Here is a 115,343-nt window from a genome sequence, read left to right as displayed (position 1 = left end):
TACGAATCTTTTATCCGAATCCAAAGATGTAATAATAGGTTGTATTTCACTTAAACTGCTTAACTTACTACTTCCGATTCCTTTTAAATTACGGAAACATAGTTTTGGATCTACATTTTCCAAATTCATGTATATCAGTTCTTCTTTTTTTACCTGAAGTGATAAAATACATTTTTCACCTTCAATGCCTGTTGCTTTATTAATAGATTTAACCCAGCCATTAAAAGAAACCGCCTCTAAACAATTTATATAATCAGAACTAAATAATTCTTTAAGAGATCTTAAAGTTATTTTGTAAATAATTTGGTCGAATAGAATGTCTTTTTGTTTTTCGGAAATGTGTTTTTCTTTGATTTCATTTTGAGATGCTACAAAAGAAATACTTTTTAAAGTTGATATATATTTAGGTGCGGGAAGATAATAATCTACTACTAATATTTTATTTTGAGGATTATATTCACAATAAATTTCTTTTTTAAATAAAAATGGATAATCTGAATTTTCTAATATTAGCTTAGTGTAATTATTTATTGAATAATTTTTTTTAAGTAAATAATCTTGCTTTAATGAATTAACTTCAAGATTATATTCATCTTGTTTCTGTTGAAATGATTGCTTTCTTTGCTGCCATTCCTTTTCTTTTAGAAGGGTATCATTATCCATTTTCTTCTAATATTTCGTTTATGACTGAATTATCAATTTGTTTTGCATCATATACAGCTTGTAAGAAATCTTGAGAATTAAAAAAATCTTTATTTTTTAAAGCCCTAATATCATTTCGATTTAATTTTAAACCATTTTGAATTAAAAATTTAATAAAACCAATTGTTCTACCTCTATCTACTAACCTAATTATAGGATAAAATGAATCCGAAACATCTAAACCTCTATCAATTAAAAATTTTAATTCTTCAATATTTTCTGGACCATTATAATACATGTTTTTTAAGAAGTCCCTATTTGAAATATTCAAATAGTTTACAAATTCTATTTGCTTATATTCCTCGCTTTCTTCCCAAGCTATTTTTAATTTTTCTTCTTTAATTCTAATTTGTTCTAAATCTTTTTCTTTTTCAATTCTTGGATTTACTTCATCAAATGTAGATTTACTCTTTAAGCTATCTATAAAAAACTCAAAATTAAAGTCTTGATTAATATCTTTTAGTATATGGTCTAAATCATGGTTAAACTCTGATAATTTAAGATTAATTACTTTGACTTTATTTTGAATTTCTATTTTTTTTGCTTGCTTACTTTTTATGGTTAGTTTTAAGCTATTTGAATAATCATTATATTCTAGTATACTTTTTAAATCATCTATTCTTTCTAAAATATTGTTTACTTTCATTTTTTTTGAATTCAGATGTGTAGTTATGCTTTATTAGATTTTGGATAAATTATTGTTAGTTATTTTTTTAAACTTACAACTAACTATTATATATAACAAGCATACGTCTTATCTATCAAATATAACTTATATATTTTTTATATTAAAACACCTCCCTATTCTTTGGTCTGCATCCAGTCTACTTCGCATCTCATTCGGTAAAAACCACATTTTTACAAAACATACTAAAAGGGTACTCGAACAAAACCTGAACAAGACCCGAACGAAGCCCCCTATAATACAGAATATTGTGGCAGGAGTAATCAGGATGTTTCAGCATGTGTCAATTTGTGTCACGACGTGTCACCATGTATCAGCATATTGTAATTTGGTTGAGGTGTTTGTCTTGCCATCAGGAGGTAAAAACGGGTTTATGTTCTAAAGTTTAGGTGCTATTTAAGGGCACTGTAAAGGCTTAAAACAAGGTTGTAAGAAGACATTAATTTGATTTTTTCAATCGTATAACATCTTTCAGAAAGACGACTATCATAACGAGGATAAAAAAAGCAAACGGCAAAGAGGTTATAATTAACAATTTAGACACGGTTACTAACACATCAATATCGGGCTTTACATTCCCCAGAAGTACTAATGCAATGGTGGCTAATAAAATAAACACAGACCAGATTACACGGTGCTTTTTATTGGGATCTTTAGACCCTTTATCTGTAAACATACTCAGGACAAAAACAGCAGAATCTACAGAGGTGACTAAAAAACTAATAAGCAATAAAATGGTTGTGAGATTTAAAACCGCGGCAAAAGGATAATGCTGAAAGAATACAAATATGGAAGAGAATACATTTCCAAACTCATTAGCATAGGTGTCCATCCCTTCAATAAGCTGAAAAGCCGCCGTTCCAAATACCGAAAACCAAAAGAAAGTTCCCAGCGACGGAATAATTAAGACGCCCAATAACAATTGGCGTAGTGTGCGTCCTTTAGAGATCCGTGCGATAAAGATGCCTGTAAAAGGTGCCCATGCCAACCAAAAGGCCCAGTAATAAAACGTCCAACCGGTTAAAAAAGAGAGTCCAGGATTGTAATCGCCTAAAGCGAGACTCATAGGAATAAAATCTATAATATAATGAAACGTACTTTCTGCAAATGCTGTTAAAATCCCTAACATATCACTTGTTACAAATACAAAAAGTAAAATAGCAAGCGTAATAATAATGTTTAATTTAGAAAATAATTTAATGCCTTTATTTACACCTTGCCACGCAGAATAACAGGCAATGCACGAAATACCCACACACAATACTAATATTGTGGTTACGCCTAATTCTGTGTTAAAAACATGATTCAAGCCCCCTTTAATTTGTGTGGTTCCTAAACCAATCGCGGCTACGAGTCCGAAGACGGTGGTGACAATGGTAATCACATCTACCGATGTTCTAACCGTCTCACTTTTTATTTCATCTTCTATTGTTGCACTTATACGCACATGTTTACGTTTTACAAAAAGTGCATACCCAACAACCATGGCAAAGAGCCCGTAAAATGCCCAAGCCGTTAAACCCCATTGGTAAAAGGTGTATTCTAACGCTAAGGTTTCTGCCGACAAACCTGAAGCGTATGGCGGATGTTGTTGCATAAATACAGGTTCTTGCACGGCACGCAATAAAATACCAGATCCCATACCGGCACTATACAACATGGCGGTCCACGCCCAAAGGGAGTGTTCTGGTTTCGAATTAGGTTTCCCTAATTTAATGGTGCCTAACGGAGAAAACGCCACAGCCAATACTAAAAGCACACAGCCTAAACCGAGATACAAATAAAAATAACCGAAGTAATTACGCACCCATAAAGACGCCTGCTCAATCGCGTTGTAACTAGATTCTGTAGCAAAAAAGACAAGTAATGTACAGATAAAGATTATACTTATCGAAGCGATTAGGACGGTATGTTTTTGTAGTGTTTTTACGATCAAACTCAGTTTTATTTGAAGTAAAAACAGTAAAAAGTGAAGATTAACACCAAAATGATGAATATTCTTAGCCTAATAATACCTAAATCTCTTAGATTTTTAAGAACCGGTGTTAGTTAATTTTAATTGGATTGTTAGTTATATATATAAAATCAGGATTGATTTACAGATCTTCTTACAGAATTACTTCACTGAATAATTAAGTGGATTTTAATTGTGTTTTGTTGTAGTAATTTTGCTGGTAACTGGCTTTATTGTTGGAATAATGGAATGTCTAGTGAGACCCTGAAACGAGTTCGGGTGACGAGAAATTTTATAAAGTATTAGAGATAATCAATACATATAGGTTATCGAGCGAAGTCGAGATATGACTAAAAAGGGCTTTTCGACTCCTGCTTTTAATTGATATGCGTCATGCTGAACTAGTTTCAGCATCACATAACGTCTGAATATCTAGTGAGACCCTGAAACGAGTTCAGGGTGACGAGCGATTTTACAAAGTACTAGAGATAATCAATACATATAGGTTAATCGAGCAAAGTCGAGATATCATATAAAAGGCTTTCGACTCCTGCTTTTAATTGATATGCGTCATGCTGAACTAGTTTCAGCATCACATAACGTCTGAATATCTAGTGAGACCCTGAAATGAGTTCAGGGTGACGAGCGATTTTACAAAGTACTAGAGATAATCAATACATATAGGTTAATCGAGCAAAGTCGAGATATCATATAAAAGGCTTTCGACTCCTGCTTTTAATTGATATGCGTCATGCTGAACTAGTTTCAGCATCACATAACGTCTGAATATCTAGTGAGACCCTGAAATGAGTTCAGGGTGACGAGCGATTTTATAAAGTATTAGAGATAATCAATACATATAGGTTAATCGAGCGGAGTCGAGATAGCATTCATAAAGCTTTAAACGCCACTCAAGCAACCTGTTATCATAATAAATACATGTTGCAAGAATCACGGGTGAGATACTAAAATCTAAGATTCAATGGTCTTAAATAAGTTCTAAATGTTGGCATTAAGGGTTATCGAGCGGAGTCGAGATATCATATAAAAGGCTTTTCGATTCCTGCTTTTAATTGATATGCGTCATGCTGAACTAGTTTCAGCATCACATAACGTCTGAATATCTAGTGAGACCCTGAAACGAGTTCAGGGTGACGAGCGATTTTACAAAGTATTAGAGATAATCAATACATATAGGTTAATCGAGCGATGTCGAGATACCGTTCATAAGGCTTTCGACTCCGCTCAAGCAACCTGTATCATAATAAATAAATGTTGCAAGAATCACGGATGAGATAATGAAATCAAAGATTCAATGGTGTTAAATAAATTCTAGATATTAGAGTTAAAGGTTATCGAGCGGAGTCGAGATATGATTTAAAATCGTGTGGTAAACATGTTTATTTCGAAACACAAATGTATTGCTGTTAATCTATAGTTGTAAATACATATGTAGGCAACCCTTCTTTATTATATAAATTAGCCCCTTCTGGATTAGGAGACCAAGCATATCTCACTTCTACTGGTTTTGAAATATCTTCATGCCAAACCTCTACTTTATTAGTGCCTATAATTTCTGCATTTGCCCATTTCCACTGCCTGTCAGCTCCACAAATTTGAAAACGTTTTAACGGTTCATTTACCTCAATAGTGGGTTCTAAGAGATGCTTTTTACCCGTCATTAAGCCAGAACCAACCTGATCGAAAGTAATGATAAGCTTATTGCCTTTTACTTCTGATTGCTTATATAAAGGGCCACTATACACAAGGTCTTTTTCGTAAGCCTGACTCAAAGCCCATAATGAAAGTCTTTTCCCTACATCTATTTTGTTTTTAGGATGAATATCTTTTGCTTCGCCAATATCGTTTAACACTGCCATGCCTGAGTTGGGTATTACATCCAAAGCAAGTCGCATTTGATTCTGAATAATAACCCAACCATCTACCTCTTCTACGGGTTGTTCTATTGGGTCTTTATAATTTGCTAACTGACAGTATAAAAAATAAAAATCTTTCTGATTCCAAGCTTCACGCCAAGCCTCTACCATGGCCGTAAGACGTATCGCATATTGTTCGGGAAGATTATCCCCATTACTCTCTCCTTGATACCAAATAGCCCCTTTTATGGCATAAGGAATTAAAGGATGAAGCATTCCATTGTACAAGGTTGAAGCTGTTTGCTTATTCCTATCGGGATGTTCCTGTTTTCTTGGTTTAGAAGGTTCTTTTTCTCCCTTTGCTTTTGCGTTTTTAACTGTTATTTCCCACTCTGCAAGTTGCTTTTGGTATGTGCTATCAACCTTTTCCTGATCCCATAAAGCCAGTTCGTCTTTATAACTGTCTAGTTCTTCTATATAATAATCATTGAGTATTGGTTTACTTTGATAGGCCTGTATTGGCATCCATGGTTCTATTTTTGTTCCACCAAGATTACAGGCTATAATCGCTACAGGAACTTCTAATTCACGGCGCAATTCACGACCAAAAAAATAACCTGTTGCACCAAATTCATGTACCGGTCCTTTCACAGCTTTAGACCACGTACCTTTTCCTTCGTTATTTTCTTCAAGAACATTAAATTCCTTACCTACCCTAAATTGGCGCAATAGCGTATCGTTTGCAGTATTTTCCTCATTCCTCAAGTACTCTGCAATGGGTTCATATACAGGTTCGCGGGCTTCGTCGGTAAGCATTCTGAAGGGGCGGTACATGTTAGATTGTCCTCCGGCTAACCAAACCTCACCAACTAAAACATCTAAAATTTTAAATTCAGTGCTTTCACCATTACGTTTAGATGATATCGTCATAATACGCGATTCGGAAGAAGCTGTCATGGGCTCTAAATCAATACGCCAATTTCCATTTACATCTGCTTTTACCGTTTTACTTTGCCCTGCAAATACAACCTCAATTATAGCACCTGCTTCTGAAGTTCCCCATACTGGTACATTTTGATTACGCTGCAAAACCATATGATCTGCAAAAATACTGGGCAGGGTTAACTCAAATGCTATACAGTTACTTGTTAGCAATATTCCAATTACAATTAAAACGATTCTATTCATACTAAACTTCTTATGCTTATATTTTCTAATTAGTGTCCCATATAAAATGGTCTTTATAAAACTTACTTATTTCATTGTCCATTCGGTCTTTCTTAATGGCATAAAACACCAATACACAACACCTATATACCATACTCCCAAATATAAGATTTATGTAACTTATATGCTGTATATTTTTTATAAAATAGAGTAGATCGCATGCTATATTATTAAGCTACTGAACCCCTAAACCACCTACCCAAAAGTTATCGTTTTAATTACAAACCCAAAGCAACCGGATTCGTGAACACCATATTCAGCTCTGGCCTATCGGCGAGCCGAATACTTAGTTATTGTGTATAGTATTTATTTCATTATTATTTCCACCTCATTCGGTTTCAGTTTTTTTTCTGCTAAATATTTGTCAATACTGTCATTGGATTCCAATTTCAGATTGGTTTGAGTTATTTTAAATTCTGATATAGAGTCATTTTTTAATTTACATTCTGCAAAAACATAATGTTTCCCAAATCCTCCTTGAACATATGAAATTCTCCAAATATTATTTTTCCTAGATAATAGGCGTAATTGTCTTCTTGGAGCAGAATCGTAAATTAGAACGTCAGTTTCATTATATTGCTCATTTGGGTTTGCTATTTTAAAGTCGTTTTTAAGAACTTTTTTTAAAGTCAGATTAAGTAGCTCAGGAATAGAATCTGTCGTCTTAAATTCCGTCCAATTTTCAACTATTTCAATCTCTTTTTTCTTTGTTTCAGATTTTTTGTCTGAACAACTAAATGTTATCATTAATATAGCGAACAGGAGTTTTTTCATATTATGCACAACAATAATATATAGCACACATGTGCTATATACACTCAAATATAAGATTTATGTAACTTATCTGCTTTATATCTTTTATAAAATACTAAGGATTACATGGTGTAATACTAAACCCCTAAACCACCTTCCCAAAAGTTATCGTTTACCTTATAGACGCCAAAGCAACCGGATTCGTGAACACCATATTTAGTTCTGGTCTTTCGTCGAGCCGAATACTTATTTATTGGCATTAGTTTTTATTTTTTAGTGGTTTGTTTCGAATTGGTAAATACTATATTATTAAAAAAACTGTTGAAATGATTTTCAGCTGTTTGTGTTTTTACTTTCAGAGTATCATTTTCTGTGCTATAATCAACAATTATATTGTCGGATTTAGAGAAATGTTCTAATTTAAAAGAAACCATTTTATCAATAACTTCAGAATATTCATAATTCTCAAGCTCTTTCTGATACAGATTATTAGATTCTAAAAATTCTTTTTTATTAGCTAAATTCCAAGCTTCAATTCCAATTTCCAAAGTATTTTCAAAGCTTAATTCAGCAGGAAGTTCTTTGTCAAATTCTTCCACAACTTTATAAAGCATTTCAGAATATTTCTCCCCTTTATTTTCTATAATTATTTCTTTCATTTTTAGTTGGCTTATTTTCGATTATTCTTTTTAAACTAATCTATTTCTATTTATTGTTCGATTTTGTTTAATTACTGGCAACACTAATAAATAGCACACATGTACTATATACCAAAATATAAGATATATGTAAAATAGATACTATAACATTTTTTATAAACCTGTAAAGATCTTACAGTATGTTTACCCCACTTAAAAACACCGAGAACCGATAAGAATACAAATATTTTTATGCGTTTTAGTCTCATACACAACTTCACACACGCTATACCACTTACAAAAAAAATATCGTTTTCCCCATAGACGCCAAAGCAACCGGATTCGTGAACACCATATTTAGTTCTGGCCTTTCGTCGAGCCGAATACTTAGTTGTTGGCAAATCGTTTTATTTTCATTCTTCTAAATTCTTGCTGTTATCAACAATTTCTGTTGTTTATTAACCAATTTATTGTTAACTACTTGTAGATAAATATTATCGATTACTAAAGCATTAACAATAGATTTTAACTATATTTGTATTATTGATATACATTAAACTAAAATTATTTTATTATGAAGCAATACCAAAATAGGTCAGTGCCTTTAGACCTTTATGTTAAGGGAATTTAATTTTAATCTTTTGAAATATTGAAAAATATTGAAAAAAAAAGACAACCTTGGTGGATTGTCTATGATAAGGAGATAAAGCTTGGTATTAAAACTACAATAAGCATTATCAAAACTTGGTTACTCTAGTTTTTACCTCCTCTGACCAAAGTGGCAGAGTGTAATTATTTAATTATTTAATTATTAAGTTTAGAAAAGTCTGTTGTTCGAGCAATAGGCTTTTTGCTTTTAATAACATGGTAAAAGTAATCTATATACTGCTTATTTACAAATAATATCTCTTGTTTAACGTATATCGGAATTTATAGGAGCTTTATTTAAACGTACTGCTTTTCAGTCCGAATTAATGTTTTAATTAAATAACGCCTTATGAATAGTGTTTGTTTTAAAAGACCAATAGCGTTTCCAAATATGATATTGTTTAATTCTATGATTGTTATTTTAAAGGTATTACTATTTCATTAATATTAGAAATACGAAAACTGTACGCTACAATAATTTATAGACCTATTTCAACATTTATTTTTTAAGATATCTTGTCATAACAGATTTTAGTGTATCCCTATTTCAGGAAAGATCGCCCAATAAAAAAAGCACGAACCTCTATTGAGATTCGTGCTTTTATATATGATCTAGTATGTGCTTAAAACAGGCGTATTATGCTGTTTCAACCATACGTTTCGATTTTCTATATGTATATTTAGGAAAAATGCTACGTTTTGCAAAACGAGTTATTTTATCACTATTAACCATTTTTATATATACTGGTTTAGTTACACCAAAGTATTCGTAAGTCTCACCATCTAAAAAAGTAACTTCTAAAACTAAACTGTTCCACTGAAAATCTGCAACACCAGAATTAATAGTTTCGTTATACACGTCTTTGTTAGCTTCTCTCGTTTCAGGAGCAATGCTTACAAGAAAATGATAACCATCTGTAATTTTACGTGTTTTAGCTTCAGCTTCTTCCACTAACGGATCTCCTGCTTGAAATTTATCTGGATGCCATTCCTTAGCAAGATTGCGATACTGCTTCTTTAAAGTCTTTAAATCTGCATCTTTTTCAACCTCAAAAAGTTTTCTGTATTCCGTTATGCGTTTCATATTCAATTATTTTTTGAAGGCGCAAAAGTACATTTTAATTTTATAGTATGCATCATCTTTTTGAAATAAAAAACAACTAATAATCAGCATGTTATATTACTATTATCTTACTGTTAGTTTTTGGGAGTTAGTTGATAGTTGTTTGATGTACGGTATTGAGTTCAAGTGTTAGGTGATGGATTTAAGGTTATCGAGCGGAGTCGAGATATGATCTTGAAAGCTTTCGATACCGCTCAAGCTACCTATTATCATGAATAGTTATGCTACTTGTGTGATACTGAAACAAGTTCAGCATGACGAGACTTTCAAAATACCGTCACCCTGAATTCAGTTCAGGGTCTCATTATATAATTTACACCTTTCTAAAAATCTTGATTCTTGTATCTAACAGCGTAGCGGTCTCAAATCTAACATCTAAACACTTTTACCCTATATACTTATATATAAATGATTATCCAGCTACTTAGGAAGGCTTTCGACTCCGCTCAAGCACCCTATTATCATAATTTGATTATACACATGTTGATAGATATCAAAGATTCAATGATGTTAAATAAGTTCTAGATTTTAGAGTTAAGGGTTATCGAGCGGAGTCGAGATGTCGATTAGAAGGCTTTCGACTCCGCTCAAGCACCCTAAATATCATGAATAGTTACGCTACTTGTGTGATGCTGAAACGCGTTCAGCATGACGAAATTTTCATCGTAGCGTCACCCTGAATTTAGTTCAGGGTCTCATCATAATTATAATAAGTTACAATCTAATATTCTAACAGTCTATAAATCTAACAATCTATATTACAAGACATAAATACGAACTTTCTTCTTTTTAAGTCTTGAATTATTTAAAGTCGACACCAAATTATCTGCCATACTTTTAGGTACAGCGACAAAAGCACAGTCTTGTTTAAGCTCTATATCTCCCAATTGATCTTTTGTTAATCCACCTTGTTTAAAAAACAATCCTGCAATATCACCTTTCGAAATTTTATCTTTTCGTCCGCCAGAAATAAATAAGGTTTCCCAGAACTGAGGTTTATACGTTACTTTTTTAGAAATATCAATCGGTTTATCCTTCTCAATAAATTCAGGTAATTGCTCGTTATTCCATTTTAAAATATAAGCTGTTCCTTTTGCGTTTACACGCGCTGTTCTTCCGTTTCTATGAGTAAATTCCTCTTTTGCATGAGGTAATTCGTAATGAATAATAAAATCCAGTTCTGGAATATCTATACCACGTGCCGCCAAATCGGTTGCCAATAACACTTGACTGGTTCCGTTTCTAAAGGTAATTAATGCACGTTCACGATCTTTTTGATCCATACCTCCAGAAAAACAAGAATGACTGATTCTCTTTTTTCTTAAAGCTTCACTTACATTTTCTATACTATCTCTTAGATTACAGAAGACAATTCCTTGCTTATGTCCGATATGCAGCAATAAATCTATAAGCGTTTGTTCTTTATCTTGAGTTGGTGACACCACCGTTTTAATGGATAATTTTGAAGGTACTTTAGCATCCAAGAAATCAATAACTACAGGTTGATGTAGATTTACAAAATTCGGAATCTTAACACCTTGCGTCGCTGAGGTTAACACACGTCTTTCAACATTTGGTAATTGTGTTAAAATACCACGCATTTCCTCTTCAAAACCTTGTTCTAGCGATTTATCGAATTCATCTAAAATAAGATTTAAAATAGAATCTCTAGAAAAACGATTCGCACTAAAATGGTCTAAGATACGCCCCGGAGTTCCGATAAGAATCGCAGGCGTATGTTTAATTTCAATTTTATCTTTAGACATTGGGCGACCGCCATATACGGCATTCACCTTAAATCCGGTTCCCATTTCGCGAACCACTTGTTCTATCTGAATCGCTAATTCACGAGTTGGCACCACTATTAATGCCTGAATTCCTTCTACTTCAGGATCTAGCATTTTAATTATAGGCAATAAAAAGGCTAAGGTTTTCCCTGTTCCCGTAGGAGAAAGAATAATAGTATTTGTTGCGTTTTCAATAGCTAAAAGCGCATCTTCCTGCATGGGATTTAACGCTTTGATATTTAATTTGTTTAAAATATCCTGCTGTTCTTTTAAAATGTTTGCCATTGAAATTATTTATTTTTTTTCTTTTTAGACGTTTCTTCCTTTGTAACTACTGCTGAATTTTGAAGTATATATTGAGCCAATATTTTGTCGACTAATTCGTCTTTAGTTAAATGATGAAACGTAGTATGTATTTTATTTCTGAATGTTTCTGAAACATCGCGATTAGGCTTTGTTTTAAAAATTTTGTTTGCCCAAATTAAAGCATTGCTTTCCTCGATAGTCTGAGCATCTGCTTTCTTTAATTCGGAAAAAGAAATACCTAATTCCTTTTCAAAATCTGCTATATCTTTAACTTCTTCTTCCTGCAGAATAGTTAACGACAGTCCCGTTGCTCCTGCCCTAGCCGTTCTTCCACTACGGTGCACATAAGTGTCGTAAACATCTGGTAAATGGTAATTAATAACAAATGCTACATCTTTTACATCTATTCCACGAGCCGCTAAATCGGTCGCTACTAAAAGGTCTATATACCCTTCTCTGAATTGTCCCATCACACGGTCACGAATCCCCTGTGTTAAACTCCCGTGAATGGCTCCAGATGAGAATTTATTTATCGCTAAGTTTTTAGCCAATTTGTTAACCGCAGCTTTGGTTTTACAGAAAATAATTCCGCGTTGTCCTTCTTTTGACTTTAAGAAATGTAGTAAAACCTCTAGTTTTTCAATAGGTTCGACAACAATATATTGATGATCGATACCTTGATGACCAACCGTTTCCATATCTGCTTCAACCTGAACCACATGTTTAGACATATAATTCTGAATGAGTTGCTTTATGGTTCCAGGCATAGTCGCTGTGAACAACAACGTACGACGCGTTTTAGGAATTTCCTTGATAATAAGATCTAAATCTTCTTTAAGCGCACTCACCATTTCATCGGCTTCATCTAAAACGAAGTGAGAAATGTTTTTTATATTAATTGCATTACGCTTTACCAAATCGACCAAGCGTCCAGGTGTTGCAATTACAATTTGTGTAGGTGTTTTTAAACGTTCTATTTGAGGTTTTATAGGGATTCCTCCACAAACTGCAGCAATAGAAATACTTGGGCTATGAGAAGCCAAAGCGGTTAGATTCGCAAATATTTGCTGACCTAATTCGCGTGTTGGTGCTAAAATTAACGCTTGAATCTCTGTATTATCAGTATCTATTAATTGTAATAAAGGCAATCCAAAAGCTGCTGTTTTACCAGTTCCTGTTTTCGCTAAAGCCACAACATCTTTAGTTTCATTTAAAATTAAAGGAATGGTTTTCGTTTGTATATCTGTTGGGACAGTAATCTTTAAATCGGTTAAACTTTGAAGCAAAGCTTCTTGTATTCCTAATTCAGAAAAGGATTTTGACATATTGTAATTTTCTGCAAAGATAACTACACTTTTCTCGGGAATCCATGCAATTATGATTTATTCGGATTTCAAGGTTTTTATATCTGTAAAAAACGACTAAAGAGTCGTTCTTTTAATCTGCTATTAATGTTGTAACTCTCTTATTTCACTTAATAAAGTATTCCTAAAATTGTTTTAAAGCTCAAAAAAGGCTTGTCTTTTATAAAAAAACAAGTCTTTTTTGAGCTATTAATCTCTATACTTTTGGAGATACTATATGTTTTTCAGAATCATTTAATCTGGAACATAAGATCTCTAAATACTACTTTAATTTCTTGGAGGTTTATTACCTTTTGGTTTAGCTGCTTCTAATTCTTTAGTCGAGATATAACCATCCTCATCTGTATCGATATCTGTAAAATTTTCTTTTATAGGTCCTTTAACTTCATCTTTAGATAATTTACCATCTTCATCTGCATCCATTTGCGCCATTAATTCTGTTGCTGAAGGTGGTGTTTTTTTACCTCCTTCAGATTGAGCGCTTATAGATTGTGTTCCAAAAAAGCTTACAAATGCAATTCCTAATACGGTTTTTAAAATTTTTGTTGTCATAATTATTATATATTTTAGAATACAAAGTTCTGTATTAGTAACGTATCATTTTAAAGTTTTCAACGAGTGGTATTATCTTTTAAGTGAATACTCTAATTACTTTAGTGAAAGGGTAATTCTGTAGTGAGAATCCTATGTAAAATGGCTTCGTATTTATTTTAAATTACTTTAATTTGTGTCCTTCAACCTCTTAAAAGATAAATTTAAGGAACGTATTGAAGGTTTAATAAAGAGACGTATTACAGATGAATAAATTAAAACGCTTTAGTTCTCAGATTGGATTATTACTAATAATATGGCTTGTTTTATGGTCCGGGCAAAATTGGGTGGCTCATTTTTTACCACAAAACAGTTCTGCTTTTATAGCTCAAATCATATTGATTCTCTTTCTTATCTATTATGCAGCGCCTAAGTTTTTATTCACTAAAAAATATTTAGTCTTTATAAGTGTTTCCATTCTAGCGCTCATTTTGGTTTCCCTTATGACATCTTTTTTTACACCTCAAAATATAATGCCTTTTCCAGGACCTCCAGGATCTGGCCCAGCCAGGCAGCCAGGCAGACCTCCAGAACTATTTCTAACACAAGGTTTACTTATTGCTTTGGCTTATGTACTTGCAACTGTTGTTGAGGTTGTGTTTTATAATCAGAAAAATGAAGAGGCATTGATACAGAGTAAAGCTGAAAATTTAAACACAGAACTTAAACTCTTAAAATCTCAAATAAATCCGCATTTCTTATTTAATGCTTTAAACAATATTTATGCGCTGTCGGGCATCGATACGGGAAAAACCCAGCAGAGTATTAGTTATTTGTCTGACATGTTACGCTATGTGTTATATGAATGCGAACATGCAGAAGTTACACTTCAAAAAGAGATTGATTATATTGATAATTACATTAAATTATTCCGATTAAAGAGTAGTAAAACCTATCCGATTACTACAGCTTTTAATGTGACTAAACCTAATATTATGCTATCGCCTATGCTTTTAATACCGTATGTTGAAAATGCGTTTAAACATTCCAACATTGAAAAAGTAAAAGATACTTTTATTAATATTTCAATAGAAACAACTGAAAATACCATACATTTTAAAATTGAAAATAGTATACCAGAATCCCCTGTTAGCAAAGATGAATTAGGCGGAATTGGTTTAGAAAATGTAGAAAAACGTTTGGCTATTTTATATCCGAATACTCACGAATTAAAAATTACCACAATAAATAATACCTTTAGTGTGTCTTTAAAACTAGAAAAACATGTATAAGTGCTTAATTATAGACGACGAAGAATTAGCTAGGACCTTATTAGAAAGCTATGTTAAAAAACTTGACTTTTTAGAACTCGAAGGCAGTTTTGAAAGTCCCTTAGATGCTATGTCTACGATAAAAAGTAAAACTATAGATGTTATATTTTTGGATATACAAATGCCTGATTTAAAAGGCACAGATTTCGCAAAACTTATTCCCGGAGAAACTAAGGTTATTTTTACGACAGCCTATTCCGAATATGCGTTACAGGGCTTCGAACTTAATGCCTTAGATTATTTACTAAAACCTATTACATTCGAGCGCTTTTTAAAGGCAGTGAGTAAACTAAAATCTGAACCTACTGAAACCAAACTATCTGAATATATTACAGTAAAATCAGGTTACGATTTACATAAAATTAAATTAGAAGACATTAAGTATATTGAAAGTGATAGTGAATATGTGGTATTTCACCTAGGAAGTCGAAAAATAATGAGTTATCAGACTTTAAAATCTCTTGAAAAATCGCTACCTAAGTCTATGTTTTTAAGAGTACATCGCTCTTACATCGTGAATTCTAAAAAAGTAACCGGTTTAAAAGGACGCGATTTAATTTTAAATGAAACCATTATTCCTGTAAGCGATTCGTATTACGACACCGTAAAAAACACCTTATTCTAATACTTATTATCGATATTTAAATTTTCAGATTTCTTTTAAATCTTGAGAACATTACAACTTTTTTCTTGGAGTTAATAAAATATACTCCTGTTAGTAAAATACATCCGGCAACGATAGATTGTGTAGTAATGTTTTCGTCTAAAAAATACCAGCCTAACATAAGCGCAATAACAGGATTGACATAAGCAGATGTCGCGACTTTCTCTGTTGAGACTTCTTTTAGTAAAAAATTAAAGGCTGTAAATGCTACAATACTCCCAAATACAATAAGTAAAACCATAGCGATTTGAGCTTTTGGGCTCCATTGCAACGGACTCGTCCAAGTTTCGCCCAAAACTAAACTACCTAAAAGTAATAGTGTTCCAGCAGTTAACATTTGATATCCTGTAGTGACTAAAAAGTGAAAAGGCAAATTCGCTTTAGACACAAAAATACTGGCAAAACTTATTCCTAAAACACAACTAAATATAACGACTATTCCTATAGTACTTTCGGTTGTTAAATTTAAAGTATCTTGACTGATTAGTAAATACATACCAACTAATCCTAAACCTACTCCTATTAACGATTTTGGTTTTATTTTTTTCCCTTGTAATATGCGCATTAAGAAAATCACAAATAAAGGCTGAGTAGCCACAATTAAAGCAGCAAAACCACTATCTACATATTTTAGTGCCCATACAAAAATTCCATTTCCGTAAACTAAGAACAAAAATCCTGCAATAACACAATTTGTAAATTGCGCTTTTGTAATGCGCATTGGAAGTTTTAAAATCTTAGAAATAATCATGATTAAAGTTCCGGCACTTAAAAAACGAATAGCAGCTAATAAAAATGGAGCGACTTCTGTCACTACAATTTTATTCATTAAATATGTAGATCCCCAAATTACATAAATAGCGAAAAAAGAAAGTATGATTAAAATGCCTTTTTTAGGTTTAGCCATAATTTTAAACTTGAAATGATTTGTAAAATTGAGTAAACAATATTATGAAATAAAACCAAGCGAGAGTCAATAGTTCACTAAAAATGCAGTTAAAATTTACTATAATTTAATCGACTAATTTTTAGTTATTTGCAGTATTGGAATTATAAATAACAAGTCTTTACTTAATACAATTATTTTCATAAAAAACAGATCATTAAATCTTCAAGTAACTAAAATTAAGGTATAATATTTGTGTAAATTTATAGATTAATTAAAATTTATGAATTCTACTGAACGCGCATTAAAAGAACGTATTAAGGAATTAACCTGCCTTTATGAAGTTTCTTCAATAATAGTAAATGCCGATTATGAACAAGTTGAAGATATGTTTTCTGCTATTTCTTATTGTTTAAAGAAAGCATTTCAGCATCCTAAACACACAGAGATTTGTATTCAAAATAATTCGTTAACCGTTAAGACAGGGGAAATTGATAAAAATTCACCCAGTATTTATAGTCCAATTAAATTATTTAATGTTGAAAATGGGTTTATAAAAGCGAGTTATTCTTCAGAGAAATTAATTAAGAATTCATTCTTAGATGAAGAGCAAATGCTGCTTAATAATGTGGCTTTAAAACTGGGGAGTTTATTAGAGCGTTTTCAAATTATTAAAAATGAAGCCTCTTTAAAACGACAAATGGAACGTAACGATAGACTGAATATTCTTGGCGAAATTACTGCAGGAATCGCCCATGAATTAAATACTCCACTTGCCAATATTCTTGGTTTTGCTGAATTATTACAATCTAAAATAACAAATGCAGAAGAATTAAATGATTTGGATAAAATTTTAAACAGTGCCATTTATTCTCGTGAAGTTGTGAAAAAACTCATGTTTTTTGCTTGCGAAATGCCTCAGCAAATGACGATCGTAAACATAGTGCCTTTAATAAAAAACGCAGTGAGTTTACTCGAACCAAGTTTTAAAAAACAACAAGTAAAGTATATTGTAAAAATTGATAGTGAAGTTCTAAACCTTAAAGCAGATACGATTCAGCTGACTCAAATTATTTTCAATTTAATTATAAATGCCATATATTTTTCTAAACCTGACGATTTGGTTACCATTGAAGCTTTGGAAAATGCAAATGATATTTGTTTGAAAATTTCCGATCAGGGTCAAGGTGTTTCTAATCACGTTCTCGATAAAATTTTTCAACCCTTTTTTACCACAAAACCTGTAGGCGAAGGTTCTGGCTTAGGACTAAGTGTTGTTCACGGCATAGTTACAAGCCATAAAGGAACTATTATTGTAGAAAATAATCAGCCAAAAGGTGCTATTTTTATTGTTAAATTACCAAAATATTAAACATGTCTGTATTAAAAGAAAACATATTAATAGTCGATGACGATATTCATATTTTAGAATTATTACAGCGTCATTTGCAGTCTTTACATTATCATACTTTTAAAGCAATTTCTGTTCGGGAAGCAGTTACTATTTTAAAAGACACTAAAATTGATGTATTAATTACAGATCTAAAAATGCCTGAAATTGATGGGTTTGAGCTATTAAAATTTGCTTCAGAACATTATCCCAATATGGGTAAATTAGTAATAACAGGCTTTCCCTCTATTCAAGATTCTTTAGCTGCAATAAAATCTGGCGCTGTTGAATACCTGACTAAACCCTTCACAAAAAACGAATTAATTGAAGCTTTAAACAGAACGTTATTACAAAATAAAACACTTACTAAAACTCAAAATAATAAAAATCTAATCGATGGAAAATATGGCGAGATTATAGGACAATCTGAGGGAATAAGGCATGTTATTCAACTTATAGAGCGTGTAAAAAACAACAAAGCAACGGTGTTTATTTCTGGCGAAAGCGGAACAGGTAAAGAGCTAGTTGCACGGTCTATTCATTACCAAGGTCAGTTTTCTAGAGCACCTTTTATAGCTGTTAATTGTGGCGGAATTCCCGAAAATTTACTGGAAGCAGAATTATTCGGGTATGTTAAAGGTGCCTTTACTGGAGCAGATACAAACCGAAACGGATTCTTTCAAGCTGCAAACGGCGGTACAATTTTTTTAGACGAAATTGGTAATGCGCCCTTAGCCGTTCAATCGCGATTACTAAGAGTGCTTCAGGAAAAAGAAGTAATGAAAGTAGGCTCTCAAAAAGCAGAGAAAATGGATTTAAGAATTATTACCGCGACCAATAGTAATCTTAAAGACATGATTAAAAACAAGACCTTTCGAGAAGATTTGTATTACCGGTTAACTGTAGTCGAAATAGATGTTCCTCCGCTTAGAGCACGCACTGAAGACATACCGCTTTTGGTAGATAAATTTCTTTTAAAATACGGTCTAGAATATAAAGATCGATTTATAAAAATGGATCCCGCAGCACTTCCTATTTTAGAGCGTTATTCTTGGCCAGGAAATATTCGCGAATTAGAAAATATCCTACAACGTGCAATTATCTTAAGTGATAATATTGTTACCATTGCTTCGCTTCCTGAATCCTTAAAATACGACATAAAATTTTCGGAAGCAGACTTTATACCTCTTAAAGATATGGAAAAGCAATATATTTCTAAAGTGCTTCGCGCCTGTAATAACAACAAAACTAAAGCTTCTGAAATACTTCAAATAAACAGAAAAACATTGCGAGATAAACTGAAAGATTAATATTTAGATTCGAACATATTTTAACCATGCGGGTAATTTTGTACCATAATATAAAATAACTTCTTAAAATAAAATTTCATTAAATCCCTTTAAAACCGAGTGTTTTAAAGGGATTCTTTGTTTTTAAAAATGACTAATAATTGCATTGGCATAACACTTGCTTTTTTACACCATGTAAATAGAAATATATACTATGAAAACAACTGTATTGAATATTTGCCCAGACTGTGTCCATTTTAAAACATGCGTTTTAACTACACAGAAAGAGAAAGTATGGTCTTGTAGTGAATTTGAAAACGCTATTTTTTTAGACTTAGTAAACAGATCTAAATTAGAAATAAAAAACACAAATCAATTCTATTAATTTCAGTTTAAACAATTTAATATGATTACAAAAGAAATAAAATTACCAGTTAAGAAAAGCGAGACAGGTATGGTTGCAAACGTGCTAGAGCAGTTTAACAAAGCAGCCGACCATATTAATTTAAATCCGAATATTCGAAGAATATTAAACGTAACTAATAATGAGATTATCATACATTTTCCAGTAAAAATGGATAATGGAGATGTGGAGATTTTTACAGGATACCGTGTACAACACAATAATGCATTAGGCCCTTATAAAGGAGGTTTACGATACCATGAAACGGTAGATATAGATGCCGCGAAAGCATTAGCTATGTGGATGACTTGGAAAACATCTTTGGCTGGCTTGCCTTACGGTGGTGCAAAAGGTGGAATTAAAATCAATCCAAAATTATATTCTCAATCTGAATTAGAGCGTATAACACGTCGTTTTACCTATGCATTGGGAGACAATATTGGACCCGAACATGATATTCCTGCTCCAGATGTAAATACCAACGCACAAACTATGGCTTGGATTGCAGATACGTATATGTCTACAAAAGGTCCTTCAGAACGTTCTACTTATCAACATGTGGTTACAGGAAAACCCGTAGGGTCTGGTGGTATTGAAGGGCGAGACCGTTCTACTGGATATGGGGTGTTTTTAACCATTAAATTATGGGCAGAAAAACGCAATATTTCTCTTAAAGGAAAAACATTTATCGTTCAAGGTTTTGGAAATGTTGGGTATTGGGCGTCACATTTTATGGAGCAAGAAGGTGCTATTTTGGTTGGTGTTCAAGATGCTTTTGCGAGTATATATAAACCAGACGGTATTGAAGTTAAACAACTTCAAATACACGTGACTAATAATGAAGGAAGCGTTAATAATTTCGATAATTCTCACGCGATTGATAAAGACGATTTCTTCGGTTTAGAATGTGATATTATAATTCCAGCAGCATTAGGAAATCAAATTACAGAACAAAATGCCCATTTAATTAAAGCAAAACTTATTGCTGAAGGTGCAAACGGTCCCACAAATGTTGAAGGTGAAAAAATATTATTAGAAAATGGCATTGAAATTATCCCTGATATTCTATGCAATTCTGGAGGTGTTATTGGTAGTTATTTTGAATGGCTACAAAACAGAAACGGAGAACTTTGGCATATGGACGAAGTTATTTTAAAACTAGAAAAAGTATTAAAAGAATCCTTTAATAAGGTTTACGATTATGCTAATTCTGAAAATGTTGATATGCGAACTGCTGCATTTTGTTTGGCAATTCAGCGTATTGAAAAAGCTTACATACAACGTGGAATTTTCCCATAAAAAATATAAATATGAAATACGGACATTTAATCCTTGAAAAAAAAGAGTATGTGTTTTTAAAACGCATACTTAACCTTTCGGGGTATTCTAAAGATATAGAAACAAAAAAATCGTTACAAAAATTAAGTCATGAACTCCTTGATGCAGAAATCGTAGATCACGAGAAAATGCCTGAAGATGTGATTAGATTTAACAGTTTAGTTACGGTTGAACAAGGCGATTGGCAAAAAACAATTAAAGTTGTAATTCCACAAAACAAGGACTTTAAACAGGATAAAATTTCAATTCTTACACCTATGGGCTCTGCCCTGTTTGGCTACGCGATTGGTGATACTATAACTTGGGAATTCCCAAATGGTACTAAAGAATTAAAAATTATAGCCGTAGAACAAGAATATAGTTATAGAGGTTTGGACATTGTAATTTAATGCTTATGATTTTATATGATTTAGATATTGAAGTTGATTATACTCACCAGACTAGTACTGGTGAGTTAAATTATTGGATACAGCATTTAGAAGATATCGAAAAGGAATTAAAACGATTTTATTCTAAAAAGAAGTATGCTAAACATGCTTTAATTAAGAAAGCTGTGGTTCTAAAAACAAAAAGTAACAATTCAATTTTAGAAGCGCTTCAAAATTATAAAGAGTTTAGAGAATATTGGATGGGTTGTGATGGTTTACAAGGTGGTATGGCTTTTATTCATGAACATAAAAAGCATAAAAAAAACTATATACTTCATATTAAAGAATACCGAATATTTAAATCAAAACTAACAAAATAACAATAAACACAATGCTACAATCCAATCAAGTAAATACCCACATGCAATTTAAAGTAGATGAAAATAGACGTTTATTCATAAAGAAAGATATTCTTGAAATTTCTCAATGGACAGACGATTTAGAATATAAAAATACCGAAATAAATGAATTTAGTGTTTTAAATAGACAACTTGTTAAAAGTGAAAGAATTCAAAGTTTAATCCAAGATTTTAGACGAAGAAATACACTTGCAATGGGCGTATTATGCAGGTACGACCAAAGTTTACGTCAGGAATTAGAGTTTGGAAAAAATGAATATGATATACAACGTGCTAAACTTCACGAAAAAAAACGTGTAGAATATTTAACTCTTATAAAAGAATACAGAGCACTTAAAACAGATATTTACCAGCATTTAACGCAATTTCAACGTAAATAAAATTAAGCTTTCGCATTTTCAAGAGCTAATTTCTTAGTTTTTCTTTCTTTATAAATAATGTTAGTAATAAGCGAAACAATAATTAATAGAATACCAAATAGAGACGAAAAGGGATAAGATTCTCCGAAAATTATAATGCCTAGAATCATTGTAAAAATAACTTCCACATATTTTATAGGTGCCACTTGATTGGTTTGAGCATTCTGAAATGCTTTGGTCATTAACAACTGTCCAAAATATCCAAAAACACCAAGTAGCGCTAAAAACAACCATTGTATTCCAACAGGCATAATCCAATCTTTAATACAGAGTACGCCACCAACAATTGCAGAAATAACCATAAAATAATTAACTACAACAACCGGATGTTCCGACTTTCCTATTTTACTTATAATAATATATACCAGACCTCTAAACAATGCAGAAATAAGAATTAAAGTTAGTCCATAAGTATCTAAACTGGAATCGAATCCTTTTAAAATAACGACCCCTAAGAAAGCAAAAACAAAGAAAACCCATTGTAATGGAAATATTTTTTCTTTTAAAATTAATACCGCAAAAATAGCTGCAAAAATAGGTGCTAAATAACGTAAAGAAACGGCTGTTCCTATTGATAGATATTTGGTCGACATAAAAAACAAAGCCATTGATGTTAACCCTACAACACCTCTTAAAATTAACAACTTATTATTTTTCCCAACTAAAGGAATTTTATTTTTAAGTAAGTAACCAAAAGTAAAAAACAAGGATCCTATTGATCTAAAAAACACAATTTGAAACGCTCCGATATTGTCTAAATATTTTACTGCTCCGTTCATGCATGCAAAAGCTAACGTACTTAACAGCATTAATTTTATAGAATTCCTTAATTGCATTTCACCAATTCATTTAAATTCAGAATTACAACAATTCTTGAAAATTTGAAGTTGCAAAAATATACATTTATCAGAAGATTTATATCTTAAACGTCAACGATTTCAATTAAAGAATAAGAGATTCTTAATTATTTCCACCAATTATCTAGTGTATTATTACCATCATCAATTGTAATGAGTTCTCCAATTTTTGGAGTAATCATATTAACATTTAAAATTTGCGCAGCATTTTCAAGACGTTCTACAGGTTCATCCCATTCGTGCATAGCCAATTTAAAAGCGCCCCAATGTATTGGCATCATACGTTTTGCTTTCACATCTATTGCCGCTTGGGCAGTTTCTTCTGGATACATGTGAATCTCATGCCATAATGTATTGTACTGTCCGCACTCAATCATTGCAAAATCGAACGGTCCATATTTCTCACCGATATCTTTAAAATGAGGTCCATACCCACTGTCTCCACTAAAGAAAATATTTTCTTGTTCAGAATTTATAATCCATGAACTCCACAAGGTTTTACCTTTATCACTTAAGCCTCTTCCCGAGAAATGTTGAGCTGGTGTACACACAAATTTTAAATCGGTAAAAGTGATTTCCTCCCACCAATCCAATTCATGAATTTTATTTTTAGGTACACCCCAAGATTCTAAATGTGCACCAACTCCTAAGGGTGTATAAAAAGCACCAACTTTTTCTTTAAGTTTTGTAATACTCCCATAATCTAAATGATCGTAGTGGTCGTGAGAAATTAATACCGCATCAATATGTGGTAAATTATCTATATTTATTGGTAATCGATCACTAAATCGTTTTGATCCTAACATAGGATGCGGGGCCGGAACATCTCCAAACATCGGATCAATCAATATATTTTTTGAATTTATTTGAAGTAAAAAAGTAGAATGCCCAAACCAAAATAATCGAGTTTTCCCCGTATAATTCATTAAATCTGAAGGCTTGATTGTCTCCACTTGAAGCGGATGATCCGGAATGGTACCTTTTGGAGCATTGAAATATTGTACTAGACTTTTACCAAAATCTTTAAAACCCATTTTCAAATCTATATTCCCATTATTTATAAATTTACCATCTTTATAATGAGAGGTGAGTGCAAACTTTTTTTCTTGTTCTGCGGTTTGTTTTCCACCAAATTCAGGACTCATATTTAAAAATAAAAAAGTTCCTAATACTAATATTAGTAAACCTAAACCAAGTGTGATTACCATTTTTCTAATTAATTTTTTAAACATATTTATATTGGACTATCATGTTAATCGAATTTTAATTCGATTAATTCTTAAATTTTTTAATTCTTTATCGCATCCCAAGCTAATAAGAACATGGTATTTGTATCTTTTTCATTTAATTGTAACGTTTTAGAATCAATCAGTTTCACTGTTTCTGTCAAGAACGATCCTAATAAAGCTGATAAAATAGCATTATCTAGATCTTTAATTAATCCGTGCTGTTTTCCTTCATCTAACAAATCTAAAATAAAAGATGATTTCAAATTTCGTATGTCCTCTGGAATCATTTCAAAATAAGGTGATTGTTTCACTTGATTAATAAAACTCATTTCCTTGCGATTATTAATTCCAAAGTTGATATAAAACACCCATATAGCTTTAAATTTCAACTTATATGGTAAGTCTTGTTTCAACTGATTCTGACTAATATCTGTGATGCTTTTAAGTAAACCTGTGGCAATCGAACTTATTAAGTCGTCTTTACTTTTAAAATACACATATAACGTAGAAGGTGAAATATCTACCTTTTTTGCAATATGTGCCATTTTAACGCCAGTAAAACCTTTAGTGTAAACTATGGCAATGGTTTCGTTAATAATGGCTTCTCTTTTTAATTCGTCTTTCTGTTTCACAATACAAAGTTATAAATTTAATCGAATAAATATTCGTTTATTATAAAATAAAAAACTCGAAACATTAATCTCGAGTTTTAAATCTATTTGGATTAATTACTAAACCATCTTAAAGTCTAGTAACAACTCTCCTTCTATTGATGCTTGTAATTGATCGCCTTTATGAATTTGACCTGTACCGTAAGCTGGAGTTCCTGTGAAAATTAAATCTCCTGTTTCTAAAGTAAAATACTTAGAAACAAATGCAATAATTTCTTCGAAATTATAAATAATTAAACTTGTATTTCCTTCTTGAACTGTTTTACCATTAATTTTTAAATCGAAATTAATATTTGTTAAATCAGAAAAATTTGAAATTGCTTTTACTGGCGAAATTGGAGCAGCACCATCAAAACCTTTAGCCAAATCCCAAGGGCCTTTTCCTTCTCTTACATCGTTTAAAACATCTTTAGCTGTATAATCAATACCAACTGCAATTCCAGAAATATAAGATACCGCTTCTGCTTCGGCTATATTTTTACCAGTTTTTCCAATTTCTATAACTAATTCTACTTCGTAAGCTAAGTTTTCTGTAAAAGACGGGTATTCTACGTCTTTATTATCTTTAGATAAACTTGATTCTGGTTTAGAGAAAATAAGTTGTTTTCCGTTTTTTGCTGTGGTTTTTAATTCTTCAGCATTAAGAACATAATTTTTACCAATTGCTAGTATTTTCATGAGTTTGTATATTTAAAATAATGTTTTCTATATTAATTTAATAAGTTGTCTTCTTCATCTTCTCCAGGAAGTTCTAGTGCTTTTACAGATTGGATCGCGTTTCCTGCAATACCTTTTATAGAGCCATACATATCTATAGTATTGGTCACTACTTTTTCAATTTGTTTTTCACGTTGTTTCCAAATCCTTTGCATAGAACGTTTTTCGCTATCCAGATCTGTTTTCATTTGTGTAAAACCTTCTACAATAGCTTCAATTTGCATTCTAAACGTTGTGCTGGTTAAGTAATCGTAGAGCAAATCCATTTTATCGCCTTTATTATCTTGGGCAACCATAGCGCGATTAAGCTGAATTATTGATTCTCGAAGCACAGCACAAAGGCCTTTAAACTCATCGTAATTACAAATCCAAATACCATCGCGCAATCCTAAACGATCCATGCCAGAAGGCATAACTTCAGTAACTAACACACCAATATTTGCACCTCGATCACGGATATCTGCTTTGAATTTTTCAATCCAACTGGGCTGAAAATCTTTTGTCCGTTTACTTTCGTAATAAATAGAACCACAATTCTGATCTGTTCGGGTGTGCACAATCTGAATACAATCGCCACCACGAGCTCCTTTTTTAATTTCTTCAATGGTGTCTAGCGGAAATTTTGCTGCCAACCACTCTTCTATGGCTAATTCTTGGGCTTCGCCTTGAAGCTGCATTGAACCTTGCTCCTGCTTGCGCTTCATTTCTTCGGTAAGTCTCTTTTGTGCTTCAAGCTGCATTTGCATTTCTTTAAAACGCAACTCATTTTTATCTTCTTCGGCTTTCCTTATTTTCTCCTTTTCGGTTAATAAGGTTTCGCTTAATTGTTTTTGCGCATCGGCTTCAGCCTGAGCTTTTAATTCGCCTTTTTCTCGTTTTAGCTTTTCAATTTCAGCTTTAGAGCGATTTAATTCTTTTACTTGTTCAGATTTTTCATTTAATTCCGCTTGTAATGCCTTAAACTGTTCAGATTGCTCTTCGGTTATTTTATGTTTGACTCGTATCTCTATTTGACGTTTTTCTTCCTTTAAGGCAGACTCTAAACGGTTTTGAAATAATTCGTTTTCTTTTTTCTTTTTCTCTTCGAATGCAGAACGTTCTATACTTAATTGCTCTTGGCTGGCATCGAAACGTTTTTTCTCTTGGGCTAATTGCGCTTGATACTTTAGTTTGATTTCATCTTCTAACTGATGCGATAATATATCTTGTACATCGATAGTAGTACCACAATTGGGACACTTAATTTGTGATTCTTGTTTCATTTATACATTTATATTATGGAGTAGATTCTATTTCGTTTTTCTAAAAAAACAATGTGTTTTCTTGTTTAAAAAACGTTTCAAATATAATTAAATTATAACGTTTTCATCGTAGAGATACAAGCTGTTTTTTTATTAATTATGATTTATTATATCATAATAACTTAGATTTAAGAAATCCAGACTCAGTTAAAATTGAGGTTCTAAATGTCTGAAACAAATCTACTTTGATTATTAAAAATTTTTAATACTTAAAATCAATAATGGTACATTAGAATGGTTACTAATAGACTTACTGTAAGAATGATTAAGGATACGTTTTAAGAAATCTTGCTCTTTAGCCACAACACATAGCATGTCAAGTTTTCTACTTTCAACAAAGGCGTGAACACCTGAAGAGACTCCAATATCTGTAAGTGTAAAAAATTCTGTAGGAACCTCTTTTAGAATTATTTTTAAATGTTCTAAGCTTTCAGTTTGTCCAGTTGTTAACAGGTTATTACGATCCATGATATGCAAAACAGATAGTTTTGAGCTGTTAGATATTGCCAAACTCAACAATGGTTTTAAGCCGTGTTCTGTAAACGAAATATCGTAATCTGTAGATAAACCAATTTCTTTAATGTGTTTAAATCCTTTACTTTTAGGAATAGCAATTATTGGGCATTTTACTAGGCCTATTAACGATGCTGTATTGCTTCCTAATGTCATTTCTTTAAAAGCACTCGCCCCTTTTGTACCCATAACAATACAATCTATGTTAAGCGCTTTAACCAAAGTTTCTACAGCTGTAGAAAACATTTCGTACTTAGATAAACTTTCATAAGTATGCTTAGGATTATTATAAATCGTGTTTATCTTGCTTAACACCTCTTTTAAGCCTTCTTTACTATTTTCAGCTTGTGCATGGTAAATTGCTTCTCTAGCTTTGGATGAAGTAATTCCTGTATATGGCCCAGAAGAAAGCTGATAATACACATTAAATATGTAAAACGTACACACTTCATCCTTATATAAATTAAGAGCATATTCCATTGCATTCCATGCGTTTTTAGAAAAATCTGTAGGTAAAAGTATATTTTTCATAATGTTGAATTTCTTAATTAAAGTTAGTGCATTTGGCTTCTCTAAACAAAGATTTTAGAGACAATTTAAGGCCCTAAATTTAGCCTTTAAAAGGATGTAATATTTTATCGTGCACGAAATACATGATGTATTTAAATCTAGTTTAATCTTTACGAATAGCATTTATAAACAAAAAAAGGTAGCAATATAACATCACTACCTTTAATATTTTAATTATGTAATCTTATTAAGCACGTCATTGCTTATAACATGGTCACTTAAAAATTTTTAATATTTAAAATCAATAATGGAACGTTAGACTTATTGCTTATTGATTTGGTATACGATTGATTTAATAAACGTTTTAAAAAGTCTTGTTCTCTAGCTATAACACACAATAAATCTAATTTTCTACTTTGTACAAATGCACGAACCCCAGAAATAACGCCAATATCTGTAAGCGTAAAATAATTTGCAGAATAATCTTTTAAAACAGATTTCAAAATTTCAGATTTCTCTTCTTGTTGTTCCGTTAATGTCTTAATCCGATCCATAATATGAAATACAGAAATTAATGATCCGTTATTATTTGCAATATCTAAAAGCGGACTCAATCCTTTTTCTGTAAACGTAATATCATAATCTGTTGAAACACCTATATCTTGAATCGCTTTAAATTGAGCATGTTTAGGAATTGCTATTATTGGACAATCTACCACACCTATTAAACCTGATGTGTTACTTCCAACAGTGATTTCCTTTATTGCACCAGCACCTTTGGTACCCATAACAATACAATCAATTTCATAATCTGTCACCACTCTTTTTATAGCTTCTGGAAATATTTTATAAATAGATAAACATTTAAATTTGTGATTAGTATTTGAATATTTGTTCTTTATTTTATCTAAAACGTCTCGTAATCCTAGTTTACTATTCTCATCTTGAGCTTTAAATATAGACTCTTTGGCCATAGCCGAAGTAACTCCCATGTATGAACCTGAATCAGGCTGATCAAAAGAATGTAAAATATAAAAAGAACATGTTTCATTCTTAAAAAGCTGCAATGCGTATTCTACTGCATTCCAGGCATTTTCAGAAAAATCTGTAGGTAAAAGTATATTTTTCATGTTATTAATTTTCTTATTTAAAGTTAGTGCATTTAGACTATTAAAACAATGATTTAACTTATATTTTAAGTAACTATTTCTGAAATTAAAACACAGAATTTAGAATCTAATTTATTTTAAACAATTTTTAATATAAATTGCAATTCAAGCAACGTACATTTACTAATTACAAGCAGAATTTCTATTACATGATACAAAACATACTTATTGTTGAAGATGAATACAACGTCGCTACTTTTGTAAAAAAAGGGTTAGAAGAAGTCGGATACAATGCATTTATTGCTTATGATGGAGAAACCTGTATCGAACTTTTACTTCAAAAAGACATCGATTTAATTTTGTTAGATGTGATTTTACCTGGTATGAATGGTTTCGAGATTGCAGCGAAAATAAAAAACTTAGGTTATGCTTCTATCCCTATTATATTTTTATCTGCTTTAGGAAGCACCGATAATATTGTAAAAGGACTTGATGCTGGTGCAGACGATTATTTAACTAAACCTTTTAAATTTAAAGAGCTCTTAGCCAGAATTCGTGCGGTTGCCCGTCGTAAAAACAGTGATGTTCCTAATAATTCACTATTAAAAATATCAGATTTAGAATTGAATAACGACACCAAAATTGTTAAGCGTAATAATATTGAGATAAAACTAACCTCTACAGAGTTTCGGTTGTTAGAATACCTTCTTAAGAACAAGAATAAAGTTTTATCGAGAATCGATATTTTAGAACATGTTTGGGATATTAATTTTAATATGGGAACTAATGTTGTAGATGTTTATGTAAATTATTTGCGAAATAAAATTGATAAAAAATTTACACCTAAATTAATTCAAACAGTAGTTGGTATGGGGTATATTTTAAAAGATTCGGAAAATGAAAATTAAAAATAAAATAACCCTCATTTTTGTATTACTTGTAGCCAGCATGCAATTGGTAATTTTTTCTATTATTTACGTATCTGCTGCAGATTATAGAACTGAAGAGTTTTTTGATAAACTAAAAAAACGAACCTTAATTGCTGAACAATCTTACTTTGAAGAGGATGCTTTAAGTTCCGAAATTTATGAAGAACTAAGACGGAAACACCTACAAACACTTCCAAACGAAAAAGAATTTATTTTCCCAGCAAATACACCTATAGACAAAATTATTTCTGAAATAAAGGTCGATGTCCCTAAAAAATTTCATTCAGATTTAATGAGTCAAAATTACGCACAAGCTAAAGTTGGTAATTCTTTTTTCTCCGGAATAAATTACACAGACCACAATATCTCTCACCTCATTATATTAACTGCAAACGACGACGACGGCGTAAACGAACTATCGAACATAAGAAATCTATTAATATTTTTATTCCTTTTAAATATATTCGTGTTATTTTTATTAGGCCGGTTTTTTGCAAAACGTGCATTAGATCCGCTTGCCAAAATAATTGAAAAAGTAAACACCATTCGCGTTACCAATTTGCACGAACGCTTACATACCACAAATAACAAAGACGAACTTGGACAATTAACGAATACTTTTAATGGGATGTTAGACCGATTAGAAACGTCGTTCGAGATACAAAGTAATTTTATAAATAACGCTTCTCACGAGTTAAAAAATCCGTTGACAGCCATATTAGGACAGACAGAAATCGCTTTACTGAAAGAGCGATCTCCTAATGAATATCAAAAAGTTCTAGAAGGTGTAGAAACTGAAGCTTTACGTTTAGACGCTTTAATTAACAGTCTTCTAAAATTTGCCCAAACCGAAAACGACGATAAAGGATTACTCATCACTCCTATTCGTCTGGACGAATTAATATTAGAAGTTAAAGGGAATATTGATTTAATAAACCCAAAAAACCAGATAGAAATTGACTTTAACGACTTTCCTGAAAACCCAGATTTATTAGTTATTGAAGGTAATTATGGGTTAATAAATATTGCTCTTAATAACGTATTAGATAATGCTTCAAAATTTTCTGATAACAATAAAGTAATAGTAAAAATTGTTGCAAATAATTCAGCCATTAAAATTGTTGTGACCGACCAAGGCGTTGGAATTCCTCCAAATGAAATTAAAAATATTTATCAGCCTTTCTATCGTGCAGCAAATGTTAGAAATGTAAAAGGTTACGGATTTGGATTGCCGCTTACTTATAAAATAATGAAATTACATAGCGGAACCATAGAAGTGTTTTCTGAACACAAGAAAGGAACCATCGTTACATTAATTTTCCCTAATAAATATCAAGAATTTTCAATTTCTAGGTAGCAGAAACACTAATATTACACATCTACCTACAATAATTACACTTCAAAATATTGATTTTAAACACATTAAGATGTGTTGTAAATTCTAATCTCATTCTAATCTCATTCTTATATGGCTCTAATACCATGATGGTATGTTTGCCACAATATAATTAGAGAGCATGAAGACAGTACTTATTCCAACTGATTTTAGTGAAAATTCTTTACAGCTTATTAAAAATGCTGTACTCCATTACCCAAACGAAACAATTAAACTTGTTTTAGCTTCAGGTTATAGGATGTCTATAAACGCTTTTAACCAATCAAGTAATTCAAGACCAAAATTAATTAAAAGTCTTGCGAATAAACAGTTTTATAAAACACTATCAGGATTAATCTTAGATCACAAAAATAAGATTTCTAATGTAAAAATTGAATTGTACACAGGAAATACAAATGACGCTTTTAAAGATTTTCTAATAACAAATAATATCGACGAATCTCTAATTCCAAATAATAATTTAAGTCAGTTTCCAAACAAAAAATGTTTTGACCTAACTGGTTTAATAGGTGATTTTTCTCAAAAAGTAGAGCGTGTAGCCTATCAAGAAGAAGAGCAAATACAGCCAACACGTTATTGGTTTTTCAATTTAAGAGCACAATTAAGTTTTAAATAATTAACCCACATATATAATAATCAACTTCAAAATTAAAAGAAATATAATATGAAAAATTTAAGTACAAAATATTTAAAATCCGATTTAAAGGCCGGTCTAGTCGTCTTTTTGGTAGCACTTCCGTTGTGTTTAGGAATTGCACTTGCCAGTGGAGCGCCATTATTTTCTGGTATTATCTCTGGTGTTATTGGAGGTATTGTAATTGGATACTTTAGTGGATCTAATTTAAGTGTGTCAGGTCCAGCTGCAGGACTTACTGCTATTGTATTAACTGCAATTGCAACTTTAGGATCTTGGGAAGCCTTTTTATTAGCAGGTTTAATTGCTGGTGTATTTCAATTGATTTTAGGATTTTTAAAAGCTGGAATTATTTCAAACTATTTACCTTCAAATGTTATTGAAGGGATGTTAGCTGCTATTGGAATTATTATCATTCTAACACAATTACCTCATGCCGTAGGTTTTGATGTTATTAACGAAGGTGACTTCTTTCATATTAATAAAGAAGGAAAACACGATATGTTCACTACTTTAATCGACAGTATTAATTATATGCATCTAGGTGCTATTATTGTAGTGCTAGTCTCTTTAGGTATTATAATTGCTTTTAACAAAGTACCTGCATTAAAGAAAATAAAATCTATACCGAGCTCTTTAGTAGCTGTTGTTGCAGGTGTTGCCATTAATGAAATATTTATTGCAACAGGTTCTCCTTTGGCAATTACTTCTTCTCACTTGGTAAGCTTACCAGTACCAGAATCTTTTGAAGCTTTTAAATCTCAATTTAGTCTTCCAGATTTCTCACAAATTGGAAACCCTAATATATGGATCGTTGCTTTAACAATTACTGCTGTAGCAAGTATTGAAACTTTATTATGCATTGAAGCTGCTGATAAATTAGATCCTTTAAAAAGATATTCTAACACTAATACTGAACTAAAAGCTCAAGGAATTGGAAACATCTTAAGTAGTTTAATTGGTGGTTTACCAATGACATCTGTTATTGTACGTTCTTCTGCAAACGTAAATTCTGGTGGACGTACTAAGTTATCTGCTATTTTTCACGGTATCTTTTTACTAGTAGCCGTGTTAGCAATACCAACTATCCTAAACAAAATACCATTAGCGTCTTTAGCAGCTGTATTAATCGCTGTAGGATTTAAATTAGCAAGTCCTAAAGTATTTATCCATATGTGGGAAAATAGTAAAAAATTCCAGTTCATTCCTTTTGTTGTAACTGTAATTGCAGTTGTATTTACAGACTTACTTAAAGGTGTAGGAATTGGTATGGCAGTTAGTGTATTCTTTATCTTAAGAGGTAATTTAAAGTTAGCATATTTCTTTAAAAGAGAAAACCACACAACAGGAAATAAGATACAAATGGAGCTCGCTCAAGAGGTTTCTTTCTTGAATAAAGCAGCAATCAAACAAACGTTTGCACACTTACCTTCTGACAGCACCATCATCATAGATGCCTCTAACACAGTATATATAGATCACGATGTGCTACACTTAATAAAAGACTTTGTAGAATATGGTTGTAAGGACAAAAATATTAATGTATCTTTGATAGGATTTAGAAAAGAATATAAAATTGAAAATTCCGTAAATCACGTAAAGACTATTATATCCGATAACGAGGAAAAAGTTGCTTTACATGAAACTGATGAAGGTTTAAAAATACCTTCAAATGTTTTAAAGGTGAAGGAATTGCCTAAAGCTGGATAATGTTTTAAACACACATAATATAAAAAGTCTACAATTATCAAATTTGATAATTGTAGACTTTTTATTTTTATATACATTTATTTAAAGATACCTATGAAACAAAAGTTAGATCATTACTTTGTAAGACCTATTACAAAATTTGTCCAAGTAGAAAGTTTTGGAGGAATCCTTCTCTTCTCTGCGGCAGTAATCGCCCTACTTTGGGCCAATTCACCATTTTCAGATTCTTACCTCACACTTTGGAATTACGAGCTAGGTTTTGAAATAGGAAATTTCTCTATTTCAAAAAACCTACTGCATTGGATTAATGATGGATTAATGGTTATTTTCTTCTTTTTAATAGGATTGGAGATTAAACGTGAAATTCTTATAGGTGAATTAAATACCTTAAAAAAAGCTTCTCTACCCATTTTTGCTGCTTTAGGTGGTGTTTTTGTTCCTATTGGAATTTACTTAGCATTAAATACAAATCCAGAAACTCATGCTGGTTGGGGAATACCAATGGCAACCGACATCGCTTTTTCTTTAGCAATAATTCAATTATTAGGAAAGCGTGTCCCCTTAGCACTAAAAATATTTTTAACAGCATTTGCTATTGTCGATGATTTAGTTGCCGTTTTAGCTATAGCCGTTTTTTACAGTAACAATATAGATTGGGCTTTAATATTATACTCTTTCTTACCGTTAGCTATTTTATTTATACTTGGTTGGAAAGGTATTTATCACAAAGTAATCTACTTTTCATTAGCTATTATAATTTGGTTTTTATTCTTAAAATCTGGAATTCACCCTACAATCGCAGGGATACTAATAGCATTAACAATTCCTATTCAACGAAAATCGGAATTATCTATTGATATGCAACAGCTTGAATCAATAACCACACGGTTACTTCAGAAAAGAACCTCTAACAGTCCTATTTTAACACATACTCAGATTAATTTAATTGATGATCTTCAAGCTTGGACTAGTCGAGTACAATCACCATTACAACATTTAGAACATATATTCCACGGATGGGTAGCTTATTTTATTATGCCAATTTTTGCTTTGGCAAATGCAGGAATAGTTTTCGGTGCCTCAGATAATTTAGATTTTGATTTAGCATCTCATATAGCTATTGCCTTAATTATTGGAAAATGTATTGGAGTTGTTGCCTTCTCTTATTTGGCTGTAAAATTAGGATTGGCTGCTTTCCCTGATAAAGTTAAATTTAAACATATATTGGGTACTGGTTTTTTAGCTGGTGTTGGATTTACAATGTCCATTTTCGTATCTAATTTAGCTTTCCATGGTAGTTTACTTTACCAAGATTCCTCTAAAGTTGGTATTTTAATAGGATCTTCTATTGCTGGTTTAATTGGTTATTTTGTTCTAAAATCAATAAAACCACAAACTGGTGAAATTCTTTTAAGTGATGAGGAAGAAGAGGAATAACAAACCTCTTATTATGTCATATATATAAAACAAAAAAGCGACCTCAAATGAGGTCGCTTTTTTATTAAAGTATTTTAAGACGATTTAAGCAGGTATTTGCTGACTTAAGCAATGTAGTGTCCCAAAGCCCCAGATAAGATCTATAGCACTCATGCCGATCACTTCTCGATCAGGAAAACAATTTGCTATAATGTTTAAAGCTATACGATCGTTGCTATCGTTAAATGTAGGAACTAAAACGGTTTTATTTAAAATTAGGAAGTTAGCATAACTTGCTGGAATTTGCATACCATCAAAAAACAAAGGTTTAGGCATAGGTAACGTTACAATGTTTGGCGTATTCCCATTTTCTAACTTAGAGGTCTGTAAACGTTTTAAATTGTCTTGTAACGCATTATAATTTCCATCTTCAGGATTAAATTCTACTACGGTAATTATCGTGTCTTCATTTACAAAACGACATAAATCATCAATATGTCCGTGAGTATCGTCTCCAACAATACCATCGCCTAACCAAATTACATTCGTTATTCCTAAATATTCTTTAAAAATAGCTTCGTAATCTGCTTTTGAAAAATTAGCATTTCTAACCTGTATAGATGGGTGTAATAAACATTCTTCTGAAGTTAATAGCGTACCTTTTCCATTAGAATCAATAGCGCCACCTTCCAAAACAACAGGTTTTCCATTATACATAACTTGTATTAAAGTTGCTTTTAAAACTTCTGAAACAACTTTTGGAACACCGCGATCTAATTTATGATTCGGATATTTAGCCCAACCATTAAAATTGAAATTCAACGCCAAGCGCTCCCCTCTTTTTTTAACGATAATCGGACCAGAATCACGCATCCAACTTCTATTTGTTTTATGAACAATATAGTTTATGTTCAAAGCATTAACATGTGCCATTTCAAGCATCTCATTAACTTTTTCTTGTTGAGAATTACTTTCAACTACTAAGAAAACTTTCTCAACTTGAGCCACTTTTTTTTATGAATTCAACAAACGCCCATTGTATCGCTTGGTACTTACCTGGCCAATCGTTTCCGTTGTAGGGAAAACATAACAACACCCCTTCTTGTCTTTCCCATTCTGCTGGAAATCTAATTTCTTCTGAAGTCATAGTTAGTCTATTGCACGTTTTGTAATATCACCAAAAGCATCGATACGACGATCTCTAAAAAACGGCCAATTCTGACGTACATTTTCTTGTAAATCTAAATCTACTTCAGCAATTAAAATCTCTTCTTTATCGTGAGATGCTTGTGCTAAAATTTCGCCTTGAGGTCCTGCGATAAATGAAGATCCCCAAAATTGAATTCCTGCTGTATTTGGTAAATATTGCTCTAAACCAATACGGTTTGCAGCGGCAACAAACACACCATTAGCCACAGCATGACCTTTCATAACATTCATCCAAGCACCATGCTGATTTTCGCCAAACTCTTCTTTTTCTTGAGGATGCCAACCAATAGCAGTTGGATAAAATAAAACTTCAGCTCCCTTTAAAGCCGTAATACGTGCAGCTTCAGGATACCATTGGTCCCAACAAATTAAAGTCCCAACTTTCCCTTTTTTAGTTTGAATGGCTTGAAAACCTAAATCACCTGGTGTGAAATAGAATTTTTCGTAGAAATGAGGATCATCTGGAATATGCATTTTACGATATAAACCTGCCTCAGTTCCATCTGCATCAATAATATAAGCGCTATTATGATAAATTCCTGCCATACGTTTTTCAAAAAATGGCACGATAATAACAACACCTAATTCTTTTGCTAATGTACTAAATGCGATAAATGATGTACTATATAAAGGCTCTGCATGTGTAAAATTATCGACATCTTCACTTTGGCAGAAATAATGACTGCTGTACAATTCAGGTAAAAGAATTACTTCTGCTCCTTGATTTGCAGCGTCTCTAACCCAACTTAAACACTTTTTTAAATTATTTTCGGCAACGTCATTCAGGTTTAATTGAATGACGGCTATTTTATATTTTTTTGCTGACATAACTATTATAATTATACTGTAAAAGTAATTATTTTTATAAAAGTTAAATGATAAAGATTTTATAAATAATTATGAATTTACTTTTACAGTATCTGAACCATTAAAATATTTTTTTCTCAACCAAAAGGAAACTCTTACCAATAAAATTAAGGCAGGAACCTCTACCAAAGGCCCAATCACTCCTGTAAATGCCTGTCCTGAATTTAATCCAAAAACTGCAATGGCAACCGCAATCGCTAATTCAAAATTATTTCCTGCTGCAGTAAACGCAATTGCAGCCGTCTTATCGTAGGTTGCTCCTGCTGCTTTACTAATAAAGAAACCAATGATAAACATTAATGCAAAGTAGATTAACATTGGCACTGTAATAAGTACTACGTCCATCGGAATTTCAACAATCATCTCCCCTTTTAATGAAAACATGACTACAATGGTAAACAATAAAGCGACAAGCGTTAAAGGTGAAATTGTCGGTATAAATTTAGTATTATACCAAGTCTCTCCTTTTAATTTCACTAAAAAATAGCGACTTAAGAAACCTAAAAGAAATGGAATCCCTAAATAGATGGCTACACTTTCAGCAATAGTCGCAATGGAAATATCTACAATAGCACCTTCAAAACCAAAAAATGGTGGCAATACAGTAATAAATATCCAAGCGTAAAAGCTATATCCAAACACCTGAAAGATACTGTTTAAAGCGACTAAACCTGCGCCGTATTCACTACTTCCTTCCGCTAAATCATTCCACACTAAAACCATCGCGATACATCTTGCAAGTCCGATTAATATTAAACCTACCATATATTCTGGATAGTCTCTTAAAAACGTAATTGCTAAAAAGAACATTAAAAACGGACCAATAATCCAGTTTAAAACTAATGAAATCGACAAGACTTTTACATCTTTAAATACTTTTGGTAAAAGTGCATAATTCACTTTAGCTAAAGGCGGATACATCATTAATATTAATCCTATGGCGATTGGAATATTTGTAGTGCCCTGACTATAGGAATTTATTACATTTGGAATTTTCGGGAAAAAATTTCCTAAACCTACACCAATTAACATGGCAAGGAAAATCCATAATGTTAGGTAATTATCTAAAAGACTTAATTTTTTCATTCCTGCCATGACTACTTAATTTTAGAAAACACGTAAAACATTTCTTCTGCAATTTGCAGACTGCGCTCGCTATATTTTTCCGCCTGTTGTGTTGTCCCATCAAAAGCTTTTGGATCTTCGTAAGTTACAGCAACGCGTTCCTGAGCACCAGCAATAAACGGACAACCGGCATCTGCCTGAGAACATGTCATCACTGCTACAAATCTAGTTTCTGGATTAAAAGCATCATTAAAACGTTTTGAAAATCCTACTATTGGTGGCTCATTATGATCATATTTCACACCATAAACAGGGTTATCACCTTCAGTTATTTTTTGAACTTCAAAACCTGTATTCTCTAAAGTTTCTGCAACCATAGGAAACATGGCCGTCGCTTCTGTACCTCCTGAATAACAATATACGGTCTTAAAATTGTAATAAAATGCTGCTGTTTGTGCCCATACTTGGCATAGATGACTACGTCTCGAGTTATGCGTGCAAATAAAATTTAATCTGGTTTTTATTTTTTTTGAATTCTTTTCTTGTAAAAATTCAATTAAAGGTTTTAATACGTCTTTACGTTCTTCAGATATATTTGAAAAATCAAGGCTCTCAATGTAATTGGCTAATGTAGTATTCATTCTATTTCGTTTTTAACAACAACCTGTATTTGGTGTGCAAGTATTGGCTGGTTTTGTTAATTCTTTTAGGTTTTGTGTTGGTTTTTCTTGTGGTATTCCGCAATTGTCTTTAGCTAAACAATCTGTGAATTTTGACGTTAATTGAAAGACACCTCCAGTTATTTCTAAATTATATTTTTGAATCGTTTCACCTTGATATTCTACTTCAATATCTAAGCTGTCATCCAATTTTAAAACGCGTTCTGATAATTCTATAATCGAAACTAATTTTTCTGGATGTAAACGGTGATCGTAGTCGTCTGCTTCCCATAACTGGAAATTAACTACAGATTCACGTCTTATAGTTCCTCCACAATCAATGAAATTTTTATCAATTTTACCGACTTCTGTCACATGAAAATGACTTGGAACTAAACTTCCGTTTGGTAATTGAAAAGCGATTTGATTTAATTTTTCTAAATGATTTTTAATTTCTAATAGTGTCATAATTAAAATGTATTAATTGTAATATTACGATGATTATATTTAAATTTTTTTAACAGCACTCTGTTTTAGAACAAGCTAGATTTTGATTGAAAAACATATTCAATGTATTCTGAATATCATTCCATTTTTCAATATCTATGCAATAACATACGCTAGTGCCTTCTATCGTGCCTTTTATAAGCCCCATATTTTTAAGCTCTTTTAAATGCTGAGAAATTGTAGGTTGCGCCAACCCTATTTCTTCAACCAAATCCCCACAAATGCAAGTCTTCGATTTTATTAAATACTCTAAAATACTTATTCTTGCTGGGTGACCTAACACTTTTGCAATGCGTGCAATATCGTTTTGTTTATCAGAAAATATTTCAGTCTTAGTAATTCCCATAGTCTCTTTATTTATTCATTGCAATATTACGATTAATAAACTATTCAACAAAAAAAAGATAGTCATTTAACTATCTCTTAATATTGTATACTTATAATTTTATCTACCAATCTATAGGCATATAATCTTTTAAAAATTTTCCACACCAATGTTTACCTGTGTTTATACCATCTATTAAAGGATCCATAACACGAGCAGCACCATCTACAATATCTAAAGGTGGCTGAAAATCGTGCTCTTCAACTTTACGTTTCGATAATTCTGCAGGATCTTCATCTGTAACCCAACCAGTATCAACAGCATTCATAAAAATACCATCTTTTGCCAAAGTTGCAGCCGACGTATGTGTCATCATATTTAAAGCGGCTTTTGCCATATTTGTATGCGGGTGACGATCTTCTTTATGAAAACGGTGAAATTTACCTTCCATAGCAGATACATTTATAATATGTTTCTGGCCTGTATTTTCCAACTGCATAATTGGTGCTAAACGGTTACATAACACAAATGGAGCAACGGCATTTACCAACTGAACTTCTACCATTTCAGTCGTTTCAATTTCACCTAATTTTAATCTCCAGCTATTGGTTTTACGTAAATCTACTTGTTGTAAATCGACATCCAACTCCCCTTCCGGAAAGACTTCACTTGCTTGTAACGAATTATCGAAACTATATGGAATTTGAGATAATTTCGCCGAAGACCTTAACCCTATTCCTGGTTCTGGGCCATGCCAAGTTACAGGCATATTTTTATTATCTGATGCTGTTTGCGTCAACGAATTTAACTCTGTAATACAATCGTAATGATCTTTTAAAACATCTTGAGCAAATTTTGGTAATTGTGCAACCGGCATATCTTCGGCAGCCATTAAATGCTTATAAAATCCAGCTGGACGTCTTACTGTTTGTGCTGCATTATTAATTAAAATGTCTAACCTATCGTATTTCTGTTCAATATAATTACAAAAAATCTCAACACTCGGTATGTGTCTTAAATCTAAACCGTGTACATGAAGTCTGTGTCCCCACTCTGTGAAATCACTTTCTTTAGAAAAGCGCAACGCAGAATCTGCAGGAAAACGTGTTGTTGCTACAACAGTTGCACCTGATCTCAATAACATTAAAGTAATATGATACCCGATTTTTAATCGAGAACCTGTAACCACAGCGACTTGATTCTTTAAATCGGCAGTTTGGAAACGTTTAGCATAATTAAAATCGCCACATTCTGTACACATAGTATCGTAAAAATGATGCAATTTAGTATACACTTTTTTACATACATAGCAATTTCTAGGCGATTCTAACTCAAGAGTGGTATCTTCTTTTTTAGTTAAATCTATTAATTTAGGAGCCACAAATATAGGATTTTCACGCGCAGAACGTATTCCTGTTTCTTTACGCGCATGCTTGTCCCTTTCAATCATTTTGCGTTTGGCTGCTTTTTTTGCATCCTTACGTCGTCTTGTAAATTCATCTTTATTTGGGCGGGTAATTTGTCCAGCAGCTTTCATTAAAGCAATACGTTTCTCTTCCGGAAGTTCAAACAACTGGTTGGTGTCATCCACCAATTGTTCTAACATAGCAATACATAGATCAACCTGATCTTGACTTAATGCCGTGTTTTGTTCTTCTTCATTGACCTTCATAATCCTAAACTTTAAGGGCGCAAATATAGTTTTAATTTTAGTTGAAAACGGATTTTAAGAGGCACTAAATCTCAATTTTTACATACAAAAATACACAGCTGTTTTAGAACTCGACCACTTTTTATTGATATCGTCCCTAAATTAATATCTAGGACATTTCATTCAACTATGTTAAAAACAAATTCACTTTATAAAGCATTCAGTAAATTAAATGAGTCAAAAAAATATCAGAATGAATCCATTAATCGGCAATAGCTTCTATACTTTTGAAAAATCTAAAGTATTTGCAATTGTATTTTACCGATCATTAAATAATTTAATCGTTTTTTTTATTATTTTTTTTAAGGGTTATCCTACAACAAATCAAATCCTTAGACTATTAATGTTAAAAAACCAGTATTTAAAAAAATCTATAACCCTTTTTTAATCGTAGATATAACAAACCTAAAATAGAAAATTATGAAAAGAATTTCAATCGGAATAGTTACTTTATGTTTAATGGCCTCTTGTGTTTCCAAAAAGAAATATGTTGCTTTAGAGCACGAAAACGGAGAAATAAAAAGTGAATTAACAAAAACGACTGTTGAAAAAGAAGAATTAGAAGCTAAGTTTAGCGAAATTCAATCTCGAGTTGATGCTTACAATACCAAAATTAATTCTTTAACAGAACAAAACGATTCTCAGTTAGTTGCTGTTGGAGATGTTGCTGTAATTTCTAATGATACTAGAAAGAGCATGCGTGAAACATTAAAAAATGTTGATCCTGCAAAACTAAGTGAAGCTAAAACGCTTAAAGATTCAATGAATCTTGCCGTGTCTTACAACCTACAAAAATCGTTAGATAACAGTTCTTTCAATGAAGATGAAGATATTGCTATAGATATAAACGAAACTGTAGTTATGATTTCAATCTCGGACAAAATGCTTTTTAATACAGCAAGTTATAGAGTGAGTAATAAAGCTAACGGAATACTTCAAAAAATAGCAGATGTAATTAATTCTGAACCTAGCATTGAAGTGATGGTTGAAGGACATACAGATTCTAGAAGCATACATACCGGGGCGATTAGAAATAACTGGGATTTAAGTGTCTTAAGAGCAACATCTGTGGTAGATAAATTACAAAAAGATTACGGTGTCGCTCCTGAAAAAATGATTGCTGCTGGCCGTAGTAGCTATCACCCATTGGCTGAAAATGATTCTAATGAAAATAGAGCAAAAAACAGAAGAACACGAATTGTAATTCTTCCAAACATTGATAAATTCTTTGCGTTGATGAATTCTAATCAATAAGAGTATAGCATATTTTAATTATAACAAAAAAAGACTACCTAAAGGTGGTCTTTTTTTGTTATAATAATAATTAAGGGATAAAAAAATCAGCATTCTCGGAATTATGAATTCCTTAACTTCTTTAATATTAGAAATGGAGGCACAAACCTTTAATTTTATGAGCAGAATCAATGCTTAAATAGTTATTTAAACAACGTAATTATAATAGTTCATATAATGTATTACCGATTTTAAACAACTACATATATTAAGTTTAAGTTTTGATAAAGATTGACAATAACGCTAGTTGACAAAATTAGATAGACTATAAAGAAAACCTAAGACATGACTATTCTACTTTTATATTTTTAGACTAATTTTATTGAATTATTTTGAGTCATAAAACAGTTTTAAGATATTAGCACCATTATTTTTTAAAGAATACTTTGAATATGAAAAAAACAATAACGCCATGGAAACGTTTTATTAAACTCTTAAATCTAGATAAAAAAGATATTCGTCAAATTTTTTATTACGCCATTTTTGCAGGATTAGTCGCCTTAACACTACCTTTAGGGATACAAGCCATAATAAACTTAATTCAAGGTGCGCAAGTATCTTCCTCTTGGATTGTTTTAGTAATTGCTGTAACACTGGGTGTTGCTTTTCAAGGTATTTTGCAACTCATGCAAATGCGAATTTTAGAATCTATTCAACAAAAAATTTTCACAAGAGCTTCTTTCGAATTTGCCTATAGATTTCCTAAAATAAAAATGAAAGATCTTTATAATACCTACCCACCAGAATTAGCTAATCGTTTTTTCGATATATTAATGATTCAAAAAGGACTCTCTAAAATTTTAATTGATTTCCCAGCTGCTGCACTTCAAATTATATTTGGGCTTATTTTATTGTCCTTTTACCATTCATTCTTTATTTTATATGGTCTTTTATTAGTACTTCTAATTTATATCGTGTTTCGATTTACCGCAGAAAAAGGTTTAGAAACAAGTTTATTAGAATCTAAAAACAAATACAAGGTTGCGCATTGGATTCAGGAAATTTCTCGTTCTTTAATAAGTTTTAAATTGTCCGGAAAAACATCTTTAGCTATGGATAGAAACGATTATTTAACGTCCAAATATTTAGATGCTAGGGAAAATCACTTTAAAATTTTATTGGTTCAATTTATGCAACTTATCGGTTTTAAAGTACTAGTAACAGCTGGATTATTAAGTATAGGTGGATTATTAGTAATAAATCAACAAATGAATATTGGGCAGTTTGTCGCTGCAGAGATTATCATATTATTGGTTATAACCTCTGTCGAAAAACTAATTCGTGGTTTAGAATCCTTTTACGATGTACTTACGTCTTTAGAAAAAATTGGACAGGTAGTCGATAAGGAGTTAGAAGCGCAAACAGGAGAAAATCCTTTTAAAATCGAACGCGAATTAAAGATAGAGTTAGATAAGCTAACCTATCGTGATCCTGAAAATTATAAAGTATTAAGTCAGATTTCCTTCAAAATCCATCAAAGTGATCGTATTATTTTAGAAGGTAAATCTGGTTCGGGTAAAACAACACTGCTAAAAATCTTATCTGGCTTATTAACACCTACCTATGGTGCATTTTATGTAAACGATGTATCGATGATTGGTGTCTACCCAAATAAGTACAGAACCTTTGTGGGGCAAGTACTGCCTTCTCAACTCCCTTTTGAAGGAACTATTTTAGAGAATATAACTTTTGGGAGATCGGATGTATCTCAAGAACACCTTCACGAGGTTTTAAAAAATACAGGATTGTTAACTTTTATAAAAACACAACCCAATGGTATAGACACCCTGTTAGATTCAGAAGGTCAACAAATTCCTTTTACCGTATCTAAACGTATATTATTAGCACGAGCCATCGTACACCAACCAAAATTATTATTGTTAAAAGATCCTCTAGAATATTTTGAAAATGAAGAAGCCGAACAGTTAATTAAATACTTAACAAGTAAAGAACGACCTTGGGCTTTGGTTGTTTCTAGTCAGAATACACAGTGGTGGAAATATTGTAATAAAACCATAGAAATTTCTAACGGTCTAATAATTAATAACACGACTATATAATGTTAAATATCTCAAAAAACAAACTTAATCAGAAAGTGTCTTTAAAGAAATTTAGCTCGTATAAAAAAGCTTTTACTGATAAGAACAACAAGGTTTTTAATAAGTTATTAATCATTTTTAGTATAGTAATACTTATCATAATGTTTCTACCATGGACACAAAATGTAAGCGGAAGAGGTTTTGTAACTACACTTACTCCAGATCAGCGGCCTCAAACCATTCAATCTCCTATTCCTGGACGAATCGAAAACTGGTTTGTTATGGAAGGCGAATATGTTAGTAAAGGAGATACATTGTTACATATTTCTGAAATTAAAAATGAATACCTAGACCCCGATTTGGTTAATCGAACCAATTTACAAAAGGATGCAAAAATTAAATCTGTATCGTCTTATAAAGAGAAAACAAATGCCTTAGACCGACAGATTGTAGCTTTGCATAACGAAGAACAATTAAAATTATCGCAAGCAAAAAACAAATTAAAACAAGCGCGTTTTAAAGTGGTAAGTGATAGTATGGATTTAGAAGCCTATAAAAACAACTTAATTGTTTCTGAAAGTCAATTTGTAAGAACACAAACCTTGCAAGACGAAGGATTAAAATCTGTTTCTGCTGTCGAGGAAAAGCGTGTAAAATTTCAAGAAGCTCAAGCGAAACGTATTGCAGCAGAAAACAAGTTACTAACTAGTGAAAATAACATTTTAAATGCACAGATAGAAATTAGTAGAATATCTGCTGAATATGCCGATAAAATTGCAAAAGCAAATAGTGATAAATATACCGCAGAAACGTCTCAATATGATGCAGAAGCCCAAGTTTCAAAATTAGAAAATCAATCTACGAATTACCAAATGCGTAATGCGATGTATTACATTAAAGCTCCTCAAGATGGTTATATTACAAAAGCCATTAAAGGAGGTATTGGTGAAACATTTAAAGAAGGAGAGCAAATTGTTGGAATTATGCCTGCCAATTACCAACTAGCAGTAGAAACTTTTATTAATCCAATTGATTTACCATTATTGCATATAAATGATGAAGTCCGAATTCAATTTGATGGTTGGCCTTCTATTTTCTTTAGCGGTTGGCCAAACTCCTCTTACGGAACGTTTGCGGGTAAAGTGGTGGCAATAGAATCTTTTATAAGTCCGAATGGGAAATTCAGAATACTTATCGCCCCATTATCTGAAGCACACGCTTGGCCAGAAAAAATTAGTATTGGTTCTGGAGCTTATACATTTGCTCTTTTAGAAGATGTTCCGATCTGGTTTGAATTGTGGAGAAATTTAAACGGTTTTCCTCCTAACTATTATCAACCCGCACAAAGCGATAACTCTAAAGGCACTAAATAATGAGAGTATTCTTTTTAGTTTTATTTATACTAGGCAGTGGTTTTTCCTTTTCAGTAATCGGACAAACTCAAATGCCATCAGAAGTCTTAACATTCGAAGAGTTCTTAGGTTATGTGAAAAAATATCACCCTGTAATGAAACAAGCTGATATCGCATTAAGTTCTGGTGAAGCTAATCTTTTAAAAGCACGCGGGGGTTTCGACCCAAAAATTGAAGTCGATTATAGCAGAAAGACATTTGATGGTACAGAATACTACGATATCTTTTATTCTACTTTTAAGATTCCTACATGGTATGGGATAGAATTTAAAGCCAATTATGAAAACAATACAGGGTATTATTTAAATCCGAGTTTAACTGTTCCAGAAGACGGATTATACAGTGCAGGAGTCTCCTTCTCTCTTGCTCAAGGATTATTGATAGATGATCGCATGGCAACATTAAAAAAAGCAAAATATTTTAAAGAACAAACACTTGCAGAACGCGATTTAATAATTAATAATGTGCTATTCGAAGCAAGTAAAGCCTACTTTAATTGGGTACAAGCTAGTAAAGAACAACTCATTTATAATTCCTTTCTTGAAAATGCTCAAACACGGTTAACAGCAATAGAGCGCAGTGTCAGCGTTGGAGATTTAGCCGAAATAGATATTACAGAAGCTAGAATTACGTATTTAAATAGGCAGTTAGGATTAGAAGCTGCAAATTTAGAAACGACCAAAACCAAATTAGAACTGAGCAATTATTTATGGATAAACGATATTCCAATGGAGATTCAAGCTGGCATTTATCCAGAAGCTCCGTCGCTAGAAAACCTTAGATCTTCATTACAATTAGAACATATAGAAAACAAGGAAGTACTACTTGATTTACATCCAAAAGTGATGAGCTTAAATGCTAAAATCGAACAATTAGATGTTGACAAGTTTTATAAGAAAACAAAATTATTACCGAAGTTAGATTTACAATATAATTTTCTATCTCAAGATGCCGATCAATTAGATTCGTTCAATACGGCAAATTACAAAGCTTATGTTAATTTTAGCATGCCCTTGTTTTTAAGAAAAGAACGCGGTGATTTACAACTCGCCGAATTAAAACTACAAGATGCAAAATTCGATCGCTTAAGTGCGATTTTAAATATAAAAAATAAAACTGAATCTATACAGGCGGAAATTAAATCCCTAGCACTGCAAAACGAAATCGTTACTATTATGGTTACCGATTATGAAACTATGGTAAATGCCGAAGAACGAAAATTTGATTTAGGAGATAGTTCATTATTTTTAATTAATTCTCGTGAACAAAAATTAATAGACGCCCAATTAAAAGCAAATAACTTAGCGACCAAACATTTAATTGCCATAGCAAAACTTTACAACAGCTTGGGACTATCTATTTAGCAAAGAAAGTAAAAATAGTATTTCATCAAAAATAGTTAGCAACCCATTTTAGCTTTATTATATTTACAAAAAATTAATTTCCTATGAATTTACTATTAAAATCACTCCGCATAGTTGGCTTCTTAGAAGGTATTTCTTATTTGCTTCTATTAGGTGTTGCCGTTCCTATTAAATATTTATTAGATGATCCTCAACATGTAAAACTATTAGGAATGCCACACGGTTTATTATTTGTTGCTTATGTTGTTTTAGCGATAGTAGTTGGAGTGGAATTAAAGTGGAGTAAAAAAACAATAGGATTGGTTTTACTTGCTTCTATAGTTCCTTTTGGAACTTTTATTGCTGATAAAAAATTTTTTAAAATTGCTTAATATATGCCTAACTTAACTTATTATTTTTACAATCATTTTCTATCACTTGGTATTTCAGAAGTCTCTGCATCTTATTTAAACATGGCAGCACTTTTAGTTATATTAATAGTACTTGTGTTTATTTCAGATTTTATTGCTAGAAAAATATTACTACAGGCCTTTTCTACATTTGCACTAAAATCTAAAACTAAATTCGACGATTTATTAGTAAACCATAAAGTACCAAAAAACGTTGCCCATATTGTTCCTTTAATTATTGCATTAAAATGGATAGATGTTGTTTTTATAGACTTTCCTACTTTCGAAAGTGCAATAGAACTACTTTTAAAATTATATTGCGTTGTCCTCGTTATTTGGATTATTAGAAGTGTATTAAATACTTTAGAATCTTATTTTAAAACACTTCCTAGATTAAGAGATAAACCCATAGATAGTTATATACAAGTTCTTATGCTATTTCTTTGGTTAATAGGTATTGCTCTAATTTTTGTTATGGCATTCAATATTGATATTGGTAAATTTTTCACCACTTTAGGTGCGGCGTCTGCTGTTTTATTATTAATATTTAAAGATACTATTCTTGGTTTTGTTGCGAGTATACAAGTGGCTATTAACGACACTGTTAGAATTGGAGATTGGATTACCATGGAGAAGTTTGATGCAGATGGTACTGTTGTTGAAATTAACCTAAACACACTTCAGGTACAGAATTTTGATATGACTATTACATACATACCAACTTACTCTTTGATTTCTGAGTCCTTTAAAAACTGGAGAGGAATGAGTAGTTCTGGTGGAAGACGAATAAAACGTGCAATTATTATTAAGGCGAAAAGTATTCATTATTTAACAGATGAAAAAGTTGAAGAACTTAAAAAAATTCAACTACTCTCAGAGTATTTAACGCAAAGACAAGAAGACATTACGGCATATAACACCAACAATAATGCGGATAAATCGGTACTTATAAACGGAAGAAATCTGACCAATTTAGGTGTGTATAGAAAATACATTCAAAGTTATATTGAAAATCATTCAGCTATAAATAAAGACATGACCATTATGACGAGACAGCTAGCGCCTACTCCTCAAGGTCTTCCTTTAGAGATTTATGCGTTTAGTAGCGATAAACGCTGGCAAAACTACGAATACATCATGTCTGATATATTTGACCATAGTATTTCTGCTGTCACCTATTTTGATTTAGAAATTTATGAACTTTCTAATTATGTTCCTGAATCTTAAGAACACCAAAATCTAAAACATGAAAAAGTCGAGCATAATGCTCGACTTTTTTTTAGCATAAAAACTGACGAAATAACAAGAGAACCTTCAGTTTAGATTACATCAAATGTAACATACACAATGCTTTCTTTTAAAGACAAACAACTTACACGAGTATCATATATATGCTTTTAATGTTGTAAGCTGTTTTCCTTATACTTCACATGGTATTTATTAATTGAATCTTGAGCCTTGTTATATTTTTTATCAGATAAATAGAATTTGTATTTCATTCCTTTTTTATTATCGTCTACAACATTTACAAAAACCTTTTTACCTGTTTCTTTATATGGTTTTTTAGCAGGAATAGTGTCACTATCCCGACTTTTAAGATTAGATAAAGGTATCGCGGTCCATAAATTTGTTGAGGCCGTACCAAACCCCAAATACCCAGATACATATAAATCGAATGCTGTCGACTGTATTTCCATTACAGGGAATTCAATGGTATTGTTCTCCAAATACAAGACGTTATCAATGGGTGAAAACCGAATATCTTCGACTCGTTTTTTCTTGAAAATTTTATTTCCAATCTTAATAATGGGTTCAAAACCTTTTAATTCCAAATCCTGAATATTAAACCCAATACGTCCTTTTAGTTTATTAGAAACCACACCTACACTATCAATAATATGACCTTGAATACGACTATCTAGATTCACTTTTCCTTCAATTTTATCGGCTTGCTTTAACGATGGTGTATTAAAATAATCAAAGGAAATTAGAAGTTTTTCTAAATCAATTTTATCCGTAGTCACATCAATTGAAAATTTAGTTTTATAAGGATCCTTAATATTTAAAAGTGCATCTAGAGAGACTTTACCTTTATGAAAATCGAAAGCCGTTTGATTTAAATGAAATACGTTTTCATTTTCAAAATAAAAACCAGATTTGAAATCATTTAAGGTGAATTTCTTATATATTAATTTATCAATAGTTATTGATAAATCTGGTTGAAATTTATGATATAGATCTTTAGCCGCATATTTAAAACCTTGTTTATTGGTCTTTATTTTGTTTTTATGTTCGCTATCTGTATGGTTAAAAATCTTCATAAATTCAACCCATTGCAAATGATTTGAATGTATATTTATTTTTGAGCTCATCTTATCATTATTCCCACTAATTTCTGGAATAACAGAAGTGATATTCTTTAACGATCCAGAAAGTTTTATGGTATCTCTGGCTGGCAAGGCAATATTCAAAGATTTAAGAAAAGCATCATCATTTTTAATATCTAATTCAAAATCAGAAAATGGGAGGTTTATTTTATTGGGTTTATAAACAAAAGCACCATTATTTATTTTAACCGTTGCAGAAGAAGAGCGAACCAATTTATTTATTTTTTCAATATCACCTTCAATTTTTGCAGACATTTCAATAGTCCCGCCTTGAAGTAAAAACGTATTATTATTTAGTGTTTTATTTAAATCTTCTGGCGAAAAAAAGGCCTTAAAATCAACATTTATATTAGTACTTACAGATTCTGAAATATCGATATAAGCTTCAAGTTCCGCTTTACTACTTTTGTTATAATCAAAACTACTACCATTTAAAACCAAAGTATCATTAGGTTCAAAATATATCCCAGTAGAAAAATTATTTATAATAAACACATTTTTATATTCAAATTTATCAATTTTGACATCTAATTTGGGGTTAAAACTGGTCTGAATACCACGTAGAATTTCTTTAATTCGGGACATTGTAGAATCGGGATGAATATGCCTTTCAGATTCATCTCCTTTTTTAAAAAAACTCACAAAATCATCCCATTGTAATCTATCAGAATGAAGATTAATAAAAGAATTAATCTGTTTTGTATTCTTTGAATAAAGAAACGCACTAAAATTATCCAATTTTCCGGAGAAATTTAATTTATCTTTTAAACCAATACCTATTTCTAGGTTATTTAAGATTGCCAAATTGTTTTTAATTTCGACATCTAATAAATCAATTGGCACAGTTAAATTACTAGGTTGGTAAAATACGCTACTGTTTTTTAATCTTAAATTACCATTTAATGCATTTAAAAAATTCTCTATTTGAAGTATATCTCCATGAACATGTCCTTGTAAATTAAAAGTGCCTCCTTTAAAAAAGAAGGTATTACTTTTAAATATATCGTTCAAGATTTCTGAAGTTCCCGTTACAATAACATCAGAATCTATTAAAATTTTTTCAGCATCGGATAAATCAAGGGAGGCTTGGAGATTGACACGTCCTCCTCGGGTTTCAAAAGAGGTGTTTTTAAGATGAAGATGACTTTCATCTCTAAACCCCAAAACGGTTTTTAAATCACTAATTTCATATGTTTTATATTCAAAATCCTTAATATCTACAACTAAAGTTGGATCGAATCTTTGATATATTTTTCTGGTTATATTCGATAATACATCTGCCGGTTCTTTTAGATTACTTTTAGTGCTTTTATTAGAATTTTCAAAAAGCGTCATAAAATCTATCCATCTTAATGTATTGGATTTTATTAAAAACTGAGTGGTCGCTGAAATTTCAGGATTAGGAATTAATATTGAAGAAAAATGAGATACTTCACCAGATATATTAATGTCATCAGAAAAAGTCAAAGGGACTATTAGCGTGTCCAACACCGCTCGATCCTCTTTAATAATAACATTAATCTGTTTTACAGGGATAGCGAGCTTGTCTTCAAGATCAAAGAGACTCGTGTTTACAACTTTTAAATTGATATTTGATTGCGTTAATAAATCGACAGTAGATGTGGCATCGCCTTCTAGATTAGCAATTAAATTATAGTGTCCTTTTTTAAGTGTAAAAACGGGTGACTTTATAAATGAAATTAAATTTTCTGGTACCCCTTCGGCCTTAAATAGACCTTTAATTTTTGCTTCGTCTTCAGGTGTACTTATTAATTCCCCATGAATCAATTCGAAATTAGATTCTTTATACTTTCCGGTTATAGAATCAAATATAAGCTTTATATCCTTTTTACTCTCAGTTTTTGCACGCTCGTCATCATATATTCTGTTCGTAAAACTTCCTGTAAAAGACAAATCGGTCAGATCAAAACGGTTATATAAAAGTGCTTTATTTTTTACACTATTAAATTTTATATGCACTAACGGATTTGACAAAGGCACAAAACTTCCTTGAATTGTGGTTTGAGTGAAAAAAGCCTGTGAAATTTTATACTTTTCAAGCTTTAATTGTATATGTTCGGGTATAAGGCTTAAAGTGGTGTTGTATTCTGTCTTTTCATTTTCAATCTTGAATAGAAAACCACCGGGTTCTGAAGTATCAAAATCTGCAGTTAATTTAAATATCTGCTCGTTTATTGATAAATCAAAGCTAGGAATATGTATTTTATTATCAGTCCGGTCTATTTCGGGATGCATGATGCCTTTAACATTGGAATCTTTTAGATAACTTCCTTTATCGAGGTTAAATCCTAATTGCGTTACATGAGCATCAAAATCTAAGGAAGAGGTTATACGTTCAGGGCCTATTATTAAATTGGAAGAGACTTTATTTATCTTAAATTTAAATCTTTTTGGACGAGGAATATTTTGTATATCAACAGTAAAATTTTCAATACTAAAGTCCATTTTATATGGATTGAAGGAATCAGGTATTACACTTTTTTTAGTTTGAAAATCTTTTTTAGTGCTTAAGGAATCAGTATCTTCTTTATAGATAACGGAATTATAGTACGCATTTTCAATACGCAATGATTTTACCTGAATTTCCTTTTTTAATAAATGTCTTATAGACAGCTTCAAATAGAGGTTTTCGGCTTTTAAACGGTTAGTTTTGTTGGCTGTAGAATCCAAAATAATCATGTTTTGGACGTGGAAAGCTGGATTAGTGAAATTGCCCCAAATTTTTAAGTTTATGTCATCAAAATGAACTGAGCCATTATGATTTTCTGTAATCGTATTTACAATAAAGTTTACAACTTCCACTTTATGCCGTTTAACATAAAAATAGATCCCTCCAAAAATAATTCCTAAACTTAGAATTAAACCAATACTTATTTTTGTTATTTTTTTTAACATGAACTAATTCACTAATTATAAACAAATCTAAACCAAATTTTAATCTGTCGTATTATGAATACCATAAATTAGCCCTAAATTTCTTACCAAATACAATAAAGTAGATTTAATTTTATTGCATAAAAAAAAGCCTTCCATATTATGGAAGGCTTTTAAGTTTTAAATAGTTAGAAAAATTATTTCCCTTCCATTTTATCTTTAAGAGCTTGTAAAGCATCGTTAGCATCACCTAAAGTTGGTTTAGCTTCTGAAGCTTGAGCTGATTGTTTTTTAACAGCAGCTTTTACATTTGCAATCTCTTCTTCTTTAAAAATAGCAGTATGCGAAGCAACTACTCTTTTAAATTCTTTGTTAAATTCAATGATTTTGAATTCAGCAGAATCTCCTTTACCAAGTTTCTTACCATCTTCTTTCTCTAAATGACGAGAAGGAACAAAAGCAACGATATCTTCGTTAAAGTCGATTGTAGCACCTTTATCTACTACTTCAGCAATTTCAGCAGTGTGTACAGTTCCTACAGCAAATTCAGTTTCATACTTATCCCAAGGATTAGGAGTCGTTTGTTTATGACCTAAAGATAATTTACGTCCTTCAACATCTAACTCAAGTACAACAACTTCTAATTTATCTCCAACAGCACAGAATTCTGATGGATGTTTAATTTTCTTAGTCCAAGATAAATCAGAGATATAAATTAATCCGTCAATTCCTTCTTCTAATTCAACAAATACACCAAAGTTTGTAAAGTTACGTACAATACCTGTGTGCTTAGAGCTTAATGGGTATTTAGTAGTAATGTCAGTCCAAGGATCTGGAGTTAATTGCTTAATACCAAGAGACATTTTACGCTCTTCTCTATCTAGAGTTAAGATAACAGCTTGAACTTCGTCTCCAACAGATACGAAATCTTGAGCTGAACGTAAATGTGTAGACCAAGACATTTCAGAAACGTGAACTAAACCTTCAACACCTTCTGCAACTTCGATAAATGCACCGTAATCTGCGATTACAACAACTTTACCTTTAACTTTATCTCCAACTTTTACTTCTTCACCTAAAGCATCCCAAGGGTGCTTAGATAATTGCTTAAGACCTAATTGGATTCTTGATTTATCTTCATCGAAGTCAAGAATAACAACGTTTAATTTTTGATCTAATTCAACGATTTCGTTAGGGTGATTAATTCTAGACCAAGAAAGATCTGTAATGTGAATTAATCCGTCTACTCCACCAAGGTCGATAAATACACCGTAAGAAGTAATGTTTTTAACAACACCTTCTAATACTTGACCTTTTTCTAATTGACCAATAATTTCTTTTTTCTGTTCTTCAATATCAGCTTCAATAAGCGCTTTATGAGACACAACAACGTTTTTAAACTCATGGTTGATTTTCACAACTTTGAATTCCATTGTTTTGTTTACATACTGATCGTAATCTCTAATTGGCTTAACATCGATTTGAGAACCTGGTAAGAATGCTTCAATACCAAATACATCAACGATCATACCACCCTTAGTTCTACACTTAACAAAACCGTTAACGATTTCACCAGTATCATGAGCGTTATTTACGCGATCCCACGCTTTAATTACACGAGCTTTTCTGTGAGATAATACTAATTGACCAGTTGCATCTTCACGCACATCAATTAATACTTCTACTTTGTCACCAACAGCTAATCCTGGATTGTAACGGAATTCGTTTAACGAAATTACACCTTCAGATTTTGCGTTGATATCAATAATAGCATCACGGTCAGAAAGGTGTACTACCGTTCCTTCTACTACTTCGTCATTTAATGTGTCAACGAAATTTTCTGCTACTAATTTTTCAAATTCTTGTAATTGCTTATCATCAACTTCGTCAATACCTTCTTGGTAATTGTGCCAGTTAAAGTCTGCTAAGAATTTTTCAGGGTTTGCTTGAGCTTCAGATACTTTTGGAGCTTCTACATTTTGTGCTTCAGTTGCTTCAACTTCAGCTTGATTTGCTTTTTCAGCCATTTAATAAATTTTAATAACGTAGTTGTTATTGCTTTCGCGTAAACTAATCTACATTACATCTTGTATCCTATATGTTCTTGGAAGAATTATGCGACAAACACATAGAAGTGTTATATATAATTTTTTCAGTTCCTCTTATCTTTCCAACTGTCGCTAAAAGGAGTGCAAAATTAATTATATTTTTTAAAATAGCCTAATTATTGTTATTTAAATTAATCTACTGAAAACAAGTGTTTTAATATCTAATTTAAACTTTAATAAAAGAGTTGAATTCTTCTGTTCTATTACAGCTGAAACTTAAGAAACTATTGGCATCAGTTTTTACAAAAATCACTGATCAAGTTTAGCTCTTTGTTTCAATTCTTTTTTAGTAAACTCTTCAGTTATGATGGCTTCATTAATTGCTGCAGAATAACTTTTCTTTGCCTCTAATTGGAGCACACCCGCTGTTGTTAAGAAATATGGATTTATAAACTCATTTTTACGATTACTATCACTAATATCTTCAGTCAAATTTTTATCTCGTTCTTGCGTTTTAAAATATACAGCTAATCGTAATTGATACTTATCTCTCTTATCGTATCGAGCAGTTTCACCTAATGGCATATTGGGATATACAATATCGCCAAGTTTTGCATTTATTTAGTTTCGATCAAAACCTTCATACTTAGCAAGCGTCCCATCAAGGTGCTCTACGATTATTTTATTCCGTTCACTAGAATACGAATATACCTTAGTTGTATCAATTTTATGTTCTTTTTCAACCCGTACAACAATTCCCTTACGGATAGCTGTAATGGTCACTACGCTATCTGACATAAAAACAAAAGATCTATAATTTTCAGGATCATCTTTATTCAAATATTTAGTATTAACGTGTTTTAAATCTCTACACTCCAGATTTAATCCTTCCTTATAAGGTAATGCATAGGTAAACAAACTATCAACTTTTGGATTTGTTGCTCCAAGCGAATATTTATAACGATACGAAAAAGTAATGGATCTTTTAGAATCGGTTGGATCTAAAGTAAACAGAGAACCGCTAGAATTGTTTACAACATAATTTAGTTTAGGTGCAAATGTGTTGTTAATATCATTAACTTCAATTGTTACGGTATAACTTCCTGGCAATTCCTTAGTGTAATTACACGTTAAACTTTTGTCATCATTTCTTTTGAGTTTTAGTTCTATGGCTTTGTTTTGAGAGCACATAGTAATGCTCACAATTAATGATACAACAATTAATAATGTGTATTTCATTTTTGGTTAGTTAGGTTGTTCATTAAGTAAAAATGTCACATTTTTTTTAAGAAATATTATTACTTAATTAAGTAATAAAATCATAATACAACACAACCAATTTAATAAAAATTTATTTATTTTATCCCTTTTATTAATTCGAAAAGTTTCAACTTTTAATAGAAAAGTAATATCTTGTAATCATAAAAAAGTAATTTATTATGACAGCAAAAGCAAAATATCAAGACGTTCTTGATTTAGGAGAATCACTTAGCATTCAAGACGGGAACGTATCTGAAGAAAATGGTGTTTTAAAAGTTAAAGGTACAGCTAAAACACAGTACGAGAAAAACATAATGTGGGATAAAATTAAAGCTATTGGAGGAGAAAGTCCAACTGATATTATTGCCGACATTAGTGTTGCAGACACAAGTGTTTTTCACAGACATACTGTAAAAAGCGGCGATACTTTAGGGAAAATAGCAAAACAATATTATGGAAATGCTTCAAAATATCAAGATATTTTTAAAGCGAATTCTGATATTCTTAAAAATCCAGATTTAATTTATCCAGATCAAGAATTAATTATTCCAAATTTATAATTGTAAAAAGTTCAATATATCAAGAGCAATCCATTAGATCGCTCTTGATATTATTTATTATTTAAAATCGATTTTACAAGTTTTAAAATATCCTCAAACTGTTCTTCTATAGTAGCGTTAGAATTATCGATAGCTATTGCATCATCAGCTTTCATTAATGGGGAATCTTCTCGTGTACTATCTAAATGATCTCGCTTTTGTACATTCTCTAAAACGGCTTCAAAAGAAATCTTTTCTCCATTATTTTTTATCTCATTATAACGACGTAAAGCTCGGGTTTCAGCGGAAGCTGTCATAAATATTTTAAGTTCAGCATCTGGAAAAACAACAGTGCCGATGTCGCGACCATCCATAACAACAGCTTTATTTTGGCCAATATGTTTCTGGATTTTCACTAATTGTGCTCTCACTTCGGGAACAGCAGCAACAATACTCACTAGATTTGAAACTTCTAAAGTGCGTATGTTTTTTTCTATGTTTTCAGTATTCAAATAGACCTCTGCAAAACCTAAATCGTCATTAAATTTAAATGATACTTGCGCATTTGGCAATTCTGAAATTAGGAGTTCTCTATTAAAATAGTCTGTAGAAATTATACCATTTTTCATGGCAAAATAAGTTATTGCACGATACATTGCGCCAGAGTCTACATACACATAACCCAATTCTTTAGCCACTAATTTGGCAATGGTACTTTTCCCTGTTGATGAAAATCCGTCAATAGCAATGGTGATATCTTTCATTATTGTAAATCTATATTTATTCCGAAAAAGCTTGAACTTGCTGCACTTGAATATCGTGCATAGGTATAACTAAATCTTACTTTATTCATTTTAATTCCAATTCCTGCCGATAGTCCTGAAAAATTTCTTTCATCAACAATACTTAGCTCCTCTCCTCTTCTAAAACTATACCCTAGTCGAATATTAAATCCGCCTTCTGGAAATAATTCCATTCCAACTATAGTATGTCGCATCACATTTCCTAAAAAGCTAATATCTTCTGATGTGCGATTACCTTCTAAGTCACTTTCTTCTCTTGCCGGATTGGCTACAGCTATTGGCCATTGTTGTAAATTTTCGAAAGTGATATGCCAACGCATCGGAACATTTTCTAGTCTTTGAGAAAAGCCTAAATCTATTTCAAATGGTAAAGGTTCATTTTGGCCAGCATAGGTTGTGATCTGAGTTCCTATATTTCTAAGTACCAAAGCAGCATTAAAATTTATTTTATCGTCTATATAAATCGCTCCTAGATCTACAGCAACTCCAAAGGAAGAATATTGTTCTAATTTAGATGTGATTAATTTTAGATTCGCACCAACATAAAAATCAGATCTTCCTATTTGCGCTGCATAACCTAATGATAAAGCACTCTCGCTTCCTCTAAAGGTTCCCGTTTCATTGCCTTCTTCATCATAACCATCAAACTCACCATAATTCACATAGGTAATCCCGGCATGAAATGTTTGAGTTCGTCTGTCGTAAGTATAAGCATAAGCAGCAGTTCCGTAACTTACAACGCCTAAGTGACTGGTGTAATTTAAAGCCAACTGATTGTCCATTTTTACGTTTATAGTTGCAGGATTATACAAGGCCTGAGTTACATCGTAATCGACATTAGTTAACACCTTGCCTCCTAATGCGGCTTGTCGAGGCGAAGACACAAGATTTAAAAACTGATAAGTAGATTCACCTCCCAACTGAGCAGTCGCAACATAACTACAACAACCAATTAAAAATAATGCTAATTTTTGCCTCATACGGGTGCAAATTAAATAAATCTTATGTTTAAAACGTGGTTTTCTGAATTATATTTTCTAGCATAAACAATGTTTTAGACTACTGGTTTATGAACTCCGATAAACGTATTTCACGACCTATTGATTTGGTTAATAATAGGCTCTCGAATATTTATTTACCTTCAGACCTATTGATACAATCGGGTGCGTTCAAAATAAAAACCCTTTAACGTATAAAACCCTAAATACAAGAAACTTATATGAGATTTAGTTTTTTTTCAATAATTTAAATTTGCTTTGGTAAAAACTACAATCCAATTGATCTTAAATTTGTAATTTCAAAATATTTTTCTAAATCTCATAATAATGAAATACACCCTTTATTTATTCTTCAGTTTTATATTGATTTCAAATACCTTACATGCACAACAAAAACCTGCATTTCAGGTAGTACCTTTAGGTGTAAAAGGAGGTCTTGATGAAACCAACTTATCTGCTTATTTGGTTGCTCCTATTCAAACAAATGACTTTGTATGTCTAGATGCAGGAACCTTAAATGCAGGGATTGAAAAGTCTGTAGAAAATAAGGTTTTTAATGGCACTGCAAGCCAAGTGTTACGAGAATACATTAAAGGCTATTTTATCTCGCATGCACATTTAGATCATATTTCTGGATTAATCATTAATTCGCCAGCAGATTCTTCGAAAACTGTTTATGCTACAAAAGCATGTATGACGATGATGCAAGATCATTATTTTAATGGAGAAACTTGGGCTAATTTTGGTGATGAAGGCCCAGGATTTCAAATAAAAAGGTATCATTTTCAAACTTTAAAATACCAACAAGAAATTCCGATTACAAATACAGATATGATGGTAACTGCATTTCCTCTTAGTCATGTTAGTCCGTTTGAAAGCACAGCATTTTTAATAAGACATAATAATGATTATATACTTTATTTAGGAGATACAGGACCTGATGCAATTGAAAAAAGCCATGATTTAAAAAATTTATGGAAAGCTATTGCTCCATTAATTAAAAAGAAGCAATTACGAGCCATGTTTATAGAAGTATCCTTCCCAAATGAGCAAGTAGATACGGCGTTATTCGGACACTTAACACCAAATTGGTTTTACAAAGAACTAAGTGAATTACAGAAATTAACAGGTAAGAAAGCATTAACCGGATTTAAAACAATAATCACACATATGAAACCTCCAACAGAAAATATGGTGAAAATTAAAACGCAATTACAAACACAGAATAATTTAGGGTTAGAATTAATTTTTCCTGAACAAGGCGTAAAACTAGAATTCTAAAAAATACGACGGTTATATCCACAAAAAAAGCCTTTCGAAAAATCGAAAGGCTTTTGCTTTTTGGGTGGAAGACCGGATTCGAACCGGCGACCCTTGGTACCACAAACCAATGCTCTAACCAACTGAGCTACAACCACCATGTAACTAGCATTTTTGTAATGCGTGTGCAAATTTAAGCGAATTTATAGATATTCCAAACCTTTTTTTAAAAAAATATTATTTTAATTTAAATAAATTTTCGACCGCCACATAACGCTCTGATGTAAAGCCCTCTGCGTGTTCCACACCAATTATACGTCCTAAATCTTTTGCGCGATAATTTACACTATCGGTAAAATTCTTACTCGAAATTGGTGTTTCAGGCTCTTTACTATTCGGATCGAAAAACTGTGTTTTATATGCCAATACTGCTTGTTCCTTAACATCAATAAATCCAGTAACATCCACAAGAAAGTCAGGTTCTATGTTTTTCCATTGTATATAATGGTACACATGTGTTGGTCTCCATTGTATTTGCTTCTCCCCACCTACTTCAGTTTCTATTTTTTTTAATCCGCTTAAAAAGCAAGCATCACTTACTAATTTACTTCCTTTACCATGATCGATATGTCTATCGTCAATAGCATTACAAAGCACAATTTCAGGTTGATATTTACGAATCATTTTAATAATTTCTAACTGATGTTCTTTATCGTTTATAAAAAACCCATCTGCGAAACCTAAATTTTCTCGTACAGAAACACCTAGAATTTCTGCAGCATCTTTAGCTTCAGCATCGCGTGTTTCTGCAGTTCCTCGGGTTCCTAATTCACCACGAGTTAAATCTATAATTCCAACTGTTTTTCCGTTGGAAATTTCTTTTGCAATCGTTGCTCCGCACCCCAATTCAACATCATCTGGATGCGCTCCTATTGCAAGGATATCTAATTTCATTTACTTTAATTTTATTATAAAGGCATTGTTTCGCCTTCAATCTTTAAGCCTTTACTTTAGCCTGTTTTTTCACCGCTTTAATTGCCTGTTCAATATCATGGATTAAATCCTCTTTATTCTCTATCCCTACAGAAAAACGAATCAATCCATTGGTAACACCAATACTATCGCGTTCTTCTTGAGTTAACAACCCATGAGACGTCATGTATGGCGATAACATCGTACTTTCTACTCCTGCCAAACTCATAGATGGTTTTATTAATTGCAGTTGTTTTTGAAAAGCTAAAGCGTCTAATTCATCATTTAATTCGAACGATAACATACCTCCAAAACCTCTCATCTGAGATTTAGCTAATTTGTATTGCGGATGGCTTTTTAAACCTGGATAATAAACGTTTTTAATATCGGAATTAGATTTTAAAAACTTCGCTAATTTTTTAGCATTTCTATTTTGTGCTTTTACACGAAGTACTAATGTTTTTATACTACGTTCTAACATCCAAACCATAAAATCGCTTAAACTTCCGCCCAAATTTTTAGCAACATTCCAAATAATTTTCATGTGCTCGTTAGAACACGCCACTGCTCCAGCCAAAATATCGCTATGCCCGCCCAGATATTTTGTTGCCGAGTGTAACACGATATCTATACCAAAATCTATTGGATTTTGATTTACAGGACTAGCAAAAGTGTTATCTATAATAGACAGTAATCCTTTATCTTTCGCTAAAGCGGATATTCCTTTTATATCGGTAATGGTTAATAATGGGTTTGAAGGTGTTTCAATATAAATCACCTTTGTATTGTCTTTTATTTCTGCTTCAAAATCGGATACTTCATAACCATTAGTAAAGCTGAATTCAATGCCATATTTTGGGAACTCCTCACGAATAAAATTACTCGTACCTCCATATAATGTGTTTTGAACTACAATATGATCTCCTACTTTTAAGAATGCCAATAACGTCGTACTAATGGCAGCCATTCCAGAGCCGAAAATCATTCCAGCTTCAGCATGCTCTAATGCTGCTATCTTTTTGGATAGACTTTCTTGATTGGGTGTATTAAAATAACGCGGATAACGTTTTACATCTACGTCGTCGAACTGATACGATGTAGACATGTAAATTGGAGAGACAGCACCTTTAAACTGTTCATCTTTTACCTCTCCAACATGTGTGCATATGGTTTGTAATCCTAATTTTTTAGTCATGATTTTAGCTTTTTATCCAAGAAATAATTGAGTCGTCTTTAGGTAATGTTTTTGGAGAAACTACACGAACAACATACCCATTTTCGTCTATTAAATATTTTTGAAAATTCCATTCTACCTCAGAATTTTCTAATCCGTTTTTATCTTTCTGCGTTAAGAATTTATAAACAGCATCCATATCATTTCCTTTTACAGAAATTTTACTCATCATAGGAAAGGTTACCCCGTAATTTGCGGTACAAAACTCTGCTATTTCTGCATTTGTCCCCGGCTCTTGACTTTTAAAATTATTAGCTGGAAAGCCAACAATTATAAAATTATTGTCCTTATACGTTTTGTATATTTCTTCTAGCTGTTCGTATTGTGGTGTTAATCCGCATTTACTTGCTGTATTTACAACCATTATTTTCTTTCCTTTTAAGGATGAAAAATCAAACGGATTACCATACAAATCGTTTACTTTAAATTGATAAATAGTTTCTTTTTCCATAGCATCAGTTTCTACTTTGTGTATTGCTATATCGTTACTAGCAGTAATAGGCAATTCTTTCGTGTTATGCTTACAGCCAAAAAGTACGATTGCAAACATTAATAGACATGTTGTTTTCATAAGCTAAAGGTATAAATTAAACATGTATTAAAAATTAATGTATTCTTAAAAATTAGCAATGATTAAGAATCTTGAATTGAAATGTCATCTCTCATGAGACAAAAAATACCCTATTTAGGGTATTTTTTACATGAAAAGTTAGTATTACATTTGATGTAAGAAACTCGACTATGAAATCTTTAGTTTTTTTAAACACTTTAGATTAGCCATATAAAAATGCTATTAATTGATTTATTGGGGGAAGCGACTATATTACATATAATATAGTCGCTTTTTTTACCCCTTAATTTTGGTTTTTAATAACGAATTTTGTTCTTCTAATAATTCTGTTATTCCTGATAGCAGCTGAATATCTTTAGGTGTTGTCACGGTTTTATCTTTTGGGTCTTGCGCTTTATTACGTAGTCTATTCATAAATTTCACAACTATAAACACGGTAAAACCAATAATTATAAAATCTATAAACGCTTCAATTAAAGCACCATAACCAACTGCTATTTGAGGTTTTAAAACTGCTCCAGCAGCATTAACTACAGCATCCCTTAACACCCAAACTTTATCTTGAAAATGAATCCCATCAGACAATAACGATAATGGCGGCATAAATACTTGCTTCACCATCACATCTATAACCTTATTAAACGATGCCCCGATAATGATACCAACAGCCATATCTATCATGTTACCTTTAATAGCAAACTCTTTAAACTCTTGTATTAATTTCATAAGTTCTTTTTTAACAAATATATTTTTAATCTCTTGCTCTACAAAATCAATTTACAAATCTTAATATTAGCTCTAACACTTATAAATACCAATATTAGCTTTTAAGATTATAATTATAAATATTAGTTTTATAGCTAATAATTTTGAATTCAAAGAGAATTCGAATATATTTGATACAAAGCATTGAACATGACGAGCATTATTACAGGAGATATTATTAATTCTAGGACGCAAGACGCCAAAGACTGGTTAGCACAACTAAAGGAAGAATTAAGTACTTATGGCCAAACCCCAAAACAATGGGAAATATATAGAGGTGATAGTTTTCAGTTAGAAATTCAACCAAAAGAGGCTTTAAAAGCTGCTATTATAATAAAATCGAGTTTGAAACAATTTAAAACTATCGATGTGAGAATAGCCATTGGTATTGGAGAAAAAACATACGATGCTAATAACATTACCGAAGCAAACGGTAGCGCTTTTATTAATTCTGGAGAATGTTTTGAGCAATTAAAAAAAACAAATTTAGCTATAAAATCTAATCGTCCAGCTTTTGATGATGCCATTAATATTATGATTGAATTGGCCTTGTTAACCATGAACACATGGACACCAACCACTGCATCTCTAGTAAAATTAGCATTGACTAAACCTGAAGCAAATCAAATAGAGTTGGCCGGATTAACACATAGCACACAAGGCAACATTAGCCAAGGGTTAAAACGTGCAGGTTTCGACGAAATTTTAAAAATGATAGAATTCTACTCCAAAAACGTAAATATATGATCGCGCTATTTATAAAACTACTACTCGCCCACTTGGTTGGCGATTTTCTATTACAACCTACAAAATGGGTGACGGACAAAGAACAATACAAATTAAAATCTAAATATTTATACTTCCAAATTGCGGTTCATTTTATCGCATTACTTAGTGTACTTCAATTTAATTTAAAGTACATCTGGGGTATTGTAATCATCACAATTTCTCATTTTATTATTGATGCTATTAAATTACAACTAAACACTAAAGTAAACTCGCGGTGGTTATTTAGCCTGGATCAATTAGCACATCTTATTATTTTAGTTACTGTAGTTCGCATTTACGATCCCTTCTCGGTTTCAATCGATGCATTTTATAACCCTAAAATACTACTTGCAATTTGTGCTGTTCTTTTTGTAACCGTAGTTTCATCTGTAATTATGAAAGTTATTATTTCGAAATGGCAAATTGAAGATAACAGTGAAGGATCTCTTAAAGATGCTGGTGCCTATATTGGTATGTTAGAACGTCTTTTTGTATTCGCCTTTATTGTGACGAATTATTGGGCGGGTATTGGATTTTTAATCACTGCAAAATCTGTATTTCGCTTTGGTGATTTATCGAAAGCAAAAGACCGAAAATTAACAGAATACATTTTAATTGGTACCCTGATAAGTTTCGGTCTTGCTACAAGTTGCGGACTAATTTTTAACTATATTCTGCCGCTTATATAAAATTTTTATTTGCTTTTTCTATAAAACTTAGCATATTTAACATAGGCAAATCCTGCGATAACAGCAATAATACCTAAGGTGATTAAAATGAATTTCACACTTACAATTTGATCTCCACTTGCATACGAGTGTAATCCCGCTAAGTAAAAATTTACTCCGAAATAGGTCATCATAATACTAGAAAATGCTAGTATCGATGCTAAATTATAACCGAATCTCCCTCTTAATCCTGGTACCAAGCGCATATGAATAACAAATGCATAAATCATAATACTAATTAAAGCCCATGTTTCTTTTGGATCCCAACCCCAGTAACGGCCCCAACTTTCATTGGCCCACATACCTCCTAGAAAGTTTCCAATAGTTAACATAACTAAACCTACAGTTAAGGCCATTTCGTTAATTACGGTTAGCTCCTGAATATTAACAAGCATTTTTTCCTTGTTATCTTTATTGGTAAAAATCATAAGAAACATCACCGTTAAACCTAAAATCATCCCTAAAGTAAACGGTCCGTAACTTGCTACAATAACTGCTACATGAATCATTAACCAATAACTATCTAAAACAGGCTGAAGATTTGCAATTGCAGGATCCATCCAATTCCAATGAGCAACCATTAAAATCATCGCTGTTACAAACGCTGTTGCTGCAATAGTTAAATCACTTTTTCTTCCAAAAAGCAATCCGAATAACATTGTAGCCCAAGCAACATAAATCATCGATTCGTAAGCATCACTCCAAGGCGCATGTCCAGAAATATACCATCTAGCAATTAATCCTAAAGTATGCAGTGCAAACAAAACAACTATAATCCATTTAAACACATTTACACTTACATCTATAGCTTTACTTTTACTCTTAAATATTTGAACAATTAATACAATAAACATTAACATTCCTGCATATAAATACCAACTGTATAGTTTTTTAAAGATGTCGTAATGATTATATAAAATTTCAGTTTTCACCCTTTCATCTGAAATCATGACACTACTTCCGTATTGTTGTTGCGTTTTATGAAATGCCTCTAATAATTTATTAGCATCGGTAAAATCTCCAGTTTTTTTCGCTTGATTCAGTGTCATTAAATATGCTGAAAATCCACTTTTCATAAAATTAGCATACAGTGAATCTTCAACTTTAATAGTTCCGTTTCTATATTCAGTTGAAGAAAGCCATTTATTATTTTCATCATCTGGAATAGGAAAAATGCGCAGCGAACGGCCTTCAAGCGTATTGTACAATAAATTTACACGCTGATCTGTATCTTTAATTTCCTTTTGAATTCCGTTAGGGATTGGCGCTTTATATGCTTCCTCTAAAAAAGTTCCTAATTTATATGCTCCACGATCTGTAAAGAAATCGGCTAAAGTTGCAAAGGACTGTGTTTTTGGAATTCCGATGATAGATCTAATAGAATCTGCCTTCTGATAGTTTAAATGTATAATTGGTACATTATACCATAGCAACGGACTTTCTTGCATAGATAAAAACACCTGATCGGCATCTAAACCTTCATATGTATCATCTTTTGTCAGTTTACGCAATAACTCTGAAGCATACGTATTTACTGGCATCATACGTCCGCCAATATCCTGAATAACCATATGCCCAAATTTATCGGCATGATCTAAAGGTGTTTTGTTTGCTATTAAAACAGAATCTATTTGTGTTTTTGTAGGTCTATTTGCATGGTCGTGCCCATCGCCATCAGAATGTTGTTCTTGAGCAAATCCGTTAAAAGCAAAACACAACAATAAAACAGATAGAATTTTAGCTTTTTTAGCTTTTATCTGATCTAGTTTTCTACGTAAATCTCCAAATCGAGTACCTTTAGCAAATAGAGTTGCTAGCATTCCGAAATACAATAAGAAATACCCAATGTATGTGAATAATGTTCCGTAATAATCATGATTTACAGAAAGGATTGTTCCTTTTTCATCCGGATCGAAACCAGATTGAAAGAAACGATACCCACGATGATCTAAGATATGATTCATAAATATTTTGTAATCGAAATCACCTTCTTCTTCATCTATTAAAGTCACCTGACTAGAAAACGCAGAATAACTATTTTCTGTTCCAGGGTAACGTTCTGCTTCAAAATCATTCAATTTTATACTAAACGGAAGCTCTAGAACTTTAGAACCGTATTTAAATGCGAAATCTAATCCGCCAACTTGTACTTGTTTAAAATCGCCATTCGTTCCTTTTCCACCAAGCAATCCAACATGTTTAGTTTCACCATTAGCAGTAACTTTTAAAACCACACCATCTTCATCGTTTTTAAGAAATTCTGCTTTTTTAACAATATCAAATACTCCTTTAACAACAGGCTTAGGAAACACCAATTGCATTTCTCCAATTACATAACGAGAACGTAATACTAGTGGTTGCAAACTATCTTTTACTAATGTTCCTGTAGCCATAGTAGCCATCGTCATATACTCGCCTTCAAAAGGAGACTCAATATATAATCCATCAGGTCTATTATAAATATTTACAGCACCAGGAGTTTCTTTATCTAGAGCGATTAACATATTATGAATACTTTGAACTTCACCTGACTTTAAAAAATGATTATGAGGTTTGCCATCGCTAGCTTCAACTAATTTTAAATATTCTTCGCCAGTTTCATCTGGAATAATATCATCCTCGGCTCCTGTTATAAAAGATTCTAACTCTATACTTACAGGTTGCTGATCGTATTTTGTTTCAATACTAAATTCGTTTTCTAAACGTGGAGAAAAATCAACAACACGTTCTATTGGCAGACGTTGTGGGACGCCATCAATCATATAATCACCATCTATAAAAGCAGTTATATATGTTTTTTGCGTTAAAAAAGTATTTTCTGTTGCACCTTCACGAATTGCCATCATACCTTCAAAACCAATATATCTCGTAATAAAAGCACCTAACAAAATAAATATAAAGGACAGATGAAGTAGCAACGATGCCCATTTTTCCTTCTTGTAAAGTCGGTAACGTTTAATGTTTCCAACAAAATTAATAACAAAAACAACCATAATAGCTTCGAACCACCAGGTATTGTAAATTAAATTTCTAGAATAAGGCGTTGGAGAAGTATCTTGTCCCGCGTCCATAAATGTACCGACAGCCATTGCTGCGGCAAAAATTATAAACAACATAGATGTTAAACGGGTAGAAAAAAGAATTTTGGCAAGTTTATTTTGCATAATGATTGCTCTAAATTTAAAGTCGCGCAAATTTAGCCTTTTTTGTTCGGTTGACTGGTACGTATTAAACGCAAAGACTGTTAAAATTAACCTAATTTTAAGAGTGCAAAATACTATTCCTTAGTTTGTCTGGCTTGAAATATATTTAAGTACAAAAATGTCCCCATTTTACGCGCTCTCTGTTTTGCATTATTAGCAATATCGCCTTCAAAAAGCTCGTCTATAGTTTGCAACCAAAGATTGATCCACGCTCCAAAATGTTTTTCGGAAATACTATTATTGTTTTCTTCGTCTACTTTAATATGAACATCTAAAGGATTGCCATAATATTTTGTTTTTAAAAATAAACTCGATTCCCAAAACGAAGTTAACCGCTCTATATGTGCAGGCCAATCTGTAATAACAGAATTAAAAAACGGACCTAAAAAATCGTCTTTTCTAATTTTATCATAAAATGTAGAAACGAGTTTATGTACATCGTCTCGGTCTTTAATATCCAATTTCACAGCATCCATCCTTTAACTATTTTAGTTCATAAAAAGTATATCACAAATATAGTTCACCTAAAACAAAAGCAGGTAAATATATCTTCAAACTTAAAAATAGATGTTTTTAAGTTTGAAATTCTCGTCGTATTCTGAAAAAATATTTTTAAAAAATGTATTTTAGCAGGATGATTTCAGTAGTATTACTTGGCGCTGGAAATGTCGCCACACATTTATATAAAGTGTTTCAGAATTCTGACCAAATTAACGTAACACAATGGTACAATAGACATATTGATAAAATTTCAACTTATAAGAATGAAGTTGATGTTACCAATGATGTAAAGACCTTAAAAACGGCCGATGTGTATATCCTAGCGGTTAGCGACGATGCCATTTCATCGGTATCTGAAACATTACCGTTTCAAGACCGTTTTGTTGTGCATACATCAGGAACTGCTAGCCTTTACGATTTAGATGAAAAACATAGACGTGGTGTTTTTTACCCATTACAAACGTTCACTAAAGATGCCGACGTAGATTTTAACAATATTCCTTTATGTATTGAGGCTTTAAAAAAAGCCGACTTTAAATGCCTTAAAAAATTAGCACATGCTATTGGTAGCACAGATTATAAAGTCTCCACAGAACAACGTAAAAGATTACATATAGCTGCTATTTTTGCCAATAATTTTACCAATCAATTATACAGAATTACACACGAAATCACTGAAGCTAATCAGATGGAATTTGAAATTTTAAAACCTCTTATTCTAGAAACGGCAAAAAAAATTCAGAATATGTCGCCTTATATGGCACAAACAGGACCAGCTGTACGTGGTGATAAAAAAACCATTAAAAAACATTTAAACCTAATCGAAAACCCGCAACACAAAGCGATATACAAACTACTAACCGATTCAATACTAGAAACACATGGAAGAAAAAAGCTATAAAGAATACCTAGAACATATTACCACTTTTATTTTTGATGTGGATGGCGTTTTAACAGATGGCAACGTAACAGTAACCACAACGGGAGAAATGCTAAGAGTTATGAATATTAAAGATGGTTATGCATTAAAAACAGCGGTAGATGCTGGTTATAAAATTTGCATTATCTCTGGAGGTTCGAATGAAGGTGTGCGTAAACGTTTAGAAGGTTTAGGGATTACCGATATTTTTTTAGGTGCTCATAATAAATTAGATCAGTTAGACGAATACGTACAAAAATATGATATTAAAACAGAGAATATACTTTATATGGGTGACGATATTCCCGATTTTCCTGTGATGTTAATTGTCGGTTTGCCAACATGCCCGCAAGATGCAGTTCCTGAAATTAAAAATATATCTAAATATGTGTCTCATAAAAATGGCGGAAAAGGAGCTGTTAGAGACGTTATTGAACAAGTTTTAAAAGTACAAGGAAAATGGAGCGGTAATTTTAACGCCCAATACGATTAGTATGAAGGTACTAAACCTGATACGCTGGAAAAATATTCTGCTTATTATTCTTGTACAAACACTTATTAAATATGCTTTATTCCCAGTATTTCATGTAAATACTGCATTACAAGATTGGCAATTTGCTCTGCTCGTTTTATCGACTTTATGCTTGGCTTCGGCAGGGAATATTATTAATGATATTTATGATGTAGATACAGACGCTATTAACAAGCCCAATCGACTAATTATAGGCAAATCTATTTCAGAAAAAATGGGTTATAATTTATTTATAGTCCTTAATATTATTGGTGTTGCACTTGGTTTTTATTTATCGCATGCTGTTGGCAAAAGTGGTTTCTTCGCCCTTTTTGTAATTATTTCGGTACTCCTCTATTTATATGCCAGCTATTTAAAACGCACCTGTTTAGTAGGGAATATTACCATTTCAATATTAGTCGCTTTAAGTATTATTATTGTTGGTTTATTCGATCTAATTCCTGTTATTACTTTCGAAAACCAAAATAATCAGCGTGTGGTTTTTAAAATTGTTTTAGAATACGCAGGTATGGCTTTTTTACTGAATTTGATTCGAGAAATTATAAAAGATATTGAAGATATTGATGGTGATTATGCTTCTGGAATGACAACCTTACCCGTTTTAATTGGAAGAAGTCGTGCCTCGAAAATCGCTTTTATCTTGTCGTTCTTTCCACTCGCTATCATTGTTTATTATGTTATAGTATATTTATATAACAAACCGTTTGAAGTTGGTTATTTTACATTTTTCATAATCGGACCTATGCTCTACATCATCTTTGAATTATATGGTGCTAAAACTAAAAAAGATCATCATAAAATTAGTAACGCTATTAAATTTGTTATGTTAACAGGCGTTTTATCTTTACTTTTATATCCAATACTGATATCGTAATGCAGCATAAAAACTTAAGTAATCATAATATAATTTTAGCTTCAGGATCTCCTAGAAGGCAACAATTTTTTAAAGATTTAGGATTTGATTTTACAATTAAATTAAAACCTGTAGATGAAGTTTATCCACCACGTTTACGTCATTTCGAAATCAGTGACTATTTATCCCAACTTAAGGCTCTACCTTTTAATGACGAATTAAAACCAAAAGATATTTTAATTACAAGCGACACTATAGTTTGGCATAATGAAACTGCTTTGGGAAAGCCAAAAACTGATGTTGAAGCCTTCAAAATGCTTAAATCACTTAGCAATGCGACACACGAAGTTATTACTTCGGTTTGTTTTACAGCGCTTAACTATGAAAAAACAGTGAACTCTGTAACTAAAGTCACTTTTAAATCCCTTACAGACGAGGAAATTAATTACTATATAAAAAATTACGAACCCTTCGACAAAGCTGGTGGATACGGCATTCAAGAGTGGATTGGCTACATTGGAGTAACTAAATTAGAAGGATCTTATTTTAATGTTATGGGACTACCAACAGATGTTGTATATCGTATTTTAAACGAAATAGTTTCATAAATAATTCTAATCATAAAGTTCCTAAAAAGATGCTCTAATTGTAGTTTCCTTCTTCTATATTTGTGGTCTTAAATTCACCCCTTTTTATGTTTTTAGAATCTCATTTTAAAGAAATCGTTTCAAGTCTAATTTTATTATTTGTACTACTTATAATTCGTGCTATAATCTTAGTGTTAGTAAGGAAAATAGGACGTAAAAGCGGTATTAATGCAGCGAGAATTCAATTAATACAACGCTATTCGACAGTTACTTTATTCTTAATCGGACTCTTATTTCTGTCCTTTATTTTGGGTGCTAAAGCTGAAGATTTAGCATTAGTATTTTCATCAGTATTTGCTGTAATTGGAATTGCCTTATTTGCTATTTGGTCTATTTTAAGTAACATTACTTCGGGCGTAATTATGTTCTTTTCGTTTCCTTATAAGGTTGGAGATAAGATATGTATTCACGATAAAGACTTCCCTTTAGAAGCTGTTATTGAAGATATTCGCGCGTTTCAGTTACATTTAAGATTGGATAACGGTAATTTAGTCACGTATCCAAACAATTTAATATTACAAAAAGCTGTAACTTTAATTCAAAAAGATGCGATAGACGATGGCCACGACGCCTTGTAATTCGCTAATAGTATAAAGTATGGCAAAAAAAATCCGACTTAAAAAGATTAACAAAAAGGCAGGACTAGCACCTGGAACTATTGTTTATACGGGACAAAAATCGACACAAAAACTTTATATTGAAGCATTCAATTATAGTGAATTTCATATTTCTGAAAAAGAACACTCTAGCATTGACGAGGCTTTAACATACAAATCGGATTCTACTGAAGAAGTTACATGGATTAATATAAACGGATTAAACCATACCGATGCGATTGAAAAAATTGGTGAACATTATAATATTCACCCGCTTATATTAGAAGATATTGCCAACATTTCTCAACGTCCAAAAATCGATGAGTTTGAAGATTATCTAGCCATTAGCATGAAAATGTTGTATTACGATGCTACAAATGGATTTACTTCGGAACAAATTAGTTTTATTTTGGGACACAACTATGTATTGTCTTTCCAAGAAGCTGAAGGTGATGTTTTTAACGGGTTAAGAGAACGTATCCGCCAAGGTAAAGGTCGTATAAAAGCCTTAGGTTCAGACTATTTATTATATGCATTAATAGATAGTGTGGTCGACCATTATTATGTGGTAATAGAAGCTCTTGGTGAAAAAATTGAAGATTTAGAAGACGATTTATTTAACGGCTTAGCAAAAGATCAAGTTACCAATCAGATACAAGATTTAAAACGTGAAATTTTAAGAATTCGACGTGCTGTTTTTCCACTTCGTGATATAATAAACCGTATTGAAAAAAGCGAACACAAGCTCATTAATCAAAAAACATTACCCTTCTTTAAAGATGTTTACGACCATGCCATTCAAGTAAACGAAAACACAGAAATTTATCGTGAAATGGTTTGGGGTTTAATGGATATGTATATGACGAGCATTAGCAATAAAATGAACGAAATCATGAAAGTGCTTACTATTATGTCGTCCATTTTTATCCCGCTTACTTTTATCGCCGGAATTTACGGTATGAATTTCGACAATATGCCAGAATTACATCATAGAAACGGCTACCCTATTCTGATACTTGTCATGGTAATTATGTTTGTTTTTATGATTATTTACTTTAAACGCAAAAAATGGTTATAAATATTTAAACTTTTTTATTATTTTTTTTGAAATTAATTGAATTGACTTACGTCTATATTTTAGTGTTAAAGTTAAAGAAACCTTAAAACACTACAAATGCCAAGGCTACTTTTTATATTTGAAGCTAAAGCCTAAATTCAAATTCATTTTAATGAAAAAATTAGTTCTCACTCTACTTACTATATTATTAGTAATACCTGTTTGTTTCGCGCAACAACCTAAAAAACCTAATGCTGCAGAAATTTACGAATCTATAGAAAAACTAAATTTCTTAGGTTCCGTTTTATATTTGGCAGCACATCCAGACGACGAAAACACCAAGCTAATTTCATATTTATCCAACGATGTAAAAGCCCGAACAGCATATTTATCGTTAACGCGTGGAGATGGTGGTCAGAATTTAATCGGACCAGAAATAAGAGAACTTTTAGGTGTTATTCGTACCGAAGAATTATTGGCAGCAAGACGTACAGATGGCGGTGAACAATTTTTTACGAGAGCGAATGATTTCGGATATTCTAAACATCCAGACGAGACTTTAGCTATCTGGAATAAAGATGACGTTTTAAGCGATGTGGTTTTAGCCATAAGAAATTTTCAACCAGATATAATCATCAATAGATTCGATCACAGATCACCAGGAACAACGCATGGACATCATACCAGTTCGGCGATGTTAAGTGTAGAAGCTTTCGATTTAACTAATGATGCTTCTAAATTCCCAGACCAACTTAAAACAACATCTACCTGGCAACCAAAACGTATGTTCTTTAATGCATCGTGGTGGTTTTATGGATCTCAAGAAAAATTTGATGCAGCAGATAAAACCAATTTATTATCTATAGATACTGGTATTTATTTCCCGTCAAGCGGATTATCAAACACAGAAATTTCATCTTTAAGCAGAAGTCAGCATAAATCCCAAGGATTTGGAAATACAGGAACTCGTGGTAAAGAAATTGAATATATTGAATTAATTAAAGGTGATATGCCTAAGGATCCTTCAAACATTTTTGACGGTATTGATACGACTTGGGGTCGTGTAAAAGGCGGAAAGTCTATTGGTGAGGTTTTAAGTCAAGTTAAAAAAGAATACGATTTTAAAAACCCAGCTGCTAGTATTCCAAAATTGGTAAAAGCATATACTTTGATTCAGAATCTGGATGAAACGCATTGGAAGACCATCAAATCTGAAGATATTAAAAATGTTATTGCCGCTTGTGCTGGATTATACTTAGAAGCTGCAACAACTCACAATTGGGCAACAATAAACGCTGATGTTAATTTAAATATTGAAATAATAAATAGAAGTGCTGAAGCGATCACCTTACAAAGTATAGTAAATCCAAATGGTATTACAATTTCAAAAAACATCGATTTATCAGACAATATTAAATTCAATTTTAATGAACATTATACCATCAATTCAAACACAAAAATAACCTCGCCCTATTGGTTAACAGAGCAAGGTAGTTTGGGAATGTATAAAGTTGAAGATAATTCCTTAATTGGAAAACCTGAAACACCAAGAAGTCAGAATATGGTTTTCAATTTAGTTATTGAAAATGTTACCATTCCGTTTATAAAACCTATTATTTATAAAACCAACGATCCTGTAAAAGGAGAAGTTTATAAACCTTTCGAAATTGTACCAGTTGTTGCATCTCAACTTGCAGAACCTGTTTTAATTTTCGAAAATAACACGCCTAAACAAGTCGCTGTAATTGTAACTGCTGGAAAAGATAAAGTAGAAGGTACTGTAAGTTTAAATCAAGAAAATGGTTGGACTATTTCTCCAAAAACAGCACCTATTTCTATTGGGCATCAAGGGGAATCTAAAACGGTGTTTTTTACAGTAACACCTCCTAAAAATCAGAGTGAAGTAAAAATCACATCTACGGTAACGGTTAACGGAACAGCTTATAATAAGGCTTTAATTGAAATTGATTACGACCATATTCCTTTTCAAACTGTAGTGATGCCTAAACCTAGTAAATTTGTCCGTTTAGATATTATAAAAAAAGGCGAAAACATTGGTTATATTCAAGGTGCAGGCGATGTTGTTCCTGAGAGTTTAAGACAAATTGGATACCATGTTGCAATTATAAATCCAGATGATATTACGCCTTCAAATTTAAGTAGATTCGATGCCATAGTTATTGGAATTAGAGCTTATAACACTGTAGATGATTTAGCTTACAAGCAAAACATTTTATTCGATTACGTAAATAAAGGTGGGAATTTAATTGTTCAATATAACACGAATCGTGGTTTAAAAGTGGACACTTTAGCACCTTATAAATTAGAATTATCTAGAGACCGTGTTACCGATGAGGATGCACAAGTTACCTTTTTAGATCCTAAAAACGAATTACTTAACTTTCCTAACACCATTACACAAAATGATTTTGAAGGATGGACACAAGAACGTGGATTATATTTTCCAGATGTTTGGGGAGAAGAATTTACTCCCGTATTAGGAATGCATGATAAAAATGAAACAGAAAAAAGCGGAAGTTTATTAGTCGCTAAATATGGAAAAGGATATTATATCTACACCGGTTTAAGTTTCTTTAGAGAGTTCCCTGCAGGAGTTCCTGGTGCTTACAGATTATTTGCGAATATGTTATCTATCGGAAAAGAAAATATCAATAATCAACCTGAATTAAACCATTAATATGCCAGAAGAAAAGCCCATAAAACAACCTTGGAAACGCTCGTATACTTGGGTGTTAATTGCCAATGCTGTTTACATTATTTTGTTTTATTTTTTAATGAAAGCCTTTTAATATGGAGACTTTAGACTGGATTATATTAATAGGTACACTCTTTACAATTGTAGCTTACGGAACATGGAAAACCCGCGGAAGCCAAAATGTTCAAGATTATATTCGCGGCGGAAATCAGGCACAATGGTGGACGATTGGTTTATCTGTTATGGCGACTCAAGCCAGCGCGATTACATTTTTATCGACACCAGGACAAGCCTTTAATGACGGTATGGGTTTCGTGCAGTTTTATTTTGGATTGCCAATTGCCATGATTATTATTTGCATGGTTTTTATTCCGTTATATCATCGACTTAAAGTTTATACAGCTTACGAGTTTCTAGAAAACAGATTCGATTTAAAAACTCGGACTTTAACTGCAGGTTTATTTTTGGTACAACGTGGATTGGCAGCTGGAATTACCATTTATGCTCCAGCTATTATTTTATCGGCAGTATTGGGTTGGTCTTTAAATCAGTTAAATATCATCATTGGTGTACTCGTTATTATATACACCGTTTCAGGAGGCACAAAGGCTGTAAGCGTTACACAAAAGCATCAAATGGCGGTAATTTTTACAGGAATGTTTATTGCTTTCTTTTTAATTCTAAGTTACTTACCAGATAATATCAATTTCTCGAATGCTTTAGAAATTGCCACGGTTAACGATAAAATGAACATCTTAGATTTCTCTTTCGATTTCGAAAATAGATATACATTTTGGAGCGGTATTATTGGAGGAACATTTTTAATGCTTTCCTATTTTGGAACAGACCAAAGTCAAGTACAGCGCTATTTATCAGGAAAATCGGTTCGAGAAATGCAATTAGGGCTTATTTTTAATGGGGTTCTAAAAGTGCCAATGCAGTTCTTTATTTTACTTGTTGGTGTTATGGTTTTCGTGTTTTATCAATTTAATGAATCCCCTATTAATTTTAATCCGCATGCCCAAGAAGTTGTTGCTGCATCATCTTATTCAAGTGATTTTAAAGCTTTAGAAACTGAACAACATAAACTTTTTGAAGAAAAGAAAACATTATTAAATGCATATGTTCAAACTCCAAATAAAAGTTTAAAATCTAAAATTTCCAACATAAGTAAATCCGAAAAAGAAAATCGAAATGAGGCCAAATTGGTATTAGAAAAAGCAGCAAAGGAACATGAAACCAAAATAGAAACTAACGATAAAGATTACGTTTTTATTCATTTTATATTAAACAATTTACCCCGAGGGTTAATAGGGCTTTTACTTGCCGTAATTTTAAGTGCAGCCATGTCTAGTACTGCTAGCGAATTAAATGCATTAGCATCAACCACAACTATCGATATCTACAAACGAAGCATTGCTCCAGACAAAGACGATATGCATTACGTAAAAGCGACTAAATGGTTTACGTTTGGTTGGGGAATATTGGCTATTTGTATTGCTTGCGTTGCCTATTTAGCCGATAATTTAATTCAGTTAGTAAATATTATTGGGTCTATTTTTTATGGTAATGTTCTTGGAGTTTTCTTACTTGCTTTTTTCTTTAAACATATAAAAGCAAATGCCGTATTTATTGCTGCTATTATAACACAAGCCATTGTTGTTATTGGATGGTATAATGATTGGATGCCATATTTGTGGCTTAATCTTTTTGGTTGTAGCTTAGTAATAATTATCGCATTATTTATTCAACTTTTTAATCTAAAATCTAATGACATTACAACCACATAAAACTATAAAATGGGGAATTATTGGGCTTGGTAATATTGCTCATAAATTTGCCAAAGATTTATTAACTATTAAAGATGCACAGTTACAAGCCGTAGCTTCAAGATCTCAAGAAAAAGCGAATGAATTTGCTAAAACATTTCATTCTAAAACAGCATACGATAGTTATGAAGCTTTAGCACAAGATCCAGAGATTGATGCCGTTTATATTGCAACACCTCATAGTTTTCATAAGGAACATGCTATATTATGTTTAAAACACGGCAAAGCTGTACTATGTGAAAAACCTTTCGGAATGAATACGGAAGAAGTTATGGAAATGATTACTGTAGCGAAAGAAAACAATGTGCTTTTAATGGAAGCATTATGGACTTATTTCTTACCACATTATCAGTTTGCGTTAACTGAATTAAAAAAAGAAACCTACGGAAAATTGTTAAAAATTGAAGCAGATTTTGGCTTTACTAGACCTTTTGATGAGTCTTCTAGATTATTCGATAAACGTGTTGGCGGAGGGAGTTTATTAGATATTGGCATCTACCCTATTTTTGCTACGCTTTCTACTTTAGGAGAGCCAAAACATATTGATGCGACATGTACAACATTTGAAAATGGAGCAGATTCATCTTGCGATATGATATTTAAATACGCGACGGGAGCTCAAGCTATTTTAAAAAGCAGTTTAATTAAAGAAACACCAACAACCTGTGTCTTTACATGTGAACGTGGTGTGATTACTTTAAACACGCAATTTCATATTCCAACAACTGTTACAATTTCGCAGGACGGAAAAGAACAGACTTTAGATTATACCGGTGAGACAATCGGATATAATTTTGAAACACTTCACTTTAACCAATTACTTCGAGATGGTAAAACTGAAAGTGAAATAATGAGTCATGATTTCAGTCTTAAGCTTATAAAAACTTTAGATCACGTGAGATCGTTAATAAGACTTGAATATTAAAACAAAGCCGCTATCAACTTTCATTGATAGCGGCTTTAATTAATTAACACTACTTCTAATTATAGAGCTCCCCACTCTTTTAAAGAATCTGTATTCATTTTTACATAATCACTATTCCCAGCAGCTTCAGCACTTGCTAAAGATTTTTTAGCTGCAGCGATTGCTCCTTTTTTATCACCTGATTTAGCAAGGATTAAAGATTGCTTACGTAATTGCCAAAACGCTGGCTTTGGTGTCATCGTTATAGATTTATCAATCCATGTTTTTGCTTGATTAATATCTTTTCCTGATTCAAAATAATACACTGCAGAAGCATAATAATCATTTGCAGTTGGACTACCTTTCATTGTGTTTTCAATATTTTTCATAACCATAACATCTGTAGGCACTTCAAATTTAACACCTGCATATACTTGTCCCCAAAGCATTCCTAAAACAGCAGAATCGTTTGTTAAATCGTCAAACGTCATTGTAAATGTTTCAATATCTACTGGCATAGGATACACTTGAGCTTGAGCTTTTAAAGCCACTTTACTATCATCCCATGTTTTAGGCAAACCACTGTTTTCAGAATCGGTGTAAAAAATCACATCCCAAGACGTTTCATTTGGTATCGTATAAATGGCATACGTTCCAGCTTTTAATGTTTTTCCATCGATAATTATAGCATCAGAAAATGAGATTTTAGTGTTTGCATTTGCTCCTGTTCTCCACATTTTACCATATGGTACCAAGTTTCCAAAAACTTCACGTCCTCTCATACTTGGTCGAGAGTATTCTAAAGTTACATTTGTTAAACCAACCGTTTGTTCCATTTTACTTAACGGACTAGGTTGTGGTGTTTTTATTTGGGCTTGAATACTGAACGTTGCTACTAGAGCAATAAGACCTAACATTACTTGTTTCATTATTTTATTTCTTTTTAGTTTGAAGTAAAATTACATATTCAAATTCCTTTTAATTGTTAATAAAACCTTAAATCGATCTTTATGAACGTTATATTATCAATAATTTTATCTTTTTTATGATTGAAAATAATATTATATAAGTTTTATTATTTACTTTTATAGCTGACAGCTAGCATTTTACATTTTAAAACTCTCCCTACGTAAACCTAATTAATAGATTTTTTTCAAATCTAAATAGGTCTTTATACGTGAAATTCACCAGATTTAATATCGTTAAAAAATTAATATTCTGCACCGGGATCGGGATTGTATGCACTTGTTATTTTCTAATTCATGTTAAAGACTCACCTACGTTATTGAATAATGCCTCTTTTCAATCCGTATTTAAAGACATATATTATACTTTTATAAATAGAGTTCAATACCTTGACTTCTTAATTATCATCTATTTTTTACTGGCTATTTTTAGTTCATTTCTTCTATTTAAATTTTTTAAACAGCAAAAAAAATCAAATAGTTACTTAAAAAACATTTCCGAAAATATTAAAAGACAAAACTCTTATTCTCAAATAATTATTCCTGAAATTAATTCAATATCATTTAGTGAAAATTCTAAAAACCATATCAATAAACATAATTCATTAGAGAAAATTAAACAAGACACCTAAATAATTATCATTTAAAAATTTAATATAATACATGTTCCGTTTTAAACATCCTACTTCAGTTTCATGTTATGGTATAAAATTCATTAATCTTAAAAAATAACATTATGAAAATTAAAAGTCTATTATTCTTTTTGGCGTTACTCATGTGTGGTACACAAATGCAGGGTCAATTTTTAAAAAAACTAAAAAAGAAACTTGAACAGGTTACTGAAGATGTTGTTATAAATAAAACATCTGAAAAAGTAGCGCAAAGCCTTGATAAAACTTTAGATAGTATTTTAGGACTAGACGGAGGGTATATATTTGATGGTAACATCGGAGGTATATCTATGGTAGATGCTTCTATCTTACCAGATATATATCACTTTGAATGGAAATATACTTTACAAGTGGAGAGCCCTAAGAGTGACCCTATGAAAATTGTTTATTATTTAAAACGAGATGAAAAATACTTTGGAATGCAACCGAATATTGATGAAACAAAAAATAAAGGAGAATTGATGATGGTCATGGATATGGGGAGAAACATCAATGCCATTTTCATGACTAATAACAATAAAAAGACAGGTATGGTAATGACAATTCCGAATGATATAGGAGATTATGAAACTGATGAAAATCTGGCTAGTGAATACACTTTTGAAGAATTAGATGATAAAGTTATTAACGGAAGAAATTGTAAAGGTTTTAAAATGGAAAATGAGGATTCTGTAATGATTATGTATAACGACATGGAAGCTCCTGTAAGTTTTTCTAAAATATTTGGTATAAACATTAAAAATGTACCTAAAGGATTTAATCCGAAATGGCTAGACAAGGCCGAAAACAGTTTAGTTATGGAAGCCACATATACAGATAAAAAGAAAAATGAATCGACCACAATGCGCTGTTTAGATTTATCTAAACAAGATTTAGACATTAAGAAAAAAGATTACGAATTTTCTTCTTTAGGAATTTCCGGAAATTAATTTAGCCACAAATTAAAAATGATTTCTAAAACAAGTATATAATGATCACGTAACACTACCTCTTTATAAAAATAACACATAATAAAAAGGGATGGAAAACACCGTGTTTTTCATCCCTTTTTATTCAATATATGTTGTTTAAATACAATTATTAATTACACTAATTAATTAGCTTGTGCTTTAGCATCATCAATCATTTCTTTGTTTGCTGAAACACCTATTTCTACACGACGATTTTTAGAACGTCCATCTGCGGTAGCGTTATCAAATCTAGGTCTTGTTTCACCATAAGCTGTTACTTCAAAACGATTTCTAGAAACACCTTTACTTTCTAAATACGACACTACAGATTGTGCTCTCTTTTCAGATAACGTCATATTATAAGCATCGTTACCCGTACTATCGGTATGCCCCTCAACTAATAAATCGGTATCTGGGAATTCGATAAATACTTCAGCAATAGCATTTAAATTTTCCTTTGCTTTTTCTGTTAATGTTGCTTTATTTGTCGCGAAAGTTACACCACTTTTATCATCAAAAACAACTTGAATACCCTCTCCTACTCGTTTAACTTCTGCACCAGGTAAAGCTTCTTCAATCTTATCAGCTTGCTTATCCATACTATGACCAATAACTCCACCGGCGGCACCACCTACAGCTGCCCCAATTAGAGCTCCTGTTATGTTACCACCAATAAGACCACCAATTAAAGCGCCTCCAGCAACACCTAGTCCTGCTCCTTTTTGTGTGCTATTTGCATTTTTTAACGCATCGCAACTCACAAAAGAGAATGACATTAATAATGCTACAACTATTAATATACTTGTTGATTTTTTCATCTTTATTTTAATTTTATAAATCTATACTATCTGAAGTTTTGTTAAAAGTCATTATCACATCAAAAGGATTCCCTTCATATTCCGATGGTACTTTAATTACCATTATATTATCTGAAATTTCTTGAATGGTTGCAACATAACCAGATTTTACATTTTTTGCTTTAATATCGTCTCCTACATATTTAAACTGAAACTGAGTAAATCCATCTCCAGATTCTAAAAACGACCAGTGAATACTATTCGTATATGCTTCACAAATTGAGCTATTTGGATTCGTAGAAAATTTTCCAGAACCATTATTTGGTATAAAAACCCACTCGCCTCCTTTAAAACAAGACGAATCTGCCAAATCGAATAAGTAGGCTTTATATAAACCTTTGTCTCCAATGAATTTAATATTAGTGACTTCCCAAGACCCTTTTAACATTTTTTTACTTGGCTGTGGTGCTGTTGTCGACTTAGAACTCGAGCATGAAAACACGAGAATAGCTAAAGTCAAATAAATGAATTTTTTCATATTTTAAAATGGTTATTGATTAATTGATACTTACTAAATTAACTATTTAATAGGAAAAACAAAAAAAACGACTAAAAAACATATAAGATATTATTCATTATTTAATCTGTCTTTTACGAATTCAATTTCCGTTTTACCATGAGCTTTTGTTTTTCCATCTTCTCCCAAATTAACCATTATAATGTTAGCTACACGTAAAATGGTTTCTCTGGTCATTTTATTTCGTACCTCACATTTAAGAGTCAAAGACGTTTTTCCAAATTTTTCGACAGCGATTCCAATTTCTACAATGTCACCTTGCTTAGCAGAGCTTAAAAAATTGATTTCAGACATATATTTTGTAACAACTTTACTATTTTCTAATTGTATAATAGAATATAAAGCAGCTTCTTCATCTATCCAAGCCAATAATTTACCTCCAAATAAAGTTCCGTTAGCATTTAAATCTTCTGGTTTTACCCATTTTCTGGTATGAAATCTCATAAATAATATTTTTGCGTAAAGGTAAATTATTAATTGTTCATAACAACGTTAACAAGTAATCGTGTTAACAAAAATTTCATTACAGATAATTAATAATTTTAAGAAAAATGTTTAATATTATGACAACAAGACACAGTAATCTTAAGGCTATTCGTCCATCTTCTTCTTTCGGGAGACTAAGCGAAAACATGAGTAGTGAAGAACGTTTTCAAAACGAAACATTACGCCCTATTATTAAATTTCAAGAGCAATTATTTATTGAAGTTCTTAAAAATTACATTAAAAAACACAAAACGATGTTCTATGATTTATCTCTTTCAAAAAAACTAATATTTATTGAAAATGCCATTCAAAAAGATATAAAATTCAGAAATTCTATTAAAGGAATGATCATTGGGCAATTTACTATTTCAGAATATCTTATCTACATTAAAAACTCTTCAGCATTGAATAAACGCATGATGACTATAGTAAAAGATCGACTTATTGAAAATATACAAGTTTTTGATATTCAACTAAGTGAATTAGTTTAACTAAGACTATTATCTAAATATCTTGTATGAGCGATTCTCCGTTAATATTAGTCGTTAACACATCGCTCATATAATTAAAATAGGGCCTAATGGTTTTAAACGAGTCATTAACGTGTTCTAGAAATCCCGGAGCTAAGACCTCTTTATCTGTGAATTTTTTAGTGAAAATAAATTGCTTTTTCCTGATAAGATCAATATTTGGATGACTTTTATCAAACCCTTTTGGAGATGTTTTAAGTTCTTCTCCTTCTAAAGTTCCCCAAGTCGATTTGAAGTTTGAAACAGCCATAATATCTCTCATTTCTTGTGCATCTACTTCAAATTCTTTTCTAATACGAAGTAAATCTTCCTTAGTAGGATCCCAAAATCCTGTGGCAATAAACGATTGATTATTCGGTTGAATTTGTAAATAATACCCACCTCTTAAATTAGGTTTTGCACGATGTATTGAACCTCCAAAATGTGTTTTGTATGGTATTTTGTTTTTCGAAAACCGAACATCTCTATAAATTCTAAAGAGTTTTACAGCATCTACTTCATCATGTGTTTTTAAAAGGGCAAACAATGAATTATAGACGGTTTTCATTTCTTTTTCTACAGCTCTAAACTCAGATTTATGATCTTGAAACCAAATTCTATCATTATTTTTTTCTAATTCAATTAAAAAATTAAATACACTTTTAGAAATCATACTTACTTATTTTATTAGTATAAAGATATAAAAAAGCCCTAGTAAACTAGGGCTTAAAACTTTTAAAACATTAAACTTTTATTTTACTAAGGTATACGTTTTAGAAATTATTTTATTAGACTTTCTGTCAAATTGTTGCACAATAAAATTTCCGTTTTCATCGAAATAACCAATACCTGTTTGCCCGTTATCATTCATAACAAATTGGGTTGAGTCGGCATCCGATTGTTCAACTTTAGTTGGTTCTGAATTGGTGGAATCTAAAATTAAAAATCCATTTTCTTGCATTTTAAATTCACAGGTCTTCCCATCTACTTCGTAAATCATAGAGTTTTTATTGGCTGTAAACGGACTGTTTTCTGTGACCTTAACCGTTTCTGTAACCTCGACTGGAGAATACACTCTATTTTGGTTAACTTCATTTTCATCGCCTTCAGCCAGTTTCACACTTTGCTCGGTACGTGTGTTAATTTCAACCTTACTCTCTTTAATTCCGTCCCCAGTATATTCTTTGGTTGTAATGGTCTTAGTTTCATCCAAAACATCCTTCTTTGGATCTGTTTGTGCATTTGCTGAATATATAAACAGCATTGCAAACACTAAATATATAGTTTTCATGATTTTATACTTTAATTATTAAACTTAATATCAATTCAATTTCTAGTTTATTATTTCAAAGCACCTTTAAAAAGTGTAATTACAAAAAGTACTAGAAAAACAAAAAATAATATTTTAGCAATTCCTGCTGATGCTCCTGCAATTCCTCCGAATCCTAAAATTCCAGCGATAATTGCTATAATTATAAAAGTGATGGCCCAACGTAACATAGTCTTATTTTTTAAATTAATATTTGTGATTTTATAATCACCTATGTAATCTGATTTTTAACTAAAATTATAAAAACCCATTATTCAATAATAGCACTGTTTAAGTGTTCTGAAGTTTTCTTAGACCAAGAGTCTAACATCCAACTCGCTTTTTCTAATTCTCGTATATATCCACCAATTAAATCGATAGTTCCTTCATCTGAGGCGTCAGTAGATTTTTCAATTACCGTACTCATCTGGTTTAAAAGTAGTTTATGGTCGTTTATAATTTCGGCAACCATTTCCCTATCTGATTTTAAAGGAGATACTTCTTTTAATGCAGAAATTTCTAAATAATCTGAAAATTTACTCATCGGGTGATAACGTAAGGTTAAAATCCGTTCGGCAATATCATCAATTTTAGTTCTCGCATCTGTATATAATTCTTCAAATTTATTATGTAAATCGAAGAAGTTTTCTCCAAGAATATTCCAATGGAAATTTCTAAGTTTCTGATAATATATATGGTAATCGGCAAGCAGTGTATTCAATTCAACAACTACGGGAAGTAGCTTTTCATCTTGCATATTTAAGTAATTCATAATTTTTGGCTTTTTGGTTAAACTTATTTATAAGATACAAAGCATAACCTATACCAGTCAACTTATTAACTGATTTTAACCATATTAGGTTTCTATTAACTTAAATTATGTTAAGAAAAAGCATGAAATCTTAAAGAAATTAACAAAAAAAGCAGATGTAAATTTCGATATTTGGATAATAAAATAATGATTTTGAACTATAATTTATGGTGTAGTTTCGAATTCGACAGCATTTAAAACTAAACCTGAAGCTGGGGCAACATAATCCATAACTTCTGTGCTTTCTGGTTTTAAACTGTCCTGAATATATTGTAAAGTGATCTCGTTTTTACCTAGTTTTATGAGGGCTCCCATCATTAACCGAATCTGGTTTCTCATAAAACCTTTACCTTTTACACGTAGCATATATGACTGCTCTGGAAAAAAATTGGCAGTAAAGATTGTGTTTTCTACTAATTCGCAGGTATCTATAGTGCGGTTAAAAATACCAGTTTCGGAAGGTTTATAACAATAGGTTTTAAAATTGTGAGTGCCTTCAAACAGCTTGGCTCCCAATTTCATTTTTTCAATATCTAACGGATCTAAAATTGTCGTCATTAACGGCGCACAAAACGGGTGATATTTTTCACCATGAGCGAATACATAAACGTACTCCTTCATTTTTGACGTTTGTATTATATTAAAATTTTTATCGACTTCTGTAATACGGATTGCTCTTAAATCTTGAGGTAAATTATAATTAAACAATTCTAAAAATGCTTGTTCGTCTTCAATTTTATCTTCTAAAAACAACTCAAAAGCACCTTGTTGAGCAGAAACCATAGCATCCGTTCTACCTGAACCCAACGTTTTAAATGGTTTTCCATCCATAATATAACGCATGGTTTTATCAATCATTAAATGAACCGTTTTTAATTTAGGTTGTTTTTGCCAACCGTGAAAACGATACCCTAAATACTGAATTTCGAAAAGATAAAAAAAACGTTTATTCAACTGAATGTATTTTTATATGAAGAGACGCAAGTAACCGATTTTAGTAGACTTCTCAAAAAAATCACTACTTTTAAACTCAATTAAATTTACTAATTATTTTAATTTATGACTGAATCAACTAAACTTCCTATTTGGTATTGGATTGTAACCGGATTCTATTTATTATGGAACGGTTTGGGAGTTCAACAATATTTCATCCAAGCAAATAATACAGAAGCTTTTAGATCTAAATTAACAGAAGCGCAATTGCAAGACATTTTAGAAATGCCTACTTGGGTTATGCGCGCATATGCTGTGGCTGTTATGCTAGGGTTTCTAGCCAGTATCTTATTAATGGCTCGCAGAAAATTCGCTTACCCAATTGCACTTACATCGTTAATCGCTGTAATCGCTCAAATGAGCTATCTATTTTTCGTAGTAAAACCCCAAACTATACTTATGCCGATTTTGGTCTTAATATTTTCGGTATTACTACTATTATTTTCTAAATATTCTAAAACAAAAAACTGGCTTAAATAATATTTAAGGAAATTAACAAAGGAGAATTTAAGACTTTTAAACTCTCCTTTATTATGACTACTATTTTTCTCTTCCTTTCAAAACTCCAACAACATCTTTAATTTCAAAACCTTTAGCTTGAAGTAAAATTAAATAGTGAAATAATAAATCGGCACTTTCATTTAAAAATAAATCGGCGTCATCATCTTTTGCTTCAATAACAACTTCTACTGCTTCTTCTCCTACTTTCTGAGCAATTTTATTAATCCCTTCCGCAAAGAGTGAAGACACATAAGATTCTGTAGGTGCAGAATTTAAACGTCTGTCCTTAATTATATCTTCTAAATGAGAAATAAATCCATAAGATTCATCGTTTGTTTCTCCCCAACAAGTATCTGTTCCTTTATGGCAAGTTGGTCCTTTAGGAAGCACTGAAACTAATAAAGTATCATTATCGCAATCTACTTTTATATCAACCAAATTCAGGACATTTCCACTTTCTTCACCTTTAGTCCATAACCGTTGTTTTGTTCTACTATAAAAAGTAACCAACTTTGTGTCTTTAGTTTTTTCTAAAGCTTCTGCATTCATATACCCAAGCATCAACACTTTTTTTGTAGATGCATCTTGAATGATTGCTGGTATTAATCCGTCGCTATTTTTATTAAAATCTATTATCATTTCTATTATTTTGAAACGTAAAATTTTACAATCTTACGGCTATATTATTATTTTTTAATTCTTCTTTTAATTCCGAAATAGGGATTTCTCCAAAGTGAAAAACACTTGCTGCCAAAGCGGCATCTGCATTTCCTTCTTTAAAAGTATCTACGAAATGTTGAATCGTTCCTGCACCTCCTGAAGCTATAATTGGAATATTCAACATATCAGAAAGTTTAGCCAAAGCTTCATTTGCAAAACCGTTTTTAGTTCCATCGTGATTCATAGATGTAAATAAAATTTCACCTGCACCTAAATCTTCAACTTGCTTTGCCCATTCAAATAAGTCTATTTCTGTTGGAATACTTCCACCTGCCAAATGCACTTTCCATTGTCCATTCACTTCCTTAGCATCAATAGCAACAACAACACATTGGCTTCCAAATTTATCTGCTAATTCCTTAACCAATTCAGGACGTTTAACCGCCGATGAATTAATAGACACTTTATCTGCGCCACATTGTAATAAAGCATCTACATGCTCTATTGAAGAAATACCTCCTCCAACAGTAAAAGGTATATTAACTTGTTCTGCAACGTGTAATACCATGTCTAGAGTTGTTCCTCTTCCTTCTAAAGTTGCCGAAATGTCTAAAAACACCAACTCGTCTGCTCCGTTTAAAGCATATTGTTTAGCCAATTCTACAGGGTCTCCTGCATCAATTAAATCGACAAAATTCACACCTTTTACGGTTCTACCATTTTTAATATCCAAACAAGGGATAATTCGTTTTGTAAGCATATTAATTTATTGAGAGTTTACAACCAGTTTTTCCAAGTCCTTCATACTGATTTTATTTTCGTAAATCGCTTTACCTATAATGACACCTTCGCACCCCAGCTCCATCAATTTTGGTAATTCTTCTTTACAAGAAATACCACCAGAAGCTATTAATTTGATATTTGGATTTTCAGTAATTATCTTTTTATATAAATCGAACGAAGGGCCTTCTAACATACCATCTTTAGAAATATCTGTACAGATTACATACTGAATCCCTTTACTCATATACCCTTTTATAAACGGCGCGACTTCCAAACTACTTTCTTCTAACCAACCACTTATAGCTACTTTTTCATTTTTAGCATCTGCACCCAAAATAATTTTCTGACTACCATACTTATGAATCCAACTCTCGAACATTGAACTGTTTTTAACCGCAATGCTTCCACCCGTAACTTGTTTCGCGCCAGAATTAAATGCGATATATAAATCTTCATTCGTTTTTAGTCCGCCGCCAAAATCAATCTTTAATTTCGTTTTAGAAGCAATTTGTTCTAAAACTTTATAATTTATTATCGTACTTGCTTTAGCACCATCTAAATCTACAAGGTGTAAATATTCAACACCGGCATCTTCAAAACCCTTAGCAACTTCTAACGGATTTTCGTTATACACTTTTTTGGTATCGTAATCACCTTTAGTTAAACGGACACATTTTCCATCTATAATATCTATGGCTGGTATAATTCTCATTTGTTACGTATTGGTAAATTTATGATTCTAGATTTAAAAAATTTTCAAGTAATTTAGCTCCTGCAATACTACTTTTTTCTGGGTGAAATTGTACACCATAAAAATTATTATGTCGTACCGCCGTAGCATACTCACCATTATAATTGGTTAAAGCAATTGCTTCTTTGCAATTTTCGGCATAATAGCTATGTACTAAATACATATATGAGTTTTCCGGAATGTCTTTAAACAAATAAGACTTTAAATCTGTAATTGTATTCCATCCCATTTGTGGTACTTTTACCGTATTTGGAAATCGTTTTACATCGACTTGAAAAATCCCCAATCCTTTAGTATTCCCTTCTTCAGTTGTTTTACATAACAATTGCATACCTAAACAAATCCCTAAAACAGGCTGAGTTAAGGTAGGAATTAATTTATCTAATTTAGTGCTTTTTAGCATTTTTAAAGCTGAACTTGCTTCTCCAACACCAGGAAAAATAACGCGATCTGCATTTCTAATCGTTTCTGGATCATTGGATAACAAAGCATCTACTCCTAAACGTTTAAACGCAAATTGAATACTTTTTATATTACCTGCACCGTAATCTATTATTACAACTGAAGGTACCCCATCTAACTTCCCCGAAAGGGAAGAACTCTCACTCGTATGTTTTAATTTTTCTGAATTCATATAATTTAAATTACAACCTTATTTTTACCAAAATAAAGTTATTTCCCAGCCAATACACTTAAGAGTGTCTCTTCCCTTCGGGAAGAATAAGATGGGCTTTTTTTTTACAGCATTCCTTTAGTTGATGGTAAAATCATTTTTTCTACATCACGTTTTACAGCCATTTTAATCGCTTTTGCAAACGCTTTAAATATTGCTTCAATTTTATGATGCTCGTTAGTCCCTTCGGCCTTAATGTTTAAATTACATTTAGCACCGTCGGTAAACGATTTAAAGAAATGATAAAACATTTCTGTTGGCATTTTTCCTACCATTTCACGTTTAAAATCTGCATCCCAAACCAACCAGTTTCTTCCCCCAAAATCAATTCCTACAGAAGCTAAACAATCGTCCATTGGCAAGTAAAAACCATAACGTTCTATACCTAATTTATTTCCCAATACGGTATTGAATAATTCACCTAAAGCAATCGCAGTATCTTCAATAGTATGGTGTTCATCCACTTCTAAATCGCCTGTAACTTTTAAATTTAAATCTAACTGCCCGTGACGAGCAATTTGGTCTAACATATGGTCGAAAAATGCAATTCCTGTATCTATATTACTTTTACCTGTTCCGTCTAAATTTAAATCTATCTTAATTTTAGTTTCGTTAGTATTTCGCTCTATACTTCCTGTACGATCTTCAACCTTTAGATGTTTATAAATAACTTCCCAGTCATTCGTCTCCAAAGTAATAAAAGCATTTAAAGCTTCATGTTTTACCGTAATTTCATCTGTACCAAGATTTGTATTATCGTTTATGAAAATACCTTTAGACCCTAAATTTTTAGCTAATTCAATATCCGTTAAACGGTCGCCAATTACATAAGAATTTTCTAAATCGTAAGTTTCAGAAAAGTATTGTGTTAATAAACCTGTATTTGGTTTACGTGTTGGCGCATTGTCTTTTGCAAAGGTTCTATCAATAAATTGTTCTTTAAATTCTACCCCTTCATTTTTAAAGGCTTCAAGAATAAAATTATGAACTGGCCAAAATGTATTTTCAGGATATACATCTGTTCCTAAACCATCTTGATTTGTAATCATTACAATTTCAAAATCTAATTCTTTAGCAATTTTACTTAAATATTGAAAGACTTTAGGATAAAATTCTAGCTTCTCGAAACCATCAATTTGTTCGTCGGCAGGCTCTCTAATAATCGTTCCATCACGATCTATAAATAATACTTTTTGTCTCATTTTAACTTGGTAAGTGCGGTTATTAGCGTTTTATTTTCTGAAGGTGTTCCCACAGTTAAGCGTAAACAATTTTCGCATAACGGTTGGGTTGTGCGGTTACGAATCACTACGCCTTCTTTAATTAATTGATTATAGCGCTTGGTTGCGTCGTCTACTTTTACGAGTACGAAATTAGTATCTGACGGATATATTTTTTTGATGTAAGCAACAGATTTTAATTCTGATATTAATTTACTTCGTTCTATTAAAATCGAATCGATTTCGTCGCTTATAACATCTGGTTGTTTTAATAATTCTACCGCTTTGTTCTGTGTTAACACATTAATATTATACGGTGGTTTTATAGTGTTTAAAACTGAAATTATTTCTTCTGAAGCATAGCAAATTCCTAATCTTAATCCTGCCATACCATAGGCTTTAGACAGAGTTTGAGTGATTACTAAATTAGGAAATTCTTCCAGACGGTCTAACCAACTGTCTTGAGTAGAAAAATCAATATAGGCTTCGTCTATAACTACAATGCCTTCAAATTTCTTCAATAAAGTTTCAACTTCATAATCTTTAAAGCTATTTCCTGAAGGGTTATTTGGCGAACATAAAAAGAGGATTTTACTGTGGGCGTCAGCTTCATCTAAAATCTGATCACCTTCTGGCTGAAAGTCTTTAGATAATAAAATCTTTTTAGTTTCAACAGCATTTAAATTTGCTAGCACTTCATACATACCGTATGTTGGCGGTAAAATAATAATATTGTCTTTATTAGGTTCACAAAATGCTCTAATTAATAAATCAAGAACTTCATCACTCCCATTTCCTAATAAAATATTAGATTTTGAAACATTTTTAATTTCAGATAAAATATCCTTCACTTCATTTTGATGCGGATCTGGATACCTATTTACACCATTATTAAACGGATTCTCGTTCGCATCTAAAAACACCATATTACTGGTTTCTTCTTGAAACTCGTCTCTTGCAGACGAATAGGCTTTTAATGCTTTTATCGAAGGTCTTAAAAGATCTTGTACAGTTGCCATTACTTTTTATTTAAAGTGTTTAATCGTAAAGTCACAGCATTTTTGTGAGCTTCTAAACCTTCGGCCGCAGCCATTTTTTCTATAATAGGACCTAAATCTAATAAGCCTTTTTCTGAAATTTTTTGAAACGTAATACTCTTTAAAAAGCTATCTAAGTTTACACCAGAATACGCGCGGCAAAATCCATTTGTTGGTAAAGTATGGTTGGTTCCTGAAGCATAATCTCCAGCACTTTCTGGAGTATAATTACCGATAAAGACAGAACCTGCATTACGAATACCATTAACAAAAAGGTCTTCGTTTTTAGAACAAATAATAAAATGCTCTGGAGCATATTCATTAATTAATTCTAAAGCAATTTCATCACTTTCAACATAAATTAATTTTGAGTTTGCAATTGCTTTTTTAGCTATGGTTTGTCTTGGTAAAGCTTCAATTTGAATATCTATTGCTTTTAAAACATCATTAATCATTGATTTTGAAGTCGATACCAAAATCACTTGACTATCAGCTCCATGTTCAGCCTGACTTAATAAATCTGAAGCTACAAATTCTGCATTGGCAGAATCGTCTGCGACAACCAATAATTCACTTGGTCCAGCAGGCATATCTATAGCCACACCATGTTTTGTAGCCAATTGTTTTGCAACGGTAACAAATTGATTTCCTGGTCCAAATATTTTATAAACTTGAGGAATATTTTCAGTACCAAAAGTTAATCCGGCAATAGCTTGAATCCCTCCTACTTTTATAATTTTTGAAACTCCACATAAATCTGCAGCAAATAATATTTCGTTTGCTATCTTTCCTATAGCATTCGGTGGTGAACACAACACTATTTCTTTACAGCCTGCGATTTTTGCAGGAATAGTTAACATTAAAACTGTAGAAAATAAAGGTGCTGTTCCTCCTGGAATATATAATCCAATTTTTTCAATCGCTCGTTTTTCCTGCCAACAATTTACACCAGGCATGGTTTCAACTTCAACCTTAGTTGTTTGTTGTGCAGCGTGAAAACGTTCAATATTTTGGTATGCGGTAGTTATTGCTACTTTTAATTCTTCTGAAACTTGAGTTTTAGCAAATTCAATTTCATCTGAACTCACTAAATTATCGTCTAATGTAACCCCATCAAAAAGCGAAGTGTATTTCGAAATTGCAGTATCACCGTTACGTTTTACATCATCAAAAATCTGAGTTACCGTTTCTTCAATATCATTAACAGTTTGTGTAGGACGTTGTAATATCTGCGACCAATCTGCTTTATTGGGGTTTTCAATAATTTTCATTGTCTATATCTTTAATTATAAAACCATATTATCGATAGGGCAAACAAGAATACCTTCTGCTCCATGAAATTTAAGCTCGTCTATAATTTCCCAAAATTTATTTTTATCAATTACGGTATGAACAGAGCTCCATCCTTCTTGCGCTAAAGGTAAGACTGTTGGACTTTTCATACCTGGTAAAATGGCAATAATTTCATCTAATTTATCATTTGGTGCGTTTAATAGCACATATTTAGAACGACGCCCTTTTAAAACCGATTCTATTCTGAATTTAATGATATTTAAAACCTCTAAATTAGCGTCAGAAATTAAAGGTGAAGCGGCTAAAACAGCTTCCGACTTTAATAAAACTTCTACTTCTTTTAGTCCGTTTTTAAACAATGTGCTTCCGCTAGAAACAATATCTACTATAGCATCTGCCAATCCAATATTTGGAGCAATTTCTACAGATCCGTTAATAATGTGCAGCTGTGCATTTACATTATTTTTATCTAAAAATTGTTGTACTGTATTTGGATATGAAGTCGCGATACGCTTACCTTCTAAATCTTGCATGCTGTTGTATTTTGCCGATTTTGGCACAGCGATAGATACTTTACAAGATGAAAAACCTAATTTTTGAATAACTTGAATCTCTCCTCCTTTTTCAATTAAAACATTCTCGCCAATAATAGCGGCATCTACAACGCCATCTTTTAAATACTGTGGTATGTCTCCGTTACGCAAATAAAACACTTCTAATGGGAAGTTTTTAGCCGAAGCTTTTAATTGATCTCTTCCGTTGTCAATAGAAATCCCTATGTCTTTAAGGATTTGCATAGATTCGTCGTAAAGTCGACCTGATTTTTGAACTGCAATTTTTAATTTACTCATTTTGTTGATTAATATGGTTTGAGCAAGATCGTGTGGAGAAAAATAAAAACCCCATCTGATTAACTCAAACGGGGTTTAAAAATATATTATTTTGAATTTATTCAATACACTTTCAGCTCGCTTAAGGACAAGTATGAAAATGATGATGATGTAATTGAATAAAGTTCATATTATTATTTCGTTATACACAAATATTCAAAAAAATTAAACACTTATGCAAGTTTTAAACTAAAAAATATTAATTAATTATTGATTTCCTAGAATAATAGGCATCCCACTCTTTCCTGAACCAATAACAATGACTTTAGAATTTGGAGATTCCGACAATTTAACCGTAGCTTCAATTCCTTTATCTTGTAAAATTTTATCATTTAAAGACTCACTTAAAATTCTATTCGCATCAGCCTTTCCTTGTGCTTCAATAATTTGTTTTTGAGCTTCTTTTTGAGCTGTAACTAATCTAAATTCATATTCTAAAGATTCTTGCTCTTGCTTCAATTTACGCTCAATAGCGTCTTTAATTGTAGAAGGTAATGTTACATCTCTAACTAAAATCTGATTTAATTGAATGTATTGATCATCTACAATATTTTTAGTCTCGTCAAAAATTTCTTGCTGAATCGCGTCACGTTTACTAGAATATAATTGCTCTGGTGTGTAACGTCCAACAACACTTCTTGCAGCCGAACGAATGGCAGGAAGTAAAATACGTTCTATATACATTTCACTCTTTTCTTGATGAAGTTTCCCTAAGTTCTCAAATTGAGGCTGAAACCATGCAGAAGCCTCCAATTTAATATCTAGTCCGTTAGAAGAAAGTACATTCATTTTCTCGTAAATCTCTTGTTGTCTTACTTCGTAAACAAAAACTTTATTCCAAGGCGCTACAATATGAAATCCTTCTCCTAAAGCTGGCTCATCTGTTACAACTCCATCGTCAAAGGTTTTATAAAGCACACCTGCTTCCCCTGAGTCAATGGTTATAGCCGATTTAGAAATTAAAATAACTACTGCTATGATAGCAATAACAAAAGGCAATGCAATTTTAGGTAATTTATCCATTATTTATTTATTAAGTTAATCCATTATATTTTCTTAAAAACCACTCTAAAGATAAGCAGAAAACTATGATTCCTAGCACATATGTCCAGTCAATTAGGGCTTGTGTTGTCTTTATACTTTTTTGAATAGTCGCATATTTAGTACTCGCTATTAATTCATTAAAAACAATCTCATAATCCGCTATAAAACAAGATGTTCCATTTGTTTTTAAAGCTAACTGCTTTAACTTTGGAACATCTGCATTTAAAAATTGTTGCTCTACATTATACTCCAAAATAGTAAAGGTTCCTGATTTAGAAATGTTTTCATTACTCGCCCTAACCGTAAACTCATATTCTGAGGCTGGCAGATGACTTAAATCGACTTGATAGTTGTTTTTTTTAAGCACAAAAGGTAATTCTGAAACATCTCCTGTTTCTTTATTTTTTAATTTAATTTGAAGTGTTTCTCCGCTATCGAACTCATAATTCTTATTAAAAAACTGCGCTTTAATAACCACATCATTAACGCCTTCGTAAAAAGATTCAAAATCTAAAAGTAAACGCGTTTTACGTTGCGTAGATGCTAAATACTGCACTAATTTTCCAATAAAATTATCGAATGCATTAAATGACTTTTCGTTTAAAAAACTTTGAGCGCGCCATTGCCAAATGTTTTCTCCTAAGAGCAAAGCTTCTCTCCTACCATCGATTTCAAAAGTGGCCAATAAAGGTTGTTCTGTAATTAAGTTTCCTAACTTTTTATATAGTAAGGTTTCGTAAGATGCAAAAAATGAAATCTCACCAAATGTAGATTTTAAAGATGGGAACGATTCAAAATTTAAATCGTCTACAATAAATGTAGAATAATTGGCATTAAATACCCCTTGAAACATTTCTGTTTGAGCTGTAATATCGTGTTCGTAAATTGTAGTTTGATTGTTTAGAAAGAACCAATCCGTTTGTTCACCTGAAATGATCCATGCATTTCGATTTTCGGCCTTAATGGCATCAAAAACAAACTTAAACTGATTATTAGGCTGATATAATATAACCAAATGAAAATCATTTAGTTGACTTTTAATTTCATTTGGTTTTAAAATTGAAACCGAACGTTGCTCGTTACTTTCAATACTCTTTTTAAGCATCCCTAAATCGGGGTGGAAAAAACTTGAAACAATGGCAATATTCATCTTTTCATCAATCACTTCAACAGCAAAATTCTTTGTGTTATTTACCGTGTTTTTTTCAGTTTCTAAGGGTGTTAAATGTGCCTTATAAGCAGATAATCCGACATAATTTGCAGGTAAAGTAAATTGTAAAACTTCTGAATTTTGAGTTTTATTAAATGTTATGTTTTTTGAATATACGGTTTGCTTTCCTGTCGTAACCGTGAACGTGGAGTTTACCGTTTCTTTTCCGTTGTATACCAGAACAGTTTCTACCGGAAACTTATTTTTTAAATAGGCATATTTATTTACGTTTAATTGCCTAATACTTAAATCGACATAAGCAGTGGTATCTCCTAAAATTATAGGGTAAACCGGTTGATTATAATTAGAAAACTCGTAATCATTACCAAAAGTTTGGTTTCCGTCGGTAATTAAAATGGTTGGAGCAACTTCGTCTTTGTAAATATCCTGAAGGTTCTCTAAAGCTGAAGAAATATCAGTTTGTTTTTCAGAAAATGTGAGTGAATCTGAGGCGTTTAATGATTTACCAAAACTGTAATATTCAATAGTAAACTTATCATTTAATTCTGAATTAGAACGTATAGACTCAACCACTTGTTTTGCGTTAGTATCTTGCTCTAATTGTGCTACGGAATTAGAATTATCTACCGCAACCAATAGCTTTGGTTTTTCTGATGTTAATTTAAGTTGTTCGAACTTAGGATTGATTAACAACAGCAATACCGAAAAAATAGTAGTAAACCGTAAAAAAGCGAAAAGCATGTACAATTTCGACATGCTTTTCACTTTAAATTTATACTGAAATAAAGCCAATAGAAGTGCTACAATTCCAGCGAGAATAATATATAATAGGGTTTCTGTGAGCATATATTATGTTAACATTCCTCCATCTACATTTAACGTTTGCCCTGTAACATACGCACTCATGTCACTTGCTAAAAACACACAAACATTTGCAACATCTTCTGGAGTCCCTCCTCTTTTTAAAGGAATACCAGTTCTCCAACCTTTCACAGTTTCTTCGTCTAACTTAGCTGTCATTTCAGTTTCAATAAAACCTGGTGCAACAACGTTACTTCTAATATTTCTTGATCCTAATTCTAAAGCTACAGATTTGGAGAATCCGATAATTCCAGCTTTAGACGCTGCATAGTTAGTCTGACCTGCATTTCCTTTAACACCAACAACAGAACTCATATTAATAATCGAACCTTTACGTTGTTTAAGCATAGTACGCTGCACCGCTTTCGTCATATTAAAAACAGACTTTAAGTTAACCTCTATAACTTGGTCAAAATCTTCCTCACTAATACGCATTAACAAGTTATCTTTTGTAATTCCTGCGTTATTTACTAGTATGTCTATACTTCCAAATTCTTTTACTACATTTTCAGCCAACTCTTGAGCTTCAGCAAAATTGGCAGCATTACTTTGGTAACCTTTAGCTTTTATTCCTAAGCCATTTAATTCTGCTTCTAAAGCATTTGCAGCTTCTACAGAAGAACTATAAGTAAATGCTACGTTTGCACCATGTTGTGCAAAAACCTGAGCAATTCCCTTACCAATTCCACGGCTTGCACCTGTAATAATTGCTGTTTTTCCTTGTAATAATTTCATGTGTAGTTAAATATAATTTTGAATTTCAAATATACTAATTCAAATTCTGACAGTATAAAAAAACCTCACAAATATTTGTGAGGTTTTAGTGTTTTAAAGGTTATTTATACGAATTACATCTTTACATCTGCTGTTGTATCATAATTAAATAAATAATCGATATCCATTTCATTAATCTCACCTAATTTACTGAGTGCTTTAAAATCGATATCTTTTTTATTTCCAATAACCATGATGTTGTAATTTTCTCCTTTTATATTTTCATTAAAGAAATCACGCAAATCATTAATTGTCATGTTTTGAATGGTATTATACATAGCTTCACGATTATCGTTATCTATTCCTAATTTTTTCAAGCTTTCGTAACTCCAGAAAATATTAGCTTTGGTAATACGTTGTGCTGCAATTTTCTTTAAAGCAGCATCTTTAGCCGCTTCAAATTGCTGTTCTGCTTCAGGCATATCACTCATTAAGGACATCATCGCATCAACAGCCTGCTCCATTTTATTTGCCTGAGTACCAATGTAAGCCGTCACGTAATTAGATTCTTCTTTTCTATTTGCTGTATCGTATTTTGAAAATGCTGAATACGCTAAAGACTTAGATTCTCTGATTTCTTGGAATACAATTGAAGATAATCCGCTACCAAAATAAGCGTTAAATAATCCTGCAGCTGCCAGATTATCGGCATTAAAAGCATCTCCTTTAGCTAAGAAAACCATTTCTGATTGCACCATATCGTAATTCACAAAATACACATGTCCGCCTGTGTCTTTTTCTACATAACTTGTTGCTTCTGGATAGTCTTTAAGTGGAGAAATTAATTTATGGTCTTTATTTAACGCCGCAACAGCAGCATCTACATCTTTACCATAATAGAAAATACGTTGCTTATAATCTTTTATACCTTTAACGATATCTACCAATTCTTGAGGATCTTGCCCTTTTAAATCTGAAGCTTTAATGATGTTTCTTAAACGAGAATTCTCACCATATTGACCATAGTTAACTAAACCATTCCATAAAATATTACCCTTTTGGGTTTTACCGTCTTGTCTTCCTTTTAAAATTTTATCTACATAACTAGCATATGCATCTGGATCGGATTTCGCATTAGTCAACAAATTTTCAAGTAATTCTAATCCCTTTGGTAGGTTTTCTTTTAATCCGCTTAACCCAATATAAGAAACATCGTTACCTGAACTTACATAATAGTTCACTCCTAATTTATAAAACTCTTTTTTAATATCTTCAGCCGACATTGTATCTGTACCTATATACTCTAAATATCCAACGGCTAAACTCAATTTTTTATCGTTATCCGTTCCCATATCAAAAATGATATTCAGATTGAATAAATCGTTAGTTTCATTTTCTATATACGATACTTTTACACCATTGTCTAGTGCTGTTTCTTTTATAGCCGATTTATAATCTACATATTTTGGTTGCAGTTCTTCCGATTCTAGTGCTTCAAAGGCTGTTAAATATTGAGAACTCTTATCTCTATTTAAATTAACAGGTGTAATACCTGGATTTTGAACTTTAACTATTGTGTTATCTTCACCTTTTCTTTTATAAACTACAACATAGTTATCTTTGTAAAAACGATTCGCGAAAGCCACTAAATCGTCCTTAGAAATAGCTTTTAACTCATCTAAAAACGCAACTTTATCTTCCCATTTTTCATGGTGAATAAAGGCATTGTAATATGCTGAAGCTAATCCTGTACTATTCTCGTATTGTTTAGTCTGACTCAGTTTTAAATCGTTTACTACGGCTTCAATCAACCAATCGTCAAACTCACCTTGTTTAAGTTTATTAATCTGAGAGAAAATTAAATCTTTTACTTCATCTAAAGATTGACCTTGTTTTGGGCTTCCTGAGAACTGTTGTAAACCATAATCGTTTAAAAACATGGTAGAACTTCCTGCTCTTTGCACTAATTGTTTCTGATTTAAATTTAAATCTATCAATCCTGCTTCACCATTTGCAAGAATCATATCTGCTAATGTTACATATTTTTCATCTTCAGAATTAATTCCATTACTTCTATAAGCAATGCTAATATTTTCTGAAGTAGGACCAAATACCTCTTTAACTATAGGCGCAGTAATTGGCTCTTCTGTAGAAAGCGTTGGGTGTACAACTTCCTTCTTAACTAATTTACCAAAAGTTTCGTTTACTTCTTTTATTGTTTTATCAAAGTCGATATCTCCAACCAATACCATTGCCATATTATTTGGTACATAATATTTATCGAAATAATTATTAATATCTACTAACGATGGATTTTTTAAGTGTTCAGATATTCCAATAGTATGTTGTTGTCCATAAGGATGTGTAGGAAATAATCCGTCTAACATTGCAGAATACACTTTTCTACCATCGTTATCCTGACTTCTGTTGAATTCTTCAAAAACAGCTTCTAATTCCGTGTGAAATAATCTTAACACTAATTTACTAAAACGGTCACTTTCTAATGTTAACCATTTTTTTAGCTCGTTAGCTGGAATTTTATTTTTATAAACAGTTTCTTCAAACCATGTATGTGCATTTGTCCCTGTTGCCCCCATTCCGCTAACCATTTTGTCGTATTCGTTAGCCACAGCATAGTTTGAAGCTTCTAAAGATACTTCATCTATTTTTTTATAAATTTCAAGTTTTTTTGCTTCATCGGTTTCTGCACGATGTGCTTCATACAAATCTGAAATTTGCTGAATGTACACTTGCTCCTTTTCCCAATCTGAAGTTCCGATCTTATCGGTTCCTTTAAATAACATATGCTCTAAATAATGAGCTAATCCTGTTGAATTACTTGGATCGTAATTTGAGCCGGCTCTAACGGCAATGTAAGTTTGAATTGTTGGTTCGTCTGTATTTTGACTTAAATACACTTGTAAACCATTTTCTAGAGTATATAAACGCAATCCGGTTGGATCGTTATTTACAACTTCATAAGAAAAGCCATTAGCATCTTTTTTCACTTCTGATATTTCCGTTTTGTTAATGTCTACACGTTGTTTACAAGCACTATTAAAAGTCGCTAAAAAGCAAAGCATAAGAATGAGTTTGATTTGTTTCATATAAATGTGTTAAGAATTAAAAAATCCGCTAACAAATTACTGTTAACGGATTAAAGAATAATATTTTTATATTTATTTTAACAGTGCAACACTGCTAAACTTCTACATTAATTATGCTAATTTACTTAAAACTTCTGCAACTTTTTTACCAATTTCTGCAGGAGAATTTACAACGTGAATTCCACATTCTGACATAATTGCTTTTTTAGCTTGAGCAGTATCATCGCTACCACCAACAATTGCACCAGCGTGACCCATTGTACGACCTGCAGGAGCAGTTTCTCCAGCGATAAAACCAATAACTGGTTTTTTACTTCCGCTAGCTTTGTACCAATGTGCAGCATCAGCTTCTAACTGACCACCAATTTCACCAATCATAACTACAGCTTCAGTTTCTGGATCGTTGATTAATAATTCAACAGCTTCTTTAGTTGTAGTTCCAATAATTGGATCTCCACCAATACCAATAGCTGTAGTAATACCTAAACCTTGTTTTACAACTTGGTCTGCAGCTTCGTAAGTTAAAGTACCTGATTTAGAGACGATACCAACAGTTCCTTTTTTGAATACAAAACCTGGCATAATACCAACTTTAGCTTCACCTGGTGTAATTACACCTGGACAATTAGGACCAATTAAACGACAGTCTTTACCTTTAATATAGTCTGCAGCAGTAATCATATCTGCAACTGGAATACCTTCAGTAATTGTAATAATTACTTTAATACCAGCATCGGCAGCTTCCATAATAGCATCTGCAGCAAAAGCTGGCGGTACAAAAATAATGGTAGTATCTGCACCAACTTGGTCTACAGCATCTTTTACAGTATTAAAAACTGGTCTATCTAAATGTGTTTGGCCACCTTTACCAGGAGTTACTCCTCCTACTACATTTGTACCATATTCAATCATTTGTTCGGCGTGAAAAGTACCCTCACTACCTGTAAATCCTTGAACTATTATTTTTGAATTTTTGTTTACTAAAACGCTCATCTAAGTTGTATTTATTTTTTTAAAGCTTCACAAATGTAAAGTTTTAACAAGTATTTATAAAGATTTTTTTTGACTTTTATTTAAAAACATTCTGTTTCCAGACGCTATTTGTAATTAGGAATTTTCTTTTAATTTTTCAATTATTTTAGGAAGTTGTCTTAACATTGCAAATTCCTTTAATTTATTCCTAGATTCTTCAATAGGTGTACCGAAATACGATTTTCCTCCAGAGACCGATTTTGTTACTCCGGTTTGCCCCATAATAACAGCTTTTGTTCCTATGGTGATTCCACTAGCTGTTCCTACTTGACCCCACATTGTAACTTCATCTTCAATAACCACACAGCCAGCAATTCCTACTTGCGAAGCAATAAGACACTTCTTACCAATTACGGTATCATGTCCAACTTGAATTTGATTATCTAGTTTAGAACCTTCACCAATAATTGTATCGCCAGTAACTCCTTTGTCTATTGTGCACAATGCACCTATATGTACATTATCTTTTATCACTACACGACCGCCAGATTTTAATTGATCGAAACCTTCTGGTCTATTTTTATAATAAAATGCTGAAGCTCCTAAAATAGTTCCTGCTTGAATAATTACATTATCTCCAATTACAGTATCATCGTAAATGCTAACATTAGAGTGAATAATACAATTTTTTCCAATAGTTACATTATGACCAACAAAACAGTTAGGTTGAAGAATAGTATTCTCGCCTATTATAGCTGAAGTTGATATGCTTTGATTTGCACTTTGAAACGGTTTGAAATGTTGTGTTAATTTATTAAAATCCCGAAAAGGATCGTCTGAAATTAACAACGCCTTACCTTCTGGACATTCAACTTCTTTGTTAATTAATACAATACTTGCTGCCGATTTTAAAGCTTTATCATAATATTTAGGATGGTCTACAAAAACAATATCTCCCGTTTCTACCACATGTATTTCGTTCATGCCTAACACAGGAAATTCGTCTTGTCCAACAAATTCACAATCTATAATAGTTGCTATTTGTTTTAATGTATATGGTTTAGGGAATTTCAAAACACCTACTCTTTTACACGTTCTTTGTACGTTCCTTTGTCTGTTTCTACTTTAATTTTATCGCCTTCATTAATAAATAAAGGTACATTAATTATAGCTCCAGTCTCTACAGTTGCAGGTTTTGTTGCATTAGTAGCAGTGTTTCCTTTAATACCCGGTTCTGTAGCAGTAATTTCTAAAATAACACTTGCAGGCATATCTACTGAAAGTGGCATACCATCTTCAGAGTTAATTAAAATTGTAACCACTTCTCCTTCTTTTAATAAATCTGGACTATCTAAAGCATTCACGTTTAGCATGATTTGTGTATAGTCTTCAACATTCATAAAGTGATATAAATCACCTTCTGGGTATAAATATTGAAATTTATGAGTTTCTACACGAACATCTTCTAACTTATGTCCGGCAGAGAATGTGTTATCTATGACTTTTCCAGTTGTTACACTTTTTAATTTTGTTCTAACAAATGCTGGACCTTTACCTGGTTTAACGTGTAAAAATTCAATTACTTTAAAAATATCATGATTATATCTTATGCATAATCCGTTTCTAATATCTGATGTTGATGCCATTCTATTTTTTTAGTTTGATTTAAAATATCCTTTCATAATTCCGCGTTGTGAATCTCTTATAAATTGAAGAATTTCATCGCGTTCTGGAGTAGCTTCCCACTCTGCTTCTATAATTTCTACCGCTTGGGTATTATTATAATTTTTTTGATATAATACGCGATAAATATCCTGTACTTCTCTTATTTTTTCTGTGGTAAAACCTCTTCGTCTTAATCCAACAGAATTAATCCCTACATATGATAATGGTTCGCGAGCTGCTTTTACAAACGGCGGAACATCTTTTCTTACTAATGATCCTCCAGTTACAAACGCATGATTCCCTATAGAACAAAACTGATGAACAGCTGTCATTCCTGCTAATACTACGTAATCTCCAACTGTAATATGTCCAGCTAAAGTACTATTATTAGAAAAGATACAATTTCTACCAACTATACAATCGTGAGCAATATGGCAATACGCCATAATTAAACAATTATCACCAATTACGGTTTTCATTCTATCGGTTGTACCCCTATTTATAGTAACACATTCTCTAATGGTAACATTATTACCAATTATAGTTAATGTATCTTCATCATTATATTTAAGATCTTGAGGCACTCCGGAAATAACAGATCCTGGAAAGATATTACAATTTTTTCCAATGCGAGCACCTTCCATAATAGTAACATTACTTCCTATCCAAGTCCCTTCTCCTATCACCACATTATTATGTATCGTTGTAAACGGATCTATAACTACATTCTTTGCAATTTTTGCACCAGGATGCACGTAAGCTAATGGTTGATTCATGTGATAATTTTTATTTTACTTTTGAAATTTGAGCCATTAATTCTGCTTCTGCGCATAATTTTCCATTAGCATAAGCATAACCTTGCATATGGCATATTCCTCTTCGAATTGGAGTAATTAAATCACATTTAAAAATTAAAGTATCTCCAGGAACTACCTTTTGTTTAAATTTTACTTTATCAATTTTCATAAAAAACGTAAGGTAATTTTCTGGATCCGGAACAGTGCTTAAAACCATAATACCACCTGTTTGCGCCATTGCTTCAACAATTAAAACACCTGGCATTACTGGAGCTCCAGGAAAGTGACCTGCGAAAAACGGTTCGTTCATAGTTACGTTTTTCATACCGATAACACCCGTAGCCGAAAGTTCGAAAATTTTATCAATTAGCAAGAATGGTTGTCTGTGTGGCAACATATCCATAATCTGATTAACATCCATTAAAGGCTCTTGTGACAAATCTACGTAAGGCACATTATTACGTCTTTCATTTTTAATAATTTTAGACATTTTTTTAGCAAACTGTGTGTTTACAAAATGTCCAGGCTTATTTGCAATAACTTTACCTCTTATACGTGTTCCTATTAAAGCTAAGTCTCCAATTACATCAAGTAATTTATGTCTTGCAGCTTCATTTGGATAATGTAATGTTAAGTTATCTAAAATTCCATTTGGCTTTACAGAAATAGAATCTTTTTTAAAGGCTTCTTTTAATTTCTCCATAGTTGCCGGAGATAATTCCTTATCTACATAAACAATGGCATTATTTAAATCTCCTCCTTTAATTAATCCGTGCTCTAAAAGCATTTCAATTTCATGTAAGAAACTGAATGTTCTAGCATCTGCAATCGTTTTTTTAAAGTCTGAAACCTGATTTAAAGTTGCATTTTGAGTACCTAATACTTTAGTGCCAAAATCGACCATAGTAGTAATTTGATATTCTTTAGCAGGCATTAAAAGAATTTCGCTTCCGGTTTCTTCATTTATAAAAGAAATAACTTCGGTTACTACATACTCTTCTCTAAACGCTTCTTGCTCTATAATTTCAGCACTTTCTAAAGCTTCAACAAAAAACTTTGAAGATCCATCCAAAATAGGTGGCTCTGCTGCACTTAACTCAATTAAAACATTGTCTAAATCTAAACCAACTAAGGCTGCTAATACATGCTCGCAGGTTTGAATAATGACCCCATTTTTCTCTAAACAGGTACCACGTTCGGTGTTGGTTACATAAATTGCATCAGCTTCAATAACTGGTGCACCTTCTAAATCCATACGTTTAAATGCAAAACCGAAATTTTTTGGTGCTGACTTAAAAGTTAGTGATACATTATTACCTGTATGTAATCCAACTCCATTTAAAGACACACTGTTTTTAATGGTTTTTTGTTTGGTTTCTGTCTTAACTATTGCCATTATTTTTTTTCTATTTCGTTTATTTTTTTAACTAATTTTGGTAAATTTTTAAAATGCACATAAGATTTACTCCATTCGGAATAAGAAAATGCTGGAGAACCTTGTAATATTTCATTATCCTTTATATTTCTTCCAATACCAGACTGCGCTTGTATTTTAACATTGTTTCCAATAATTAAATGTCCTGCAAAACCAACTTGTCCACCAATTTGACAGTTCTCGCCAATTTTAGTTGATCCCGCTACACCTGTTTGCGCTGCAATTACTGTATTCTTACCGATTTCGACATTATGTGCAATTTGAATTTGATTATCTAACTTCACACCTTTTCGAATAATGGTAGATCCTAATGTTGCTCTATCAATAGACGTTCCTGCTCCCACATCGACATAATCTTCTAAAATTACATTTCCAATTTGTGGCACCTTCTCATATTCTCCTGCTTCATTTGGAGCAAAACCAAATCCATCGGCGCCAATTATGCATCCTGAATTAATTACACAATTGCGTCCTATAATACAATCGGAATAAATTTTAGCACCTGGATAAAGGATTGTATTTTCTCCGATACTAACATTATCACCTACATATGCGTTTGGATAAATTTTAACATTATCTCCTAAATTTACATTTTCTCCAATATATGAAAATGCGCCAACATAAATGTTATTTCCTTGAATTGATGAATCTCCAATAAATGAAGGTTGTTCAATACCCACCTTATTCGACTTTGCAGAATTATAATATTCTAATAATTTTGAAAATGCCTTATAGGCATCATTCACCTTTATTAAAGTCGTATTAAGATCCTTTTCTGGAATAAACGTTTTATTTACTATAGTAATAGACGCTTTTGTAGTATATATATAATGTATGTATTTGGGGTTTGCCAAAAATGTTAGTGCACCTTCAACACCCTCTTCTATTTTAGATAAAGTAGAAACTTCTACGTCGGGATTACCAACAACTTCCCCTTCTAAAATTCCTGCTATTTGTTCTGCTGTAAATTTCATCGAAGCAAAAATAGGAAAAATGTCCTAAAGTTTAGCTTTAGGATAACATATATAATATTTAGTGACCGGTTTTGAAAGCGCTTTCAAGTTTAATTGATCTGAAGCTTTCACTATATCTTCAATTTTACCTGATTTATACAAGATTTTAATTTGCTTACCATTTTGCTGATATGCTTGATTTGTAAGTTCGCCTGTAAACACAAAGTAATGAGCTTCTGCTTCACTTATATTATAGGTTGCTATGAGTTCTTTTAAATGTGATTTTAAGTGCTCCTTACCTATTTTTTTCTTCTTCAATTTAATTTTCAATAAATCTCTATTCAAAATCATTTCGCATAAATTACGAAGTACAAAATCGTCGTGGTATTGCCATTCTTTCATCGCAGAAATTATATCATAATCGTCTAATTTAGAAAACGTTTCTAGAGTATGCGTATCAAAATTAGATTCATTTATTTCAGTCTTTAAAAAATAAGATAATGCACGACTAGCTTCAAGATGTACGCTATTATGAGACAATTCTTTCGCACGTTTTAAAACGCGAATTAATAACTGTTCTGCAACAACACTTGTTTTATGAAGGTAAACTTGCCAATACATTAACCGTCTAGCGACAAGAAATTTTTCTACACTATAAATTCCTTTATTTTCAACCACCAACTCATCGTCTACAACACTTAACATCGTAATTAAACGTTCGCTATTTATATTTCCTTCTGCAACTCCGGTATAAAAACTATCTCGCTTTAAATAATCGGCCCGATCCATATCTAATTGTGAAGAAATTAACTGACACATAAAGTTTCTAGGGTATTCACCTTTAAAAACAGAGATGGCTAGAGTTAAACTTCCGTTAAATTCATCGTTTAATTGCTCCATAAAAAGCAACGAAATTTGCTCGTGAGAGATGCCATTTACAATACTATGCTCCATTGCATGTGAAAACGGGCCATGACCAATATCGTGTAAAAGGATTGCTATATTTAAAGCTAACTCTTCCTCGTCAGAGATTTCAACACCCTTAAAACGAAGTACATAAATTGTTTTTTGCATTAAATGCATACACCCTATTGCGTGATGAAATCTGGTATGATGTGCGCCTGGATAAACTAAATAAGACATCCCCATTTGGGTAATTCGTCTTAAACGCTGAAAATATTTATGCTCAATTAAATCGAAAATTAACGAATTTGGTATGGTAATAAATCCGTAAATTGGATCGTTTAATATTTTAAGTTTATTCATCTATATGGTTTAGAAATGCTTAAGATGATCTTCTAAAAATGATTAAAAAATCACAAAAACATATACAAATATAACGATATGAATAACATAAATATACTTTGGGTTGATGATGAAATTGATTTACTAAAACCACACATCCTTTTTCTTGAGAAAAAAAATTATAAAGTCACAAAATGCACTAGTGGTACTGAGGCACTTGAGATATTAGACAGCAATAAATTCGATATTGTTTTTCTAGACGAAAACATGCCGGGATTAACAGGTCTTGAAACTTTAAATGAAATTAAAGAAAAAGACAACACCTTGCCTGTGGTAATGATTACTAAAAGTGAAGAAGAGTATATCATGGAGGAAGCGATTGGTAATAAAATTGCCGATTATTTGATTAAACCTGTCAATCCGCATCAGATTCTTCTTAGTCTAAAAAAGAATTTAGATCATTCGCGATTAATTTCAGAAAAAACAACGTCTAACTATCAACAGGAATTTAGAAAAATTGCTATGGATTTAGCCATGGTAAACAGTTATGAAGAATGGGCCACCTTATACCAAAAATTAGTGTATTGGGAAATTCAATTAGAAAATATTGAGGATGCAGGAATGTTCGAAATTTTGGAGTCCCAAAAATCTGAAGCTAATTCACAATTCGGGAAATTTATTGATAAAAATTATGCCAGTTGGTTCGAGCCAAATACCGATGCTCCAACCATGTCTCATACCCTATTTAAAAACAAGGTTGTTCCAGAATTAAGTAAAGAACAACCCACATTACTAGTCGTTATAGATAATTTAAGGTACGACCAATGGAAGTCTTTCGAACCATTTATAACACCTCATTATAAAAAAGAATACGAAAATACATTTTACAGTATTTTACCAACCGCAACACAGTACGCCAGAAATGCCATTTTCTCTGGACTAATGCCTAGTGATATGGAAAAACTACACCCTGAATATTGGAAAAACGATACCGATGAAGGTGGAAAAAACTTGTACGAAGCAGAATTTCTTCAAGCTCAAATGAAACGTTTGGGTTTACAAAACTTAACATGCGAGTATCATAAAATCACAAATTTAAAAAATGGTAAAAAATTAGTCGACAATTTTAAAAGCATGAAAGACAATGACCTAACAGTTGTTGTTTACAATTTTGTTGATATGCTCTCGCATGCGAAAACTGAAATGGATGTTGTAAAAGAATTAGCTTCAAACGATAAAGCATATCGGTCTTTAACACAAAGCTGGTTTAAAAACTCTCCCCTTTTTGAAATCATTCAGCAAGCACAACATTTAGGATTCAAATTAATTTTAACTACAGATCATGGTACTATAAATGTAAAAAATCCATCTAAAGTTGTTGGCGATCGCGATACGTCTTTAAATTTAAGATACAAAACAGGACGTAGTTTAACTTACGAATCTAAAGATGTTATAGAATTTAGAAATCCAAAAACGGTGCACTTACCTAGTTTAACCATGAGTAGTTCATTTATTTTCGCTAAAAACGATTTGTTTTTTGCTTATCCCAACAACTACAATCACTACGTAAGTTATTTTAGAAACACCTATCAGCATGGTGGTGTTTCACTAGAAGAAATGATTATTCCATTTGTTGTTTTAAACCCTAAATAGATTAATTTATCTAGATTGAATATCATTGTTGACTGAATATATCATTAGTGATTTTAATTTTTATTACTTATAATTGCATCTATATGCTATGTTAAAATGAGAGAATACCATATTAATGATTTAGATGATGTTGCAAAAGAAATCCTTGAAAAAGCAACATTTAAAACCATACTTTTCTATGGAGAAATGGGTGCAGGAAAAACCACTTTAATTAAAGCCTTAGTTAAAGGTTTAGGTTGTAAAGACGATGTGAGTAGCCCAACATTTTCAATTGTTAATGAATATAGTATAGATGATGGTTTAGTATATCATTTCGATTTTTACCGATTAAACGACGAAGAGGAAGCTTATAACTTTGGTATTGAAGATTATTTAGATTCTGGTGCTTGGTTATTTATAGAATGGCCCGAAAAGGTTAAAAATATTCTAGAAAACGAACCGTGTAATCGTTTAAAAATTGATTGTATAGATCCAGAAACCAGAAGATTAACATTTAATAAAAATTAAAAATTAAGTACTTAAGCAGTCTTTATGTATTGATTTATTATCAAAATTTAAAGAAGTACGGTTTTACCGTAACACTCATGTTCCAAAACAGTTGGTTTTAACATAATTTTAACATTTCGATCAAAATTCAATTAGTGCATTCTATATATTTGAATCATTAATTAATTAAATCCCTTAGAATTATGAAAACTAAAAAGTACATTATCGCAATCGCAATTTTTGGAGGCATGTTTTTCACTGCACAAGCAACTAACCTAATTAACTTGAATGATCAACAAACCCCACAAATTGAAAAATGGAAAATTAAAATTCCATCACACGGATAATAGAAGCCTAATTTTAGGGAGTATTATTGCAACATTTATTGCGGCTACTCCCTATTTGTTCTATTTATATGAAAGTGTGCCACCTAATATTACGGTTTGGCACACTTTCTTATTTACTTACGAAAGCACTTTTTACGGTGGATTAGATATTGTTGCTTGGACAATAATGGGGAAATTAATGCCATTATTATTATTGATAATTTGGTTTTTTACGTGTCGTCATTGGTGGTATCATGTTTTACTTGTACCAATTGCAATGTTTTCTTTTCAAATTTTCACAGTGCTTAATGATGATTTACAATATGTAGATAGTAATCAAATTTTTTATTTATTGCCAATTATGGCGTTTATAATTCCATCTATATATTTAATTCGTGCTAGAATTTTTAATAATGTAAATAAAGTAGATCAATCGCTCCAAGATCTTGAAGATGAATTTAAAATTTCTCCTAAAGCAATTAAAGAAAGGCTAAAAGATTATTTTTAAAATTACTTTTAAGCATTTAAAATATTATTTGTAATTTGACTACATATTATAGTGTCAAAAAAATATGTCTAAATCATTTTCACCATTCACACACCAGCAGTTAATTCCACAAGAAGAGACTCTTGAGATTTATAAATACAAAGGCAATTTATTTATAGGTATTCCAAAAGAATCAGCCTATCAAGAAAAACGAGTTTGCCTAACTCCAGATGCTGTTTCTGCTTTAATTAGCAACGGACACCGCGTGTTAATGGAAGCTGGAGCAGGATTAGGAGCAAATTTTACAGACAGAGATTATAGTGAAGCTGGTGCCGAACTTACAAAAGATACGGCAAAAGTATTTTCTTGCCCAATGATTTTAAAGGTAGAACCTCCTACTCTAGAACAAATCGACCTTATTAATCCCCAAACCATTTTAATTTCTGCACTTCAATTAAAAACACAACATAAGAAGTATTTTGAGGCTATGGCTGCCAAGCGAATTACAGCTTTAGCTTTCGAATTTATTCGCGACGACGACGGTCATTATCCTGCTGTACGCTCTTTAAGTGAAATTGCAGGAACAGGTGCCGTTATTATTGCTTCAGAATTATTATCGAATATTAACCAAGGAAATGGTTTGTTATTTGGAAATATATGTGGTGTTCCTCCGGTTGAAGTCGTTATTTTAGGAGCTGGAACAGTCGGAGAATTTGCTGCCAGAAGCGCCATTGGTTTAGGTGCAAATGTAAAAGTATTCGATAATTCAATCTCAAAACTTAGACGTATTCAAACCAATTTAGGCCGACCAATTTACACATCTACAATACAACCTAAAAATTTAACTAAAGCTTTAAAACGCTGCGATGTTGCTATTGGAGCAGTACGTGGAAAGTCTCGTTCGCCAATTCTTGTTACAGAAGCTATGGTGCAATCTATGAAAAAAGGGTCAGTAATTATGGATGTTAGCATCGATATGGGAGGCTGTTTTGAGACTAGTGAAGTCACTTCGCATAAAATTCCTACATTTAATAAACACGGTGTTATACATTATTGTGTTCCTAATATCCCTGCACGTTTCTCTAGAACAGCTTCTGTTTCAATAAGTAACATCTTCACACCTTATCTTTTAAAGATTGCTGAAGAAGGTGGTTTAGAAAATTCTTTAAGATTTGAGAAAGGTTTAAAAAATGGGTTGTACTTTTATCACGGTATTTTAACGAATCGTTCGGTTGGCGAATGGTTTAACTTAAAACACAGTGATATTAATCTCTTAATTTTTTAAATGACACTTTTTCAACGTTTTGGATATTATCTTGGAGGCTTTTCTTTAGGACTTATAATTCTAGCTTTTTTCCTTAGTGGAAAAAAAGCTTCATGCAGCTACGGGCTTGATGCTCGAGTAGTAAAAAACATCAACACTAAACAAATAGTTTATAGCGAAAATGCTCGAAATATTATTACAGAGCAACAATTAGACACCATTATTCTAAATCATGTTTTAAGAAAAGGTGATGTCGATTTTTCTAAAAGTGAAACATCTACAGAACCCTGTAAAACGTATTATTTAGATGGCACTATGGAAAAAAAATCTATCGCTTTAATCGTAAAAAACTGCGATAAAACTGCAACTATTGAAGACATTAAACTTCTAGATTAAAAAAACTTACATAACATAAAAAGACTGTCTATGCGGACAGTCTTTTTTGTGTGTGAAAATATTATTTCTTTCTTCTCTTTTTCTCTTTAGACAACAAATTAAGCTCTCTACCGGTTTGTCCTGCAACAGAAGTATTTTCTTCTGCTCGTCTAATTAAATACGGCATAACGTCTCTAACAGGCCCGAAGGGAACGTATTTCGCAACGTTGTAACCTAAATGTGAAAGATTAAAACTAATATGATCACTCATACCATACAATTGCCCAAACCAAACCCGTTTATCGGAATTTGCTATACCCTTCTCCTTCATTAAATTCATTAAAAAATACGAGCTGTATTCATTATGCGTTCCGCTAAAAATAGACATGTCGTTTAAATGATCCATCATATAGGAAACTGCAGCATTATAATTTATATCTGTAGCTTCCTTACTTTCACAAATGGGAGTTGTATAACCAAGCTTTTCTGCTCTTTCATTCTCCTTTTCCATATATGCACCACGAACTAATTTGTAACCTAAATAAAATCCTTCAGTTTTAGCGAGTGCATGTTGCTGCTTTAAAAAATCTAATCGATCGTGACGATACATTTGCAACGTATTAAATACAATAGGTTTTTCGGTATTGTACTTTCTCATCAATTCTGTAATTAAATCGTCGGCTGCATTTTGCATCCAGCTTTCTTCAGCATCAATTAATAAAGAAATATCTCTGTTTTTTGCAGCTTGACACACCGCCTCATAACGTTTTAAAACACGATTCCATTCTTCTGTTTCCTTATCTGTTAACGGTTTCTTATTGCCTATTTTTTCATATAAAGCGATTCTACCAAATCCTGAAGGTTTAAAAACAGCAATCGGAATAGATTTACGTTCTTCAGCAAAGCTTATAATTTTTAAAGTAATTCGTAAAGCTGCATCAAATTCCTCTTCATTTTCCTTCCCCTCTACCGAATAGTCTAAAACAGAACTCACTCCCATTTCATACATTTTATCGATAACTGGCAAACAATTTTCTTCGCTTACTCCACCACAAAAATGATCGAATACTGTTACCCTAATTAATCCTTCTACGGGTAACTTCGCTTTAATAGCAAAATTTGTAGCTGCAGTTCCAATACGAACCAATGGTTCTATAGAAATCATTTTGAAAAGAAAATACGCTCTTTCCAATTCAGAATCGCTCTTTAACGCAAAAGCAATTTCAGTATTATCAAAAATGGTGTTGTTATTCATTCAAATCAATAATTTTTGTAAATATAATTAAGCCGAACTTACTTTTTTGTAAAAAACTCCTTATTTTCACGGCTATTTTTTTACCACAATTTTTATGAAAACTATAGATACTAAGACCTATAAAATTCACTTTAATTTAAGTGCATATAAACATATAAATAATTATATAGAAGAAAGCAATCCTTCTAGTATTTTTATTTTAGTCGACCAAAATACTCATGAGCTTTGCTTACCACATTTGTTAGCAGAAATTAAAACGACACAAACTATTGAAATCGTTGAAATTGAAGCTGGTGAGATCAATAAAACTATTGAAACCTGTGTTGGTGTTTGGAATGTACTTTCTGAACTAGGTGCAGACAGAAAAAGCCTTGTTATTAATTTAGGTGGTGGCGTAATTACCGATTTAGGTGGTTTTGTAGCCTCAACGTTTAAGCGCGGAATAGCATTTATTAACGTTCCTACTACCCTATTATCCATGGTCGATGCTTCTGTTGGAGGTAAAACTGGAGTTGACTTGGGTGCTTTAAAAAACCAGATTGGTGTAATTAACACGCCTGAAATGGTAATTATAGATACCACATATTTAAAAACATTACCACAAAACGAAATGCGTTCTGGCTTAGCCGAAATGCTTAAACATGGATTAATTCAAGATAAAGCATATTGGGATAAATTTAAAGACCTAACGGTGTTGAATATGGATAATTTAGATGATTTAATTTATGAATCTATCCA

The 115,343-nt window shown here is 31.9% G+C and carries 109 protein-coding genes and 1 tRNA gene (2 of these 110 running past the window's edge); 42 read left to right on the top strand and 68 right to left on the bottom strand.

The genetic code is table 11. The features are described 5' to 3' along the window. From R6X41_RS06765 to R6X41_RS06720, 10 genes are all read right to left on the bottom strand, one after another. Window positions 1–663: the 5' portion of a restriction endonuclease gene (locus R6X41_RS06765; RefSeq protein ID WP_318498661.1), read on the bottom strand. The gene continues 468 nt to the left of window position 1, outside the view; only the first 663 of its 1,131 coding nucleotides appear in the window; it begins with the start codon at window positions 661–663; its stop codon lies off the left edge, out of view. Next, complete coding sequence (locus R6X41_RS06760; RefSeq protein ID WP_318498659.1) at window positions 656–1,348, bottom strand: hypothetical protein; 693 nt, start codon at window positions 1,346–1,348, stop codon at window positions 656–658. The genes R6X41_RS06765 and R6X41_RS06760 overlap by 8 nt, the downstream gene beginning before the upstream one ends. A 478-nt stretch (window positions 1,349–1,826) precedes the next feature. After that, on the bottom strand, window positions 1,827–3,323 hold the full coding sequence (locus R6X41_RS06755) for a BCCT family transporter (protein ID WP_318498657.1): 1,497 nt from the start codon (window positions 3,321–3,323) through the stop codon (window positions 1,827–1,829). 1,445 nt (window positions 3,324–4,768) lie between these two features. Next, complete coding sequence (locus R6X41_RS06750; RefSeq protein ID WP_318498655.1) at window positions 4,769–6,406, bottom strand: sialate O-acetylesterase; 1,638 nt, start codon at window positions 6,404–6,406, stop codon at window positions 4,769–4,771. Between the two features lie 345 nt (window positions 6,407–6,751). Beyond that, window positions 6,752–7,219 (bottom strand): hypothetical protein, encoded by a 468-nt coding sequence (locus tag R6X41_RS06745; protein WP_318498653.1) that lies wholly within the window; start codon window positions 7,217–7,219, stop codon window positions 6,752–6,754. 245 nt (window positions 7,220–7,464) lie between these two features. Next, window positions 7,465–7,857, bottom strand: coding sequence for a hypothetical protein (locus R6X41_RS06740; RefSeq protein WP_318498651.1), 393 nt, complete (start codon window positions 7,855–7,857; stop codon window positions 7,465–7,467). 1,264 nt (window positions 7,858–9,121) lie between these two features. Then, window positions 9,122–9,568 (bottom strand): KTSC domain-containing protein, encoded by a 447-nt coding sequence (locus tag R6X41_RS06735; protein ID WP_318498649.1) that lies wholly within the window; start codon window positions 9,566–9,568, stop codon window positions 9,122–9,124. Between the two features lie 797 nt (window positions 9,569–10,365). After that, a complete protein-coding gene (locus R6X41_RS06730) occupies window positions 10,366–11,679 on the bottom strand; it encodes a DEAD/DEAH box helicase (RefSeq protein ID WP_318498647.1) in 1,314 nt (437 codons plus the stop codon). A gap of 5 nt (window positions 11,680–11,684) precedes the next feature. After that, the gene (locus R6X41_RS06725; protein ID WP_318498645.1) at window positions 11,685–13,025 is read right to left on the bottom strand and encodes a DEAD/DEAH box helicase; all 1,341 of its coding nucleotides are present in this window, start codon (window positions 13,023–13,025) and stop codon (window positions 11,685–11,687) included. Between the two features lie 306 nt (window positions 13,026–13,331). After that, the gene (locus tag R6X41_RS06720) at window positions 13,332–13,616 is read right to left on the bottom strand and encodes an EF-hand domain-containing protein (protein WP_318498643.1); all 285 of its coding nucleotides are present in this window, start codon (window positions 13,614–13,616) and stop codon (window positions 13,332–13,334) included. Window positions 13,617–13,861: 245 nt separating this feature from the next. On the opposite strand from R6X41_RS06720, the gene R6X41_RS06715 reads away from it, so the two are divergent. Beyond that, window positions 13,862–14,887: a sensor histidine kinase gene (locus R6X41_RS06715; RefSeq protein WP_318498641.1), complete on the top strand. Its 1,026-nt coding sequence runs from the start codon at window positions 13,862–13,864 to the stop codon at window positions 14,885–14,887. Further along, window positions 14,880–15,551, top strand: coding sequence for a LytR/AlgR family response regulator transcription factor (locus R6X41_RS06710; protein ID WP_318498639.1), 672 nt, complete (start codon window positions 14,880–14,882; stop codon window positions 15,549–15,551). The genes R6X41_RS06715 and R6X41_RS06710 overlap by 8 nt, the downstream gene beginning before the upstream one ends. Window positions 15,552–15,567: 16 nt before the next feature. On the opposite strand, the gene R6X41_RS06705 is transcribed toward R6X41_RS06710, so the two are convergent. Continuing rightward, the gene (locus R6X41_RS06705) at window positions 15,568–16,497 is read right to left on the bottom strand and encodes an EamA family transporter (protein ID WP_318498637.1); all 930 of its coding nucleotides are present in this window, start codon (window positions 16,495–16,497) and stop codon (window positions 15,568–15,570) included. A 262-nt stretch (window positions 16,498–16,759) separates the two neighbouring features. Between R6X41_RS06705 and R6X41_RS06700 the strand changes: the two genes are divergently transcribed. The 6 genes from R6X41_RS06700 (at window position 16,760) to R6X41_RS06675 (ending at window position 22,063) form a co-directional block, all read left to right on the top strand. Beyond that, on the top strand, window positions 16,760–17,848 hold the full coding sequence (locus R6X41_RS06700; protein ID WP_318498635.1) for a sensor histidine kinase: 1,089 nt from the start codon (window positions 16,760–16,762) through the stop codon (window positions 17,846–17,848). Between the two features lie 2 nt (window positions 17,849–17,850). After that, a complete protein-coding gene (locus R6X41_RS06695) occupies window positions 17,851–19,176 on the top strand; it encodes a sigma-54-dependent transcriptional regulator (RefSeq protein WP_318498632.1) in 1,326 nt (441 codons plus the stop codon). 385 nt (window positions 19,177–19,561) lie between these two features. Beyond that, window positions 19,562–20,857, top strand: a complete 1,296-nt coding sequence (locus R6X41_RS06690) for a Glu/Leu/Phe/Val family dehydrogenase (protein WP_318498630.1) — start codon at window positions 19,562–19,564, stop codon at window positions 20,855–20,857. Between the two features lie 11 nt (window positions 20,858–20,868). Further along, a complete protein-coding gene (locus tag R6X41_RS06685) occupies window positions 20,869–21,285 on the top strand; it encodes a GreA/GreB family elongation factor (RefSeq protein ID WP_318498628.1) in 417 nt (138 codons plus the stop codon). A gap of 5 nt (window positions 21,286–21,290) precedes the next feature. Further along, window positions 21,291–21,644, top strand: a complete 354-nt coding sequence (locus R6X41_RS06680; protein WP_318498626.1) for a hypothetical protein — start codon at window positions 21,291–21,293, stop codon at window positions 21,642–21,644. A gap of 11 nt (window positions 21,645–21,655) precedes the next feature. Further along, on the top strand, window positions 21,656–22,063 hold the full coding sequence (locus tag R6X41_RS06675) for a hypothetical protein (protein ID WP_318498624.1): 408 nt from the start codon (window positions 21,656–21,658) through the stop codon (window positions 22,061–22,063). A gap of 2 nt (window positions 22,064–22,065) precedes the next feature. Here R6X41_RS06675 and R6X41_RS06670 read toward each other — a convergent pair whose 3' ends face one another. The 7 genes from R6X41_RS06670 to R6X41_RS06640 all read right to left on the bottom strand — a co-directional run bounded on the left by R6X41_RS06670 (window position 22,066) and on the right by R6X41_RS06640 (window position 29,030). Further along, window positions 22,066–22,938, bottom strand: a complete 873-nt coding sequence (locus R6X41_RS06670; RefSeq protein WP_318498622.1) for a DMT family transporter — start codon at window positions 22,936–22,938, stop codon at window positions 22,066–22,068. 128 nt (window positions 22,939–23,066) lie between these two features. Then, window positions 23,067–24,191, bottom strand: a complete 1,125-nt coding sequence (locus tag R6X41_RS06665; RefSeq protein WP_318498620.1) for an MBL fold metallo-hydrolase — start codon at window positions 24,189–24,191, stop codon at window positions 23,067–23,069. A gap of 56 nt (window positions 24,192–24,247) precedes the next feature. Next, window positions 24,248–24,820: a TetR/AcrR family transcriptional regulator gene (locus R6X41_RS06660; protein ID WP_318498618.1), complete on the bottom strand. Its 573-nt coding sequence runs from the start codon at window positions 24,818–24,820 to the stop codon at window positions 24,248–24,250. A gap of 99 nt (window positions 24,821–24,919) precedes the next feature. Further along, entirely contained in the window at window positions 24,920–25,537 is a 618-nt protein-coding gene (locus tag R6X41_RS06655; RefSeq protein WP_318498616.1) for a fumarylacetoacetate hydrolase family protein, read from the bottom strand. A gap of 32 nt (window positions 25,538–25,569) precedes the next feature. Beyond that, on the bottom strand, window positions 25,570–26,838 hold the full coding sequence (locus R6X41_RS06650; protein ID WP_318498614.1) for a DUF2130 domain-containing protein: 1,269 nt from the start codon (window positions 26,836–26,838) through the stop codon (window positions 25,570–25,572). A 231-nt stretch (window positions 26,839–27,069) separates the two neighbouring features. Then, the gene (locus R6X41_RS06645) at window positions 27,070–27,921 is read right to left on the bottom strand and encodes a universal stress protein (protein ID WP_318498613.1); all 852 of its coding nucleotides are present in this window, start codon (window positions 27,919–27,921) and stop codon (window positions 27,070–27,072) included. Between the two features lie 257 nt (window positions 27,922–28,178). Next, window positions 28,179–29,030, bottom strand: coding sequence for a universal stress protein (locus R6X41_RS06640; RefSeq protein ID WP_318498611.1), 852 nt, complete (start codon window positions 29,028–29,030; stop codon window positions 28,179–28,181). A 188-nt stretch (window positions 29,031–29,218) separates the two neighbouring features. On the opposite strand from R6X41_RS06640, the gene R6X41_RS06635 reads away from it, so the two are divergent. The 5 genes from R6X41_RS06635 (at window position 29,219) to nhaA (ending at window position 35,115) form a co-directional block, all read left to right on the top strand. Further along, window positions 29,219–29,917: a response regulator transcription factor gene (locus R6X41_RS06635; RefSeq protein WP_318498610.1), complete on the top strand. Its 699-nt coding sequence runs from the start codon at window positions 29,219–29,221 to the stop codon at window positions 29,915–29,917. After that, window positions 29,907–31,295 (top strand): sensor histidine kinase, encoded by a 1,389-nt coding sequence (locus tag R6X41_RS06630; protein WP_318498608.1) that lies wholly within the window; start codon window positions 29,907–29,909, stop codon window positions 31,293–31,295. The genes R6X41_RS06635 and R6X41_RS06630 overlap by 11 nt, the downstream gene beginning before the upstream one ends. A gap of 160 nt (window positions 31,296–31,455) precedes the next feature. Continuing rightward, a complete protein-coding gene (locus R6X41_RS06625) occupies window positions 31,456–31,950 on the top strand; it encodes a hypothetical protein (protein ID WP_318498606.1) in 495 nt (164 codons plus the stop codon). 48 nt (window positions 31,951–31,998) lie between these two features. After that, a complete protein-coding gene (locus R6X41_RS06620; RefSeq protein WP_318498604.1) occupies window positions 31,999–33,678 on the top strand; it encodes a SulP family inorganic anion transporter in 1,680 nt (559 codons plus the stop codon). 93 nt (window positions 33,679–33,771) lie between these two features. Then, entirely contained in the window at window positions 33,772–35,115 is a 1,344-nt protein-coding gene (gene nhaA, locus R6X41_RS06615; RefSeq protein ID WP_318498602.1) for a Na+/H+ antiporter NhaA, read from the top strand. A gap of 84 nt (window positions 35,116–35,199) precedes the next feature. On the opposite strand, the gene R6X41_RS06610 is transcribed toward nhaA, so the two are convergent. The 8 genes from R6X41_RS06610 to R6X41_RS06575 form a co-directional block, all read right to left on the bottom strand. Continuing rightward, complete coding sequence (locus tag R6X41_RS06610; protein ID WP_318498600.1) at window positions 35,200–36,102, bottom strand: agmatine deiminase family protein; 903 nt, start codon at window positions 36,100–36,102, stop codon at window positions 35,200–35,202. Next, the gene (locus R6X41_RS06605; RefSeq protein WP_318498599.1) at window positions 36,089–36,241 is read right to left on the bottom strand and encodes an agmatine deiminase family protein; all 153 of its coding nucleotides are present in this window, start codon (window positions 36,239–36,241) and stop codon (window positions 36,089–36,091) included. The genes R6X41_RS06610 and R6X41_RS06605 overlap by 14 nt, the downstream gene beginning before the upstream one ends. 2 nt (window positions 36,242–36,243) lie before the next feature. Continuing rightward, window positions 36,244–37,131 carry a carbon-nitrogen hydrolase gene (locus R6X41_RS06600; protein WP_318498597.1) on the bottom strand — a complete coding sequence of 296 codons (888 nt, stop codon included), beginning with the start codon at window positions 37,129–37,131 and terminating at the stop codon, window positions 36,244–36,246. A gap of 69 nt (window positions 37,132–37,200) precedes the next feature. Continuing rightward, complete coding sequence (gene arsB / locus R6X41_RS06595; RefSeq protein WP_318498595.1) at window positions 37,201–38,265, bottom strand: ACR3 family arsenite efflux transporter; 1,065 nt, start codon at window positions 38,263–38,265, stop codon at window positions 37,201–37,203. Between the two features lie 2 nt (window positions 38,266–38,267). Further along, window positions 38,268–38,876 carry an arsenate-mycothiol transferase ArsC gene (locus R6X41_RS06590; protein ID WP_318498593.1) on the bottom strand — a complete coding sequence of 203 codons (609 nt, stop codon included), beginning with the start codon at window positions 38,874–38,876 and terminating at the stop codon, window positions 38,268–38,270. A 12-nt stretch (window positions 38,877–38,888) separates the two neighbouring features. Further along, window positions 38,889–39,362: a DUF6428 family protein gene (locus R6X41_RS06585; RefSeq protein WP_318498591.1), complete on the bottom strand. Its 474-nt coding sequence runs from the start codon at window positions 39,360–39,362 to the stop codon at window positions 38,889–38,891. Window positions 39,363–39,411: 49 nt separating this feature from the next. Next, entirely contained in the window at window positions 39,412–39,747 is a 336-nt protein-coding gene (locus R6X41_RS06580) for an ArsR/SmtB family transcription factor (RefSeq protein ID WP_318498589.1), read from the bottom strand. A 103-nt stretch (window positions 39,748–39,850) separates the two neighbouring features. Continuing rightward, entirely contained in the window at window positions 39,851–41,398 is a 1,548-nt protein-coding gene (locus R6X41_RS06575) for an SDR family oxidoreductase (protein WP_318498587.1), read from the bottom strand. A gap of 459 nt (window positions 41,399–41,857) precedes the next feature. Between R6X41_RS06575 and R6X41_RS06570 the strand changes: the two genes are divergently transcribed. The 6 genes from R6X41_RS06570 (at window position 41,858) to R6X41_RS06545 (ending at window position 49,161) form a co-directional block, all read left to right on the top strand. Then, complete coding sequence (locus R6X41_RS06570; protein WP_318498585.1) at window positions 41,858–42,691, top strand: OmpA/MotB family protein; 834 nt, start codon at window positions 41,858–41,860, stop codon at window positions 42,689–42,691. Between the two features lie 431 nt (window positions 42,692–43,122). Beyond that, the gene (locus tag R6X41_RS06565) at window positions 43,123–44,790 is read left to right on the top strand and encodes a peptidase domain-containing ABC transporter (RefSeq protein ID WP_318498583.1); all 1,668 of its coding nucleotides are present in this window, start codon (window positions 43,123–43,125) and stop codon (window positions 44,788–44,790) included. Further along, window positions 44,790–46,142, top strand: a complete 1,353-nt coding sequence (locus R6X41_RS06560) for an HlyD family secretion protein (protein WP_318498581.1) — start codon at window positions 44,790–44,792, stop codon at window positions 46,140–46,142. Before R6X41_RS06565 ends, R6X41_RS06560 begins: the two co-directional genes overlap by 1 nt. Further along, window positions 46,142–47,545: a TolC family protein gene (locus R6X41_RS06555; protein ID WP_318498579.1), complete on the top strand. Its 1,404-nt coding sequence runs from the start codon at window positions 46,142–46,144 to the stop codon at window positions 47,543–47,545. Before R6X41_RS06560 ends, R6X41_RS06555 begins: the two co-directional genes overlap by 1 nt. A gap of 83 nt (window positions 47,546–47,628) precedes the next feature. Further along, entirely contained in the window at window positions 47,629–47,916 is a 288-nt protein-coding gene (locus tag R6X41_RS06550) for a DUF3817 domain-containing protein (RefSeq protein ID WP_318498577.1), read from the top strand. Between the two features lie 3 nt (window positions 47,917–47,919). Next, on the top strand, window positions 47,920–49,161 hold the full coding sequence (locus R6X41_RS06545) for a mechanosensitive ion channel family protein (RefSeq protein WP_318498575.1): 1,242 nt from the start codon (window positions 47,920–47,922) through the stop codon (window positions 49,159–49,161). A 170-nt stretch (window positions 49,162–49,331) separates the two neighbouring features. On the opposite strand, the gene R6X41_RS06540 is transcribed toward R6X41_RS06545, so the two are convergent. The 4 genes from R6X41_RS06540 to R6X41_RS06525 all read right to left on the bottom strand — a co-directional run bounded on the left by R6X41_RS06540 (window position 49,332) and on the right by R6X41_RS06525 (window position 56,503). Next, window positions 49,332–53,237 (bottom strand): AsmA family protein, encoded by a 3,906-nt coding sequence (locus tag R6X41_RS06540; protein ID WP_318498573.1) that lies wholly within the window; start codon window positions 53,235–53,237, stop codon window positions 49,332–49,334. Window positions 53,238–53,413: 176 nt separating this feature from the next. Next, window positions 53,414–55,243 carry a 30S ribosomal protein S1 gene (rpsA, locus tag R6X41_RS06535; protein WP_318498571.1) on the bottom strand — a complete coding sequence of 610 codons (1,830 nt, stop codon included), beginning with the start codon at window positions 55,241–55,243 and terminating at the stop codon, window positions 53,414–53,416. Between the two features lie 330 nt (window positions 55,244–55,573). Next, entirely contained in the window at window positions 55,574–55,849 is a 276-nt protein-coding gene (locus R6X41_RS06530) for a hypothetical protein (RefSeq protein WP_318498569.1), read from the bottom strand. Window positions 55,850–55,885: 36 nt separating this feature from the next. Next, window positions 55,886–56,503 (bottom strand): hypothetical protein, encoded by a 618-nt coding sequence (locus R6X41_RS06525; RefSeq protein ID WP_318498567.1) that lies wholly within the window; start codon window positions 56,501–56,503, stop codon window positions 55,886–55,888. A gap of 200 nt (window positions 56,504–56,703) precedes the next feature. On the opposite strand from R6X41_RS06525, the gene R6X41_RS06520 reads away from it, so the two are divergent. Next, a complete protein-coding gene (locus R6X41_RS06520; RefSeq protein WP_318498565.1) occupies window positions 56,704–57,084 on the top strand; it encodes a LysM peptidoglycan-binding domain-containing protein in 381 nt (126 codons plus the stop codon). 50 nt (window positions 57,085–57,134) lie between these two features. Here R6X41_RS06520 and cmk read toward each other — a convergent pair whose 3' ends face one another. After that, complete coding sequence (cmk, locus tag R6X41_RS06515) at window positions 57,135–57,827, bottom strand: (d)CMP kinase (RefSeq protein WP_318498563.1); 693 nt, start codon at window positions 57,825–57,827, stop codon at window positions 57,135–57,137. Continuing rightward, window positions 57,827–58,846, bottom strand: coding sequence for a type IX secretion system protein PorQ (gene porQ / locus R6X41_RS06510; protein WP_318498561.1), 1,020 nt, complete (start codon window positions 58,844–58,846; stop codon window positions 57,827–57,829). The genes cmk and porQ overlap by 1 nt, the downstream gene beginning before the upstream one ends. Before the next feature lie 345 nt (window positions 58,847–59,191). Between porQ and R6X41_RS06505 the strand changes: the two genes are divergently transcribed. Further along, window positions 59,192–60,145 (top strand): MBL fold metallo-hydrolase, encoded by a 954-nt coding sequence (locus tag R6X41_RS06505; RefSeq protein ID WP_318498559.1) that lies wholly within the window; start codon window positions 59,192–59,194, stop codon window positions 60,143–60,145. 62 nt (window positions 60,146–60,207) lie between these two features. On the opposite strand, the gene R6X41_RS06500 is transcribed toward R6X41_RS06505, so the two are convergent. The 5 genes from R6X41_RS06500 to mscL all read right to left on the bottom strand — a co-directional run bounded on the left by R6X41_RS06500 (window position 60,208) and on the right by mscL (window position 63,627). Then, window positions 60,208–60,283: transfer RNA gene (locus R6X41_RS06500), tRNA-His, on the bottom strand. A gap of 78 nt (window positions 60,284–60,361) precedes the next feature. After that, window positions 60,362–61,078: a bacillithiol biosynthesis deacetylase BshB1 gene (bshB1, locus tag R6X41_RS06495; protein WP_318498557.1), complete on the bottom strand. Its 717-nt coding sequence runs from the start codon at window positions 61,076–61,078 to the stop codon at window positions 60,362–60,364. Window positions 61,079–61,121: 43 nt separating this feature from the next. After that, the gene (locus R6X41_RS06490; RefSeq protein ID WP_318498556.1) at window positions 61,122–62,291 is read right to left on the bottom strand and encodes a trans-sulfuration enzyme family protein; all 1,170 of its coding nucleotides are present in this window, start codon (window positions 62,289–62,291) and stop codon (window positions 61,122–61,124) included. Window positions 62,292–62,295: 4 nt separating this feature from the next. Further along, window positions 62,296–62,901 carry a glutathione peroxidase gene (locus R6X41_RS06485; protein WP_318498555.1) on the bottom strand — a complete coding sequence of 202 codons (606 nt, stop codon included), beginning with the start codon at window positions 62,899–62,901 and terminating at the stop codon, window positions 62,296–62,298. 276 nt (window positions 62,902–63,177) lie between these two features. Further along, window positions 63,178–63,627: a large conductance mechanosensitive channel protein MscL gene (gene mscL, locus R6X41_RS06480; RefSeq protein ID WP_318498554.1), complete on the bottom strand. Its 450-nt coding sequence runs from the start codon at window positions 63,625–63,627 to the stop codon at window positions 63,178–63,180. A gap of 189 nt (window positions 63,628–63,816) precedes the next feature. Here mscL and R6X41_RS06475 point away from each other — a divergent pair, with 189 nt between their 5' ends. Both R6X41_RS06475 and R6X41_RS06470 read left to right on the top strand, forming a co-directional pair. After that, window positions 63,817–64,413: a transcriptional regulator gene (locus R6X41_RS06475; protein ID WP_318498553.1), complete on the top strand. Its 597-nt coding sequence runs from the start codon at window positions 63,817–63,819 to the stop codon at window positions 64,411–64,413. Then, window positions 64,410–65,123, top strand: coding sequence for a DUF3307 domain-containing protein (locus R6X41_RS06470; RefSeq protein WP_318498552.1), 714 nt, complete (start codon window positions 64,410–64,412; stop codon window positions 65,121–65,123). The genes R6X41_RS06475 and R6X41_RS06470 overlap by 4 nt, the downstream gene beginning before the upstream one ends. 5 nt (window positions 65,124–65,128) lie before the next feature. Here R6X41_RS06470 and R6X41_RS06465 read toward each other — a convergent pair whose 3' ends face one another. Both R6X41_RS06465 and R6X41_RS06460 read right to left on the bottom strand, forming a co-directional pair. Further along, a complete protein-coding gene (locus tag R6X41_RS06465) occupies window positions 65,129–68,326 on the bottom strand; it encodes a cytochrome c biogenesis protein CcsA (RefSeq protein ID WP_318498550.1) in 3,198 nt (1,065 codons plus the stop codon). 113 nt (window positions 68,327–68,439) lie between these two features. After that, window positions 68,440–68,841 carry a group III truncated hemoglobin gene (locus tag R6X41_RS06460; protein WP_412176257.1) on the bottom strand — a complete coding sequence of 134 codons (402 nt, stop codon included), beginning with the start codon at window positions 68,839–68,841 and terminating at the stop codon, window positions 68,440–68,442. Between the two features lie 158 nt (window positions 68,842–68,999). Between R6X41_RS06460 and R6X41_RS06455 the strand changes: the two genes are divergently transcribed. The 9 genes from R6X41_RS06455 to R6X41_RS06415 all read left to right on the top strand — a co-directional run bounded on the left by R6X41_RS06455 (window position 69,000) and on the right by R6X41_RS06415 (window position 78,940). Continuing rightward, a complete protein-coding gene (locus tag R6X41_RS06455) occupies window positions 69,000–69,767 on the top strand; it encodes a Rossmann-like and DUF2520 domain-containing protein (RefSeq protein WP_318498548.1) in 768 nt (255 codons plus the stop codon). Next, window positions 69,748–70,278, top strand: coding sequence for a KdsC family phosphatase (locus R6X41_RS06450; RefSeq protein ID WP_318498547.1), 531 nt, complete (start codon window positions 69,748–69,750; stop codon window positions 70,276–70,278). The genes R6X41_RS06455 and R6X41_RS06450 overlap by 20 nt, the downstream gene beginning before the upstream one ends. 1 nt (window position 70,279) lies before the next feature. Further along, window positions 70,280–71,191 carry a geranylgeranylglycerol-phosphate geranylgeranyltransferase gene (locus R6X41_RS06445; RefSeq protein WP_318498545.1) on the top strand — a complete coding sequence of 304 codons (912 nt, stop codon included), beginning with the start codon at window positions 70,280–70,282 and terminating at the stop codon, window positions 71,189–71,191. Then, window positions 71,191–71,778 carry a Maf-like protein gene (locus R6X41_RS06440; protein WP_318498543.1) on the top strand — a complete coding sequence of 196 codons (588 nt, stop codon included), beginning with the start codon at window positions 71,191–71,193 and terminating at the stop codon, window positions 71,776–71,778. The genes R6X41_RS06445 and R6X41_RS06440 overlap by 1 nt, the downstream gene beginning before the upstream one ends. A gap of 86 nt (window positions 71,779–71,864) precedes the next feature. After that, window positions 71,865–72,395: a mechanosensitive ion channel domain-containing protein gene (locus tag R6X41_RS06435; protein WP_318498541.1), complete on the top strand. Its 531-nt coding sequence runs from the start codon at window positions 71,865–71,867 to the stop codon at window positions 72,393–72,395. Window positions 72,396–72,414: 19 nt separating this feature from the next. Further along, complete coding sequence (gene corA / locus R6X41_RS06430; protein WP_318498539.1) at window positions 72,415–73,491, top strand: magnesium/cobalt transporter CorA; 1,077 nt, start codon at window positions 72,415–72,417, stop codon at window positions 73,489–73,491. A gap of 151 nt (window positions 73,492–73,642) precedes the next feature. Then, window positions 73,643–76,168 carry a PIG-L family deacetylase gene (locus tag R6X41_RS06425; RefSeq protein WP_318498538.1) on the top strand — a complete coding sequence of 842 codons (2,526 nt, stop codon included), beginning with the start codon at window positions 73,643–73,645 and terminating at the stop codon, window positions 76,166–76,168. A gap of 113 nt (window positions 76,169–76,281) precedes the next feature. Beyond that, a complete protein-coding gene (locus tag R6X41_RS06420) occupies window positions 76,282–77,976 on the top strand; it encodes a sodium:solute symporter family protein (protein ID WP_318498536.1) in 1,695 nt (564 codons plus the stop codon). Beyond that, window positions 77,957–78,940: a Gfo/Idh/MocA family protein gene (locus R6X41_RS06415; protein WP_318498535.1), complete on the top strand. Its 984-nt coding sequence runs from the start codon at window positions 77,957–77,959 to the stop codon at window positions 78,938–78,940. The genes R6X41_RS06420 and R6X41_RS06415 overlap by 20 nt, the downstream gene beginning before the upstream one ends. Before the next feature lie 59 nt (window positions 78,941–78,999). Here the strand turns inward: R6X41_RS06415 and R6X41_RS06410 are convergent, their stop codons facing one another. Then, window positions 79,000–79,848: a DUF2911 domain-containing protein gene (locus tag R6X41_RS06410; RefSeq protein ID WP_318498534.1), complete on the bottom strand. Its 849-nt coding sequence runs from the start codon at window positions 79,846–79,848 to the stop codon at window positions 79,000–79,002. 772 nt (window positions 79,849–80,620) lie between these two features. Here R6X41_RS06410 and R6X41_RS06405 point away from each other — a divergent pair. Further along, window positions 80,621–81,484: a DUF4412 domain-containing protein gene (locus R6X41_RS06405; protein WP_318498532.1), complete on the top strand. Its 864-nt coding sequence runs from the start codon at window positions 80,621–80,623 to the stop codon at window positions 81,482–81,484. Between the two features lie 164 nt (window positions 81,485–81,648). On the opposite strand, the gene R6X41_RS06400 is transcribed toward R6X41_RS06405, so the two are convergent. From R6X41_RS06400 to R6X41_RS06390, 3 genes are all read right to left on the bottom strand, one after another. Then, window positions 81,649–82,323, bottom strand: a complete 675-nt coding sequence (locus tag R6X41_RS06400) for a YiaD family glycine zipper/OmpA-like lipoprotein (RefSeq protein ID WP_318498530.1) — start codon at window positions 82,321–82,323, stop codon at window positions 81,649–81,651. A 13-nt stretch (window positions 82,324–82,336) separates the two neighbouring features. Further along, on the bottom strand, window positions 82,337–82,840 hold the full coding sequence (locus R6X41_RS06395) for a lipocalin family protein (RefSeq protein WP_318498528.1): 504 nt from the start codon (window positions 82,838–82,840) through the stop codon (window positions 82,337–82,339). Window positions 82,841–82,930: 90 nt separating this feature from the next. Continuing rightward, a complete protein-coding gene (locus R6X41_RS06390) occupies window positions 82,931–83,323 on the bottom strand; it encodes an acyl-CoA thioesterase (RefSeq protein WP_318498527.1) in 393 nt (130 codons plus the stop codon). 119 nt (window positions 83,324–83,442) lie between these two features. On the opposite strand from R6X41_RS06390, the gene R6X41_RS06385 reads away from it, so the two are divergent. Further along, complete coding sequence (locus R6X41_RS06385; protein ID WP_318498525.1) at window positions 83,443–83,856, top strand: glyoxalase; 414 nt, start codon at window positions 83,443–83,445, stop codon at window positions 83,854–83,856. Window positions 83,857–83,869: 13 nt separating this feature from the next. On the opposite strand, the gene R6X41_RS06380 is transcribed toward R6X41_RS06385, so the two are convergent. The 5 genes from R6X41_RS06380 to R6X41_RS06360 all read right to left on the bottom strand — a co-directional run bounded on the left by R6X41_RS06380 (window position 83,870) and on the right by R6X41_RS06360 (window position 86,948). Further along, complete coding sequence (locus tag R6X41_RS06380) at window positions 83,870–84,547, bottom strand: DUF2461 domain-containing protein (RefSeq protein ID WP_318498523.1); 678 nt, start codon at window positions 84,545–84,547, stop codon at window positions 83,870–83,872. Window positions 84,548–84,625: 78 nt separating this feature from the next. Then, window positions 84,626–85,165, bottom strand: a complete 540-nt coding sequence (locus R6X41_RS06375) for a hypothetical protein (protein ID WP_318498521.1) — start codon at window positions 85,163–85,165, stop codon at window positions 84,626–84,628. 50 nt (window positions 85,166–85,215) lie between these two features. Next, complete coding sequence (locus R6X41_RS06370; RefSeq protein ID WP_318498519.1) at window positions 85,216–85,374, bottom strand: DUF1328 family protein; 159 nt, start codon at window positions 85,372–85,374, stop codon at window positions 85,216–85,218. 80 nt (window positions 85,375–85,454) lie between these two features. Beyond that, a complete protein-coding gene (locus R6X41_RS06365; RefSeq protein ID WP_318498518.1) occupies window positions 85,455–85,955 on the bottom strand; it encodes a Dps family protein in 501 nt (166 codons plus the stop codon). Between the two features lie 204 nt (window positions 85,956–86,159). Next, window positions 86,160–86,948 (bottom strand): tRNA pseudouridine synthase A, encoded by a 789-nt coding sequence (locus R6X41_RS06360; protein ID WP_318498516.1) that lies wholly within the window; start codon window positions 86,946–86,948, stop codon window positions 86,160–86,162. 105 nt (window positions 86,949–87,053) lie between these two features. Here R6X41_RS06360 and R6X41_RS06355 point away from each other — a divergent pair, with 105 nt between their 5' ends. Then, the gene (locus R6X41_RS06355; protein ID WP_318498514.1) at window positions 87,054–87,467 is read left to right on the top strand and encodes a hypothetical protein; all 414 of its coding nucleotides are present in this window, start codon (window positions 87,054–87,056) and stop codon (window positions 87,465–87,467) included. A 60-nt stretch (window positions 87,468–87,527) separates the two neighbouring features. On the opposite strand, the gene hisIE is transcribed toward R6X41_RS06355, so the two are convergent. The 19 genes from hisIE to R6X41_RS06260 form a co-directional block, all read right to left on the bottom strand. After that, on the bottom strand, window positions 87,528–88,127 hold the full coding sequence (hisIE, locus tag R6X41_RS06350) for a bifunctional phosphoribosyl-AMP cyclohydrolase/phosphoribosyl-ATP diphosphatase HisIE (protein WP_318498512.1): 600 nt from the start codon (window positions 88,125–88,127) through the stop codon (window positions 87,528–87,530). Window positions 88,128–88,152: 25 nt separating this feature from the next. Next, window positions 88,153–88,908, bottom strand: a complete 756-nt coding sequence (gene hisF / locus R6X41_RS06345; RefSeq protein ID WP_318498510.1) for an imidazole glycerol phosphate synthase subunit HisF — start codon at window positions 88,906–88,908, stop codon at window positions 88,153–88,155. Window positions 88,909–88,914: 6 nt separating this feature from the next. Beyond that, entirely contained in the window at window positions 88,915–89,643 is a 729-nt protein-coding gene (hisA, locus tag R6X41_RS06340) for a 1-(5-phosphoribosyl)-5-[(5-phosphoribosylamino)methylideneamino]imidazole-4-carboxamide isomerase (RefSeq protein WP_318498508.1), read from the bottom strand. Window positions 89,644–89,662: 19 nt separating this feature from the next. Beyond that, a complete protein-coding gene (gene hisH, locus R6X41_RS06335) occupies window positions 89,663–90,316 on the bottom strand; it encodes an imidazole glycerol phosphate synthase subunit HisH (RefSeq protein WP_318498506.1) in 654 nt (217 codons plus the stop codon). 104 nt (window positions 90,317–90,420) lie between these two features. Beyond that, window positions 90,421–91,557 carry a bifunctional histidinol-phosphatase/imidazoleglycerol-phosphate dehydratase HisB gene (gene hisB / locus R6X41_RS06330; protein ID WP_318498504.1) on the bottom strand — a complete coding sequence of 379 codons (1,137 nt, stop codon included), beginning with the start codon at window positions 91,555–91,557 and terminating at the stop codon, window positions 90,421–90,423. After that, window positions 91,554–92,594, bottom strand: a complete 1,041-nt coding sequence (hisC, locus tag R6X41_RS06325; protein ID WP_318498502.1) for a histidinol-phosphate transaminase — start codon at window positions 92,592–92,594, stop codon at window positions 91,554–91,556. Before hisC ends, hisB begins: the two co-directional genes overlap by 4 nt. Continuing rightward, window positions 92,594–93,883 (bottom strand): histidinol dehydrogenase, encoded by a 1,290-nt coding sequence (gene hisD / locus R6X41_RS06320; protein WP_318498501.1) that lies wholly within the window; start codon window positions 93,881–93,883, stop codon window positions 92,594–92,596. The genes hisC and hisD overlap by 1 nt, the downstream gene beginning before the upstream one ends. Before the next feature lie 15 nt (window positions 93,884–93,898). Further along, on the bottom strand, window positions 93,899–94,756 hold the full coding sequence (gene hisG, locus R6X41_RS06315) for an ATP phosphoribosyltransferase (protein ID WP_318498499.1): 858 nt from the start codon (window positions 94,754–94,756) through the stop codon (window positions 93,899–93,901). A 246-nt stretch (window positions 94,757–95,002) separates the two neighbouring features. Further along, window positions 95,003–95,818, bottom strand: coding sequence for a prohibitin family protein (locus R6X41_RS06310; protein WP_318498497.1), 816 nt, complete (start codon window positions 95,816–95,818; stop codon window positions 95,003–95,005). Window positions 95,819–95,828: 10 nt separating this feature from the next. Next, window positions 95,829–97,856 carry a VWA domain-containing protein gene (locus R6X41_RS06305; RefSeq protein ID WP_318498495.1) on the bottom strand — a complete coding sequence of 676 codons (2,028 nt, stop codon included), beginning with the start codon at window positions 97,854–97,856 and terminating at the stop codon, window positions 95,829–95,831. Window positions 97,857–97,859: 3 nt separating this feature from the next. Then, window positions 97,860–98,606, bottom strand: coding sequence for a 3-oxoacyl-[acyl-carrier-protein] reductase (gene fabG, locus R6X41_RS06300; RefSeq protein WP_318498493.1), 747 nt, complete (start codon window positions 98,604–98,606; stop codon window positions 97,860–97,862). A 113-nt stretch (window positions 98,607–98,719) separates the two neighbouring features. Further along, window positions 98,720–101,692, bottom strand: a complete 2,973-nt coding sequence (locus R6X41_RS06295) for a M16 family metallopeptidase (RefSeq protein WP_318498491.1) — start codon at window positions 101,690–101,692, stop codon at window positions 98,720–98,722. Between the two features lie 111 nt (window positions 101,693–101,803). Beyond that, window positions 101,804–102,685, bottom strand: coding sequence for a succinate--CoA ligase subunit alpha (sucD, locus tag R6X41_RS06290; RefSeq protein ID WP_318498490.1), 882 nt, complete (start codon window positions 102,683–102,685; stop codon window positions 101,804–101,806). A gap of 114 nt (window positions 102,686–102,799) precedes the next feature. Further along, window positions 102,800–103,738 carry a UDP-3-O-(3-hydroxymyristoyl)glucosamine N-acyltransferase gene (locus R6X41_RS06285; protein ID WP_318498488.1) on the bottom strand — a complete coding sequence of 313 codons (939 nt, stop codon included), beginning with the start codon at window positions 103,736–103,738 and terminating at the stop codon, window positions 102,800–102,802. A gap of 5 nt (window positions 103,739–103,743) precedes the next feature. Continuing rightward, window positions 103,744–104,310: an elongation factor P gene (gene efp, locus R6X41_RS06280; protein ID WP_318498486.1), complete on the bottom strand. Its 567-nt coding sequence runs from the start codon at window positions 104,308–104,310 to the stop codon at window positions 103,744–103,746. 9 nt (window positions 104,311–104,319) lie between these two features. Beyond that, window positions 104,320–105,105: an acyl-ACP--UDP-N-acetylglucosamine O-acyltransferase gene (gene lpxA, locus R6X41_RS06275; RefSeq protein WP_318498484.1), complete on the bottom strand. Its 786-nt coding sequence runs from the start codon at window positions 105,103–105,105 to the stop codon at window positions 104,320–104,322. 10 nt (window positions 105,106–105,115) lie between these two features. Further along, window positions 105,116–106,522 (bottom strand): bifunctional UDP-3-O-[3-hydroxymyristoyl] N-acetylglucosamine deacetylase/3-hydroxyacyl-ACP dehydratase, encoded by a 1,407-nt coding sequence (locus tag R6X41_RS06270; RefSeq protein ID WP_318498482.1) that lies wholly within the window; start codon window positions 106,520–106,522, stop codon window positions 105,116–105,118. Then, window positions 106,522–107,535 (bottom strand): UDP-3-O-(3-hydroxymyristoyl)glucosamine N-acyltransferase, encoded by a 1,014-nt coding sequence (gene lpxD / locus R6X41_RS06265; RefSeq protein WP_318498480.1) that lies wholly within the window; start codon window positions 107,533–107,535, stop codon window positions 106,522–106,524. Before lpxD ends, R6X41_RS06270 begins: the two co-directional genes overlap by 1 nt. A 24-nt stretch (window positions 107,536–107,559) precedes the next feature. Beyond that, window positions 107,560–108,780, bottom strand: coding sequence for an HD domain-containing protein (locus R6X41_RS06260; RefSeq protein WP_318498478.1), 1,221 nt, complete (start codon window positions 108,778–108,780; stop codon window positions 107,560–107,562). Window positions 108,781–108,858: 78 nt separating this feature from the next. Between R6X41_RS06260 and porX the strand changes: the two genes are divergently transcribed. From porX to R6X41_RS06230, 6 genes are all read left to right on the top strand, one after another. Further along, window positions 108,859–110,412: a T9SS response regulator signal transducer PorX gene (porX, locus tag R6X41_RS06255; protein ID WP_318498477.1), complete on the top strand. Its 1,554-nt coding sequence runs from the start codon at window positions 108,859–108,861 to the stop codon at window positions 110,410–110,412. A 96-nt stretch (window positions 110,413–110,508) separates the two neighbouring features. After that, window positions 110,509–110,919, top strand: coding sequence for a tRNA (adenosine(37)-N6)-threonylcarbamoyltransferase complex ATPase subunit type 1 TsaE (gene tsaE / locus R6X41_RS06250; RefSeq protein WP_318498475.1), 411 nt, complete (start codon window positions 110,509–110,511; stop codon window positions 110,917–110,919). 182 nt (window positions 110,920–111,101) lie between these two features. Further along, window positions 111,102–111,245, top strand: a complete 144-nt coding sequence (locus tag R6X41_RS06245; protein ID WP_318498473.1) for a hypothetical protein — start codon at window positions 111,102–111,104, stop codon at window positions 111,243–111,245. Then, window positions 111,208–111,732 carry a hypothetical protein gene (locus R6X41_RS06240; RefSeq protein WP_318498471.1) on the top strand — a complete coding sequence of 175 codons (525 nt, stop codon included), beginning with the start codon at window positions 111,208–111,210 and terminating at the stop codon, window positions 111,730–111,732. The genes R6X41_RS06245 and R6X41_RS06240 overlap by 38 nt, the downstream gene beginning before the upstream one ends. Before the next feature lie 64 nt (window positions 111,733–111,796). Continuing rightward, window positions 111,797–112,996: an alanine dehydrogenase gene (locus R6X41_RS06235; protein ID WP_318498469.1), complete on the top strand. Its 1,200-nt coding sequence runs from the start codon at window positions 111,797–111,799 to the stop codon at window positions 112,994–112,996. Beyond that, window positions 112,997–113,371: a hypothetical protein gene (locus R6X41_RS06230; RefSeq protein ID WP_318498467.1), complete on the top strand. Its 375-nt coding sequence runs from the start codon at window positions 112,997–112,999 to the stop codon at window positions 113,369–113,371. A 61-nt stretch (window positions 113,372–113,432) separates the two neighbouring features. Here the strand turns inward: R6X41_RS06230 and R6X41_RS06225 are convergent, their stop codons facing one another. After that, window positions 113,433–114,605 (bottom strand): proline dehydrogenase family protein, encoded by a 1,173-nt coding sequence (locus tag R6X41_RS06225; RefSeq protein ID WP_318498465.1) that lies wholly within the window; start codon window positions 114,603–114,605, stop codon window positions 113,433–113,435. A 94-nt stretch (window positions 114,606–114,699) separates the two neighbouring features. Here R6X41_RS06225 and aroB point away from each other — a divergent pair, with 94 nt between their 5' ends. Then, window positions 114,700–115,343: the 5' portion of a 3-dehydroquinate synthase gene (gene aroB / locus R6X41_RS06220; RefSeq protein WP_318498463.1), read on the top strand. 430 nt of this gene lie beyond the right edge of the window; 644 of the gene's 1,074 nt are visible here — the first part of the coding sequence; it begins with the start codon at window positions 114,700–114,702; its stop codon lies off the right edge, out of view.

The organism is Formosa sejongensis (assembly GCF_033447105.1).
Classification (GTDB): domain Bacteria; phylum Bacteroidota; class Bacteroidia; order Flavobacteriales; family Flavobacteriaceae; genus Formosa.
The sequence above is the reverse complement of the archived record's forward strand: the minus strand, read 5'-3'. Positions and strand labels throughout refer to the sequence as shown.

Excerpts from the sequence above, each read along its gene's own strand:
- R6X41_RS06760 (WP_318498659.1), bottom strand. The coding sequence starts at position 1,348 with ATGAAAGTAAACAATATTTTAGAAAGAATAGATGATTTAAAAAGTATA.
- R6X41_RS06750 (WP_318498655.1), bottom strand. The coding sequence starts at position 6,406 with ATGAATAGAATCGTTTTAATTGTAATTGGAATATTGCTAACAAGTAAC.
- R6X41_RS06745 (WP_318498653.1), bottom strand. The coding sequence starts at position 7,219 with ATGAAAAAACTCCTGTTCGCTATATTAATGATAACATTTAGTTGTTCA.
- R6X41_RS06740 (WP_318498651.1), bottom strand. The coding sequence starts at position 7,857 with ATGAAAGAAATAATTATAGAAAATAAAGGGGAGAAATATTCTGAAATG.
- R6X41_RS06735 (WP_318498649.1), bottom strand. The coding sequence starts at position 9,568 with ATGAAACGCATAACGGAATACAGAAAACTTTTTGAGGTTGAAAAAGAT.
- R6X41_RS06730 (WP_318498647.1), bottom strand. The coding sequence starts at position 11,679 with ATGGCAAACATTTTAAAAGAACAGCAGGATATTTTAAACAAATTAAAT.
- R6X41_RS06725 (WP_318498645.1), bottom strand. The coding sequence starts at position 13,025 with ATGTCAAAATCCTTTTCTGAATTAGGAATACAAGAAGCTTTGCTTCAA.
- R6X41_RS06720 (WP_318498643.1), bottom strand. The coding sequence starts at position 13,616 with ATGACAACAAAAATTTTAAAAACCGTATTAGGAATTGCATTTGTAAGC.
- R6X41_RS06715 (WP_318498641.1), top strand. The coding sequence starts at position 13,862 with ATGAATAAATTAAAACGCTTTAGTTCTCAGATTGGATTATTACTAATA.
- R6X41_RS06710 (WP_318498639.1), top strand. The coding sequence starts at position 14,880 with ATGTATAAGTGCTTAATTATAGACGACGAAGAATTAGCTAGGACCTTA.
- R6X41_RS06705 (WP_318498637.1), bottom strand. The coding sequence starts at position 16,497 with ATGGCTAAACCTAAAAAAGGCATTTTAATCATACTTTCTTTTTTCGCT.
- R6X41_RS06700 (WP_318498635.1), top strand. The coding sequence starts at position 16,760 with ATGAATTCTACTGAACGCGCATTAAAAGAACGTATTAAGGAATTAACC.
- R6X41_RS06695 (WP_318498632.1), top strand. The coding sequence starts at position 17,851 with ATGTCTGTATTAAAAGAAAACATATTAATAGTCGATGACGATATTCAT.
- R6X41_RS06690 (WP_318498630.1), top strand. The coding sequence starts at position 19,562 with ATGATTACAAAAGAAATAAAATTACCAGTTAAGAAAAGCGAGACAGGT.
- R6X41_RS06685 (WP_318498628.1), top strand. The coding sequence starts at position 20,869 with ATGAAATACGGACATTTAATCCTTGAAAAAAAAGAGTATGTGTTTTTA.
- R6X41_RS06680 (WP_318498626.1), top strand. The coding sequence starts at position 21,291 with ATGATTTTATATGATTTAGATATTGAAGTTGATTATACTCACCAGACT.
- R6X41_RS06675 (WP_318498624.1), top strand. The coding sequence starts at position 21,656 with ATGCTACAATCCAATCAAGTAAATACCCACATGCAATTTAAAGTAGAT.
- R6X41_RS06670 (WP_318498622.1), bottom strand. The coding sequence starts at position 22,938 with ATGCAATTAAGGAATTCTATAAAATTAATGCTGTTAAGTACGTTAGCT.
- R6X41_RS06665 (WP_318498620.1), bottom strand. The coding sequence starts at position 24,191 with ATGTTTAAAAAATTAATTAGAAAAATGGTAATCACACTTGGTTTAGGT.
- R6X41_RS06655 (WP_318498616.1), bottom strand. The coding sequence starts at position 25,537 with ATGAAAATACTAGCAATTGGTAAAAATTATGTTCTTAATGCTGAAGAA.
- R6X41_RS06650 (WP_318498614.1), bottom strand. The coding sequence starts at position 26,838 with ATGAAACAAGAATCACAAATTAAGTGTCCCAATTGTGGTACTACTATC.
- R6X41_RS06645 (WP_318498613.1), bottom strand. The coding sequence starts at position 27,921 with ATGAAAAATATACTTTTACCTACAGATTTTTCTAAAAACGCATGGAAT.
- R6X41_RS06640 (WP_318498611.1), bottom strand. The coding sequence starts at position 29,030 with ATGAAAAATATACTTTTACCTACAGATTTTTCTGAAAATGCCTGGAAT.
- R6X41_RS06635 (WP_318498610.1), top strand. The coding sequence starts at position 29,219 with ATGATACAAAACATACTTATTGTTGAAGATGAATACAACGTCGCTACT.
- R6X41_RS06630 (WP_318498608.1), top strand. The coding sequence starts at position 29,907 with ATGAAAATTAAAAATAAAATAACCCTCATTTTTGTATTACTTGTAGCC.
- R6X41_RS06625 (WP_318498606.1), top strand. The coding sequence starts at position 31,456 with ATGAAGACAGTACTTATTCCAACTGATTTTAGTGAAAATTCTTTACAG.
- R6X41_RS06620 (WP_318498604.1), top strand. The coding sequence starts at position 31,999 with ATGAAAAATTTAAGTACAAAATATTTAAAATCCGATTTAAAGGCCGGT.
- nhaA (WP_318498602.1), top strand. The coding sequence starts at position 33,772 with ATGAAACAAAAGTTAGATCATTACTTTGTAAGACCTATTACAAAATTT.
- R6X41_RS06605 (WP_318498599.1), bottom strand. The coding sequence starts at position 36,241 with ATGACTTCAGAAGAAATTAGATTTCCAGCAGAATGGGAAAGACAAGAA.
- R6X41_RS06600 (WP_318498597.1), bottom strand. The coding sequence starts at position 37,131 with ATGTCAGCAAAAAAATATAAAATAGCCGTCATTCAATTAAACCTGAAT.
- arsB (WP_318498595.1), bottom strand. The coding sequence starts at position 38,265 with ATGGCAGGAATGAAAAAATTAAGTCTTTTAGATAATTACCTAACATTA.
- R6X41_RS06590 (WP_318498593.1), bottom strand. The coding sequence starts at position 38,876 with ATGAATACTACATTAGCCAATTACATTGAGAGCCTTGATTTTTCAAAT.
- R6X41_RS06585 (WP_318498591.1), bottom strand. The coding sequence starts at position 39,362 with ATGACACTATTAGAAATTAAAAATCATTTAGAAAAATTAAATCAAATC.
- R6X41_RS06580 (WP_318498589.1), bottom strand. The coding sequence starts at position 39,747 with ATGGGAATTACTAAGACTGAAATATTTTCTGATAAACAAAACGATATT.
- R6X41_RS06575 (WP_318498587.1), bottom strand. The coding sequence starts at position 41,398 with ATGAAGGTCAATGAAGAAGAACAAAACACGGCATTAAGTCAAGATCAG.
- R6X41_RS06570 (WP_318498585.1), top strand. The coding sequence starts at position 41,858 with ATGAAAAGAATTTCAATCGGAATAGTTACTTTATGTTTAATGGCCTCT.
- R6X41_RS06565 (WP_318498583.1), top strand. The coding sequence starts at position 43,123 with ATGAAAAAAACAATAACGCCATGGAAACGTTTTATTAAACTCTTAAAT.
- R6X41_RS06560 (WP_318498581.1), top strand. The coding sequence starts at position 44,790 with ATGTTAAATATCTCAAAAAACAAACTTAATCAGAAAGTGTCTTTAAAG.
- R6X41_RS06555 (WP_318498579.1), top strand. The coding sequence starts at position 46,142 with ATGAGAGTATTCTTTTTAGTTTTATTTATACTAGGCAGTGGTTTTTCC.
- R6X41_RS06550 (WP_318498577.1), top strand. The coding sequence starts at position 47,629 with ATGAATTTACTATTAAAATCACTCCGCATAGTTGGCTTCTTAGAAGGT.
- R6X41_RS06545 (WP_318498575.1), top strand. The coding sequence starts at position 47,920 with ATGCCTAACTTAACTTATTATTTTTACAATCATTTTCTATCACTTGGT.
- R6X41_RS06540 (WP_318498573.1), bottom strand. The coding sequence starts at position 53,237 with ATGTTAAAAAAAATAACAAAAATAAGTATTGGTTTAATTCTAAGTTTA.
- rpsA (WP_318498571.1), bottom strand. The coding sequence starts at position 55,243 with ATGGCTGAAAAAGCAAATCAAGCTGAAGTTGAAGCAACTGAAGCACAA.
- R6X41_RS06530 (WP_318498569.1), bottom strand. The coding sequence starts at position 55,849 with ATGCCATTAGGTGAAACTGCTCGATACGATAAGAGAGATAAGTATCAA.
- R6X41_RS06525 (WP_318498567.1), bottom strand. The coding sequence starts at position 56,503 with ATGAAATACACATTATTAATTGTTGTATCATTAATTGTGAGCATTACT.
- R6X41_RS06520 (WP_318498565.1), top strand. The coding sequence starts at position 56,704 with ATGACAGCAAAAGCAAAATATCAAGACGTTCTTGATTTAGGAGAATCA.
- cmk (WP_318498563.1), bottom strand. The coding sequence starts at position 57,827 with ATGAAAGATATCACCATTGCTATTGACGGATTTTCATCAACAGGGAAA.
- porQ (WP_318498561.1), bottom strand. The coding sequence starts at position 58,846 with ATGAGGCAAAAATTAGCATTATTTTTAATTGGTTGTTGTAGTTATGTT.
- R6X41_RS06505 (WP_318498559.1), top strand. The coding sequence starts at position 59,192 with ATGAAATACACCCTTTATTTATTCTTCAGTTTTATATTGATTTCAAAT.
- bshB1 (WP_318498557.1), bottom strand. The coding sequence starts at position 61,078 with ATGAAATTAGATATCCTTGCAATAGGAGCGCATCCAGATGATGTTGAA.
- R6X41_RS06490 (WP_318498556.1), bottom strand. The coding sequence starts at position 62,291 with ATGACTAAAAAATTAGGATTACAAACCATATGCACACATGTTGGAGAG.
- R6X41_RS06485 (WP_318498555.1), bottom strand. The coding sequence starts at position 62,901 with ATGAAAACAACATGTCTATTAATGTTTGCAATCGTACTTTTTGGCTGT.
- mscL (WP_318498554.1), bottom strand. The coding sequence starts at position 63,627 with ATGAAATTAATACAAGAGTTTAAAGAGTTTGCTATTAAAGGTAACATG.
- R6X41_RS06475 (WP_318498553.1), top strand. The coding sequence starts at position 63,817 with ATGACGAGCATTATTACAGGAGATATTATTAATTCTAGGACGCAAGAC.
- R6X41_RS06470 (WP_318498552.1), top strand. The coding sequence starts at position 64,410 with ATGATCGCGCTATTTATAAAACTACTACTCGCCCACTTGGTTGGCGAT.
- R6X41_RS06465 (WP_318498550.1), bottom strand. The coding sequence starts at position 68,326 with ATGCAAAATAAACTTGCCAAAATTCTTTTTTCTACCCGTTTAACATCT.
- R6X41_RS06460 (WP_412176257.1), bottom strand. The coding sequence starts at position 68,841 with ATGGATGCTGTGAAATTGGATATTAAAGACCGAGACGATGTACATAAA.
- R6X41_RS06455 (WP_318498548.1), top strand. The coding sequence starts at position 69,000 with ATGATTTCAGTAGTATTACTTGGCGCTGGAAATGTCGCCACACATTTA.
- R6X41_RS06450 (WP_318498547.1), top strand. The coding sequence starts at position 69,748 with ATGGAAGAAAAAAGCTATAAAGAATACCTAGAACATATTACCACTTTT.
- R6X41_RS06445 (WP_318498545.1), top strand. The coding sequence starts at position 70,280 with ATGAAGGTACTAAACCTGATACGCTGGAAAAATATTCTGCTTATTATT.
- R6X41_RS06440 (WP_318498543.1), top strand. The coding sequence starts at position 71,191 with ATGCAGCATAAAAACTTAAGTAATCATAATATAATTTTAGCTTCAGGA.
- R6X41_RS06435 (WP_318498541.1), top strand. The coding sequence starts at position 71,865 with ATGTTTTTAGAATCTCATTTTAAAGAAATCGTTTCAAGTCTAATTTTA.
- corA (WP_318498539.1), top strand. The coding sequence starts at position 72,415 with ATGGCAAAAAAAATCCGACTTAAAAAGATTAACAAAAAGGCAGGACTA.
- R6X41_RS06425 (WP_318498538.1), top strand. The coding sequence starts at position 73,643 with ATGAAAAAATTAGTTCTCACTCTACTTACTATATTATTAGTAATACCT.
- R6X41_RS06420 (WP_318498536.1), top strand. The coding sequence starts at position 76,282 with ATGGAGACTTTAGACTGGATTATATTAATAGGTACACTCTTTACAATT.
- R6X41_RS06415 (WP_318498535.1), top strand. The coding sequence starts at position 77,957 with ATGACATTACAACCACATAAAACTATAAAATGGGGAATTATTGGGCTT.
- R6X41_RS06410 (WP_318498534.1), bottom strand. The coding sequence starts at position 79,848 with ATGAAACAAGTAATGTTAGGTCTTATTGCTCTAGTAGCAACGTTCAGT.
- R6X41_RS06405 (WP_318498532.1), top strand. The coding sequence starts at position 80,621 with ATGAAAATTAAAAGTCTATTATTCTTTTTGGCGTTACTCATGTGTGGT.
- R6X41_RS06400 (WP_318498530.1), bottom strand. The coding sequence starts at position 82,323 with ATGAAAAAATCAACAAGTATATTAATAGTTGTAGCATTATTAATGTCA.
- R6X41_RS06395 (WP_318498528.1), bottom strand. The coding sequence starts at position 82,840 with ATGAAAAAATTCATTTATTTGACTTTAGCTATTCTCGTGTTTTCATGC.
- R6X41_RS06390 (WP_318498527.1), bottom strand. The coding sequence starts at position 83,323 with ATGAGATTTCATACCAGAAAATGGGTAAAACCAGAAGATTTAAATGCT.
- R6X41_RS06385 (WP_318498525.1), top strand. The coding sequence starts at position 83,443 with ATGACAACAAGACACAGTAATCTTAAGGCTATTCGTCCATCTTCTTCT.
- R6X41_RS06380 (WP_318498523.1), bottom strand. The coding sequence starts at position 84,547 with ATGATTTCTAAAAGTGTATTTAATTTTTTAATTGAATTAGAAAAAAAT.
- R6X41_RS06375 (WP_318498521.1), bottom strand. The coding sequence starts at position 85,165 with ATGAAAACTATATATTTAGTGTTTGCAATGCTGTTTATATATTCAGCA.
- R6X41_RS06370 (WP_318498519.1), bottom strand. The coding sequence starts at position 85,374 with ATGTTACGTTGGGCCATCACTTTTATAATTATAGCAATTATCGCTGGA.
- R6X41_RS06365 (WP_318498518.1), bottom strand. The coding sequence starts at position 85,955 with ATGAATTACTTAAATATGCAAGATGAAAAGCTACTTCCCGTAGTTGTT.
- R6X41_RS06355 (WP_318498514.1), top strand. The coding sequence starts at position 87,054 with ATGACTGAATCAACTAAACTTCCTATTTGGTATTGGATTGTAACCGGA.
- hisIE (WP_318498512.1), bottom strand. The coding sequence starts at position 88,127 with ATGATAATAGATTTTAATAAAAATAGCGACGGATTAATACCAGCAATC.
- hisF (WP_318498510.1), bottom strand. The coding sequence starts at position 88,908 with ATGCTTACAAAACGAATTATCCCTTGTTTGGATATTAAAAATGGTAGA.
- hisA (WP_318498508.1), bottom strand. The coding sequence starts at position 89,643 with ATGAGAATTATACCAGCCATAGATATTATAGATGGAAAATGTGTCCGT.
- hisH (WP_318498506.1), bottom strand. The coding sequence starts at position 90,316 with ATGAATTCAGAAAAATTAAAACATACGAGTGAGAGTTCTTCCCTTTCG.
- hisB (WP_318498504.1), bottom strand. The coding sequence starts at position 91,557 with ATGAGACAAAAAGTATTATTTATAGATCGTGATGGAACGATTATTAGA.
- hisC (WP_318498502.1), bottom strand. The coding sequence starts at position 92,594 with ATGGCAACTGTACAAGATCTTTTAAGACCTTCGATAAAAGCATTAAAA.
- hisD (WP_318498501.1), bottom strand. The coding sequence starts at position 93,883 with ATGAAAATTATTGAAAACCCCAATAAAGCAGATTGGTCGCAGATATTA.
- hisG (WP_318498499.1), bottom strand. The coding sequence starts at position 94,756 with ATGAGTAAATTAAAAATTGCAGTTCAAAAATCAGGTCGACTTTACGAC.
- R6X41_RS06310 (WP_318498497.1), bottom strand. The coding sequence starts at position 95,818 with ATGGATAAATTACCTAAAATTGCATTGCCTTTTGTTATTGCTATCATA.
- R6X41_RS06305 (WP_318498495.1), bottom strand. The coding sequence starts at position 97,856 with ATGCTCACAGAAACCCTATTATATATTATTCTCGCTGGAATTGTAGCA.
- fabG (WP_318498493.1), bottom strand. The coding sequence starts at position 98,606 with ATGAAATTATTACAAGGAAAAACAGCAATTATTACAGGTGCAAGCCGT.
- R6X41_RS06295 (WP_318498491.1), bottom strand. The coding sequence starts at position 101,692 with ATGAAACAAATCAAACTCATTCTTATGCTTTGCTTTTTAGCGACTTTT.
- sucD (WP_318498490.1), bottom strand. The coding sequence starts at position 102,685 with ATGAGCGTTTTAGTAAACAAAAATTCAAAAATAATAGTTCAAGGATTT.
- efp (WP_318498486.1), bottom strand. The coding sequence starts at position 104,310 with ATGGCATCAACATCAGATATTAGAAACGGATTATGCATAAGATATAAT.
- lpxA (WP_318498484.1), bottom strand. The coding sequence starts at position 105,105 with ATGAATCAACCATTAGCTTACGTGCATCCTGGTGCAAAAATTGCAAAG.
- R6X41_RS06270 (WP_318498482.1), bottom strand. The coding sequence starts at position 106,522 with ATGGCAATAGTTAAGACAGAAACCAAACAAAAAACCATTAAAAACAGT.
- lpxD (WP_318498480.1), bottom strand. The coding sequence starts at position 107,535 with ATGAAATTTACAGCAGAACAAATAGCAGGAATTTTAGAAGGGGAAGTT.
- R6X41_RS06260 (WP_318498478.1), bottom strand. The coding sequence starts at position 108,780 with ATGAATAAACTTAAAATATTAAACGATCCAATTTACGGATTTATTACC.
- porX (WP_318498477.1), top strand. The coding sequence starts at position 108,859 with ATGAATAACATAAATATACTTTGGGTTGATGATGAAATTGATTTACTA.
- tsaE (WP_318498475.1), top strand. The coding sequence starts at position 110,509 with ATGAGAGAATACCATATTAATGATTTAGATGATGTTGCAAAAGAAATC.
- R6X41_RS06245 (WP_318498473.1), top strand. The coding sequence starts at position 111,102 with ATGAAAACTAAAAAGTACATTATCGCAATCGCAATTTTTGGAGGCATG.
- R6X41_RS06235 (WP_318498469.1), top strand. The coding sequence starts at position 111,797 with ATGTCTAAATCATTTTCACCATTCACACACCAGCAGTTAATTCCACAA.
- R6X41_RS06230 (WP_318498467.1), top strand. The coding sequence starts at position 112,997 with ATGACACTTTTTCAACGTTTTGGATATTATCTTGGAGGCTTTTCTTTA.
- R6X41_RS06225 (WP_318498465.1), bottom strand. The coding sequence starts at position 114,605 with ATGAATAACAACACCATTTTTGATAATACTGAAATTGCTTTTGCGTTA.